Annotated in this window: 69 protein-coding genes and 3 pseudogenes (1 of these 72 cut by a window edge); 39 read left to right on the top strand and 33 right to left on the bottom strand. The window is 73.1% G+C overall.

From position 1 onward, the window contains the following. Window positions 1-206, top strand: a 206-nt coding sequence (locus tag ACIHEI_RS19170; protein WP_396607442.1) for a hypothetical protein, incomplete at its 5' end; no start/stop codon positions are given. A 46-nt stretch (window positions 207-252) separates the two neighbouring features. Here ACIHEI_RS19170 and ACIHEI_RS19165 read toward each other — a convergent pair. Beyond that, window positions 253-4,971 carry a multicopper oxidase domain-containing protein gene (locus ACIHEI_RS19165; protein WP_396607441.1) on the bottom strand — a complete coding sequence of 1,573 codons (4,719 nt, stop codon included), beginning with the start codon at window positions 4,969-4,971 and terminating at the stop codon, window positions 253-255. Window positions 4,972-5,266: 295 nt separating this feature from the next. Here ACIHEI_RS19165 and ACIHEI_RS19160 point away from each other — a divergent pair, with 295 nt between their 5' ends. Together ACIHEI_RS19160 and ACIHEI_RS19155 are read left to right on the top strand one after the other, a co-directional pair. After that, entirely contained in the window at window positions 5,267-5,932 is a 666-nt protein-coding gene (locus ACIHEI_RS19160) for a response regulator transcription factor (protein WP_387642767.1), read from the top strand. Beyond that, window positions 5,922-6,908 (top strand): sensor histidine kinase, encoded by a 987-nt coding sequence (locus tag ACIHEI_RS19155; protein ID WP_396607440.1) that lies wholly within the window; start codon window positions 5,922-5,924, stop codon window positions 6,906-6,908. The genes ACIHEI_RS19160 and ACIHEI_RS19155 overlap by 11 nt, the downstream gene beginning before the upstream one ends. 20 nt (window positions 6,909-6,928) lie before the next feature. Here ACIHEI_RS19155 and ACIHEI_RS19150 read toward each other — a convergent pair whose 3' ends face one another. The 6 genes from ACIHEI_RS19150 to ACIHEI_RS19125 form a co-directional block, all read right to left on the bottom strand. Further along, window positions 6,929-9,982, bottom strand: coding sequence for an alpha-mannosidase (locus ACIHEI_RS19150; protein WP_396607439.1), 3,054 nt, complete (start codon window positions 9,980-9,982; stop codon window positions 6,929-6,931). Window positions 9,983-10,050: 68 nt separating this feature from the next. Then, on the bottom strand, window positions 10,051-12,006 hold the full coding sequence (locus ACIHEI_RS19145) for a glycoside hydrolase family 5 protein (protein WP_396607438.1): 1,956 nt from the start codon (window positions 12,004-12,006) through the stop codon (window positions 10,051-10,053). Between the two features lie 95 nt (window positions 12,007-12,101). Then, a complete protein-coding gene (locus tag ACIHEI_RS19140; protein WP_387642771.1) occupies window positions 12,102-12,947 on the bottom strand; it encodes a carbohydrate ABC transporter permease in 846 nt (281 codons plus the stop codon). Window positions 12,948-12,954: 7 nt separating this feature from the next. After that, on the bottom strand, window positions 12,955-13,920 hold the full coding sequence (locus tag ACIHEI_RS19135) for a carbohydrate ABC transporter permease (RefSeq protein WP_392953539.1): 966 nt from the start codon (window positions 13,918-13,920) through the stop codon (window positions 12,955-12,957). Then, window positions 13,917-15,197, bottom strand: a complete 1,281-nt coding sequence (locus tag ACIHEI_RS19130; RefSeq protein ID WP_396607437.1) for an ABC transporter substrate-binding protein — start codon at window positions 15,195-15,197, stop codon at window positions 13,917-13,919. Before ACIHEI_RS19130 ends, ACIHEI_RS19135 begins: the two co-directional genes overlap by 4 nt. 543 nt (window positions 15,198-15,740) lie before the next feature. Beyond that, the gene (locus ACIHEI_RS19125; protein ID WP_392953544.1) at window positions 15,741-16,916 is read right to left on the bottom strand and encodes an ROK family protein; all 1,176 of its coding nucleotides are present in this window, start codon (window positions 16,914-16,916) and stop codon (window positions 15,741-15,743) included. A gap of 127 nt (window positions 16,917-17,043) precedes the next feature. Here ACIHEI_RS19125 and ACIHEI_RS19120 point away from each other — a divergent pair, with 127 nt between their 5' ends. The 4 genes from ACIHEI_RS19120 to ACIHEI_RS19105 all read left to right on the top strand — a co-directional run bounded on the left by ACIHEI_RS19120 (window position 17,044) and on the right by ACIHEI_RS19105 (window position 22,629). Further along, window positions 17,044-19,170, top strand: coding sequence for an alpha-galactosidase (locus ACIHEI_RS19120; RefSeq protein WP_396607436.1), 2,127 nt, complete (start codon window positions 17,044-17,046; stop codon window positions 19,168-19,170). 200 nt (window positions 19,171-19,370) lie between these two features. Beyond that, window positions 19,371-20,519, top strand: coding sequence for a PP2C family protein-serine/threonine phosphatase (locus tag ACIHEI_RS19115; protein ID WP_396607435.1), 1,149 nt, complete (start codon window positions 19,371-19,373; stop codon window positions 20,517-20,519). 59 nt (window positions 20,520-20,578) lie between these two features. Then, window positions 20,579-22,378 (top strand): BTAD domain-containing putative transcriptional regulator, encoded by a 1,800-nt coding sequence (locus ACIHEI_RS19110; protein ID WP_396607434.1) that lies wholly within the window; start codon window positions 20,579-20,581, stop codon window positions 22,376-22,378. Between the two features lie 17 nt (window positions 22,379-22,395). After that, window positions 22,396-22,629 (top strand): CopG family transcriptional regulator, encoded by a 234-nt coding sequence (locus ACIHEI_RS19105; RefSeq protein ID WP_396607433.1) that lies wholly within the window; start codon window positions 22,396-22,398, stop codon window positions 22,627-22,629. 121 nt (window positions 22,630-22,750) lie between these two features. On the opposite strand, the gene ACIHEI_RS19100 is transcribed toward ACIHEI_RS19105, so the two are convergent. Further along, window positions 22,751-23,077 carry a hypothetical protein gene (locus tag ACIHEI_RS19100; protein WP_396607432.1) on the bottom strand — a complete coding sequence of 109 codons (327 nt, stop codon included), beginning with the start codon at window positions 23,075-23,077 and terminating at the stop codon, window positions 22,751-22,753. Window positions 23,078-23,237: 160 nt separating this feature from the next. On the opposite strand from ACIHEI_RS19100, the gene ACIHEI_RS19095 reads away from it, so the two are divergent. Then, window positions 23,238-24,248: a hypothetical protein gene (locus tag ACIHEI_RS19095; RefSeq protein WP_396607431.1), complete on the top strand. Its 1,011-nt coding sequence runs from the start codon at window positions 23,238-23,240 to the stop codon at window positions 24,246-24,248. Between the two features lie 124 nt (window positions 24,249-24,372). Here ACIHEI_RS19095 and ACIHEI_RS19090 read toward each other — a convergent pair. The 3 genes and pseudogenes from ACIHEI_RS19090 to ACIHEI_RS19080 all read right to left on the bottom strand — a co-directional run. Continuing rightward, window positions 24,373-24,600 (bottom strand): annotated as a pseudogene (locus ACIHEI_RS19090) (type II toxin-antitoxin system VapC family toxin); the annotation flags it as partial. Between the two features lie 24 nt (window positions 24,601-24,624). Continuing rightward, window positions 24,625-24,777 carry a hypothetical protein gene (locus ACIHEI_RS19085; protein WP_396607430.1) on the bottom strand — a complete coding sequence of 51 codons (153 nt, stop codon included), beginning with the start codon at window positions 24,775-24,777 and terminating at the stop codon, window positions 24,625-24,627. A 9-nt stretch (window positions 24,778-24,786) separates the two neighbouring features. Beyond that, complete coding sequence (locus tag ACIHEI_RS19080) at window positions 24,787-24,984, bottom strand: hypothetical protein (protein WP_396607429.1); 198 nt, start codon at window positions 24,982-24,984, stop codon at window positions 24,787-24,789. 571 nt (window positions 24,985-25,555) lie between these two features. On the opposite strand from ACIHEI_RS19080, the gene ACIHEI_RS19075 reads away from it, so the two are divergent. The 12 genes from ACIHEI_RS19075 to ACIHEI_RS19020 all read left to right on the top strand — a co-directional run bounded on the left by ACIHEI_RS19075 (window position 25,556) and on the right by ACIHEI_RS19020 (window position 36,709). Further along, the gene (locus tag ACIHEI_RS19075; RefSeq protein ID WP_396607428.1) at window positions 25,556-26,611 is read left to right on the top strand and encodes a radical SAM/SPASM domain-containing protein; all 1,056 of its coding nucleotides are present in this window, start codon (window positions 25,556-25,558) and stop codon (window positions 26,609-26,611) included. 148 nt (window positions 26,612-26,759) lie between these two features. Beyond that, the gene (locus tag ACIHEI_RS19070) at window positions 26,760-27,428 is read left to right on the top strand and encodes an iron-containing redox enzyme family protein (RefSeq protein WP_396607427.1); all 669 of its coding nucleotides are present in this window, start codon (window positions 26,760-26,762) and stop codon (window positions 27,426-27,428) included. Further along, window positions 27,425-27,628 (top strand): aroma-sacti cluster domain-containing protein, encoded by a 204-nt coding sequence (locus ACIHEI_RS19065; RefSeq protein WP_387642785.1) that lies wholly within the window; start codon window positions 27,425-27,427, stop codon window positions 27,626-27,628. The genes ACIHEI_RS19070 and ACIHEI_RS19065 overlap by 4 nt, the downstream gene beginning before the upstream one ends. Beyond that, window positions 27,615-30,680: an adenylate/guanylate cyclase domain-containing protein gene (locus tag ACIHEI_RS19060; protein ID WP_396607426.1), complete on the top strand. Its 3,066-nt coding sequence runs from the start codon at window positions 27,615-27,617 to the stop codon at window positions 30,678-30,680. Before ACIHEI_RS19065 ends, ACIHEI_RS19060 begins: the two co-directional genes overlap by 14 nt. Further along, window positions 30,680-31,534: a S8 family peptidase gene (locus tag ACIHEI_RS19055; protein WP_396607425.1), complete on the top strand. Its 855-nt coding sequence runs from the start codon at window positions 30,680-30,682 to the stop codon at window positions 31,532-31,534. Before ACIHEI_RS19060 ends, ACIHEI_RS19055 begins: the two co-directional genes overlap by 1 nt. Window positions 31,535-31,574: 40 nt before the next feature. Continuing rightward, on the top strand, window positions 31,575-32,150 hold the full coding sequence (locus ACIHEI_RS19050) for a GAF domain-containing protein (RefSeq protein WP_396607424.1): 576 nt from the start codon (window positions 31,575-31,577) through the stop codon (window positions 32,148-32,150). Window positions 32,151-32,237: 87 nt separating this feature from the next. Next, window positions 32,238-32,393, top strand: a complete 156-nt coding sequence (locus ACIHEI_RS19045; protein ID WP_396607423.1) for a hypothetical protein — start codon at window positions 32,238-32,240, stop codon at window positions 32,391-32,393. 14 nt (window positions 32,394-32,407) lie between these two features. Continuing rightward, window positions 32,408-32,566, top strand: a complete 159-nt coding sequence (locus tag ACIHEI_RS19040; RefSeq protein ID WP_396607422.1) for a hypothetical protein — start codon at window positions 32,408-32,410, stop codon at window positions 32,564-32,566. Window positions 32,567-32,571: 5 nt separating this feature from the next. Continuing rightward, window positions 32,572-32,727 (top strand): hypothetical protein, encoded by a 156-nt coding sequence (locus tag ACIHEI_RS19035; RefSeq protein WP_396607421.1) that lies wholly within the window; start codon window positions 32,572-32,574, stop codon window positions 32,725-32,727. Between the two features lie 34 nt (window positions 32,728-32,761). After that, window positions 32,762-32,917, top strand: coding sequence for a hypothetical protein (locus tag ACIHEI_RS19030; RefSeq protein WP_396607420.1), 156 nt, complete (start codon window positions 32,762-32,764; stop codon window positions 32,915-32,917). Between the two features lie 29 nt (window positions 32,918-32,946). Then, the gene (lanKC, locus tag ACIHEI_RS19025) at window positions 32,947-35,517 is read left to right on the top strand and encodes a class III lanthionine synthetase LanKC (protein ID WP_396607419.1); all 2,571 of its coding nucleotides are present in this window, start codon (window positions 32,947-32,949) and stop codon (window positions 35,515-35,517) included. An 88-nt stretch (window positions 35,518-35,605) separates the two neighbouring features. After that, window positions 35,606-36,709 carry a helix-turn-helix transcriptional regulator gene (locus tag ACIHEI_RS19020; RefSeq protein WP_396607418.1) on the top strand — a complete coding sequence of 368 codons (1,104 nt, stop codon included), beginning with the start codon at window positions 35,606-35,608 and terminating at the stop codon, window positions 36,707-36,709. 4 nt (window positions 36,710-36,713) lie between these two features. Here ACIHEI_RS19020 and ACIHEI_RS19015 read toward each other — a convergent pair whose 3' ends face one another. Continuing rightward, window positions 36,714-37,424 carry a TetR/AcrR family transcriptional regulator gene (locus ACIHEI_RS19015; protein ID WP_396607417.1) on the bottom strand — a complete coding sequence of 237 codons (711 nt, stop codon included), beginning with the start codon at window positions 37,422-37,424 and terminating at the stop codon, window positions 36,714-36,716. A gap of 93 nt (window positions 37,425-37,517) precedes the next feature. On the opposite strand from ACIHEI_RS19015, the gene ACIHEI_RS19010 reads away from it, so the two are divergent. Together ACIHEI_RS19010 and ACIHEI_RS19005 are read left to right on the top strand one after the other, a co-directional pair. Beyond that, window positions 37,518-38,513, top strand: a complete 996-nt coding sequence (locus ACIHEI_RS19010; RefSeq protein ID WP_396607416.1) for an aldo/keto reductase — start codon at window positions 37,518-37,520, stop codon at window positions 38,511-38,513. Window positions 38,514-38,598: 85 nt separating this feature from the next. Beyond that, window positions 38,599-39,150, top strand: a complete 552-nt coding sequence (locus tag ACIHEI_RS19005; RefSeq protein ID WP_396607415.1) for a GNAT family N-acetyltransferase — start codon at window positions 38,599-38,601, stop codon at window positions 39,148-39,150. A 139-nt stretch (window positions 39,151-39,289) separates the two neighbouring features. On the opposite strand, the gene ACIHEI_RS19000 is transcribed toward ACIHEI_RS19005, so the two are convergent. Beyond that, window positions 39,290-40,108, bottom strand: coding sequence for a methyltransferase domain-containing protein (locus ACIHEI_RS19000; RefSeq protein ID WP_396607414.1), 819 nt, complete (start codon window positions 40,106-40,108; stop codon window positions 39,290-39,292). Between the two features lie 301 nt (window positions 40,109-40,409). Next, on the bottom strand, window positions 40,410-41,021 hold the full coding sequence (locus ACIHEI_RS18995; RefSeq protein ID WP_396607413.1) for a flavodoxin family protein: 612 nt from the start codon (window positions 41,019-41,021) through the stop codon (window positions 40,410-40,412). Window positions 41,022-41,228: 207 nt separating this feature from the next. Between ACIHEI_RS18995 and ACIHEI_RS18990 the strand changes: the two genes are divergently transcribed. Then, window positions 41,229-41,735, top strand: a complete 507-nt coding sequence (locus ACIHEI_RS18990; RefSeq protein WP_392953610.1) for a MarR family winged helix-turn-helix transcriptional regulator — start codon at window positions 41,229-41,231, stop codon at window positions 41,733-41,735. 179 nt (window positions 41,736-41,914) lie between these two features. Here the strand turns inward: ACIHEI_RS18990 and ACIHEI_RS18985 are convergent, their stop codons facing one another. Together ACIHEI_RS18985 and ACIHEI_RS18980 are read right to left on the bottom strand one after the other, a co-directional pair. Next, complete coding sequence (locus ACIHEI_RS18985; RefSeq protein WP_387861771.1) at window positions 41,915-42,601, bottom strand: response regulator; 687 nt, start codon at window positions 42,599-42,601, stop codon at window positions 41,915-41,917. Then, window positions 42,598-44,178 carry an ATP-binding protein gene (locus tag ACIHEI_RS18980; protein WP_392953616.1) on the bottom strand — a complete coding sequence of 527 codons (1,581 nt, stop codon included), beginning with the start codon at window positions 44,176-44,178 and terminating at the stop codon, window positions 42,598-42,600. Before ACIHEI_RS18980 ends, ACIHEI_RS18985 begins: the two co-directional genes overlap by 4 nt. A 235-nt stretch (window positions 44,179-44,413) precedes the next feature. On the opposite strand from ACIHEI_RS18980, the gene ACIHEI_RS18975 reads away from it, so the two are divergent. Genes ACIHEI_RS18975 through ACIHEI_RS18965 form a run of 3 tightly spaced genes read left to right on the top strand, consistent with a single transcriptional unit; the run spans window position 44,414 to window position 47,190 of the window. Continuing rightward, window positions 44,414-45,238: an ABC transporter ATP-binding protein gene (locus tag ACIHEI_RS18975; RefSeq protein WP_387642801.1), complete on the top strand. Its 825-nt coding sequence runs from the start codon at window positions 44,414-44,416 to the stop codon at window positions 45,236-45,238. Beyond that, window positions 45,228-46,088, top strand: coding sequence for an ABC transporter permease (locus tag ACIHEI_RS18970; protein WP_396607412.1), 861 nt, complete (start codon window positions 45,228-45,230; stop codon window positions 46,086-46,088). The genes ACIHEI_RS18975 and ACIHEI_RS18970 overlap by 11 nt, the downstream gene beginning before the upstream one ends. 46 nt (window positions 46,089-46,134) lie before the next feature. Then, entirely contained in the window at window positions 46,135-47,190 is a 1,056-nt protein-coding gene (locus ACIHEI_RS18965; RefSeq protein WP_387861766.1) for an ABC transporter substrate-binding protein, read from the top strand. 197 nt (window positions 47,191-47,387) lie between these two features. Here ACIHEI_RS18965 and ACIHEI_RS18960 read toward each other — a convergent pair whose 3' ends face one another. Next, window positions 47,388-47,768 carry a DUF6531 domain-containing protein gene (locus ACIHEI_RS18960; RefSeq protein ID WP_396607411.1) on the bottom strand — a complete coding sequence of 127 codons (381 nt, stop codon included), beginning with the start codon at window positions 47,766-47,768 and terminating at the stop codon, window positions 47,388-47,390. Between the two features lie 104 nt (window positions 47,769-47,872). Here ACIHEI_RS18960 and ACIHEI_RS18955 point away from each other — a divergent pair, with 104 nt between their 5' ends. Further along, window positions 47,873-47,998, top strand: coding sequence for a hypothetical protein (locus ACIHEI_RS18955; protein ID WP_396607410.1), 126 nt, complete (start codon window positions 47,873-47,875; stop codon window positions 47,996-47,998). On the opposite strand, the pseudogene ACIHEI_RS18950 reads toward ACIHEI_RS18955, so the two are convergent. Then, a pseudogene (locus tag ACIHEI_RS18950) lies at window positions 47,998-48,132 on the bottom strand (LacI family DNA-binding transcriptional regulator); the annotation flags it as partial. The gene ACIHEI_RS18955 and the pseudogene ACIHEI_RS18950 sit on opposite strands and share 1 nt — an antisense overlap. 459 nt (window positions 48,133-48,591) lie before the next feature. On the opposite strand from ACIHEI_RS18950, the gene ACIHEI_RS18945 reads away from it, so the two are divergent. Next, on the top strand, window positions 48,592-49,857 hold the full coding sequence (locus tag ACIHEI_RS18945; protein WP_396607409.1) for a ThuA domain-containing protein: 1,266 nt from the start codon (window positions 48,592-48,594) through the stop codon (window positions 49,855-49,857). Window positions 49,858-49,882: 25 nt separating this feature from the next. Here the strand turns inward: ACIHEI_RS18945 and ACIHEI_RS18940 are convergent, their stop codons facing one another. After that, entirely contained in the window at window positions 49,883-50,017 is a 135-nt protein-coding gene (locus tag ACIHEI_RS18940) for a hypothetical protein (protein WP_396607408.1), read from the bottom strand. Between the two features lie 154 nt (window positions 50,018-50,171). Here ACIHEI_RS18940 and ACIHEI_RS18935 point away from each other — a divergent pair, with 154 nt between their 5' ends. From ACIHEI_RS18935 to ACIHEI_RS18925, 3 genes and pseudogenes are all read left to right on the top strand, one after another. Further along, a complete protein-coding gene (locus ACIHEI_RS18935; RefSeq protein ID WP_396607407.1) occupies window positions 50,172-51,596 on the top strand; it encodes an RICIN domain-containing protein in 1,425 nt (474 codons plus the stop codon). Window positions 51,597-51,708: 112 nt separating this feature from the next. After that, window positions 51,709-53,898, top strand: coding sequence for an RICIN domain-containing protein (locus ACIHEI_RS18930; protein ID WP_396607406.1), 2,190 nt, complete (start codon window positions 51,709-51,711; stop codon window positions 53,896-53,898). 129 nt (window positions 53,899-54,027) lie between these two features. Beyond that, window positions 54,028-54,183 (top strand): annotated as a pseudogene (locus ACIHEI_RS18925) (nitrate reductase); the annotation flags it as partial. 58 nt (window positions 54,184-54,241) lie between these two features. On the opposite strand, the gene ACIHEI_RS18920 reads toward ACIHEI_RS18925, so the two are convergent. Beyond that, window positions 54,242-54,547 (bottom strand): hypothetical protein, encoded by a 306-nt coding sequence (locus ACIHEI_RS18920; protein ID WP_396607405.1) that lies wholly within the window; start codon window positions 54,545-54,547, stop codon window positions 54,242-54,244. A gap of 519 nt (window positions 54,548-55,066) precedes the next feature. On the opposite strand from ACIHEI_RS18920, the gene ACIHEI_RS18915 reads away from it, so the two are divergent. Beyond that, a complete protein-coding gene (locus ACIHEI_RS18915) occupies window positions 55,067-55,519 on the top strand; it encodes a hypothetical protein (protein ID WP_396607404.1) in 453 nt (150 codons plus the stop codon). A gap of 161 nt (window positions 55,520-55,680) precedes the next feature. Here the strand turns inward: ACIHEI_RS18915 and ACIHEI_RS18910 are convergent, their stop codons facing one another. Further along, window positions 55,681-58,248 carry a collagenase gene (locus ACIHEI_RS18910; RefSeq protein WP_396607403.1) on the bottom strand — a complete coding sequence of 856 codons (2,568 nt, stop codon included), beginning with the start codon at window positions 58,246-58,248 and terminating at the stop codon, window positions 55,681-55,683. Between the two features lie 578 nt (window positions 58,249-58,826). Here ACIHEI_RS18910 and ACIHEI_RS18905 point away from each other — a divergent pair. Next, window positions 58,827-60,227 carry a uracil-xanthine permease family protein gene (locus ACIHEI_RS18905; RefSeq protein WP_396607402.1) on the top strand — a complete coding sequence of 467 codons (1,401 nt, stop codon included), beginning with the start codon at window positions 58,827-58,829 and terminating at the stop codon, window positions 60,225-60,227. Between the two features lie 68 nt (window positions 60,228-60,295). On the opposite strand, the gene ACIHEI_RS18900 is transcribed toward ACIHEI_RS18905, so the two are convergent. Then, the gene (locus ACIHEI_RS18900; RefSeq protein WP_392953648.1) at window positions 60,296-60,940 is read right to left on the bottom strand and encodes a response regulator; all 645 of its coding nucleotides are present in this window, start codon (window positions 60,938-60,940) and stop codon (window positions 60,296-60,298) included. 106 nt (window positions 60,941-61,046) lie between these two features. Beyond that, window positions 61,047-62,186 carry a sensor histidine kinase gene (locus ACIHEI_RS18895; RefSeq protein ID WP_396607401.1) on the bottom strand — a complete coding sequence of 380 codons (1,140 nt, stop codon included), beginning with the start codon at window positions 62,184-62,186 and terminating at the stop codon, window positions 61,047-61,049. A 123-nt stretch (window positions 62,187-62,309) separates the two neighbouring features. Here ACIHEI_RS18895 and ACIHEI_RS18890 point away from each other — a divergent pair, with 123 nt between their 5' ends. Next, entirely contained in the window at window positions 62,310-62,993 is a 684-nt protein-coding gene (locus ACIHEI_RS18890; protein WP_396607400.1) for a class I SAM-dependent methyltransferase, read from the top strand. A 127-nt stretch (window positions 62,994-63,120) separates the two neighbouring features. Continuing rightward, window positions 63,121-63,831 (top strand): lytic polysaccharide monooxygenase, encoded by a 711-nt coding sequence (locus tag ACIHEI_RS18885; protein ID WP_396607399.1) that lies wholly within the window; start codon window positions 63,121-63,123, stop codon window positions 63,829-63,831. A gap of 77 nt (window positions 63,832-63,908) precedes the next feature. Here ACIHEI_RS18885 and ACIHEI_RS18880 read toward each other — a convergent pair whose 3' ends face one another. From ACIHEI_RS18880 to ACIHEI_RS18850, 7 genes are all read right to left on the bottom strand, one after another. Then, entirely contained in the window at window positions 63,909-66,722 is a 2,814-nt protein-coding gene (locus tag ACIHEI_RS18880; RefSeq protein ID WP_396607398.1) for an ATP-binding protein, read from the bottom strand. 217 nt (window positions 66,723-66,939) lie between these two features. Further along, window positions 66,940-67,818 carry a helix-turn-helix domain-containing protein gene (locus tag ACIHEI_RS18875; RefSeq protein ID WP_396607397.1) on the bottom strand — a complete coding sequence of 293 codons (879 nt, stop codon included), beginning with the start codon at window positions 67,816-67,818 and terminating at the stop codon, window positions 66,940-66,942. A gap of 554 nt (window positions 67,819-68,372) precedes the next feature. Continuing rightward, window positions 68,373-69,818 carry a cytochrome P450 gene (locus ACIHEI_RS18870; RefSeq protein ID WP_396607396.1) on the bottom strand — a complete coding sequence of 482 codons (1,446 nt, stop codon included), beginning with the start codon at window positions 69,816-69,818 and terminating at the stop codon, window positions 68,373-68,375. Window positions 69,819-69,906: 88 nt separating this feature from the next. Then, window positions 69,907-70,524 (bottom strand): ATP/GTP-binding protein, encoded by a 618-nt coding sequence (locus tag ACIHEI_RS18865; protein ID WP_387642820.1) that lies wholly within the window; start codon window positions 70,522-70,524, stop codon window positions 69,907-69,909. Further along, the gene (locus ACIHEI_RS18860; protein WP_387642821.1) at window positions 70,505-70,858 is read right to left on the bottom strand and encodes a DUF742 domain-containing protein; all 354 of its coding nucleotides are present in this window, start codon (window positions 70,856-70,858) and stop codon (window positions 70,505-70,507) included. Before ACIHEI_RS18860 ends, ACIHEI_RS18865 begins: the two co-directional genes overlap by 20 nt. A gap of 13 nt (window positions 70,859-70,871) precedes the next feature. Beyond that, on the bottom strand, window positions 70,872-71,279 hold the full coding sequence (locus ACIHEI_RS18855) for a roadblock/LC7 domain-containing protein (protein ID WP_387642822.1): 408 nt from the start codon (window positions 71,277-71,279) through the stop codon (window positions 70,872-70,874). Then, on the bottom strand, window positions 71,276-73,039 hold the full coding sequence (locus ACIHEI_RS18850) for an ATP-binding protein (protein WP_396607395.1): 1,764 nt from the start codon (window positions 73,037-73,039) through the stop codon (window positions 71,276-71,278). Before ACIHEI_RS18850 ends, ACIHEI_RS18855 begins: the two co-directional genes overlap by 4 nt. A gap of 433 nt (window positions 73,040-73,472) precedes the next feature. On the opposite strand from ACIHEI_RS18850, the gene ACIHEI_RS18845 reads away from it, so the two are divergent. After that, entirely contained in the window at window positions 73,473-75,032 is a 1,560-nt protein-coding gene (locus ACIHEI_RS18845; protein ID WP_396607394.1) for a CehA/McbA family metallohydrolase, read from the top strand. Window positions 75,033-75,148: 116 nt separating this feature from the next. Further along, a complete protein-coding gene (locus ACIHEI_RS18840) occupies window positions 75,149-77,359 on the top strand; it encodes a HEAT repeat domain-containing protein (RefSeq protein ID WP_396607393.1) in 2,211 nt (736 codons plus the stop codon). Between the two features lie 70 nt (window positions 77,360-77,429). Here ACIHEI_RS18840 and ACIHEI_RS18835 read toward each other — a convergent pair whose 3' ends face one another. Next, window positions 77,430-78,341: a zinc-binding alcohol dehydrogenase family protein gene (locus ACIHEI_RS18835; protein WP_396607392.1), complete on the bottom strand. Its 912-nt coding sequence runs from the start codon at window positions 78,339-78,341 to the stop codon at window positions 77,430-77,432. Window positions 78,342-78,428: 87 nt separating this feature from the next. Between ACIHEI_RS18835 and ACIHEI_RS18830 the strand changes: the two genes are divergently transcribed. Continuing rightward, entirely contained in the window at window positions 78,429-78,866 is a 438-nt protein-coding gene (locus ACIHEI_RS18830) for a MarR family winged helix-turn-helix transcriptional regulator (RefSeq protein ID WP_396607391.1), read from the top strand. Between the two features lie 4 nt (window positions 78,867-78,870). Here the strand turns inward: ACIHEI_RS18830 and ACIHEI_RS18825 are convergent, their stop codons facing one another. After that, window positions 78,871-81,060 carry a hypothetical protein gene (locus tag ACIHEI_RS18825; protein WP_396607390.1) on the bottom strand — a complete coding sequence of 730 codons (2,190 nt, stop codon included), beginning with the start codon at window positions 81,058-81,060 and terminating at the stop codon, window positions 78,871-78,873. 114 nt (window positions 81,061-81,174) lie between these two features. Further along, window positions 81,175-82,548, bottom strand: coding sequence for a tyrosine--tRNA ligase (tyrS, locus tag ACIHEI_RS18820; RefSeq protein ID WP_396607389.1), 1,374 nt, complete (start codon window positions 82,546-82,548; stop codon window positions 81,175-81,177). A gap of 876 nt (window positions 82,549-83,424) precedes the next feature. On the opposite strand from tyrS, the gene ACIHEI_RS18815 reads away from it, so the two are divergent. Continuing rightward, window positions 83,425-83,542: the 5' end (the start) of a DUF5995 family protein gene (locus ACIHEI_RS18815; RefSeq protein WP_392953687.1), read on the top strand. It continues 557 nt past the right edge of the window; 118 of the gene's 675 nt are visible here — the first part of the coding sequence; its start codon is at window positions 83,425-83,427; the stop codon falls past the right edge of the window.

The raw sequence follows: 83,542 nt of genomic DNA, 5'->3' as shown, positions 1-83,542 counted from the left end.
AGCGGGGCCAGGCCCGCGTCCGCGACAAGGTTCGGCTCGTCGAACACGGCGGAGACGGCCGTCATGGCGTGAGAGGATTGCACTTCAGAGATGCCTTGCCGATTGTGCTGATGGAGCGTAGAGAACTCACATCATCGCAGGTCGCAGGGCATCTCTTCGTTCCGCTCCGCTCCAGCACCGACGGTCAACCGGTGGATTCGGGCTGAACGCTCCGGGAGGGCGGCGCAAGGGCCGCCCTCCCGGAGCGGGGCGTCAGCCGGGGATCCGCCGGATCCCGTTGCCCGCCGCCGAAACCTGCAGCGGGTCGGAGACGGACTTGACGGTCATGCTCGGGAACTGTCCGCCGTAGCCGACGGTGTTGAGCGCGACCACCCGGTAGCTGTACGAGTTCGTCGCCGCGGACGTCATGTCGACGAAGGTGCGGCTCTGGTGGACGTTGGGCTGGTCGAGCGGCGAGGCGATCGTCCCGACGTCGGTCCAGTTCGTGCCGTCGGTGGAGCGCTGGACGGTGAACGAGGTCTCGGTGATCGAGTTGTCCTGCCACTGGAGTTGGACCTTGGCGTTGCTGCCCTGGCCGACCACGGCGGCGCTCAGTCCGTCGGGTTTGGCCGGGGGCAGGGCGAGCGATTCGGGCCGCATCATGTCCATCTCCTCGTGGCTGAGGATGTGGCAGTGGATGACGTACTCCCAGCCGAAGTTGACCAGTTGGTTGGTGATGGCGTTGGTCGGGTTGCCCTGCGGGTCGGTGTTGTTGAACATCGAGGTGTCACCGGCGGGCATCGCCGGGTCCAACAGCCGTACCGAGTTGGGTACTTCGAAGGGCACGGTGGGCACCACGGGTCGCAGCGCGACGATGGTGTCCTCCAGTGGGCTCATCCGGACGGTGTCCTTCCAGCCGAGTTCGTTGGCGTCCGGCCGGATGATGATGTTGTCCCAGGTCACCCGGTTGAGCACTTGGACGTCGTAGAGGTGGAAGTGGATCGGATGGGTGTCGACGCCGTTGTGGGTGAACCGCCAGATCTGGGTGCCGTCGGCGGCGTTTCCGATCGGGGTGACCTTGACGTCTCCTCTTGGTAGCGAGGTGCCGTCGATCAGTTCGGTCTGTGGGTTGATGTAGGGGTACAGGGTGACGTTCTGGGCTCCTGGGGTGGGTGGTTGGGCTTCGACGCCGAGGGTGGCCTGCATGCGGCCGTAGGCGTCGAAGGTGGTGGAGTTCATCTCGTCGTGGATGGCCTTGGGTTGGAGTGGCAGGGTGGTTTTCGACGTCGGCGCTTTGAGCGTGTTGAAGTTGAACGCCGTGGTGTCGTTGACCCGGACCAGTCCGTCGCAGTTGTTCTGCGTCGAGTTCGCGGTGTTGCAGTTGCTGCCGGCGGAGAAGCTGGTGCCGTAGGCCGAGTTGTAGGCCGCCTGGCCGACGATCACCGGGTGCTGGCCGGATTCGAAGACGCCGGAGCCGTCCGCGTGGTGGCGGAAGGCGGCCTGGAGCTTCGACAGGTTGAACGCGGGGGCGGGGGCGGTGTTGGCGACGGTCACCTGCATGACGGTGCGGGTGTTGGGGCCGTAGCCGGGCATGATCTTCGGGGCGCCGGCCGGGGCGAGGTCGGGGGCGCCGGTGTAGTAGTCGTAGGAGGCGATCCGGGCCGGGTAGGCGGCGGGCGCGTCGTTGTAGAGGATCAGGGTCTTGCCCGCGAACTTCGCGAAGTCGACCAGCACGTCGGCCCGTTCGGCGGGGGCGAGGACGAGCGAGTGCTTGTCCACGTTGCCGACGTCGAAGCGGGTCGGGTCGGTGATCCAGGTGGTCGGCTGCTGTCCGTCGATGACGGCGGGGGCGGGCAGGAAGCCGCCCTCGCTGGCGATCTGGATCCAGCTCGGCCCGGCGGCCGCGTTGTGCGCGTCCTTCGGGGTGGGCGACACGTTGGGGTCGGTCTGGGCGGCCTTCAACTCGTCGGGGTTGAGGGCGACTTCGGTGGTGCCGTCACCCTGGTTCGGGTCGGCGGTGTACCACTGGAAGTTGAAGAACCGGTCGTTGGCGGCGTTGAGCATCCGCATCCGGTAGGTCTTCGGCTGGACGGTCAGCTTCGGGTAGGCGACGCCGTTGACGATGGGGGTGTCGTTGAACTGCTCCATGCCCATGGAGATGTTCGGGGTGCCGGGGATCTGTTCCGGCTCGCAGTAGGGCGCGGCCTGGTACTGCCAGGTGGTCGGGTCGTCCAGCTTGCAGTGCGGGTCGTGGTACGGGTTGGGGATCGGCCCGTACGTGGTGTTCCCGGCCGGCGGCCAGAACCACGGCCCGTACATCCAGCGGCCGTAGGCGCTCATGCCGCTGGGGTCGCCGGGGTTCTGCGCGGGCATGTAGACGTGGTGGTACCAGAAGCTGCCCTTTCCGCCCCAGCGTTTGGCGTCCCAGGTCGGGTCCTGGCCGTAGGTGACCCGGTCGCCGCCCGCGTCGAACTGGTCCTTGAGCTGGGCGTCGTCGGGCACGAAGGTGCGGTCCTGGACCAGCAGCGGAATGGTTGACGCGGCGTCGGGGATGGTGCCGCTGCTGATCAGCGCCTTCTCGGTGTCGTCGGTGATGGTGTAGCCGGCCGCTTCGCCCGCGTACACGTTCAGGCGGGTGATGCCGTAGGAGTGGTCGTGGTAGAACATCAGCCGCGCGCTCTGCTGGTTCGTGTAGTAGAACGTCGAGCAGCCGTCGTCGGCGGCGGCGCACAGGGTCGCGCCGGAGCCGTCCACCATGTCGGGCACGTTCTGCACGCCGACGCCCTGCGGCCAGTCGGTCTGCTCACCCGCGGGGGTGATCCACTGGTGCGGGGTGCCGTCGCTGATCCACGGGGTGATGCCGCCGTGCAGGTGCAGGTTGGCCCGGTTGTCCTTGTAGCAGCCGGACTTGGCGTTGGTGCAGGGCGGGTTGCGCACCTCGTCGGTGACGGTGGAGCTGTTGCCGGGGGCGGGCATCGTCATCGGGCCCATGCCGGCGCCCATGCCGGTACTGTCGACCGGCATGAACAGGTCGCCGGCGGCGCCGGTGGGCAGCAGGTTGCGGAACACCACCCGCACCGGCCGGTCCTTGGTGGCGGCGATCAGCGGGCCCATCCACTGCGGTGCGGCGACGCCGGTGTACGGCAGTTGTTGCCGGGTGCCGTCCATCAGCTCGTTGTACAGCGGGACCTTGCGGCCGGGCACCGCGTCGGTGGAGAGCTGGACGTAGCCGCGCACCAGGGTGGGCGGCAGGTCGGAGGAGAACCGGGTGCGGTACTGCACCAGGGCGATGACGTACTGGTCGGCCTGCTTGCCGCCGGTGGTGACGGTCTCCGGCACCGCCTCGGGAATGAACTTGGCCGCCGGGTCGGTGCTCGGGTCGGTCAGCTGCTGCACGTCCGGGCAGCCGGTGCCGTTCGCACCTGGGTTGCAGGTGACGGGCAGCTTGTCCTGGAACTTCTTGATGCCGGGCGTCAGGTAGCCGGCGCCGGGGCTGGTGACGCTGATCGAGCTGATCGCGCCGAGGTTGGTCACGGCGCTCGCCGAAGCCCCCGAACCGCCGTGGCCGGTCGGGTCGGTGACGGTGACGTCGGGCGTCGAGGCGTAGCCGGAGCCGGGCGTGTCGACGGTGAGGGCCAGCAGCTTCAGTCCGCTGCTCGCGGCGGCCGGGGTGGCGCCGGCGATCGGATCGGCGAGGGTGCCGTTGCGGATGGTGACGCCGGGCGCGGCGGTGTAGCCGCTGCCGGGGTCGTCGACGATCACCTTGGCGACGCCGCCGCCCGGGGTCAGGTCGGCCGGGTCGACGTGGCCCTTGGCCACCGTGCCGTCCGGCTGGGCGGGCAGGTCGAAGTCGACGGTCGGCATGGTGTAGCCCGCGCCGCTGTCGGTGACGTTCACGGCCGCCACGCCGCCGGACGCGGTGGCCGCGGCGCCGCTCCCGCCGCCGCCGGTGACGGCGACCTCGAAGCCGCCGTAGCCGCTGCCGCCCGCGCCGACCTTGTAGTCGACCACGCTGCGGGTCTGCTGGATGGCGGCGGTGGCGGTGGCGGCCGTGGTGCCGCCCTCGACGGTGACGGTGGTCGCGCCCTCGGCGTAGCCGTGGCCGGGCGTGGTCACCTCGATGCTCGCGATGCCACCGGTGCGCGGGTCGACGGTGGCGGTGGCCTCCGCGCCGCCGCCGCCTCCGGCCAGCGCGACCTGCGCGCCGAAGGAGTACGTCCGGTCCTGCGTGGCGTAGCGCTCCCAGCCGGGCGCGCCGACGGTGAGGGTGGCGTCCTTGGCGGGGGCGACTCCGGTCGCCGGGCTGGTGCTGTTGTCCGCGCCGGCCGGGTACACCAGGGTGTCGGCCGGGTGCTCGACGCCGGTGTCGACGGGGACGCCCTCGCCGTAGAAGGCGATCAGGTCGCCGGCCTGGACGGGCGTGTCCGGCATGTCGTACGTGGTGATCTCGCCGCCTGCGGTGCCCGCCGCGGGCACCGTGCGCAGTCCGCTGTCGGCGACCACCGTGTACGTGTCGGCGGTGCCGGTCGGGCGCAGCACGTAGCCGTGGAACAGGCCGCCCTCGGAGCTGCTGGGGCTGTTGCCCGGGGTGGTCTGGTTCCAGCTGCGGAAGTTCTTGAGGGTGCCGGCGGGCAGCGGGGTGCTCGTCAGGATGACGAACACCGGCCCGAGTTGGCCCTTCGGGGTGGCGTAGTCGGTGGCGTAGGCCCGGGCGGTCAGCGGGTTGCCCACGGCCACGGTGGTGACGTCGCTGCTGATGTGGACCTTGGCGCGGGAGACCGTGAGCGGGCTGTTCGCCCAGTTCGGCCAGGGGCCGAAGTAGTGCGGGACCTTGCTCTGGTCGGTCGGCCCGGACGGGCCGGCGGCGGCCGCCTGCTGGGTCTGGGCCGGGGGCAGTCCGAGCAGGGCCGCGACCACGGCCCAGACGCCGGCCATCGCGACGAGGTGCCGCCGCTTGCGGCCTGGCGGCCTCGTTGTCTGGCGCGTGAACACGCCGTTTCTCCTTCCGTCGGCACCCGGCCGCCGTCGCGCGGGTCCGTCCCTTCCGGCTCGGCGGGAGCGGCGGGTGCCACGGGGGTGTGCGGGCCGCGTCGCCGGCCGACCACGAGTTGCGGCGGATGCGGCCCCTAGTGTGGGGAGGGCCGCCGGGTGGGCCGGGGAAGATGACATTCCTGTCATGAAGCCGTCATGACGGCACATCAGCTCCGCAGCGCACACACAAAGTGCGATAATCATCCGCAACTTGGGCGCGATTGCCGCCCGGCGGGCGGGGGAGGCAGTACCGAGCATGGCACGACTGCTGGTCGTCGAGGACGAAGCCCGCCTGCGGGCCTACCTGACCCGCACCCTGAGCGCGGACGGCCACCTCGTCCACGGCGCCGCCACCGGCCCCGAAGCCGTCCAGCGCCTGCGCGACCAGGCGTACGACCTGGCCGTGCTCGACCTGATGCTGCCCGGCTTCGACGGCTTCGAAGTGATGCGCCAGACCTTCGAACTACGCCCCGAACAGCGCGTGTTGGTGCTGTCCGCCGTGGTCGACGTGGCCACCCGGGTGCGCTGCCTGCGGATCGGCGCCGTCGACTTCCTCGGCAAACCCTTCGCCACCGCCGAACTGGTCGAACGCGTCCGCTCCCGGCTGCGCACCGCCCCCGCCGGCGCACCCCAGCGCTGGCTGCGGGTCGGCGACGTCGCGCTCGACCTCGAACGGCAGGCGCTCGGCATCGACGGGCGCCAGATCCCGCTCTCGCACCGGGAGTTCATGCTGCTCGGCCACCTGATGCGGCAGGCCGGACAGGTGTGCAGCCGGCACGAACTGCTGGCCGGTGTCTGGGGTTACAGCGACGACCTGGCCAGCAACGTGGTCGACGTGACGGTCCGCCGGATCCGCGGCAAGGCGCCGCGGCCGATCATCGAGACGGTGCGCAACGTCGGGTACGCCTTCAGTGCCTGCTGACCGCACCGCGCGGAATCGCGCTCTCTTCGCGGGCTGGGTGCTGTTCGTCGCCTGCACCCAACTCGTGCTGCTGGTCGCGCCCGAGCTGGAGACGGTGGCGTTCCACCTGGTGTGGATCAGCATGTCCGTCGTCTACGGCTTCCAGGCCTGGTCCACCCGCCGGACGGCCGCGGTGCTCACCACCGTCACCCTGGTCACCGGCGGCACCATGGCCGGGTACGCCGCACACGGCCACCTCGGCTGGGACGAACTCGCCGAAGTCCCGCTGATGGCACTGGTGTTCCTCGCCATGGCCTGGCACGTCCGCCGCCGCGCCGCCGCCCTCGCCGAGGTCCGCGCCGCCGCCGAACGGGAGCGCCGCGCCCAGCAGGACAAGGAGCTGTTCGTCCGCACCTGCTCGCACGAGATGCGCACCCCGATCACCGTCGCCCGCTGCTACGCCGAACTCGTCCAGGGCGAACTGCCCGCCGGGGCCGGGCGGGAGGACCTCGACGTGGTCCTCGACGAACTCGACAAGCTCGCCCGCCTCTCCGGCCGGCTGCTGGTCCTCGCCGACGCCTACCACCCCGCCGAACCCGAGCACGGCCCCGTCGACCTCGACGCCCTGGTGCACCGCACCGTCCAGCGCTGGCGGCCCGCGACCGACCGCCACTGGCACCTGGAGGCGCCCGCCGTCCGCATCGAGGGCGACGAATCCCGCCTGGAGGCCGCCCTCGACGCCCTGGTCGAGAACGCCGTCAAGTACACCGCCCCCGGCGACGCCATCACCCTGCGCTGCCGCACCGGCCGGGACGGCGCCGAACTCGACGTCGAGGACACCGGCGTCGGCTTCGCCCACTCCCCCGCCACCGGCCTGTCCGGCACCGGCCTGGGCCTGGCCATCGTCCGCGCCGTCCTCGACGCGCACGCCGGCGACCTCACCATCTCCCCCGCCCCGCACGGCGGTTCCCTGCTCCGCCTGCGCTTCCCCGGCTGACCGGCCGCCGGGCACCGCCCTCAGGACCCGGTGGCGAGGACGATCCGCAGGGTGCGGATCTCGAACGGGCGGAGGGTGAGGACCGGCCCGGGCCGGTCGGCGGCGTGGACGGGCTCGGCGTCCGGCAGCGGCCGCTCCAGCAGGTCGGTCTCGGTGACGGTGCGCCAGGGGACGGAGACGGCCAGGGTGGTGCGGGCCCGGCCGCCATGGGCCTCGTAGAGGCGGACCACCAGGTCGCCGGACGCGTCGTCGGCGAGTTTGACGGCCTCGATCACCACGGCGTCGTCCGCGACGGAGACCAGCGGGGCCACCGCCGTACCACCGGGCACGGCCCGCTCCGCGAGGTTGAGGGCGTAGCCCTCGCGGACGGCGTCGGCGACCGAGGCGCCGAGCAGCAGGCCGTACCGCAGGCGGTGGGCGCCCTGGTCCGCGTCCGGGTCGGGAAAGCGCGGGGCGCGCAGCAGCGACAGCCGCACGGTCGTGGTGGTGCCACCGTCGGGGCGCACGTCGCGGGTGACGTCGTGGCCGTAGGTGGAGTCGTTGACCAGGGCCGCGCCCCAGCCCCGTTCGCCGACGTGCAGGAAGCGGTGGGCGCAGATCTCGAACCTGGCCGCGTCCCAGCTCGTGTTGGTGTGGGTGGGGCGCCGGACGTGGCCGAAAGGGATCTCCGCGGTGGAGTGGTCGGCCCGCACGTCCAGCGGGAAGGCCGCCTTGAGGATGCGTTCGCGCTCGTGCCAGTCGATCTCGGTGTCGATGTCGAGGCGCCGGGCACCCTCCCGCAGGGACAGCCGCTGCCGGATCCGCGAGCTGCCGAAGCTGCGGCGGACCTCGACGCCGCCGGGCACGGCCGTCACCTCGTCGGCCACGTCCAGGTCGCGGACGGTGTTGCGGTAGAACGCGTCGAGGTCCCAGGCGTCGTACTCGTTGGGGAAGTCCTGGTGGAGCTGGAGCAGGTTGGCCGCGGCGCCGGGCGGCAGGGCCTCGCGGCCGGCGGCCAGGTCGACGGCGGAGACCACCAGGCCGCGGGCGTCGACGGTGAACCGGACCAGCCCGTTGTCCAGCACCAGGCGGCCGTCGCCGTCCGGCACCGGGTCGACCTCGGGCGCCGGCTCCCCCGCGCGCGGCGCCGAGCCGAACGCGGGGACGCCGCCGCGGGCGTGCGGCGCGCCGTTGAAGACCACCGTGCCGTCCCCGGGACCGGCCAGCGCCCGCTGCGCCGCGTCGACGATCCCGGTCAGTTCGGCGTGGACGGCGGCGTACGTCTCCTCGGCCTGCCGGTGCACCCAGGCGATGGACGAGCCGGGCAGGATGTCGTGGAACTGGTGCAGCAGGACGGTCTTCCACAGCCGGTCGAGCGCCTCGTACGGGTACGGCAGGCCGCGGTGCACGGCGGCCGTGGCGGACCACAGTTCGGCCTCGCGCAGCAGGTGCTCGCTGCGCCGATTGCCCTGCTTGGTGCGCAACTGACTGGTCAGCGTGCCCCGGTGGAACTCCAGGTAGAGCTCGCCGAGCCACACCGGCGCGTCGGGGTACTCGGCGTGGGCGCGCGCGAAGAACGCGGCGGGCGGTTCGATCTCGACCCGCGGCGAGCCCTCCAGGTCGGCGAGCCGCTCGGCGCGGGCCAGCATCTCCCGGGTGGGCCCGCCGCCGCCGTCGCCGTACCCGAACGGCAGCAGCGACCGGTTGGCGGGCCCCTTGTCCTGGAAGTTGCGGACGGTGTGGGCGAGTTCGACGCCGGTCAGCTCGCCGTTGTAGGTGTCCGCGGGCGGGAAGTGGGTGAAGATCCGGGTGCCGTCGATGCCCTCCCACCAGAAGGTGTGGTGCGGGAACTTGTTGGTGGTGTTCCAGGAGATCTTCTGGGTGAGGAACCAGCGCACCCCGGCGAGTTTCAGCAGCTGCGGCATCGCCGCCTGGTAGCCGAAGGTGTCGGGCAGCCACAGCTCCTCGGTCTCGACGCCGAACTCCTGCGCGTAGAACCGTTTGCCGTGGACGAGTTGGCGGGCGAACGCCTCCCCGCCGGTGATGTTGGTGTCGGGTTCCACCCACAGGCTGCCCACCGGGAGGAACTGCCCGCTCGCGGCCTTCTCCCGGACCCGGGCGTAGAGCGCCGGGTGCTGCTCCTTCAGCCAGGCCAGCTGCTGCGCCTGGGACATCGCGAAGCGGAAGCCGGGGTGATGGTCCATCAGGTGGGTGACGTTCGAGACCGTCCGGGCGACCTTGCGGGCGGCCTCGCGCAGCGGCCACAGCCAGGCGGTGTCGATGTGGGCGTGCCCGACCGCGGAGATCCGGTGGGCGCCGGCGGTCGCGGGCGCGGCCAGGGCCGGGCGCAGGACGGCCCGGGCGGCGGCCGCGGTGGCCGGGACGTCCTGCACGTCCACGGCGTCCAGGGCCCGTTCGAGGGTGTGCAGGAGCTGCCAGCGTCGCTCCGCGCCCTCGGGCAGGGCGTGCATCAACTCGCCGAGCACGTCGAGGTCCTGGGCGAGCTCCCAGACCTCCCGGTCGAAGACGGTCAGCTCGGCCCGGCGCAGCCGGTAGAGCGGGTCGCCGTCGGCGGCCGCCGCGCCGGTCAGCCAGGCCGGCCGGTCCCCGGCCCGGGTCGGCGCGTGGTGCGCCTCGCCGGGCAGCGGCACGGTCGGGTTGGCGGCGGCCTCCACGTAGTACGTGAAGCGCTCGCCGCCGCTCGCCGGGTCGGCGACGGGGATCCAGGCGTTGCGCGGATTGAGCGCCTTCACCACGCTGCCGTCGGGGCGGTGCACCAGGCCCTCGGTGGAGAAACCGGGGCCGGTGACGTCGAAGCCCAGGTCGAGCACCGCCTCGATCCGCTGCCCCGCCCAGTGGGCGGGGACTTCGCCGCTGATCCGGAACCAGCTGGTCGACCAGGCCGGCCCCCACCGGTGCCCGACCGCGACGGGCCGGTACGGCGCGGCGATCGCCTGCGCGGCGGGCACCGGCTCTCCGGGGGCGTTCCAGATCTCCACCGTCAGCGGCAGCGCGCGGGCGTGGACGGCCGGGCGGACGCGCTGCGACAGGACGCGGGCGAGCCGCTGCTCGGTCAACCGCTGCTTGCTGTGCACGGGAGTGCTCCCTTCGTGGCGGGGCGGGGCGCGGGCATGGGCGTGGGCCGGTCAGTTCGGCGGACGGGTCAGTTCAGCGGGCGGCACAGCAGCGCGTCGGGCACGCCGCCGTGGTTCCACTTCCAGGTGTAGGCGACGCCCGCCAGGTACTCGTTGTCGGCGCACTGGCCCTTGTAGTAGCCGGGCGCCCAGTCGCTGGCCGCCGAACCGCCGGTGGCGGGCCGGTTGTCGCCGCTGTCGAACCACACGTTGCGCCCGGTCAGGGGCAGCGCGTTGGCGGCGGGCGCGCACAGCAGGGCGGACATCGCGTTGCGGTTGACGCTGTAGCCGACGGCGAAGGTGTTGTCCGGGCACTGGAGCTTGTTGTAGCCGCTCGCCCAGTCCCCGTGGGTGACGTAGCGCTCGTCGGTGACGGTCGTCCAGGCGCCGGCGCCCTTGGCGGGCCGGCCGGCGTCGGTGCACAGGCCGCGGCTGTCGCTGCGGCCGAGGCCGGCCAGGCGCTGGGTGTCGGGGCAGTTGCCCTTGCGGTTGCCGTAGGACCAGTCGGGCCCGGCCAGCATGGCGGCGGACAGGTTGGCGTCGTAGTGGTCGAGGTTGAGCATGTTCCAGCGCGGGCCGTCGGCGACCGGTCCGCTGCGGGCGGGGGCGCCGATCAGCTTGTTCCAGTCGGCGGCGCGCCAGTCGCCGGTGTCCATGACGCCGAGCCGGGTGCCGTCCGCCGCGTAGTTGACCATCGCCCAGTTGTCCTGCGGCGTGCCGGTGTTGTCGCTCCAGCCGACCAGCGGCCAGATCGCGAAGTCGGTGTCGTTGCGCACCAGGATGTCGGTGAAGTTGTCGAACCAGGCGCGTTCGCGGGCGTCGGCGGGGCCGCGGCCGGCGGCGCCGAACTCGCTGATCCACACCGGTGCGGTGAAGTGCTGGCCGGTGCGGGTGACGAACAGCGCCTCGTCGTCGACCGCCTGGGCGAGCTGGTCGGGGGTGAGTTCCTCGTAGCGCGCGTCGTGGGTCTCGCCGGTGCCGGTGGCGCCGGTGTGCCTGGGGCCGGTGTAGCCGTAGAAGTGCGCGGAGTAGACGAGTTTGTCGGAGCGGATCAGGGTGTTGGACAGGGTGGCGACGGGGGTGAGCATCGGGCGCCAGTGCGGGGTCAGGTCGGTCGGGATGCCCTGCCAGTTGATGCCTTCCATGACGATCAGCAGGTCGGGGTCGGCCTGCAGGATCCGGTTGCCGGCGTCCTCCAGCGCCTGGTTGAGGTCGTGGTCGTCGCCCCAGCCCCAGTTGGCGTCGTTCCAGGTGTCGCGGCGGACCTCGTTGCGCAGGTCGGCGCCGACCACCCGCTTGTTGTCCCGGTACCGCTTGGCCAGGAACACCCAGTCGTCGATCCACTGCTGGGTGGACTGCCCGCTGTTCCAGCGTTCGTTGCCGTCCAGGCCGCAGCAGAACCGGTAGCTGGTGGTGTGGTTGTTGAGGATCACCGCGAAGCCGTCCGCGGTCAGCGCCGCGACCACGGCGTCCATCACCTGCAGCGGCGTCTTGCCCCTGAGCTGCGGGTTGGCCGCGACGGCCGAGTCCGGGACGGCGGTGGTGTCGTGGACGAGCGCGTTGGCGAACGGCAGCCGGATGCTGTTCAGGCCCATGGTGTGGAAGTCGGCCAGGATTCGGGCGATCGGAGTCCGGTCCAGGCCCAGCGGAATGTTGTTCGACATCTGCCGGGCCTGGTGGTTCGCCGGGTCGCGGACGTCGCCGCTGCCCTGCCAAGTGCCTTGGGCTCCAGCCCAGTTGCCGGACTTGAGCTTGAACCGGTCGCCGTTCGCGTCGACCACGTACCGGCCCCGGGTGGACAGCGGGCCGGCCCAGGAGGCGGCGAGCTGCGGGCCGGTGAGGACGGGCGCCGCGACGGTCGGAGTGTCGGCGGCGGACGCGGCGGGCGCGGCGGACGCGGTGGGGGTGAGGGTGCCGAGCACGAGGGCGCACGCCGCGGCGAGGGCGGCGGACGTACACCGGAGCACGGTGGGGCGAGGTTTCACGGAACGCTCCTGACGAGGGGAGAGGTGCGTCTGACCTTGCGCGATGCGGTGGTGCGGTGGTGCGGTGGTGCGGTAATGAGGGTGGTGACGCCGGGTCAGCCCTTGAGGCCGCTGGAGGCGATGCCTTCGACGATGTACCGCTGGGCGACCAGGAACATGACGACCAGCGGCGTGATGGTGACCACAGCGCCGGCGAACAGCCCGGGAAGGTTGATGGTCTGCGAGGTGAGGAAGGTGGACAGCGCGATCTGCGCGGTCCAGGCGGACGGGTCCTGGCCGATCACCAGCGGCCACAGGAAGGCGTTCCAGCTGTCGATGAAGGCCAGTGCCCCGAGCGAGGCCAGCATCGCCCCGGAGCTGGGCAGCGCGATCCGCCGGTACAGGCCGAGCCAGCCGAGGCCGTCGAGCCGGCCGGCGTCCTCGATCTCGCTCGGGAACTGCAGGTAGAAGTTGCGGAACAGCAGCACCGCGAACGGGTTGAACAGGCCGGGCGCGACGATGCCCCACAGCGTGTTGACGCCCCCCATCGAGCCGACCACGACGAACGTCGGCACGAAGGTCGCCGAGCCGGGGATCATCAGCGTCGCCACCACCAGCGCCAGCACCACGCCGCGCCCGCGGACGGGAATCCGGGCCAGCGCGTACCCGGCGGCCGAGGCGAGCAGCGTGGACAGCGGCGCGGTGACGGCGGCGACCAGCAGCGAGTTGCCGAGCGCCGGGCCCATCGCGACGGACGGGTCCTGGAACAGCGCGGTGAAGTTGTCGAAGTGCATGGTGGACGGCCACCACGTCCACTCCGGCGCCGTCAGACCCCGGCTGTCCATCAGCGCGTTGCGGAGCATCAGGTAGAAGGGCGCCAGGAAGACCGCGGTCAGCAGGCCGATCAGCAGGCCGCGGACGGTGACGCGGGCGGCCCGCAGCGGGGCGGACAAGGTGCTCATGCGGCGCTCACTCCCCGGCCCGGCCGAAGCCGGTGACCCGGCCCTGGATCAGCGTCACCCCGACGATCAGGGCGGTCAGCAGGAACGCCCCGGCGGAGCCGACGCCGTAGTTCTGGCTTCCCAGCGCGGTGTTGTAGAGGTGGACCAGCGGGGTCTGCACGGGCGCCGTCCCGGTGCCGGACATTCCGCTGCTGAACAGGTTGTAGAACTCGTCGAAGGCCTGGAACGCGGCGATGAACAGCAGCATCAGCACGGCGACGGAGGTGTTGCGCAGCATCGGCAGGGTGATGCCGGTCAGCAGCCGCCGGCCGGAGGCCCCGTCGAGCGCCGCGGCCTCGTACACCTCCCGCGGAATGGCCTGCAGGCCGGCCAGGAACAGCACCATGTAGAAGCCGACCTGGAGCCACAGCCGCAGCGTCACCAGCACCACCCAGTACAGCGGTGGCGAGACGGTCTGCAGCCAGGGCACGGGCTCGGCGCCGAACCAGCCGCCGATCAGGTTGGCGACACCGGTCGGCAGCCCGTTGAACAGGCACATCTTCCACAGCAGCGAGGCCGCCACGTACGAGACGGCGGTCGGGATCAGGAAGGCGGTGCGCAGCAGTGCCCGGCCGCGCCGGACGCGGTGCACGAGCAGGGCGAGGCCGAGCGAGGCCGCGAAGGTGACCGGCACGATGAAGGCGGTGAACAGCAGGATCGTCAACAGCGAGTCGCGGAAGGCATGGTCGGCCAGCAGCGTGCGGTAGTTGTCGAGTCCGACCCAGTGGCCGAGGGCGATGCTGCCGCGCGCCTCGCTGAGGCTGAGCAGGAAGCTCCAGCCGATCGCCAGGTACTTGAAGAGACCGAGCCCGATCAGCATGGGCGCGGTGAGCAGGGCGAACGCGAGCCGGCCGGAACGGCTCGCCCGGGCGGCCCGGGCGGTGCGGGCCCGTCGGCCGGCCGCGGGACGGGTCCTGTCGAGGGCGGGGATCATCGGCCGAGCTGCTTGTCGATCTCGCTCTGGGCCTTGCCCGCCGCGTCGGCGAGCAGGGCGGCGGGGTCGCCCTGGCCGGTGGCGATCTTCGCCGCGGCCGCGTTGAAGGCGGTGCTGACCGCGGTGTTCCAGGTGCCGGGGTTGTGCCGGCCGTACTTCAGGGCGAGGTCGACGGTCTCCTTCGCGGGGCCGGTGGTGAGCTTGGTCGCGGTGGCGGCCACCGACGCGCGCGGCGGCACGTGCAGGCCGTAGCTCTCGGCGAAGTCCCGCTGCAGGTCGGAGTTCTGCACCCACAGCCACTGGACGAACTTCTTCGCCGCGTCCACGTGCCGGCCCTTGGCGTTGACGCAGCTGGTCCAGCCGCCGACCCGCAGCACGGGGGTGCCGCCCTCGCGGAACGCGGGCCACGGCATGACGCCGAAGTCGTCGCCGAGCGCGGTCTGGACGGCGGGCATCGCCCACAAGCCGCACCACTGCATCGCCGCCATGCCCTGGGTGAACGCGGACGGGTCCCACCAGTCGGTGGTGAAGCCGAGCAGCAGCGACTTGTCGTCGTGCAGGCGCTTGAAGGCGGTGAGCGCCTCCAGGGCCTGCGGCGAGCCGAACGCCACCTTGCCCTCGCGGGTGACCAGTTCGCCGCCGGTGGACATCACGGCGATGGCGGGGCCGTCGCCGGTGCCGTCGGTGCCCAGGTACAGGCCCTTGGACTTTCCGGTGCTCAGCGCCTTCGCGGCGGCGGCCAGGCCGTCGAAGGTGGTGGGCGGGGTGATTCCGGCCGCGGCCAGGACGCTCTTGCGGTAGTAGACCATCAGCACGTCGTCGATCATCTTGACGCCGTACAGCTTGCCCTCGACGGTGACGGTGTCGAGGGCGGCGGCGTTGAAGTCGGCCTTGGCGTCGCCGTAGAGGTCGTCGAGCGGGGCTATCTGCCCGCGGTGGGCGAGGCCCTCGTCGAAGTCGCCGATCTCGAACACGTCGGGGGCCGCGTCTGTCAGCAGGCTCGCGTAGAGCTTGCCCGCGTAGTCGCCCGGGACCCAGGTCACCTTGACCGCGATGTCCGGGTTGGCCTTGGTGAAGGCGGTGGCGTAGCGGAGCACTGCCTGCTGGGTGCCGGCCTCGCCGTAGGCGTGGTACCAGACGTTGAGGGTGGTCCTACCGCCGGAGGACCCGCCGGTGGGATCGGTACTGCAGGCGGTGCTGACGACCGCTCCGGCGGCGATCAGCAGCGATCCGGTGAGGAACCTGCGTCGGTCGATCTGGGGCGCGGGGGTGTTCATGGGGCGCGTGTCCTTGCTGTGAGGGGGTTGCAGGGCACTTGCTCACCCCGACCGGCTCGTCGCCGCTGCCTGCCGGCCCGGGCGGGCGGCGGGCGGGGGTCGGGGGTCGGGACTCGGGGGCCGAAAGGTCGGCGGTCGGACGGTCGGGAAATCGGTGGACGGGGGCCGGCGGTCAAGGGGCCGAGAGGTCGGCAGTCCGGCGGTCGGCAGTCGGCAGTCGGCGGTCGGCAGTCGGGAATCGGTGCCGAGGAGTCAGCGGTCGGGCAGTCAGAGACCGGGAAGTCGGGGGCGGGGTCGGGAAGTCGGAGGGTCGGGCGCGGCTGCGGGTCGGCCGCCGCCGGCGGTTGCGGGAAGAGCGCCTGGATGGCCACCGCCGCGCCGCCGCAGGCCGGGAATCGGTGCCGAGAGATCGGCGATCGGGGACTCGGTGGTCGGGAATCGGGGGCCGAGGGATCGGCAGTCGGGCGGTCGGCGGTCTGGGTGTCGGCAGTCGGACGGTCGGGGGCGGGGTCGGGAAGTCGGAGGGTCGGGCGCGGCTGCGGGTCAGCCGCCGGCGGGCGGTTGCGGGAAGAGCGCCTGGATGGCCACCGCGGCGCCGCCGCGGGCCCATTCCTGCCAGGGCAGCGGGCGCAGCGACAGTGGGCAGCGGGAGGCCGCGCCGAAGGCGTGCGCCGCGTACGCGTCCTGGATGTGACGGCTGAACAGGTCGTAGGCGTCGACGCCCTCGCCGCTGACCACCACCCGCTCCGGGCCGATCAGGTTGACCAGCGCGGCGATGCCGGTGCCGATCGCCTTCCCGGCCCTGGCGAACGCCTCGCGGGCCTCGGGCCGGCCCTCGCGGGCCATCCGGACCACCTCGGGGAAGGTGAGCCGCGGATCTCCGGCCGCCTGCCGGACGGTGTCGAGGATGACGTCGATCGATCCGATCGCCTCGACGCAGCCCCGGGCGCCGCACCGGCAGCGCGGCCCGGCCGGGTCGACGCACAGGTGGCCGACCTCGCCGGCGACGCCGTACGCGCCGCGCATCAGCTGGCCGTTGACGACCAGGGCGGAGCCGATGCCCGAACCGATGGTGACCAGGGCGAAGTAGCCGGTGCCGATGCCTTCGCCGAACCAGTGCTCGGCGACCGTCAGCGCCCGCACGTCGTTCTCCACGGTGACGCTCAACCCGGTTGCGGCCTCCAGTAGTTCGGCCAGCGGGACGTTGCGCCAGCCGAGCAGGCCGGAGTGCCGCAGCCGTCCCCTGTCGCGGTCCACGTCGCCGTTCACCGCGATCCCGAGGTGGCGGGTGCGGGCCCGGAACCCGGGCTCGGAGTCGAGCAGTTCCTCGACCAGTTCGGCGAGCACCGCAGTGACGGCCTCCGGGGTGCAGACCTCCACCGGCCGGACTGCGGTGTCCCGGATGCCCGCCCTCAAGTCGCATACCGCGCCGAAGAGTTGGTCGGCGCTGATTTTCACGCCGAGGAAGTACTCGCGGTCCCGGTCGACCGCGAGCGGGTACACCGGCCGGCCCGCACCGGGGGCGGTGCGCTCGGGTGGCAGTTCGTACAGGTAGCCACCGTCGATCAGTGGCCGGGCCGCCTTGGTGACGGCCGTCGAGGAGAGCCCGGTGCGGCGCGCCAACTCGACTCTGCTGAGCGGCCCTTCGGCCAGCAGACGGGAAAGGATCGCGGTCTCGGCCGGGGCGCTGACAAGGGGTTGCGAGCGTTGTCGGGACACGTGGGCAATCTAGAGCAAATAAATAACTTCCGACAGTATTGATTCGGGGACCGGGACCGCCCTACGCTCGGGAGCCGCCTCCGGCCGGACGCCACCCAACTCCCTTCGCGCGTCAGGGGTTTCACTCGTGCCCGCCACGCCTCCGCCCGTCAGCTTCGACCCCGACCGCGGCCTCGCGGTCCTGCGCACCCCGAACAGCGTGTACGCCCTGCGCCTGCACTCCGACGGCAGCCCCCGGCACCTGTACTGGGGCGCCCCGCTCGACACCGCCGCCCTGGCGGCGCTGCCCGCCGCCGGCTCCCCCGCCGACAGCAGCTTCGAGGACGACGCCGCCGCCGACGAACTCGCGCCGCAGACCGGCGCGCGCTTCGGCCCGGCCGGCCTCCAGGTCCGCTTCGCCGACGGCACCCGCGGCGCCCAGTGGCGCTTCACCGGCCACCACGTCGACGGCGGCGAACTGCGGCTGCGCCTCCAGGACCGCCGCCGCCCGCTGCGCGCCGAACTCTGCTACCGCGTCCGGCCCGACAGCGACGTGATCGAGCGCTGGACCGAACTGACCCACCTCGGCCCCGCGGACGGCCCCGACGAACCGATCACCGTCGACCGGCTCGACTCGGCCGCCTGGCGGACCCCCGCGCTGGCCGACTACCGACTCAGCCACCTGGTGGGCGGCTGGAACAGCGAGTTCCAGCTGCGGCGCGACCGGCTGCCGGTCGCCGAGACCGTCCTGACCAGCCGCCGGGGCCTGACCGGGCACCACGCGAACCCATGGCTGGCCGTGGACGACGGCACCGCGGCCGAGGAACACGGCGAGGTGTGGAGCACCGCACTGGCCTGGAGCGGCAGTTGGCGCATCACCGTGCACCGCGACCCGGTCGGCCGCACCGGCTGGACCGGCGGCTTCGGCCACGACGGCACCACCTGGACGCTGCGGGCCGGCGAACGGCTGCACACCCCCGTGTTCGCCGGCCTGTACACCGCCAACGGCTTCGGCGCGTCCAGTACCGCCTGGCACGACCACGTGCGCCGGCACGTCCTGCCGCGGCCCGAACAGGACCGGCCGGTGCTGTACAACTCCTGGGAGGCCACCGGCTTCGACGTCTCCGAGGCCGGCCAGCTCCGCCTGGCGCGGCTCGCCGCCGGGCTCGGCGCCGAACTGTTCGTACTGGACGACGGCTGGTTCGGCACCCGGCGCGACGACCGCTCCGGGCTCGGCGACTGGACGCCCCGGCCCGCCGCCTTCCCCCGCGGGCTGCGCCCGCTGGCCGACGAAGTACACCGGCTCGGAATGGAGTTCGGACTCTGGGTGGAACCGGAGATGGTCAACCGCGACAGCGAGCTGTACCGCACCCACCCCGACTGGGTGGCGCACTCCCCGCACCTGGACGCCACCGAGCTGCGCCACCAACTGGTACTGAACTTCGCCCGGCCGGAGGTCGAGTCCTGGGCCCACGGCACGCTCGACGCCCTGGTCCGCGAACACGCCGTCGACTGGCTGAAGTGGGACGCCAACCGGCCCTTCACCGAAGCAGGTTGGGACGGCCACCCGGACCCGGACCGGCTGTGGATCGAACACACCCGGGCCGTCCACCGGATCATGGACCGGCTGCGCGCCGACCACCCGGGCCTGCGCATCGAGGCCTGCGCGGGCGGCGGCGGCCGGGTCGACCTCGGCATGCTCGCCCGCACCGACCAGGCCTGGACGTCCGACAACACCGACCCGGTCGACCGGATCGGGATCCAGCACGGCTTCTCACAGCTCTTCCCCGCCCAGGCGATGGCCGCGTGGGTCACCGACAGCCCCAACCCGGCGACCGGGCGGAGCACCCCGCTGCGGTTCCGCTTCCACGTCGCGATGGCCGGGGCGCTCGGGATCGGCGGCGACCTGACGTCCTGGTCGGCGGAGGACCTCGCCGAGGCCGCCGAACTCGTCACCCGCTACAAGCAGATCCGCCCGCTCGTCCAGCGCGGCGTCCAGCACCGGCTCGCGCCGCCCGGACCGGTGGGCGCCGTCCACTACGCCTCCCACGACGGCCGGGACCACGCGCTCCTCGTCTGGCGCCCCACCACCCGCTTCGGGCACCCGCCCGCCCCGATCCGCCTGCCCACGCTCGACCCCGCCGCCAACTACCTCGACCTGGACCGGAACCAGGAGTACAGCGGCGCCGTCCTGGTCCACCGCGGCATCGAGCCACCGCTGCCGGCCGGCGACTACGCCAGCTGCCTGGTCCGCCTGTGCCGCGCCGACGACTGACCACCGGCGACTGACCGGCTGCCGCGCAGCGGTGTGCCACGCAGCGGTGTGCCGCGCAGCGGTGTGCCGCGCAGCGGTGTGCCGCGCAGCGGTGTGCCGCGCAGCGGTGTGCCGCGCAGCGGTGTGGCGGCGCGCCCAAGGCCCCTGCCTCGCGGGAGGATTGCGCGGCAGTTGTGCGGGCGGGTGGGAGGTGAGTGCCGGTGTGGACCGACGGCGGTGAGGACGGCGCGGGGTACGGGGTCGGCAGGGTGGGGCGGGTGGTGTCGCTGGGGACCGCCGTCCTGATGTACTGCGTGATGGTCGGCCTGCAGTTCGCGCCGGACGGCTGGCAGACGCCGTCGGTGGTGGTCGCGGTGCCGGCCCTGGTGTCGATGGCGTTCCGGCCGCCGATGATCCTGGCGTCGGCGGTGCTCGCGATCGGCACCCGCTGGGCCTTCGTCCCGGACGAGCCGGGCCGGATCGGCGCCGCGATCGGCACCACCTCGGTGATCGCCATCATCGCGGCGCTGGGCGTCTTCCTGGTGCACCGTCGCGAGCAGGCGGCCGCGCACCTGGTGGAGGTCAGCTCGGTCGCCGAGGCCGCCCAGCGCGCGATCCTGCGGCCGCCGCCGCCCGTCGTCGGACCGTTCCGCACCGCCGCCGCGTACCGGGCCGCCGCACAGTACGCCCGCGTCGGCGGGGACTTGTACGCGGTGGCGGACACCGCGTTCGGCGTCCGCGCCCTGATCGGCGACGTCCGCGGCAAGGGCCTGGACGCCGTCGCCACCGCCGCCGTCATCCTCGGTTCGTTCCACGAGGCCGCCCAGGACCACGCCCGCCTCGACGACCTCGCGGACCGGATGGACACCAGCCTGCGGCGCCACCTGAACGACTCGGAGGCGTTCGGCACCGCCTTCCTGGTCGAGATCGCCGCCGACGGAACCGCCCACGGGCTGTCCTGCGGGCACCCGCCGCCGCTGATCCTGCGCGGCACCGGCGTCGCCGAACTCCCGGTCTCCCCGCGCCCGCCGCTCGGCCTGAGCGGCCTGCTCCCCGACCCGGTGGCCGCGGAGCCCGCACCCGCCGTCCCGCTGGGCCCCGGCGACACCCTGCTGCTGTACACCGACGGCCTCACCGAGGCCCGCGCCGCCGACGGCGCCTTCTACCCGCTGCTCCCCCGCCTGACCGCCCACCTGGAGTCGCAGCCCGACGGCCCCGACCCCGTCGCCCTGCTGGACTGGCTGCACCGCGACTCCCGCGCCTTCGCCACCGGCGGCGCCGACGACGACGCCGCGCTGCTCGCGCTGGCCTGGCCGCGGGTCGTGGAACATCCCAGAAACCTGGGATACCCGGAGCGCCCACCCCTCTGACAGGCTGACCTGTCATGGACGCGCGCAGCAACGGTGCTCCGTGCGGGTGAGGAGGCTTCGTGATCGCCGGACTGAATCACCGCCCCGCCACCCCGAACCCCGAGCGCCCACCGCTGCGCTTCCGCCTGCTCGGCCAGCTCGCCGCCGAGACCGGCCACGGCCCGCTCGCCCTCGGCTCGCTCAAACAGCGCGCCGTCCTGGCCGCCCTGCTCGGCCACCCCAACACGCTGCTCTCCACCGACCTGCTGACCGAGGCCGTCTGGGAGGACGAACCGCCCCGGTCCGCCCGCAAGAACCTCCAGGTGTACGTCTCCGGCCTGCGCGGGGCACTCGGTGCGGCCCGCCTGGTGCACCGCCCCGGCGGCTACGAACTGCACGTCGCCGACGAGGAGTTGGACACCCTGCGGTTCGCCGCCCTGGTCCGGTCCGGCCGTGAGGCGGCGGCCCGGCAGGACGACGAACAGGCCGGCCGGCTGCTCGGCGAGGCACTGCGGCTGTGGGCCGGCCCGCCACTGCCGGAACTGCGGCACTCCTCCGCGCTGCGGGCCGTCGCCGAACGACTGACCGCCCGCTACCTCGCGGCCGTCGAGGACTGGGCCGAGGTCGAACTGCGGCTCGGTCACGCCGGCCGGGTCGCGGGCGCCCTCACCGACCTGACCGACCGTCACCCCCTGCGCGAACGCCTCCAGGCCGTCCACCTGCTCGCCCTGCACCGCGCCGGGCGGCGCGCCGAAGCACTCGCCGCGTTCGCGCAACTGCGCCAGCAACTCTCCCGCGAACTGGGCCTGTCCCCCGGCCCCGAGCTGGAGGCCTGCCACCGCGAACTGCTCGCCGACCGCCCGACGCCCCCGCCTCCGCGTGCCGCCGCGCGCTCGGGCCGGACCGTGCTGCCGCCGGACACCACCGCGTTCACCGGACGGGAACAGCAGGTCGCGGAACTGGTCCGCGCCGCACGCCGCGCCGAACGGCCGGTGGTGCTGACCGGACCGATCGGCGTCGGCAAGACCGCACTCGCGATCCGCGCCGCCCACGCACTGCGCGACGACTTCCCCGACGGCCGCCTCTTCATCCACCTGCGGGACGCCACCGGCCGCGCCCGCGAACCCCGGGCCGTCGCCGCCGACCTGGCCCGGCTGCTCGCCACCGACACCGCCGACCCCTTGCAGACCTGGCGCGAATGGCTGGCCGAACACCGGGCACTGGTCATCCTGGACGGCGCCTCCGACGACCACACCACCCACGCCCTGCTCCCACCGCCCGGCCCCGCCGTCGCCCTGGTCACCGGCCGCACCCCTCTCCCCGGCCTCGGCGCCACCCACCGCACCGACCTCGCCCCCTTCACCCTCCCCGAAGCCCTCGCCCTGCTGTCACTCCTCGTCGGCACCCACCGCGTCGACGCCGCCCCCACCGCCGCCGAACGCATCGTCACCGCATGCGGCCTCCTGCCCGCCGCCGTCCGCCTGGCCGGCTACAAACTCGCCGCCCTCCGCCACCTCCCCCTCGACGAATTCGCCGACCGCCTCGCCGACCCCCACCGCGCCCTCGACGAACTCGCCGTCGGAGAAACCCGCCTCCGCGACCGCCTCGACACCCAATGGCACACCCTCACCCCCGACCAACGCACCACCCTCACCCACCTGACCCGCCACCCCTGGACCCCCACCTTCGACCTCACCCACGCCCGCCACGCCCTCGACCTCCCCCCCGCCCCCGCCCTCGCCGCCCTCGAACACCTCATCCTGGCCGGCGTCCTCCTCTGCCCCACCGAAGAAGCCCCCGCCCACACCGCCCACTACTCCCTCCCACTCCTCACCCACCTCCACGCCCACCTCCAGCAGCCCGCGTCTGACCGACCGTGAGCACCAGAATGAGGGGCATGAGCGAGCCCACCCAGAAGCACTCGATCACCAGGCCTCGCGACATTGCCGAAGCGGCCCGACCCGCAGCGACCCCTCCGGCTGTCCGCCGGCTCGAACGGGACAACCTCGACGAGCTCATCACCCTCGCCGAGGCCGAACACGGCCCGATCACCCCCGAAGAGATCCACGAGCGTCGCGACCTGCTGCGCCGCACGCGCGACGAGCAGCGCGCCTCCGACACGAGCAGCTGAACGTCGCGCCTGGCGAGCCCCCACCTCACCCACCTGCGCGCCCACCCCGGCCCGCCCGACGGAACGCAAAGCGCCGGCCACCGTCGTGGTGGCCGGCGCTTCTCGGCTGGTGGGCGGGCCGCTACTGGACGAAGAGGACGCTCTGGCCGAGCGTGAGGTCCTTGGTCTCGCCCGGCAGCATGGCGCCGAGTACGTGGCCGGTGCAGTCGGGTGCGTCGAAGATCAGGGCGACCCCTTCGGTCTGGTTGGTGACGGCGGAGGGTGATGTGTCGGCCTTGACGCAGCTCTTCGCGTCGGCGTCCTCCGTCGGCGTCCCGGCCGGGTCCTGAGCCGGGTCCTGGGCCGGGGCCTGGTCGGGCTGCTGGGGGATGTCCGCCGACGCTGTCGGGCCGGCGGCCAGGACGGCCGCGCCGAGGGTGGTCGCGATGAGCATGCCGATACGACGCATGAAGAACCGCCATTCGAGTACGAGGGGAATGGTTCGAGACCGTTCCCCACCGCGGACAGCGCGGTGCGGGATCCGCCCTGGGGGTCACCCGTGCGCCGCGCAATCGCCCACCGAACGGATCCCGGGCCGGTGTCGGCGGCGGGCGCTACGGTGCGTCGCCATGAGCACTGATGATCTCGACCCGTACGACGGAGAGTGGGCGGACGTCATCGCGAGCTGGCAGGTCGAGAAGGACACCGCCGCGACCTGGGAGGAACACCGGCCGGGGTCCCACGTGGACACCTCGCACGACGTACGGACGGTCATGGCCGCGATGACCGCCGAGGTCAAGGACGGCCCGCAGTACGACGCGGTGCCGTGGGACTGGTTCGACGGCGCCGGGATCCCCCACCTGCTGGAGCAGATCCGCCACGGCGACACGGAGAGCGCCGACCGGGCGCTGTCCCGCCTGTGGAACAGCGCCTGCCACCAGGGCACCCCTTCCACAGCCGGCACCCTCGCCGTCCCCTTCCTGATCCGCACCGCCCTCGCTCGTCCCGACCCCGACGTCCTCCTCCTGGTCGGGAGTCTCGCCCGCCGCCCACACTTCGGAAGCGGCACCCGCACCGGACTGCTACGTGCCCGCGAACCTGCCGACCGCGTTGTCTTCGATTGCAGCGGCCACAACGCCAACTGGTCCGTCCAGGCCGCCCAGCAGGCCATCGCCGACGACACGGACCTGCTGCTGCCCCTGCTCGACCACCCCACCGCGACGCTCCGCGCCGTCACCGCCTACGCCCTCGCGGCCGCCGCCGTCCCCGCCCGCGACCGGATCACGGCCGCCCTGCACACCCGCTTCGCCACCGAGACCGACCCGATGACCCGCGCGAGCCTGGTCCTCGCCATCGCCCAACTGGCCTGGGAGACACGCGATCCCACCACAATCGCCCACACCCGCGCCTGGTGGCAGGACCCCACCCGGCCGACGGAGGTACGAGTGAGCGCGGCCATCGCCTGGCTCTGCCTCGTCGACGACCCCATCCCCGCCGAGCTCGACCCGCTCCTCGACGCCGCGGCCGCCGACGAACTCATCGACACCGTCCGCTGGATCCACGACGCCGACGGACTGCGCAACATCCTCGATCAAATGCGCAACCCCGACGACCACCCCTGGATCGCCCACCCGCACTGAAACCCCGACCCGGCGGTCGCGTGCACTCGATGGACCGCCCCCGCACACCCTGGCGGCATGCGACGCGCCCAACTGCTGCGGTTCGTAAGGTCGTTCGCGCCCAACAGTGCGCCCGGAGGAGTAGCTACTCCGCGCCGAGGATGCGCAGGCCGTGATGGGCTCGGAAGTCCTCGTAGTCCTTGAGGTTGAGCGTGGCGAGCGGCAGGTCGTAGGTGAGGGCGCAGGCCGCGATCCACATGTCGTTGATCGGGCGTGGGCGTCCGCGCTGGATGCCCGCGGCTGACAGGCGGCCCCAGGTCGCGGCGACGGCTTCGTCGCCGGGCAGGACCGGCATTCCGGAGAGCCAGTCGGCGAGTTCCTGGCGGCTGCGGGTGCCTCAGTGGCGGATCTCGGTCCACTTGGTCAGTTCGCCGAAGGTCACGAAGGTGATCAGCGGCTTGCGGCCGATCAGCCTGGCGGCGAGCGGGCCGGTGAGCTTGCGCTTGTGGGAGAGCGAGGCGACGTCGGTGTCGAGGCTGACAGGTTGCACGGCGGCGGCTCAGGCGACGTCGCGGTGACGCTCGGCGTACGTGAAGGCCAGGAACTCCTCCAGTTCCTCGTCCGACTCGAAGGTGTCGGCGGCGAGGTCGTCCAGGGACCGGATCGGCTGGGCGTTCTTCGCGGCCAGCAACTCCTCGACCGAAACGCGGGGCCGGAGCGGCGGGTAGCCGGGGTACTCCGCGTCGAGTGTGCTCATCGGGACCTCCAGCAGGGACGGGACACGGCTACTGAGGCCAGCATACGGGGGACCACCCCGCACTGACATCGGGCTTCACCCCATGGAGCCACCATCCGAACACACGTACGCCGATTCTCGCGGGCGCTGGCTGGAGCTTGGGCCGGTGACCTCCCGCCCGGGGCGAGCAAACCCGAACAGGCTGCCATACACCGGAAGTTGCCTACAACGGGCGCGGGCCCGCCCTCCGCCAGCACCCAGCACAGGCGGCAGCCGGAGGAGGCAGGCTCGAGGCTCCGAGCTCCCGCATCAACGCCGCCTGCGTCGGCAGCGCGTCCGCCGGGCTCCAGCCCGCCCGAGCGGATCAGCTCCCGCAGGGCTTCGGCGATGACCTCGAACGTCAGCCTCCGCTGCGCGCGTCGCCATCGCGAGCCGGTCACCCCGCCGCCGGCGTCGTACAGGTGGCTCGTGCGCTGCGCCTGGGCGGCTCCGCGACCCGCTGTACCGCCCCTTATGCGGCCCTGTACCGGCCCGCAAGCGGCGCGCCCCACAGTCCTGTTGGCACTCGCTCGGACGGGAGGAGGGACGGACGGTGGAGCTGTCGGAGATCCTCGGTCTGCGTCCGGAGCCGGCCGCCGGGTTGTTGGTTGCTCTGACCCGGCGGTGCCCGTTGAGCTGTGCGCACTGTTCGACGGCCTCCTCGATGGACTCGCCCGAGCATCCGGACGGTGCGCGGCGCGTTCAACTCCTGCGGTTCGTAGAGTCGTTCACGCCGGAGCAGCGCCCGGAGGTGGTGCTGCTGACCGGCGGTGAGCCGCTGCTGCTGCCGGGGCTGGCGTACGAGCTGACGCGTGCGGCGCAGCACACCGGGGCGCGGGTCTCGTTGCTGAGTGGGTTGTTCTTCGCGCGCGACAGCGGTCGGATCCCGGCGCCGATCCTGCGGACGATCACGGCGCTCGACCACTTCTCGGCGAGCCTGGACGCCCCGCACGAGCGCGAGGTTTCGCGTGCCGACGTGTTCCGGGTGCTCGCGCAGGTGCTGGACGCGGGGGTGCCCGTCAGCCTGCACCTGACGGGTACCGGCCCGGACGACCCGTACCTGGCGGAGGCGACGGCTGCGGTGGTCAAGGAGTTCGGCGAGCGGGTGCCGATGCTGGTCAACGAGGTGCGCGCGGTCGGCCGCGCCACCAGCGGCCGGACGGTGGCGGGGCGGGGCGGGCCGTGCGCGATGGCGGCGTGGCCGACCGTCGCGCCCGACGGGACGGTGCTCGCCTGCTGCAACCAGCGGACGGTGGACCTGCGGCCCGTCCCGCCGCACCTGCGGCTCGGGCACATCGCGGAGGACGACTGGCCGACCGTCCGCCGCCGCACCCTGGACTCGCCGCGGCTGCGGCTGATCCGCACCCTCGGGCCGGACCAGTTGCGTGCCCGCGGCGGCGCCGACCCCGCCGAGGGCGGCTACTGCGCCGGCTGCCGCGCCCTCCCGGCGGCGCTGGGCCCGGACGACGCCGCCGCGGCCGGCGCGGCCGGCCGGCTGCTGGACCAGCTCTCCGCCGCCCGCCTGCGCGCCCAGGGCCCGGCGGCCCTGCTGCGCCGCTACGGCTGCGCGCCGTACGCGCCTCTGGTGCAACTCGGAGGACGGACATGAACGCCCCGCCCTCCCCCGCGTCGAACTCCCGGCCGCCGCACCGCCACAACGCTCCGGCCGAGCGCCCCGGACCACACCCCCAACACCCCCCGTTGACCCACCTGACCACCCCGGCCACGCCGCTGCGAAACCGCGCCGGGGGCACCACGTGAGCATCCCGACCTCCCGCGCACTGGACGCCCGGCTGGCGCTGGTCGCGCCCGCGCTGCATCGGGCGAGCGCCCAACTGTGGCGACCGGAAGGCGATCTGACAGGCCGCTACATCGACTACCTGTGGGCGATGCACGCGCTGACCGTCGCCTCCGTCCCGCTGCTTGAGCGCGCCGCGGCGGCCTGTGCGCGGCTGGACGAGGAGTGGGCGCCGCGGTTGGCGGCGTACTTCGCGGTCCACGCGGAGGAGGAACGGGGGCACGACGCCTGGCTGTTGGCGGATCTGGTGGCGGCCGGGGAGCAGCAGGAACCGCCGTTGCCGCCGCCGCTGGTGGTGGAGCTGGCGGGCGCGCAGTACTACCGGATCGAGCACCGTCATCCGGCCGCGCTGCTCGGCTATCTCGCGGTGCTGGAGGGCCATGCCCCGTCGCCCGCCCTGGCGGGGGTGCTGGCCGCCCGGACGGGGCTGCCGGAAGCCGCGTTCCGGACGGTGCGCGAGCACGCGGCGCTCGACGCGGGGCATCTCGCCGAGGTCCAACGTCAGCTCGACCGGCTCGAGTTGACAGCTGCGGAGCAGACCGAGGTCGCCGTCAGCGCCCTGCACACCGCGGGCATCCTCGCCCGGCTCTTCCACCAGCTCGCCGCGGATCCAGGAGGACAGCAATGACTGACCGCACCGACCCGGCCCTGGCGGCCCTGGCTGCCGCCGGTTTCGACCTGAGCGGCCTCACCGAGGAGCAGCACGCGGTGCTGCGTTCGCTCACCGAGCAGGAGCTTGGCCTGCTGACCGATCTGCGGGGCCGGCTGGAGGAGGCCGGGCCGGAGGTCCAGGGGCATGCGGAGGTGGCGGGCGGTGCTCTCTTCTGACGTGTTCGGCCCGGATCCGGCGGGCGGGCGCTGCCCGGGCTGCCACCGTCCGCTGCCGGTGGAGGCCCGGTTCTGCGCGGCGTGCGGGACTCCGCGCGCCGACGCCCGGGGTCCGGAGACGGCCGGCCGCAAGATCGTCACGGTGCTGTTCTGCGACCTGGTCGGTTCGACGGCGCTGTCGGGGACGCTCGATCCGGAGGCGCTGCGCGGGGTGACGCTGCGCTACTTCGACGCGATGCGGGCGGCGATCGAGGAGCACGGCGGCACGGTGGAGAAGTTCATCGGGGATGCCGTGATGGCGGTGTTCGGCGTGCCGTCGGTGCGCGAGGACGACGCCCGGCGGGGGCTGGCCGCGGCGCTCGGGATGCTGGCGGCGCTGCGGGCGCTCAACGAGGAGCTGCACGCCGAGTTGGGTCTACGGCTGACGGTCCGGATCGGCGTCAACACGGGCCGGGTGGTGACGGGTTCGGACGCGTCGGCGCGGCAGGCGCTGGTGTCCGGCGAGGTGGTGAACGTCGCGGCGCGGCTGGAGCAGAACGCCGGGCCGGGCGAGGTGCTGATCGGTCCGGACACCCTGCGGGCCGCGGGCGAGGGGGTGCGGGCGGTCGAGGTCGGGCCGCTGCGGCTCAAGGGCAAGGAGCAGGAGGTGACGGCGCACCGGCTGCTCGGGCTGGAGCTCAGGGCGCCGGAGCGCCTCGACCTGCCGTTCGTCGGCCGCGAAGCCGAACTGGCGCTGCTGGACGCGGAGTTCGAACTCACAGCCACCGAGCGAACGGCCCGCCTGCTGGTGCTGGGCGGCGAGCCTGGTCAGGGCAAGACCCGGCTGCTCCGGCACTGGCTCGAACTCTCGGGCAACTCCGGCCGGTTCGGCGCGGGCCGGTGCCGCCCGCCGGGCGAGCAGGCGGGCCTTCAGCCGCTGGCGGACGCCGTCACCGCGCTGCTGGCCAAGGCCCCCGACCACCGGCAGCTGCCCGGCCTGGAGGTGCTGGCGCAGGGCCTGCTCGCGGACGGCACGCCGACGCCGTCGCCGGAGGACACCGGCGCGGCGCTGGTCGAGCTGCTGGGCGCGCTGGCGGGGCGCGCGCCGCTGGTGCTGGTGATCGACGACGCGCACTGGGCGGCCGCGTTGCTGCTCGACCTGCTGGACCGGGTGGTGGCGGCCCTCGCGGACGCCCCGGTGCTGGTGGCGGTGCTGGGCCGGCCCGAGCTGCTGGACGCCGGCCCGGCCGGTCCGCACCGGGTGCTGACGCTCGGTGCGCTGTCCGACGGGGAGGCGCGGCAGTTGGCCGGGGCGCTGGGCGGGGCGGCGCCCGCGCACCTGCTGGAGCGGGCGGGCGGCAATCCGCTGCATCTGGAACAGCTGCTCGCGGCCCCGGCGAACAAGAGCGGGAGCGGCGACGGGGTGCCGCTGACCCTGCAGACGCTGATCGGAGCCCGGCTGGACGCGTTGGACCCGGCCGAGCGGCGGGCGGTCGATCTGGCGTGCGTGCTGGGCCGCGAGTTCGCCGCCGATGAGTTGGCGGCGCTGGACACCGCCGGTCCCGATCTGTCGGCGGCGCTGCGGCGGCTGGGGCGGCACCGGCTGGTGGTGGCGGACGGCGCGTCGTTCCGGTTCGCCAGCGGTGTGGTGCAGGAGGTCGCGTACGAGTGCCTGTCCAAGCAGGGCCGGGCCGAGCGGCACGAGCGGGCGGCCGCGCTGCGTTCGGTGCGGGCGGGTGGCCCGGCGGTGGTCGGCGGCCATCTGGAGCGCGCGCACCGGTACCGGGCCGAGCTGGGTCTGCACGGCGAGCGCACGGACGCGCTGCGGCGGGGCGCGGCGACCGCGCTGGCGGAAGCGGGTGCCCGGGCGGCGGCCCGGACCGACCCGGGCTGGGCGGTGGAGCTGCTGACCAGGGCGACCGCGCTGCTGCACCCGGGCGAGGACGGGCGGCTTCCGGCGGCCCGCCGGCTGGGCGAGGCGCTGCTCGCGCTGGGCCGGATCGAGCCGGGCCGGGTGCTGCTCGCCGAGGTCGGTGCGAGTACGGACGATCCGGTGGAGGCGGCGCACGCGCGGCTCAGCCTGGCGGCCGTCGGCCAGCAGCGGGCGCCCGCGCCGGTGGCCCGGGAGACCCTGCCGGTGTTCCAGCGGGCGGGCGACCAGTTGGGTCAGGCGCGGGCCTGTCTGCGGCTGGCGCAGCAGGAGCAGATCGACGGGCGGCACGCGGCGGCGACCCGGTTGCTGGCGCGGGCGCTGCGGCATGCCGAGCGTTCGGACGGCGAGCAGGAGCGGGCGTCGGCGTTGGGTGCGATCGGGGTGTCGCTGTGGCGCGGTCCGGTGCCGGCGGCCACCGCGATAAAGCGCTGCCAGGACCTGCTGGCCGCGCAGGGCCGGGGGCGGCGGGCGGTGCGGGTGACGTTGAACTGTCCGCTGGCGGTGCTGCTGGCGCTCGGCGACGACCGGGCGGGGGCGGCGGCCTGCCTGGCGGAGGCCTCGCACCACGCCGAGCGGCTGGGGTACGCGGAGGCGGCGGCGTTCCTGCCGCTGTTCGGCGCGACGGTGGCGGCGCTCGGTGGTCGGCCGAGGGAGGCGCTGGAGCTGCTGGCGGCGACGGCCGCGGCCGCCCGGGAGCTGGGCGGGGGCGCGCTGCTGAGCGGTGCGCTGCTCGACACGGCGCGGCTGCACCTGGACCTGGACGAGCGCCGGGCCGCCAGGGCCGCGCTCGCCGCGCTGGAGGAGGAGCGGGCCCGCGCCGGCGGCCGGTTGTCGTTCGCGACGCTGGCGGAGCGCGACGGTCTGCGGGCCCGGCTGGCGGCCGCCGGCGGCGACCGGGTGCCCGCGCTGCGGCTGGCCCGCGGCGCGGTCGAGGTGGCCGGCCGGACGGATTCGCCGATCCTGCAGGGCCTGGCCGCCGCCGATCTGGCCCGTACCGCCGCGCTGCTCGGCCTGGACCAGCAGCGTCTGCTGTCCGCCGCCGCGGCCGGCGGCCGATTCGCGGCCAAGGGGCACGGCCCGGGCGTGCGGCTCGCCGAGGCCCTGGCCGGCCACCATCCCCGCAGAGAGGCGGTTTCGTGATGACGACCGTGCCCCACGCCGTGCCCCCGCGCGGCCTGACCTGGCGCCTCGCCGGCCGGACCCCCGAGGACGTCCGGACGGAGGCGGACGCTCTGCCCGAGCGGCCCGCGGCGGGCACGCTGGTCGGGGGTTCCGGGCGGGGCGTGCGGGTCTGCGTGGTCGACTCCGGCGTGGACGGGTCCCATCCGCTGGTCGGTGGGGTGGCGGGCGCGCACGTGGTGCGCAAGGACGAGGCCGGGACGATCCGGGTCGAGGCGCTCGGCGCGGACGACCCGGGCGACGTCTCCGGCCACGGCACGGCCTGCGCGAGCATCGTCCGGCGGGCCGCGCCGGACTGCGAGATCCACAGCGTCCGGGTGCTCGGCGAGCGCTTCACCGGCAGCGGCGACGTGCTGCTGGCGGGGCTGCGGTGGGCGATCCGGCAGGGCTTCGACGTGATCAACCTGAGCCTGTCGACCACCCGCACCCGGTACCTCGAGGACCTGCACGTGCTGGCCGACGAGGCGTACTTCGGGCGCAGCACGATCGTCGCGTCTGCCCACAACGCCCAGGTGGAGAGCTTCCCGTGGCGGTTCTCGTCGGTGATCTCGGTGGGCAGCCACCGGGAGGACGACCCCGATCTGCACCTGTACAACCCCGAGCCGCCGGTGGAGTTCTTCGGCCCCGGCGTCAACGTCGAGGTGGCCTGGCTCGGCGGCGCCACCTTGCGCAGCAGTGGCAACAGCTTCGCGACGCCGTTCGTCGCGGGCCTGTGCGCCCGGATCCTGTCCGAGCGGCCCAGGCTGACGCCGTTCCAGCTGAAGCACGCCCTGTACCTGTCCGCAGCGAATGTCCATGTCGGCGGCACCCGGTGAGCGCCGGGCCGCACGTCGTGAGAAAGGGACCGTGGTCGAGATGACCCAGTCAACCGCCCCCGCCGCGCCGTCGACCGATCCCGTGGTGGCGGAACTCCTGCAGTCGGTGGTCGATGTGGCCCGCGCCATCTTCGGCGCCCAGGCCGGTTCGATCCTGCTGCTCGACCACCAGTCCTTCGAGCTGGTCTTCCAGGCGGTGTCCGGCCAGGGGCAGGAGTTCCTGATCGGCCGCCGCTTCCCCGCCGGCCAGGGCATCGCCGGCTGGGTGGCCGGTTCGGGCGAGCCGATGATCGTCGACGACCTGCGCCGCAGCACGTCCTTCGACCAGGAGGTCGCCGAGTCCACCGGCTACGTCCCCGACGCCCTGATGGCCGCCCCGCTCATTCACGGCGACCGCGTCCTGGGCGTCCTGGAGGTGCTGGACCCGGCCGCCGGCCCCACCCGGGCCTGCCTCCCGGAACTCGACCTGCTCGCCCTGTTCGCCCGCCAGGCCGCAGTGGCCCTGCGGGTCGCCGTCGACGGCCCGGCCCCGGCACTCGTCGCGGGCGACCGCGACCGGGCGGTACGACTGCTCGCCGAGGTGCAGCGGCTGATCGGCGACCGCGCCGACTGGTGATGTACCGGCCCTGAACCGACCCTGAACCGGCGCCAACTACCGTTGCTGCAACGGTAGTTGAGCCAACGAGAGACCAGGAGACCGCCGATGGGCACCGACGACCGCACCCCCGAGGACAGCGCCACCGAGTCCGAGGCCGTCCTCTCCCTCCAGGAGACCGCCACCGCCGAGGACATCGAGGCCCACGGCCTGGTCCAGAGCGTCTTCTGCTCCCCCGAGACCATGACCATCACGGTCGCCTAGCCCCGGAGGCCAATATGAGCACCGACCGCGTTCCCGAGGACGCCGCCGCCGAGGCGGAAGCCGTCCGCTCCCTCCAGCAGGCACCCACCGCCGAGGCCGAGGACGTCGAGGGCCACGTCTTCAGCGTCCTCAGCGCGGCCTGCAACACCATCATCGTGACCGAGACGCTGTAGGGCCCGTGAGCACCGACGACAGCGCCGCCGAGGCCGAGGCCGTCCGCGTCCTCCAGGAAGCGCCCGGCGTCGCGGACGACGACGTCCGGGCCCACGCCGCGCTCAGCGTCCAGACCGGCGACCTCACCAGCTTCACCGCCACCCACCTCCCCCAGGCCTGACCGATCCACCCCCATCCGAACACGGGAGACCGCGATGAGCACCGACCGCACCCCCGACCACGACGCCGCCGAGACCGAGACCGTCCTCTCCCTCCAGGAGACCGCCACCGCCGACACCGACGACGACGTCGAGGCCCACGACACCGCCTGCCACAACTGCTGGCCGCCGACCACCGAAATGGTGTTCTAGCTCCCGCCATCACCCGACAGGAGACGTTCATGGCCGAGGCGCCGGCGGAGTTCACCGTCGCGGACCGGGAGTACTACGCGCCGCTGGACACCGCCGCGCCGAAGGGCGACCCGTTCGCGCCGGGCCGGCCCGCCGAGGGCTGGCTGGGGGTGGCGAGCGGGGTGTGGACGATGTGGCACCGGGAGGGGATGCCCGCGCTGCCCGCGGACGGCTGGAAGGTGCACGTCTCCGCGCGCCGCTCACGCGCGGCCGCCGTGCTGGACACCGTCGCGGAGATCTGTTTCGCGCAGGACGTCGCGTTCAAGCACCTCGCCACCGACCACTGGTACTGGTGGATCCACCGCAAGCACGCGTCCCGGCCGCAGAGCGGCAAGTTCATCGCCGCGTACCCGGCGGACACCGCCGCTTCCCGCCGTCTGATGGAGGCGCTGCGGGAGGCGCTGGACGGCGAGCAGGGGCCGCTGATCCTGACGGACCGCCGCTTCCCGGGCAGCGAGACCGTCCAGTACCGGTACGGGGCGTACCGGACGCGCGAGCGGCTGGACGCGGACGGCACCCGCACCCTGCTGACCCGCGGTGCCGGTGGCGAGGAGGTGCCGGACCGGCGCGGTGCCTCGTTCCAGCTGCCGGACGGCATGACCGACCCGTTCGCGGTGTGCCCGGTCCCGGCCCGCCCCGAGGGGCCGGTGGTGCTGCGCGGCTTCTCGGTCGGGGACGCGATCGTCCACTCGAGCGGCGGCGGCGCCTACCAGGGGGCGGAGGTCGCCACCGGCCGGAAGGTGTTCGTCAAGGAGGCCCGCCCGTTCCACGGTCTGGGCGAGGGCGAGGACGACGCGGTCTCCCGGCTGCACCGGGAGTGGCGGACGCTGACCGCGCTGCACGCTCTCGCGCCCGGCCTGGCCCCGGAGCCGATCGCCCAATTCCGGGCAGGCGGCCACGAGTTCATGGTCACCGAGTTCGTCGGGGGCAAGGCGCTGAACCGGATCCCGCCGACCAGCCACCCCGCGCTGAAGACCGGCAGCACCGCCGAGGAGTTCGCGGCCTACTACGCGCGGTGCGAGCGGATCCTCGCCGCGATCGAGGCCGCCATGGCACGCCTGCACGCCCTCGGCTGGACGTTCGTGGACGTCAGCCCGGCCAACGTGCTGGTGACGCCCGACGACGGCATCAGGCTGATCGACTTCGAGACCGCCTGTGGCCCCGACGACACCCCCGGCCGGATGGGCACGCCCGGGTACGTCGCGCCGCGGCACGTCGTGGAGCGGGACGGCCGCACCGCCCACGACGACTTCGGCGTCAGCGGCCTGGCGATGCTGCTGCTGGGCTGCCTGCCGAACACCCCCGGCCGCACGCCCGACTCGCTCACCCACTTCCACCACGACCTGACCGGGAGCGCCCCGATCAGCGAGGTGCTGTGGAAGCGCGCCACCCGCTACCACCCGCCGAGCGGGAACCCGGCACTGCCCTCGCCGGAGGAGGTCGCTGCCGACCCGCTGCGCCACCTCGCCGAGCTGCGCGACGCCACCGCTGCCGGGCTGCTCGCCGCCGCCGACCCGGCGCACCCGGCGCGGACCTTCCCGACCGTCCCGCAGGGGTACACCGCCAACACCCTGTGCGTGCTCTACGGTGCGGCCGGCGTGCTGCACGCGCTGCACCGCTGCGGCATCGCCGCCCCCGAGGGCGCGCTGGAGCGGCTGCGCCGCGACGCCCTCGCCGCCGGCCCGGAGCTCGCGCCCGGGCTCTACGTCGGCCTGGCCGGGATCGCCTGGGTGCTGGCCGAACACGGCCTGCTGGACGAGGCCCGGAGCCTGCTGGACACCGCCGACGCGCACCCGCTGACCGGGCGGAGCGCCACCCTGTCCGGCGGCGCGGCCGGCCTGGCGATGGGCCACCTCGCGCTGTACCGCCGCACCGGCGACGCACACCACGCCGAGCGCGCGCACGCCCTGCTGACCGCCCAGCCGGACGGGGCGGACCTGTCGCCCAGACTCGGCCCCGACGACGCCACCGGCCTGCTGCACGGGCGCGCCGGACTGGCCCTGGCCCACCAGCAGTTCGCCCGGGTCACCGGCGACACCTCGCTGCTGCCGAGGGGCCTGGCCCTGCTGCACGCCGAACTCGACCGGGCCACCGACCCGGACGCGCCGGGCCTGCTGTTCCCGGTCTCCGCCGAGGACCGGCGCGCCATGCCGTACCTGGACTGCGGCTCGGCGGGCCTGGTCCACGTCGCCGCCCGGTACCTGCGCACCGTCGCCGACGAACGGCTGGCCGCCGCCGTGCCGCGCCTGCTCGCCCCGCTGCACGGCACCCACACCGCGCTGCCCGCCCTGTACAACGGCGCCGCCGGGTTCGCGTTCGTCCTCGCCGAGCACGCCCTGCTGACCGGTGACGAGCACTCCCGCGCCGGGGCAGTCCGGGCCGCCCGCGGGCTGTACAAGCACGCGGTGCCGCACGACGGGACGGTGCGCTTCCTCGGCATGGGCCTGCTGCGGTACAGCACCGAACTGTGGACCGGCTCGGCCGGCGTCCTGCTCGCCCTCGACCAGGTCCTCGCGCCGCGCGCCGACCTGCTGTTCACCCTCGACGCCCCGGCCGGGTGAGCCGGTGGCCCGCACCGCCACCGCCGCACAGTGATCAGCTGCGCACACACCGTCGCCACAACCCGAACACAGATGCTAGCGTCCGCCCATGGGATTACGCGGACCGCAGCGCGCCGCCGCGCGCGCGGCGATCGAAGGCCTGCGGGAGCTCACCGCGCAGCGCCTGACCACCAGTCAGCTGTTCCGCCACGCCGATGAACTCCTGCGCCCCGTACTGGAGTTCGACGCGGTCTGCTGGCACACGACCGACCCGGCCACCGGGCTGGTCAACTCGGTGCAGAGCGACGACCTCAACCTCGGCCAGTTCGAGGACGCGGTGCACCTGGAGGTGTGGGCGGACGACCTCGCCACCTTCCCGAAGATCCGCAGCAGCGGGGTGCAGGCCGAGACGCTCAGCCGGGCCAGCCGCGGCGCGCCGCAGAACAGCATCCGCTTCCGCGAGCAGATCTCCCGGTACGGCTTCGGCGACGAGCTGCGCGCGGTGTTCGACGCGGCGGGCGGCATGTGGGGCTGCGCCGCGTTCATGCGCGCCGCCGACCGCGGCCCGTACCCGGCGCGGCAGCGCGAACTCGCCGACACCGCGGCCCGGTTGCTCGGCCAGGCGCTGCGCACCAGCCACCTCCCGCCGGCCGGTCCGGGGCCCGCCGACCCCACCCCCGCCGTGCTGCTGCTCGACCGGCACAACCGGCCGCGCACACTGTCCGGCCCGGCGGAGGAACTGCTCTCCCGGGTCGCCGACCCCTCCCCCACCTCGCTCGACGTGCCGACCGCGATCGCGATGGCCGCCGAGCACGCCCGCCGCGCCGCGCACGGCCTGCCGACCCCGCAGATCCCGGTCCGGATCCGCACCCACGACGGCCACTGGTACCTGCTGCACGCCTCACCGGCCCGCGACGCCCGCGACGCCCGGGCCTGCGGTTCGGCCGCCGACGAGGTCACCGTGGTCGCCACCCCCGCCTCCCCCGCGCACGTCATCCCGCTGCACCTGGCCGCCTACGGCCTCACGGCGCGCGAGCAGGAGGTGGCGCTGCTGCTGATCCGCGGCGCCGACACCCGCGAGGTCGCGCAGCGCCTGGCGATGGCCCCGTACACCGTCCAGGACCACCTGAAGTCGGTCTTCACCAAGACCGGAGTGAGCCGCCGCCAGGAGCTGACCGCCCTGATCATGCTGGCCCTCAACCCCGGGCCCTGAACGGTCAGTCGGCCTCGTCCATCAAGCGGTTCAGCCACTCGCGCAGCAACGCCGTCTCGGCCGCCGTGAACCGGTTCGGCCGCTCGGGCAGGGTCGCGTCCAGGGCGATGGCGAGGGCGGCGGGGGTGAGCTGCTCGGGGGCGGGGGCCGGGGCGCAGGTGATGGCGGCGAGGACGGTCTCACGGGTGCGGACGGACAGCGCGAGGTCGCGGGTGGCGGGCGGTTCGGCGATCAGCGTCAGGGTGACGCCGAGGGCGGCGGCGCGGAGCATCTGCGCGGCCATCGGCACGGGCAGGCGCAGCCGGCCGTCGCGGGCGACGCGTTCCAGCATCGCGGTGAGTATCCGGCCGGCCCGTTCGGCGGCCTCGACGGCCTCGCCGGGGCGGGCGGCGTTGTACATCAGCGCGTAGAAGGCGGGCTGGGCGAGGCCGAATCCGACGTGCAGGTCCCAACCGCGGCGCAGGTCGTCGACCGGGTCGGGGCCGGGCGTGCGGGAGGACTTCTCGGCGAGGTAGCGGGCGAAGCCGTAGTTCACCACGGCGTCCAGCAGGCCCTGCTTGTCGCCGAACAGCCGGTAGAGGGTCGGCGCCTGCACGCCGGCGGCGGCGCCGACGGCGCGGGTGGACATGGCCTCGCTGCCGCCCTGGGCAAGGAGTTCGGCGGCGGCGGCGAGGATGCGTTCGCGGGGGTCGGTGGGGGTGTCGGCACTGCTCATGCGGAGCAACGTTACCGGAATCCTGTTAGCGCTGGATTACCAGTGCTACGGTTCTCTCGTTAGCGTTGATACCGAGCGAACGGGGAACCTCTCATGGACACGCGCACCCTCGGCACCGACGGCCCGGTCGTCTCCGCCCTCGGACTCGGCCTGATGGGCATGTCGGACGCCTACGGCGCGGCCGACGACACCGAGTCCGTCGCCACCGTCCACGCCGCGCTCGACGCCGGCATCACGCTGCTGGACACCGGCGACTTCTACGGCATGGGCCACAACGAGATGCTGCTGCGCGACGCCCTGCGCGGGCGCGACCGCGACAGCGCCGTGATCAGCGTCAAGTTCGGCGCCCTGCGCGACGCGTTCGGCGCCCCGCTCGGCGTGGACGCCCGCCCGGCCGCCGTGAAGACCTCGCTGGCCTACTCACTGCGCCGCCTCGGCACCGACCACATCGACATCTACCGCCCGGCCCGGCTCGACCCCGCCGTCCCGATCGAGGAGACCGTCGGCGCGATCGCCGAGATGGTGCAGGCCGGGCTGGTCCGCCACATCGGCCTGTCCGAGGTCGGCGCCGAGACGCTGCGCCGCGCCCACGCCGTGCACCCGATCGCCGACCTGCAGATCGAGTACTCGCTGCTCTCCCGCGGCATCGAGGCCGAGATCCTGCCGACCGCCCGCGAGCTCGGCATCGGCGTCACCGCCTACGGCGTGCTCTCCCGCGGCCTGCTCTCCGGCCACTGGAGCCGGCAGCGCGAGCTCGGCGAGCGCGACTTCCGCGGCTTCAGCCCGCGCTTCCAGGGCGAGAACCTCGACCACAACCTGGCCCTGGTCGAGGCCCTGCGCGCCGTCGCCGACACCAAGGGCGCCACCGTCGCCCAGGTCGCCATCGCCTGGGTCGCCGCCCAGGGCAAGGACGTCGTCCCGCTGGTCGGCGCCCGCCGCCGCGACCGCCTCGCCGAGGCCCTCGCCGCCGGCACCCTCGACCTGACCGCCGCCGACCTCACCGCCATCGAACGGGCCGTCCCCGCCGACTCCGCCGCCGGCAGCCGCTACGCCGCCCCGTTCATGGCCCAGCTCGACAGCGAACGCTGACCGCCCCCGAGGCCGTCGCATGGCCGCCATAACAGCAGGCGTAACTCGGTTGATCACCTGCCGCCCGTGCCGATACCAATTGCCCGTGATTCAAGGCGAATTGATCGGGCTGCGCGCCCGACACGACAGCGACATCCCGGTCCTGCACTCCGAGCTGTACGAGGACGTGGCCACCCGGTCACGCGGCGACTCCCGCCCCTGGCAGCCCATCTCCGCCGCGTCGGGCCACTCCCCGTTCGTGGTGCCCGGGCCGTCCGACGAGGCGGCCTGCTTCTCCGTCGTCGAGCTGGAGTCGCAGGAACTGGCCGGCGAGGCCCTGCTCTGGGGCATCGACACCCACAGCCGGACGGCTCATCTCGGCCTCGCCCTGCGCCCCGCGTTCCGCGGCCGCGGCCTGGCCGTCGACATCGTGCACACCCTGTGCGAGTACGGATTCCTCGTCCGCGGCTTCCAGCGCCTCCAGCTCGAGACCCTCACCGACAACACCCCGATGCTCGCCGCCGCGGCCCGCGCCGGATTCGTCCTGGAGGGAACGCTGCGGCGCGCCGCCTGGGCGTACGGCGGGTACGCGGACCAGGCCGTCCTCGGCCTCCTCTCGGACGAGTGGAAGCCCCGCGAGATCAAGCCCACCCGATAACGAAACAGCCTCGGAAACAGCCCCGGGCACTCCCCTGCGGAGTGCCCGGGCACGCTCTGCGATCCGGCCGGTCGGGTGATCCCCCGAGGTCAGGGCCCTGGACCCGACAGGAGATCAGGTCGCAACCGTGTCCGCGTGCTCAGCCGGGGCGGTGGCCCACGGCGGCGAACATCGTCACCGACAGGTGAAAGGCGCCCCGGTCGGCGGCGGCGGTGAGGTCGGCGTACAGCCGGTCGCGCTGTTCCTCGGAGATAAGACCCCGGCCCAGGGCGGCGGTGGCGAGGCCCTGCACGATCGGCAGACTGACAGTGCGCGGGTCGTGCAGGAGGACGTCGGCGCCGGTGCGGTCGACGGTCAGGCCCGCGTCGGTGAGCCACTGGGTGAGACGGCGTCCGGCGTCGAAGGTGGCGGCGGTGCCCTGGGCGATGGTGCCCAGCGCGGGCAGGACCGCCGGGTCGACGGGGTGGAGCACGAAAGTGGACCAGTCGGTGTCGAGCAGCGCGACCCTGCCGCCCGGGCGCAGAACCCGGGCGATCTCGGTGACGGCCCGCGCCGGTTCGGACAGGTGCTGGAGGACGCGCTCGCACCGGACGGCGTCCAAACCCGCGTCGGGCAGCGACAGGGCGAGCGCGTCACCGTCCACGAAGCGGGCCCGGCTGCCGGCCTCCGCCGCGCGCCGTTCCGCCTCGGCACGCAGGCCCGGGTGGGGTTCCACGCCGATCGCGGAGCCGTCCGGGCCGACGTCCTCGGCGAGTACCCGGGTCTCCGAGCCGGTGCCGGAGCCGATGTCCACCGCCCGCTCGCCCGGGGTTGCGGCGAGGCCCGCGCGGGCCCAGGCACGCAGCCGACACACGCCCGGGTTGGCGGCCTGGGCGTCCAGCGCGGCGATCAGCCGGTCCGTGACCGCCGGGTCGGTGTTGGCCCTGTGGAACGCCGATGTGGGGTGCCGATCGGTCATGGCTCCAATGTAGGCACGCCCGCACCGACCGGCCCCGCGCCTCCAGTGCACAGGCGCGGTGACGCGCCTCCGCCGCCTCGTTCAACCGCTTCGCTTCCCGTCCCGACGCGGCCGTGCGCGCCCAGGCCGCAACCGGGGCACCCGCTCCCGCAACCACATCGAACGCCTGCCGGTAAGCACCTTCGAGCGCTCCCGCTCCCAGGCCCGGTTGCCACTGCGGCGGCCGTGGATCGCAACCCGCCCGCAACGCCGAATGCGCCGCAGGAACGTTGGTGCGGGAGCTGTCCCGGAGCCGGCCGCGTCAGACCGCCGTCGCCTGGAGCGCGGTCGTGGCGCGGCCGCGCAGCTGGACGTGGGTGACCTCGGCGACCCGGCGGCCGAGCACCTCGGCGGTGCGCAGGTCGCTGGCGGACGGGGTGACCTCGGGGCTCTCGTCGTTGTTGGACTGCGACATGGCGCCGAGCCAGCTGCCGAGGCGGTTGATGTCCTCGGTGCTGCCGTTGGAGGTGTTCCAACCGCCGTACTCGGCCAGGCCGACCCAGATCATGCCGTGCTGCGCCGCGAAGAGCGCGATGTTGATCAGGGTGTGCAGCTTGTCGCCGGCCATGTTGCCGCTGTTGGTGAAGCCCGCGGCGATCTTGTTCTTCCACTGCATGTTGTCGCCCCAGACGCCCGACGTCGCCTCGACGAAGGTGCGGAAGACCGCGCTGGAGCCGCCCATGTAGGTGGGCGAGCCGAAGATGATCGCGTCGGCCTCGGCCAGCGTCTGCCAGAGCTCGTCGTTCAGCTCGGCGAGCGAGACCAGTTGCACCGCGGTGTCCTCGACCTTGCCGGCGCCGGCGGCGACCGCTTCGGCCTGCTTGGCGGTGTGGCCGTACCCGCTGTGGTAGGCGACGACGATTCGAGCCTGCATGACCACTCCCCTGATGCGCCACAAGAAAGCTATGTGGAAAGCTTTTTCCTGAGGCAGAACATAGTGGCTTCCCGCCGCGACGGGCAACAGCGGAGGTGAGGGACGGGGGAGAGGCATCCGGGCCTCCTGGGAAAGCTTTGCGCCGAGCTAGCTATCCTGAAGAGCCCGTCCGCGGAGGCGCCGAGGGAGGGGGCAAGGAGGGCTGCCATGTCCGAACCGGACCACGTCGACGACATCATCTCGGCCTGGCACGTCCAGCTGCCCGAGATCGCCGGCCTTCCGCTGGAGCTGGCCAAGCGCAGCGCCCTGCTGACCGCCGCCTTCGACGAGGTCGCGGCGCGCGAGCTGGAACGCCTCGGGATGACCCAGGCCGAGTACGGGCTGCTCGCGGTGCTGCGCCGGGCGGGCGAGCCGTACCGGCTCAAGCCCACCGAACTGACCAACGCCCTGCTGCTGTCCTCCGGCGGCACGAGCAACGTGCTCAAGCGCCTGGCCGGGGCCGGACTGGTCTCCCGCGAGGCCGACGACGGGGACGGCCGCAGCTCCTGGGTGCGCCTCACGCCCCGGGGGGTCGAGGTCGCCGAGGAGTCCGTGCGCGCGGTGACCGCGGCGCACGCCCGGATCGTCGCCCGTATCCCCGAGGCGGAACTGCTGAACCGCGTGCTGCGGGACGCGCTGGCCGCCGTCGAGGAGGGCGTGCTCGTCCGCAGGTGAGCTGCGGGCTCAACCGGTGAGCCGTAGCCGCAGCTCCTCGGCCCGGCAGCTCGGGTGGAGCGGCTGCCCGTGCCGCTTGACCGCGTTCCCGGCGGCCAGCACGGTGTTCACGTCGGCGCGGTCCATCGCTCAGAGGGCCACGGACGCGGGCCTCGTTACGGGACAGCCTTCGGTCGGCCTCAGCGGCCCGCGAGCAGGTACTCGTGCTCGGGGCGGCCGGTGTCCCCGTAGCGGAGGGACAGGCGCAGTCGGCGGTCGCGGGCCAGGTGCTTGAGGTAGCGCTGGGCGGTGGAGCGCGACAGGCCGGTGGCGTCGGCGACCTGCTGGGCGGACAGTGGCTGCCCGGCGTCGCGCAGGGCCCCGAGGACGAGGTCGGTGGTGGGCGCGCTGTGGCCCTTGGGCAGGGCGGTGGCCGGAGAGGCCGCGGTACGCAGGGCGGCGAACATCCGGTCGACCTCGTCCTGGGAGGTCTCCCGGGCGGCGGGTCCGGCCAGGGCGTGGCGCAGGTCGGCGTACGCGGTGAGTTTGTCGCGCAGGCCGGCGAAGCTGAATGGCTTGACCAGGTACTGCAGGGCGCCGTGTTGCATCGCCTCGTGGACGGTGGAGACGTCGCGGGCGGCGGTGACCATCATGACGTCGCAGCGGATGCCGGCTTCGCGCAGGCGTCGGACCAGGGCCAGGCCGCTTTCGTCCGGCAGGTGGTGGTCGAGCAGCACCAGGTCGACGGGGGCGCGTTCGAGGACGGCCAGTGCCTGGCCGGCGCTGTGCGCGGTCCCGGTGACCCGGAACCCCGGGATCTTCGCGACGTACGCGGCGTGCACGTCCGCGACCCGGAAGTCGTCGTCGACCACGAGGACGTCGATCATGCGTTCTCCACGGTGTGCAGGGCCTCGGGCAGTTCGACGGTGAAGCGGGCCCCGCCGAGCGCTCCGGTGCCGACGGCGAGTCGCCCGCCGGAGCGTTCGACCAGGCGGCGTACCAGGGCGAGGCCGAGGCCGCGGGGGCGGTGCGCGGGGGCGCCCTTGCTGGTCCAGCCCTCCTCGAAGATCCGCTCGCGCAGGTGCGCCGGGACGCCGGGGCCGCTGTCGGCGACCTCGGCCAGCACGGTGGGGCCGACGGCGCGCAGCCGCACCTCGACGGCGCCGCCCGGCACCGCGTCCAGGGCGTTGTCGACCAGGTTGCCGACCACGGTGACCAGGGTCCGGGCGTCGACGGCGGCGTCGGGCAGGTGGCTGTCGGAGGTGACCGTCAGCCGGATGCCGCGTTCGGCGGCGACGGCGGCCTTGCCCGCCAGCAGGGCGGCCAGGTGCGGGTCTTGGACCTGTGCGCCGATCCGGGCGGCGAGCGCGGCGTGCGAGCCGGACTGCTCGGAGATGAACGCGGCGGCCTGGTCGTGTCGGCCGAGTTCGAGCAGCCCGAGCAGGGTGTGCATCCGGTTGGCGTGCTCGTGGTCCTGCGCCCGCAGCGCCTCGGTCAGCCCCCGGGTGTGGTCCAACTCCCTTACCAGGTACTCGAGTTCGGTGCGGTCGCGGAGGGTGATGACGGCGCCGCCTTCGGCGGGGGCGGTCCGGTTGACGACCAGCACCCGCTCGTCGCGGACGGCCGGCAGGTCGGCGCCCTCGATCCGCCCGGTCAGCGCGTCGGCGAGCCGGCCCGGCGGCAGGACCTCGTCGACGGTGCGCCCGGCGCAGTCGGCCGGCAGCGCGAGCAGGCGCAGCGCCTCGTCGTTGGCCAGGCGGATCCGGCCGGAGGCGTCGAGCGCCAGCATGCCCTCGCGGATGCCGTGCAGCATCGCCTCGCGCTCGATCAGCAGGGCGGCGATGTCGGCGACCGCGATGTTGTGGGTGCGGCGCTTCAAACGCCGGGCGAGCACCAGCGTGGCCGCGAGGCCGACGACCAGGCCCGCGCCCGCGCACAGCAGGATGCCGCCGGCCATCGACAGCAGCTGGCCGCGGATCGAGTCGTCGCTGAGGCCGACCGACACCTCGCCGACGATCCGGCCGTCGGCCAGGCGCAGCGGCACCTTGCCGCGGGCGGTGCGCCCCAGGGTGCCGTCCTGGATCGCGGTGACGCTCTCGCCGCGCAGCGCGGGTTCGGGGTCGGTGGAGACCCGCAGGCCGATCCGGGTCGGGTCGGTGTGCGAGAGCCGGATGCCCGCGGTGTCGGTGATGACGACGAACTCGGCTCCGGTGGAGCGCCGCACCCGTTCGGCGACGTCCTGGGCGGTGTCCGAGTCGCGGGCGGCCGCGGCTGCGGCGACGTTCGGGTCGGTGGCGGTGACCTGGGCGATGGCCAGCGCCCGCTGCATGGCCGCGCGGTCGAGCTCGCGGCTGACGGGGGCGAGGAACAGCCCGGCGGTCAGGGCGCTGACGCCGACGGTCACGACCGTCTGGGCGAGCAGGAGCTGGGCGAAGACCCGGCGGGGCCAGTGGGGGCGCCTCATCGCGGTCTCCTTCCGGCGCGGCGGGGCGAGGGTGCAGGTCACCTTATGTTTCCGGGGTGTTTCTGTCAGCCCCCGCCCCCGTTGTTGTAGCGGAAGCAAAACGAGCACAACACCCCTCAACGCCGCAAAGCCGCGATACGCCCGCAAGGCTCCCGCGCCGCTCCCGCCGCTCGTAGCGTCCCGGTCCACAGCAGCGGGCCGGCGTCGGAGCCGGCCGAGGAGGTAGGTGGTTCACGTGGACCCGCACAAGGCCGGGGCCGTCCCGGCGATCGAGTTGACCGGGGCGACCAAACGCTTTCGGACGCCGTCCGGCACCCTGCACACCGCCGTCCGGGAGCTCGACCTGACCGTCGCCCCGGGCGAGTTCGTCGCCGTCGTCGGGCCGACCGGCTGTGGCAAGTCCACCACGCTGACCCTGGTCAGCGGCCTGGAGGAACCCACCGAGGGCGAGGTGCGGGTGTACGGCGAGCCGGTGTCCGGCATCAACGGGCACGTCGGCTTCGTCTTCCAGCAGGACGCCGTCTTCCCGTGGCGCACGGTGCTCTCCAACGTCATGGCCGGTCCCCGCTTCCGCGGCGTCCCGGCCGAGCAGGCCCGGGAGAAGGCCCGCGACTGGCTGGCCCGGGTGGGCCTGTCGGCGTTCGAGGACCGCTACCCGCACCAGCTATCCGGCGGCATGCGCAAGCGCGTCGCGCTGGCCCAGACCTTCGTCAACGACCCGCGGATCCTGCTGATGGACGAGCCGTTCTCCGCACTCGACGTGCAGACCCGGGCGCTGATGTCCGACCAGTTGCTGGAGCTGTGGGCGGGCACCGGCTCCTCGGTGGTCTTCGTCACCCACGACCTGGACGAGGCGATCGCGCTGGCCGACCGGGTGGTCGTGATGACCGCCGGCCCCGCCACCGTCAAGGAGATCTTCACCGTCGACCTGCCGCGCCCGCGCACCGTCGAGGCCGTCCGCCTGGAGCCGCGCTTCGTCGAGCTGTACCGCGAGATCTGGGCCTCGCTGGGCGAAGAGGTCCGCATCACCCGTGAGAGAGGAGCGGGTCGTGCCGCTTGAGACCGCCCCCGCCCCTGCCGCGCCTGCGGCCACCCGCACCGAGATCCGTGAACGGGCCGCCCGCAACCGCAAGTTGGGCGTGTACGGCGCCCGGGCCGCCGTGCTGGCCGCCTTCCTCGGCCTGTGGGAGGTCTGCTCCCGCACCGGGGTGATCGACCCGTTCAACTTCTCCCAGCCGTCGAGGATCTGGGACCAGATCTGGCAGTGGATCACCCACGGCACCGCGCAGGGCTCGCTCGGCGAGCAGATCGGCTACACCCTGTACGAGGCGCTGACCGGCTGGGTACTGGGCGTGGCCGGCGGTGTGCTGCTGGGCATCGCGCTGGGCCGCGTCCGCTTCCTGGCCGACGTGTTCGGCCCGTACGTCAAGGTGCTGAACGCGATCCCGCGGATCGTGCTGGCGCCGATCTTCCTGATCTGGTTCGGCCTCGGCCCCGCCTCCAAGGTCGCCTCCGCCGTGGTCCTGGTGTTCTTCCCGGTGTTCTTCAACGCCTTCCAGGGCGCCCGCGAGGTGGATCGCAACCTGGTCGCCAACGCCCGCATCCTGGGCGCCGACAACCGCAAGGTCACCCTGCAGGTGGTCATCCCCGCCGCCACCACCTGGATCTTCACCAGCCTGCACGTCAGCTTCGGCTTCGCCCTGATCGGCGCGATCGTCGGCGAGTACATCGGCGCCACCAAGGGTCTGGGCCTGATGGTCGCCGCCGCCCAGGGCACCTTCAACGCGGCCGGCGTGTACGCCGCGATGACCATCCTGGCCGTGGTCGCGCTGCTGACCGAGGGCCTGCTGACCTTCGCCGAGAAGCGGCTGTTCCGCTGGAAGCCGGCCGACACCGGCGACGGCCGCTGACCCCACCCCACCCGTTCCCCCTTCACCCCGAGAGGCTCCCCCCACCATGCGCAGAACCGCTGCCGCCGCCCTCGCCGCCGTCCTCCTGCTGCCGCTGGCCGCCTGTGCCAACGACGCCGCCACCTCGCACAACGGCGCCGCCCCCGCGGGGAAGAAGGTCGACGGCCCCACCGTCAAGATCATGGTCGGCGGCCTGGACAAGGTCATCTACCTGCCCGCCATGCTGACCCAGCGGCTCGGCTACTTCGCCGACGCCGGCGTCAACGTCGAACTGCTCAGCGAGCCGGCCGGCGTGAACGCCACCACCGCGCTGCTGGCCGGCGACGTACAGGGCGCCGTGGGCTTCTACGACCACACCATCGACCTGCAGGCCAAGGGCAAGAGCGTCGAATCGGTCGTCCAGTTCGCCCAGGCCCCCGGCGAGGTCGAGGTGGTCTCCGCCAAGCAGGCCGACGCGATCAAGACCGGCGCGGACTTCAAGGGCCGCAAGCTCGGCGTCACCAGCATCGGCTCCTCCACCGACTTCCTCACCAAGTACCTGGCCGTCAAGAACGGCGTCAGCGCGAACGAGTTCAGCCCGATCGCGGTCGGCGCCGGCCAGACCTTCATCGCCGCGCTCCAGCAGGGCTCGATCGACGCCGGCATGACCACCGACCCGACGGTGGCGAACATCCTGTCCAAGCAACTCGGCACCGTCCTGTACGACATGCGCACCCCCGAAGGCTCCCGGGCCGCGCTCGGCGGCCTCTACCCCTCCTCCTCGCTCTACATGAACACCGCCTGGGTGAACGGCAACAAGGACACCGTCCAGAAGCTCGCCAACGCTTTCGTGAAGACCCTGAAGTGGATGAACACCCACACCCCGGAGGAGATCGCCGCCCAGATGCCCGCCGACTACGCCCAAGGCGGCGCCGCCGAGTACGCGGCCGCGATCAAGGCCACCCTGCCGATGTTCACCACCGACGGCCTGATGCCCCCCGGCGGCCCGGAGACCGTGCTCTCCGTGCTGGCCGCCTTCCACCCGGACGTCCAGGGCAAGGAGTCCACCGTCGACCTGTCCAAGACCTACACCACCGAGTTCGCCACCAAGGCCACCGGCTGACCCTCCCGTCACCGGTGACGGTCCCGAGCCCTCCGGACAACGGGCGCGGGACCGCCGGGCGGACAGTGGCGGCGGGCGGATCAGCCGAGCAATCGGCGCACAGCAGGCGGTTGAACGCCGACCCGCTGGCGATCCTGCAACGGTCGATGGGCGAGGAGAACGGGCACGGGCCCCGCCGGCATCGCCGAGCGGGCCTGTCAGCCCGGGAGGGGCATGGCCGAAGCCGTCGCATAAACACGTTCGACCGGGAAGAGGCCGGCGGCGGCCGCAGTGCTGGTGAGGACCTGGGCCCCGTCGGTCCCGGCGACGGCTTCGGTGACGAACCGGGCCTCGGCGCCGGTGGCGGCGGTGAGCTTCAGGTGGTCCAGAGCGGGACGCCGTGCTTGTCGCCACCTCTGGCCCATCCAACGGCCCGTCAGCAGCCCCGACTCGAAGTTCCGGGTGAACTCCAGCGGCAGCGAGCCCGGCAGCGAGACGTCGACCTGGTCGATGTGCATCCGGCCGGCGGCCATGTCGACCGGCTCGCCGCCCCCGCACCGGGTGTCCTGCGGGCGGCCCTCGGTCCGGGGGCTCTTCACCTGGTCACGGCCCCGCCCCTTCGAGTACGAGCCGCCGCCCTTTCCCCGCCCGCCACTGCCCGAACGCGGGTGATGGAGACCGTCGCCACGCTACGCCCTCCTTCGTGACGCGAGCGCAACTGACGGGTGCGGAGCGGGAGTTCATCGAGCCATACCTGCCGGTCGGCGAGTACGGCCCGTACCTGAAGCGGCTGCGCCTGCAACCGCGGCGTTCATGCTGCCGCACCTAGCCCAGCTCTGCGATCACTTCCCGAACGCGGGTAGCCGTCGCGGCGTCCACCTCCGCCCCCGAGTTGAGCACCCGGGAGACGGTGCTCTTGCCGACCTGGGCCCGACGTGCGACGTCGGTGATCGTGGCAGCCATCTCGCGGGCCCTCCAAGCAGTCGGCAGTGACGCGCGGAGCCGGTTCCGGACCGGCCTCCCCGAGTGAACCGCGCCCGCATCTCGGCGTCAAGACTTAACGGCAGAGCTGATGAAACGTCAAAGATCACGCACTGAAAGCACATTGAGCATTCAAGAACCGAATCCACAGGGCTTGACGTGGCTGGTTCAGACCTTTTAGGTTCACGCCACAGCCAGCCCGAAGGCCACCGCAGAATCCGGGCACCGCACCAGGAACTCCCTTGCGCCGCCGATCCGCCCACTGCACGACCAGGCCCCACCGATGTACCCGTCCAACCCGCCGACAGGCCCCGGCGGCCCCGCCCGCCCCATGGCTTCGCACGTCCCCACGACAGGCGGCCCCACCGCCGGCGCATCCCCCAGGCACCACGCCATGAACGTCCCCTTCCCGCGGCTCACCCCCACCGAAGGAGCGACACCATGCCCCGCCGACCCACCCCCCGGCGGCTCCCCCGAGCCGTCCTCGCCCTGATCGCCCTGCTGCTCGGCGTGCTCTCCCCCACCGCTCACGCGAGCGCCGCCGCACCGGACTTCAAGGTGATCGCGTTCTACAGCGGCACCTGGGACGCCGCCCACATCGACTTCGACAAGGAAGCCAACGCCTGGTTCCCCCAGACCGCGGCTGCCAACAACTTCACCTACACCGCGACCACGAACTGGGACCTGCTGGCCAACGGCGGCGTCGACGCCTACGACGTCGTCCTGTTCCTCGACGACGCCCCGCAGAGCGCCGCCCAGCGGGCCGGCTTCGAGCGGTACGTGCGCGGCGGTGGCGCCTGGCTCGGCTTCCACGTCTCAGCGTTCACCACCGAGGCCTCGAGCTGGGACTGGTACTACAACCAGTTCCTGGGCAGCGGGAACTTCCGCTCCAACACCTGGGGCCCCACCACCGCCGTCCTGCGCACCGAGAACGGCACCCACCCCGCCGCGGCGTCGCTGCCGGCGACCTGGACCTCGGCCGTCAGCGAGTGGTACGCCTGGTCGAACAACCTGCGGGCCAACCCGAACATCAAGGTCCTGGCCTCGGTCGACCCGTCCAGCTTCCCGCTCGGCAGCGACCCCAACCAGGCCTGGTACAGCGGCGACTACCCGATCATCTGGACCAACACGCAGTACCGCATGCTGTACGCCAACTTCGGCCACAACGCCATGAACTACAGCACCAACACCCGTACCTCCTCCACCTTCGCCTCCGCCACCCAGAACCGGATGCTGATCGACTCGCTGAAGTGGCTGGGCAAGGCTCCGGCCACGACCGACCCCTGGTACACCCTCACCTCGCAGGCCAACGGCCTGTGCGTGGACGCCCGCGCCGCCGCCACCGCCAACGGCACCGCGATCCAGCAGTACACCTGCAACGGCACCACCGCCCAGCACTTCCGCACCACCGCCACCGACAGCGGCTACGTCCGCCTCGCGGCCCGCAACAACCCCGACCAGGTCATCGACGTCACCGGCGTCTCCACCGCCGACAACGCGCCCCTGCAGCTGTGGACCTACGGCGGCGGCGCCAACCAGCAGTGGCGGCCCGTCACCGAGGCCAACGGCGCCCAGCACTTCGTCGCCCGCCACAGCGGCAAGTGCCTCACCGCCGCCACCACCGCGGCCACCAACTCCGTCCAACTCGTCCAGCGCACCTGCGACAACTCCGCCGCCCAGAGCTTCCGCCTCACCGCACAGCCCTGACCCGCCGGGCACACCGCCGCGCGGGTCACCGGTACGCCCGGCGGCGCTGCCGCACAGCCCGCACCAGCGCGTAGCACACCACCGCGCAGGCCGGGTGCGCCTGGTGTTCACCGCCAACACCGGCTGGCCGGCGGGCCAGGTGTCCCAACTCCAGGTCCACGCCTCCTGATCCGTGGCCCTGCGCCTGTCGCAGTGGCTGCCGGTCGGACGAGCCCCCCGTCCGGCCCGTGCACGGCACCAGACCTCCTCAGCCCGGACCTCCTCAGCCCAGACCCCGCTCATGTCACAGACATGCCTCTCTGTAAGGAGTTGCCTTGATCCGCTCCGTTCTCCGCCGCACTCTGGCGGCAGCCGTCGCGCTGCCCGCCACCGTCGCGGCCATGCTGGTGGCCGGCGCCGGCCCGGCCTCCGCCGCGGCCAACCCCGGGCCCGGCTTCCCGGCCCACTTCGCCGCCCCGTACCTGGAGACGTGGAATCCGACGTCGGTGCTGACCGACGTCCGCAACGCCGGACTGAAGTACGTCACCCTCGCCTTCGTGATCAGCGACGGCAGCTGCAACGCCACCTTCAACGGCAACGTCTCGATCACGGACGCGTCCTGGACCAGCGCGGTCAACGCGCACCGGGCGGCCGGCGGTGACGTGATCGCCTCCTTCGGCGGCGCCGGCGGCACGGAGCTGGGCCAGGCCTGTACCAGCGTCTCCGCGCTGCAGGCGCAGTACAAGCGGGTGGTGGATGCGCTCAACCTGACCCGGATCGACCTGGACATCGAGGGTGCCGCCCTCAACGACACCGCCGCGAACGACCGCCGCAACCAGGCGCTCGCCCAGCTTCAGCAGGCGCAGGCCGCGGCCGGCAAGCGCCTCGACGTCAACTACACCCTCCCGGTCAACCCCACCGGTCTGGAGTCCAACTCCCTCAGCCTGCTCAACAACGCCAAGAGCCGCGGTCTGACGGTCAACGCCGTCAACATCATGACGATGGACTACGGCCCGGCGATGGACATGGGCCAGGCCGCGATCAATGCCGCCAATGCCCTGCACACCCAGCTCGGGCAGATCTGGAACACCAAGACCTCCGCGCAACTGTGGGCGATGGAGGGCAACACCCCGATGATCGGGGTCAACGACTCCACCGTCGAGGTGTTCTCCACCGCCAACGCGCAGGCCCTGGAGTCCTTCGCCGCAGCCAACGGCATCCAGATGCTGGCGTTCTGGGCCCTGGGCCGCGACAAGGCCTGCGCCAGCAACGGCACCCTGTCCGACAGTTGCAGCGGCACCTCGCAGTACCCCTGGCAGTTCGCCCAGACCTTCAACCAGATCACCGGCGGCACCACCACCCCGCCGCCGAACGGCCGGACCGGCCAGATCACCGGCTACGGCGGCAAGTGCGTGGACGTCGCAGCCGCCAACTCGGCCAACGGCACCGCGATCCAGCTCTACGACTGCAACGGCACCGCCGCGCAGTCCTGGACGGTCGGCACCGACGGCACGATCCGCGCGCTCGGCAAGTGCCTGGACCTGACCTCGGGCGGCACCGCCAACGGCACCCAGGCCCAGCTGTACGACTGCAACGGCACCGGCGCCCAGCAGTGGCAGGCGCAGTCGAACAAGACCCTGGTGAACCCGGCCTCCGGCCGCTGCCTGGACGCCACCGGCCCGTCCTCCGCGAACGGCACCCGGCTGCAGATCTGGGACTGCTTCGCCGGTGCCAACCAGCAGTGGAACCTGCCCGCCTGACCGCCCGCCGACCGGACGCCCGGGCGCCCGGCAGCACCTGCCGGGCGCCCCACCCCCTATTTCGGCACCGCACGTCCTGACGCTCCATCACCCCAGAACAGGAGCACACCACTTGAACCCCACTCCGCTGCGCCGACGGGTTCTTCCCCTGAGTGCGACCGCCGGCCTGCTGGCCTCCACCGCGGTCCTGCTGGCCCCCGCCCCCGCCGCCCTCGCCGCCGTCCCCACCACCGCGAGCACCCTCGTCGCGCAGAACTCCGGCAAGTGCGTCGATGCCGCCAACGCCGCCACCACCAATGGCACCGCCGTCCAGCAGTACGCGTGCAACGGCACCGGCGCCCAGCAGTGGCTGGCCCAGGACCTCGGCAACGGCTACGTCCGCATCAACGCCTCCGCCAACACCGCCCAGGCCCTCGACGTCACCGACGTCTCCACCGCCGACGGAGCCAAGATCCAGCTCTGGGCCTACGGAGGCGGCCTCAACCAGCAGTGGCAGGCCGTCCCCGAGGCATCCGGTGCCTACCACTTCGTCAACCGCAACAGCGGCAAGTGCCTTGACATCCCCTCCGCCTCCACCGCCGACGCCGTCCAGCTGCAGCAGTACACCTGCAACGGCACCGCCGCCCAGTCCTTCACCTTCGGCACCACCTCCACCAACCCGCCCGGCACCCCCGACTTCGGCCCCAACGTCGCCGTCTTCGACCCCAGCACCCCCCAGGCCACCATCCAAGCCAAGCTCAACCAGGTCTTCTCCCAGCAGGAGAGCAACCAGTTCGGCACCCAGCGTCAGGCCCTGCTCTTCAAGCCCGGCAGCTACAACGTCAACGCCAACGTCGGCTTCTACACCCAGGTCGCGGGCCTCGGCCTGTCCCCCGACGACGTCACCGTCAACGGCGCGGTGCACGCCGAGGCCGACTGGTTCCAGGGCAACGCCACCCAGAACTTCTGGCGCTCCGCCGAGAACCTCTCGGTCAACCCGACCGGCGGCGCCGACCGCTGGGCGGTCTCGCAGGCCGCCCCGTACCGGCGCATGCATGTGCGCGGCAACCTGCAGCTCGACGACGGCGGCTGGTCCTCCGGCGGTTTCATCTCCGACTCGAAGATCGACGGCCAGATCAACTCCGGCTCCCAGCAGCAGTGGCTCTCCCGCAACTCCCAGTGGGGCAGCTGGGCCGGAGCCAACTGGAACATGGTGTTCGTCGGCGACGTCAACGCCCCCGCCAACACCTTCCCCAACCCGCCCTACACCACCGTCGGCCAGACCCCCGTCGTGCGCGAGAAGCCCTTCCTGTACCTCGACGCCGCCGGCGCCTACAAGGTCTTCGTCCCCGCGCTGCGCAACAACACCACCGGCATCACCTGGGCCGGCGCCCAGCAGGGCACGTCCCTGCCGATCGACCAGTTCTACATCGTCAAACCCGGCGCCGGCGCCGCCGACATGAACACCGCCCTCGCCCAGGGCAAGAACCTGCTGGTCACCCCCGGGGTCTACCACCTCAACCAGGCCCTGAACATCACCCGGCCCGACACCGTCGTCCTCGGCCTGGGCCTGGCCACCCTCATCCCCGACAACGGCATCACCGCCGTCAACGTCGCCGACGTCGACGGCGTCAAGGTCGCGGGCCTGCTCATCGACGCCGGCACCGTCAACTCGCAGACGCTCATGCAGATCGGCGCCGGCACCGCGAGCGCCGTCGACCACAGCGCCAACCCCACCTCCCTGCACGACGTGTTCTTCCGCATCGGCGGCGCGGGCGTCGGCAAGGCCGCCCAGTCGCTGGTCGTCAACTCCAACAACGTCATCGGCGACCACATGTGGCTGTGGCGCGCCGACCACGGCAGCGGCGTCGGCTGGACCAGCAACACCGCCGCCAACGGGCTGATCGTCAACGGCAACAACGTCACCCTGTACGGCCTGTTCGTCGAGCACTACCAGCAGACCCAGGTGATCTGGAACGGCAACAACGGCCGCACCTACTTCTTCCAGAACGAGCTGCCCTACGACCCGCCGAACCAGGCCGCCTGGATGAACGGCGCCACCCGCGGCTTCCCCGCCTACAAGGTCGCCGACTCCGTGACCAACCACGAAGCCTGGGGCCTGGGCTCCTACGCCTACTTCAACGTCAACCCCGCCGTGGTCGAGGAGCACTCCTTCGAGGTGCCCTACCGCTCCACGGTCCGCTTCCACGACATGGTGACCGTCTCACTCGGCGGCACCGGCACCATCGCCCACGTCATCAACTCCACCGGCGGCCCCTCCAACTCGGCCACCAACGTGGCCAACCTGATCGCCTACCCGTAAACCACAGTGCACCGGTCGCCCCTCCCCTCGCCGGGGGGGCCGACCGGTGCACTGCCGCAGACCCGCCGTCGATGCCGACCCCCACTTTTCCAGGGTTTCGCACGGTAGAGCACAGAGACGAGGCAGGACATGAAGGTCGCGCTCGGGTGGAAGCTGCACGGGGACGGCCGCGCCCCGCAGCCCGGGGCGGTGGTGAAGCCGGACGAACGGCTGTCGTGGGGGCACACGATCGGGCTCGGCGCGCAGCACGTCGTGGCCATGTTTGGGGCCACTTTCGTCGCCCCGGCGAAAGCCTGATCAGACCGAAGTCCGATACCCGGGCCAGCTCTCCGGCTGTGCGCGCTCACCGGGCTTGTCGTCCTCCCCTCCCGGGGTCGGCCTGCGACGAGGCGATCCGCTGCTCCGAGGCCTCGGCGATGTCCCGGTTCACGGACCGAACCAGGGTCTCTTCGTCCGGCGCGGGACGGCCGGTGGCGTACAGCTCGTGCCCGTACCCGCACGGGTACGCGGTCCGGTCGAAGTTCAGGGTCGGGTCGGCAGCGAGCTTCCGGCCGACGGTCAGCGGATTGGCGCCGGCAAGGCGTAGCTCGACGGCGTCCGCCCGCCGCTGGGCGATGGCGGCGCGCTGAGCCCGGGTGGGGCGGGGCATGGGCGTTGGTCCTTGGTGGTGCGCCCCCGCGCCACCACCCGTGATCCCCTATCGCGGCCCCGGCCGGAGGCCGACCCGCGCCGGAGCACCCGACCGGCCTGAACGGCGATCCGCCCCGGGCGGGTCCGGCAGGCGGCTCCGGCACCCCGGTGGACTTCCGCAGGAACAGGCTGCCCGCAGGTTCGCCGACACCTCCGGCTGCTGGCCTTCGGAGGCTTCCGCCCGAAGCGGCCCTGTCGGGCTGCGGTCTGGGCCACCCTCACGTTCGTCAGGAGTTCTTCAACGCCGTGGTTCACCCGGCGTTCGACGCGGGTTCGCCCGAGGTGGTGGCCGCATTGGCCCAGCCGGGCGGATTTGCGTCACCCAGGGTGAGCTTTCGGACGGGCTGGCACTTCGAAGGCAGGAATGGCCCGGAGCCTTGGAATCGCATGGCAGAGTTTGGGTCATGGCACACGTGAAATGTCACATGGCTAACAGTGCCTGCCGAACGGTTTCTCGCATCGCCTGAAGGAGAAGACCATGAACCGCATCACCCGCATCGCGGTGGGCGCCGCCGGTGCCGCCGCCCTGCTCACGGCGCCCGTGCCGGCCTTCGCCGCCGCGAGCGGTGCCGACACCGCCACCGCCACGGTCACGACTTGCAAGTACGCTCTCCAGGCCGGGTTGGCGACCTACGCCTGCGCAGACGTCACCGGCAGCAGCGTCGTGATCTACGGGAAGATCAGCCTTGCCGGCCCGCCCGACGGGCCGGTGTCGTGGCAGACCCTGTACACCAACCTGTCGGCCGAGGTGGTCGGCGGCAACTCGCTCGGCTCCGTGAGCGGGAGCACGCCGTTCCACTCCACCACGGTGCAGGTGAACGGCTTCACCGCCACGGCCCCGTGCGGTTCGACAGTGCGCGCGACCTTCTCGGTGCAGGGAAGCGGCCCATACGGCACTCGGCCGGTGGTGGAAGTTCCGGTGACTTGCTGACGCTTCATCAATGTGCTTGCCGAGCCCGGGAATTGTCGGCATCCCGGGCTCGTCCGCCGTGGCGCCCCGCATGGACCTCGTCCGCCGCAGAGGCCCACATGGATGCCCTGGCTCACATCCCCGGGGATGCGTGAGCCGGGGCATCCGGGCTCACGCGCCGGTCAGTACTGGGTGGTGACGGTGACGCCGCTGAAGGCGGTCTTGCCGTAGAGGGTGATGTAGCGGTAGCCGGCCGCGGTGTTGGTGACGGTCACGGTCTGGGTGGTGCCGCTGTTCGTGGAAGAGGCGGCGTAGTCCGTGTTCGAGGCCCAGCGGTCCGGGCTGTAGTAGAGGTAGGCGGTCCCGGTGCCGCCCGTGGTGGAGACGGTCAGCGTGGTGGTGCCGGCCGGCATGTAGATGTACATCTGGTCCGAGCTTCCGGCGTCGGCGGAGCGGCCGGTGCGGAAGCAGTTGTAGTCCAGCTTCCGGGCGTCGGGGTCGGTGCAGGCCGCCGGTGCGGCCGGCGCGGTGACGGTGACGGTCCAGGTCGTGGTGGCCGTCTTGCCGTTGCTGTCGGTGACGGTGAGGGTGACGGTGTAGGTACCGGCTGCGCGGTAGGACTTCGACGGGGAGGCCCCGGTACCGGTGGTGCCGTCGCCGAAGTTCCAGGCCCAGCCGGTGATGCTGCCCTTGCCGGCGGTCTCGGTGGAGCGGTCGGTCAGCTGGACGTTCAGGTCCCGCACCGCGACGTCGAAAGCCGCCTTCGGGGTGCCCGCGGTGAGGCAGGTGTCGGCGGCGCAGGTGTCGACCCACCTGGTGAAGTCGGCGTCGTAGGCGGTGCCGATGCCGTTGTAGTACGCGTAGGCGCGGGCGTAGTCGCCGGTGCGGAAGTAGCCGAGCATGGTCTGGACGACGCCCGGGTAGCGCTCGATCATGTAGCGGGCGGCCAGGTAGCCCCAGTGGTAGGTGCGGACGACGTCGCTGTTCAGGTACGTGCTCTGGAGCAGGGTGCTGAGCGGGTAGGTGTGCTTGGGGGCCTGGGTCACGGCGTTGATGTCGGTGACGCCGCGGTAGGTGTAGGAGACGTACTCGGCGACGCCCTCGATCCACCACAGGTCGGGCACGCTGGTCTGCTGGTAGAAGTCGCCCTTCATGTCGTAGCGGGCGTCCAGGACGTGGGCGTACTCGTGGTTGAGGTTCCAGATCCGGGCGGTGAAGCCGTTCTCGTTCGGATGCCGGTACATGAGGGAGACCGGCTGGTTGGCCGGGTCGCTCGGGGTCCCGGTCAGGGTGACCCCGCCGTTGTTGGTGTTCGCCTCGTACATCGCGCCGGCGTAGGTCTGGTAATCGGCCTGGCTCGCGAAGACCACGAGCTGCACGGACGACTCGTACTGGCCGGGGATGGGGCCGTTGTCGCGGACGAGGTTGTGGAAGTACGCGTCCTCGCCCTTGAGATCGGCGCAGACGGCGGCGAGTTCGGCCGCGGTGAGGTCCTGGGCGAGGACGGTGAGGGTGGCGTTGCAGGTCTGCCTGATCGGGAGCACGGCCTTGGTCAGCCGCTGCTTCAGGTCGCAGACACCGTAGTAGGAGCACTGGTCCTTGTCGAAGAAGGCGGCCGCGTTGGCGGTGCCAACCCACAGCGGGGCGGTGGGGCCGGTCATCGACGAGCTGTCGAGCAGGGCCTTGGCCAGCGGGCGGATCCTGGCCTGGAACACCGGGTACTTGACGAACCGGGTCAGCTCGATGCCGGCGTTGGAGACCAGGAAGCCGGGGTAGGTTCCGAGCAGGTCGCGGTGGGTGCGGGTGAACGCGTCGAGGGTGTCGATGATGCCCGGGTCCGCGGTCACCGCGTCGACGAAGGACTTGTTCTCGTGCCCCCGGTCCAGCGCGGCAAGGGCGCTGTTGACGTACGTGAGCAGGTTCTTCGAGCTGTCGTACGCGCTGGTGTAGCCGTTCAGCACCTGCCGGTAGGTGTTCAGGTAGCGGCCCTGCTGCCCGGCGCTGTCGGTGAGGATGATGACGTCGTTGGCGACCTGGCCGTTCGCGTCGGTGACGTCCGCGGCGTGCGGGCCGGCCAGGAAGGCGTCGATGCCGCGCGTCACGGCGGCGGTCAGCGTCGCGTCGTACGGGCCGACGTGCGCGAGGTCCCTGTCCTGCACGTAGTAGCCCGCGCGCAGGTACAGGACGACCTGCCAGGTGGCGGCGGAGTTGTCACCGGGGTAGGAGGCGGCGGCGCTCTGGAAGGCGTCGGCCATCGTCGCCATCTGGCTCTGGCGGAACAGCGCCGAGGCGTACGGGCTGCCGCCGAGCAGGAACAGCGAGCCGATGCACTGGGGGGTCGAGGCCTTGACGTAGGACACCAGAGCGGCCCCGGTCCTGCCGGCGAAGTCGGCCGGGGTGCACGACTGGGCGGTGACCGGCCCCGCCGCGAGCGCGCGCGGTGCGGCCTTGGCCAGGCCCTTGTCCGGGCCGGTCTCCACCGGCGCCGTGACGGACAGCGGGTTGACCAGCGGCAGCTGCGCGGCCGTGAGCCGGCCGGACTGCGGCGCGCCCGGGCTCTCAGGATCGGCGAACGGACTGCCGGGAACCTCCGACGAGCTGCCGGAAGGCTGCTGCGGGCCGGCAGCGACCGGTGCGGGGGTGACCGGCATGGGGACGGCCTGGCTCGGTCCGACGGATATGCCGAGCAGGACGGTGCCTGCCGCGGTAGCCGCGGCCAGCAGCCTGGACATGCGTGAGAGCTGACGCATCGTCTATTCCTTTGTGGGGGAAGCGCGAACGGAGCGCCCCGGACGTCGGGACGTGGGAGGCATCCGAAGCGCGTGACGCACCGTCTCACAAGACCGGCGGAGCGATCAATAGGGTGTGACATGTCACCTGTCTCGGTTCACCTCTACCGAGAACGGCGGCCCCGGCACACCAGGGGATCCGAACCGCCCGGCCCGAAGCCGAGAGTTGGTCGACCTGACCGTCCCGGAAATCCGCCGCTTGATTGGCGCGCTCCCGCCGACGAGTAGGACGTCGGCCCTGCCGGGCTTCGATTCGGAGCGCCGACCGATGTGGCCTCATCACGTAGATAGCTGTGCCGGCCGGCAGCGTGTACCGCGCGGTTCGGTCGACACGGTCGTATTCGCCGTCGATGCCGACCCCGACTCTTCACTGCCGCCTTCGGTGACGGTGGGTAACCGGGGACGGTGGGTTCTGCGATACCGCCGGTCGGGTGATCCCCCGAGGTCAGGGCGGTGGACGCGATACGAGATCATGTCGCGACCGGTTGCATGGTCGCCCACCAGGGTTTCGCACGGTACAGCAGAGACGAGGCAAGGACATGAAGGTCGCGTTCGGGTGGAAGCTGCACGGGGACGGCCGCGCCCCGCAGCCCGGGGCGGTGGTGAAGCCGGACGAGCGGCTGTCGTGGGGGCGCACGATCGGGCTCGGCGCGCAGCACGTGGTGGCGATGTTCGGTGCCACCTTCGTCGCCCCGGTGCTGATGGGGCTGGACCCGAACCTCGCGGTGATGGTCTCCGGTGTCGCGACGATCTTCTTCCTGCTGGTGACGAGCGGCCGGATCCCGTCGTACCTGGGTTCGAGCCTGTCGTTCGTGGGTGTGGCGGCCGTGATCAAGGCGCAGGGCGGGGACGCGGCGACGCTGACCGGTTCGCTGCTGGTGGTCGGTGCGGTGCTGGCGGCGTGCGGTGCGGTGGTGCAGGGCTTCGGTGCGAAGGTGATCCACGCGGTGCTGCCGCCGATCGTCACCGGCGCGGTGGTCATGCTGATCGGTTTCAACCTGGCGCCGGTCGCGGCGGGCGTGTACTGGCCGCAGGACCAGTGGGTGGCGCTGCTGACGATGTTCTTCACGGGGCTGGCGCTGGTGGTGCTGCGCGGGTTCTGGTCGCGGATCGCGATCTTCCTGGGCCTGGTGTTCGGCTACGTGGTGTCCTGGCTGTTCGACCGGATCTTCGGCCAGATCCACTCCTCGGTGGGTGGCGGCCCGGCCGTCGACCACTGGCGCCTCGACTTCTCGGGCGTCGGCAAGGCGGACTGGATCGGCCTGCCCTCGCTGCACGCCCCGAGCTTCTCGCTGTCCGCGATCCTGGTGGCGCTGCCCGTGGTGGTCGCGCTGATCGCCGAGAACGCCGGCCACGTGAAGGCGGTCTCCGAGATGACCGGTGAGCCGCTGGACGACAAGATGGGCACCGCGATCATGGCCGACGGCGCGGCCACCATGATGTCCACCGCGGTCGGCGGCCCGGCGACCACCACGTACGCGGAGAACATCGGCGTGATGGCGGCGACCCGGGTGTACTCGACGGCGGCGTACTGGTGCGCGGCCGGTTTCGCGATCCTGTTCGGCCTGTGCCCGAAGTTCGGCGCGGTGATCGCGGCCATCCCGGGCGGTGTGCTCGGCGGCATCACGGTGGTGCTGTACGGCATGATCGGCCTGCTCGGCGCGCAGATCTGGATCCACAACAAGGTGGACCTGACCAACCCGCTGAACCTGGTCCCGATCGCGGCGGGCGTGATCGTCGGCATCGGCAACGTCAACCTGAAGATCACCGACAACTTCGAGCTCGGCGGCATCGCCCTGGGCACCCTGATCGTCCTGACCGGCTACCACGCCCTTCGGGCGATGGCCCCGGCGCACCTCAAGCACCCGAGCCCGGCCAACGGCCCACTGCTGGACGAGGGCACCAGCACCTACGACGACAGCAACCGCTCGGACAGCTGAGCTTCCGACTGCCTGTGCCGCCAACCCCGTCGAACGCACCCCTGCGGTCGGCGGGGTTCGCCGTTCCGTCAGCCGGCCGCGTCCCGGGCCAGCAGCGCCGCCTGGACGCGGTTGGTGACGGTGAGCGCGGTGAGGATCCGGCTGACGTGCGCCTTGACGGTGCTCTCCCGCATCGCGAGGCGCTCGGCGATGTCGGCGTTGGCGAGGCCCTCGGCGAGCAGCGCCAGCACGTCGCGTTCGCGCGGGGTGAGCCGCTCCAGGCGGGCCCGGGCGGCGGTCGCGGCGGTGCGGCCGCTCGCGTGGTAGCGGTCGATGACGCGGCGCGCGGCGGCGGGGTGCAGCATCGCGGAGCCGGCCGCGACCAGGTGGACGGCGCGCAGGATCTCGGCGGGGTCGGTGTCCTTCAGCAGGAACCCGTCGGCGCCGGCGGCCAGCGCGTCGTAGACGTACCGGTCGAGGTCGAAGGTGGTCAGCACGATCACCTTCGGCGGCGACGGCAGGGCGCGCAGCCGGGCGGTGGCGGTGATGCCGTCCATCCGGGGCATCCGGATGTCGACCAGGGCGACGTCGATGCGGAAAGCGCTTGCCCGTTCGATCGCCTGGAGGCCGTCGGCGGCCTGCGCGGCCACCTCGATGCCGGGGTCGCCGTCGAGCAGGTCGGTGAGGCCGAGGCGGACCAGTGCGTCGTCGTCGACGACCAGGGTGCGAATCATCGAAGCCGCCCTTCGCGAATCATCGAAGCCGCCCTTCGAGCGGTGGAACGGAAAGCATGTGCCGACGCGAGCACCCCCACACCCGGGCGGGCGGCCGGAGTGCGGCTCATGCGGAGCCGTCCTTCGCCGCGGGGTGCGGGAGGCGGGCGGACAGCCGCCAGGAGCCGGTGCCGGCCGGGCCGGCGTCGAGCCGGCCGCCGAGCGCGGTGACGCGTTCGCGCAGGCCGATCAGGCCGTAGCCGGAGTCGACGGCGGTGGACGCGGCGATGCCCGCGCCGTTGGTGACCTCGACCAGGGTGGCGGGCGGCCGGTAGTCGACCCGGACCTCGACCTGCGCCCCGTCGGCGTGCTTGCGGGCGTTGGTGAGCGCCTCCTGGACGATCCGGTAGGCGGCCAGCCGGTGCGTGGTCGGCGCGTCCGGGCCCCGGCCGGTGACGGTCAGCGCGACCTGCTGCCCGGCGGCGCGGGCGTCCTCGACCAGCGCGGCGACCTCGCGGACGGCGGGCGCGTCGGCCGCCACCGCTTGCGGGTCGTGGAGCGCGCCGAGCACCTCGCGCAGGTCGGTGAGCGCCTCGACGGAGGTGGTGCGGAGGATGGCCAGCCGGTCGGCGACCGGACCGGGCAGCTGGGCCCCGCGGGTGGCGAGGACGCCGGTGTGCAGAGCGATCAGGCTGAGCCGGTGGGCGAGGACGTCGTGCATCTCGGCGGCGATCCGGGACCGTTCGGCGGCACGTGCCGCGTCCTCCCGCAGCCGGGTCTCCACCCGCAACTGTTCGACCTGCCCGCCCAGGGTCTGCACCAGGCGGCGCCGGTTGCCCTGCCACAGGCCGAGCACCAGGCCGAACAGCAGCACCGTCAGCGTGGACATCCACCGCTGCCCGACCCACACCGAGGCGGCCCGCGGGCCCGCCAGGTTGCCGGCCAGCGCGAGCGCGGCGCAGAGCAGCGCGAGCCTGGTCCGCCGGGCCACCGCCAGGTCGAACATCACCGCGGCGAGCAGCAGATCGACCAGCCAGCCCCACCATGCGGTGAGCACCACGGTCGCCACCGGCGCTACTTTCAACCGTAGTTGAGGAATCGTCAGACACGCGGCGCAGCACGCCGCGGCCAGGGTGAGCTTCAACCGCTCGCTCTCGTAGCCGAGTTTGGCGCTGTTCTGGTTGATCGCCACCACCAGGAAGGTCAGCACCGCCGCCCGTCCGGCGATCGCCCACAGTGGGCTCTTCCACCACGTCACGGCGTCCATGCTAGGCAGTCTTCCCGGCCGGTGGGATCGCCGAACGGCCGTACCCACCACCGACTTTCGTCGGTACCGACGGCCGCCCGACGGCGGATCGCCGAAGCGTTTCGCGTTCCTAGCGTCGAAGGCATGACCGATCAGAGCACTCCGCCGCCGCGGCCCCGGGCCGACGGTCTGGCGTTCCTCCGCGAAGCCGTCCGCGACCTGCGCACCACCGGCGCGGTCGCCCCCAGCAGCCGGGCCCTCGCCCGGGCGCTGACCGCCCCGGTGCGGGTCCGCGCCCCGCACCCGATCGACGTCCTGGAGGCCGGCGCGGGCACCGGCGCCGTCACCCGCGTCCTGCTGCCCCAACTCCCGCGCGGCAGCCGCCTGGACGTGGTCGAGGCCAATCCGCGCTTCGCCGCCCGGCTGCACGAGCTGGTGGCCGGGCACAGCGCGAACCAAGTGACGGTGCACCAGGCGTACGTGGAGGAGCTGGCCACCGACCGGCGCTACGACGTGATCGTCTCCGGCCTGCCGCTGACCAACTTCACGCCCGCGCAGGTCGATCGCATCATGGCCCGCTATCTCGAACTTCTGCACCCCGGTGGGACGTTGACCTGGTTCGCCTACCTCGGCACCCGTCGCGCCCGGGCACTGTTCGCCACCCGCGCCGAGCTCCACCGGCACGCCGTGGTGGAGCGCACCGTGGCCGCCCACCTGCGGGCCGGCGCGACCGGCAGCCGCACCGTGCTGGCGAACCTGCCCCCGGCCCGGGTCTGGCAGCTGCACCTGCCCGGGTTGCCCGAACACCCGTCCGGCGCGACCTCTTGACCGCGCCCGCCACGCCGCTATCGTCTCCCTCGGCGCATCCGGTCTAGACCTATGACCGCTCCCCCGCCCCGCCTCGATCGGTCGCCGGGAGGCGCGCCCTGACCCCACATCAGGAAGGCACGGAGAGATGAAGGCAAACAGAAAGGTGACCGCCGCGATCGGCGCGCTGGTCGCCCCGCTGCTCGGGCTGACCATGTCGGCCGGCACCGCCAGCGCCCACGGCTGGGTCACCGACCCGGCCAGCCGCCAGGCGCAGTGCGCCAACGAGGTCGTGGTCTGCGGGCAGATCAAGTACGAACCGCAGAGCGTCGAGGGCCCGAAGGGCCTGTTCAGCTGTTCCGGCGGCCACTCCGAGTACGCGGAGCTGGACGACGACTCCAAGGGCTGGCAGGTCGCCAACGTGTCCTCCACCCAGACCTTCAGCTGGCACCTGACGGCCCGTCACGCCACTGCGAACTGGCAGTACTTCATCGGAAGCCAGTTGATCGCCCAGTTCTCCGGCAACAACGCCCAGCCCCCGGCGGACGTCAGCCACCAGGTGAACTTCGGCAGCTACACCGGCCGGCAGAAGGTCCTCGCGGTGTGGAACGTCTCCGACACCGCGAACGCGTTCTACTCCTGCATCGACGTCAACATCGGCGGCACCGGCGGCGGCAACCCCGGTGGCGGCAACGGCAGTTGCACGGCCGCGGCGTGGGACCCGGCCCGGGTCTACAACGGCGGCGACAGCGCCTCCTACGGCAACCACAACTGGCGCGCCAAGTGGTGGACCCAGGGCGAACAGCCCGGCAGCACCGGCCAGTGGGGCGTCTGGGAGGACCTCGGGGCCTGCAAGTAGCAGCCGCCCCTGAATCGGAACGGCCGCCCGGCGACCCCCTGTGGGGGAGGGTCTCCGGGCGGCCGAACGAATGACGGTCAGTCGATCTCGCCCAGCGCGTCCCGCAGTTGGGCCCGCGCCCGGATGCCGAGCTTGGCGAACACCTTCCGCAGGTGGTAGCCGACGGTGCGCGGCGACAGGTACAGCCGGGCGGCGATGTCCCGGTTGGTCAGCCCCCGGGCGGCGAGTTCGGCGATCCGCTGTTCCTGCGGGGTGAGCGGATCCTGCGACGCGCCGGCGTCGGCGGTCGACACGTCCGCGCCGGCCGCCCGCAGTTCGGCGGCGGCCCGGTCGCGCCACGGCCCGGCGTCCAGGCGCCGGAAGGTCTCGAGCGCCGCGCCGAGCAGCGGTCGGGCCTCCGCGGACCGGCGTCGGCGCCGCAGCCACTCCGCGTGGTCCAGCTGGGCCAGCGCCCGCTCGAACGGCCAGTTGTCCCCGGCCGGATCCGCCAGCGCCGCCCGGAAGTGCCGTTCCGCGTCCTCGCCCTCGGCCAGCAGCGCCGCCGCCCGCTCGGCGATCGCGTGCAGTCGCGGCGAGCGGTCCTCGCCGAGGTCGGGCTGGACGGACTCCAGCACCGCCCGGGCGTCCGCGACCTCGTCGGCGTGCACGGCGGCCGCCGCCAGATCGCCCAGGTAGTACAGCGAGGCGTGGTAGTGCACCGGCCGGGGCCGGATGTCCCTGGTGAACACGGCCCGGATCTGCCGGTACGCCTCGGTGTGGTCACCGGCGGCGGTGGCGGCGATCGACAGCGCCACCCGATGGCGCACCTGGAGGGCCAGCGAGCGGCGCAGGTCGAGGCCGCGCACCGCCGCCTCGGCCCGTTCCCGGGCCGCCGGGTCGCCCTGCCGGGCGTCCAGCGTGGCCTGCAGGATCCGGGTGCCGGTGGCGGACAGGTCGGCGCCCGCCTCGGCGGCCATCCACAGGGTGTCCTCGGTGCTGTTGCGCGCGGCCGTCCAGGCCCCCGACTCGTACTGGGCGAGCGCGAGTGCCTGCGAGACGGTGGCGTTCGTGCCGGCCGTACCCGCCCGGCGGAGCTGGTCCAGGGCGCGGCCGAGCAGCTCCATGGCGGGCTCCGTCTCGTCCAGGCACCAGGCGGTGCCGCCGAGGACGACGAGGTGACCCAGGTCGTCCTCCCGCATCGTTGCGCGGGCCGCCACGAACAGCTCCAGCGCGCGGGCCCGGTCGGCGGTCGCGGCGGCGAGCCAGGCGCGGCCGACCGCGTCCGGCACGTCCGTCAACGGCTCGGCCAGCCGCCGCAGTTCGGACCGGTAGAAGGGGTCTCCGGAGGCGTACGCGGAGGTCGCGGCCACGCTGAGCGCGTTGAACGCGAGCCCGGGCGAAGCCGCCGAGTGCTGCTCGGCGACCGCCAACAGGGCCTCCAGGGCCGCATCATGACGGAGCGTCACACCGAGCGCCCAGCCGGAGTGCACGCCCGCCTGGGCGCGGAGCTCCGGCCGGTCGGTGGTCGCGGGCACCCGGGCGGTCAACTCGCCCACCCACTGCGGATGCCCGCCGAACATCGCGGACTGGGCGGCCGCCAGCAGCCGCCGGCAGCGCAGCTCCGGGTCCGGTGTCAGGTCGGCGGCGCGTTCCAGGGCCGCCGCCGCGGCGGCGTGCCCGCCCCGGCTGCGGGCGCGTTCGGCGCTGGCGGCGAGCGCGTCGGCGACCTCGGCGTCCGGGCCGGTCGCGGCGGCGGCCAGGTGCCAGGCCTGCCGGTCGGGTTCGTGGCCGAGCGCGCCCGCCAGCGCCAGGTGGGCGGATCGGCGTTCGGTGAAGGACGCCGCCCCGTAAATCGCGGACCGGACCAGCGGGTGCCGCAGCCGCAGCAGACCGTCCTGGACGCGGACCAGCCCGGCGCGTTCGGCGGGCTCCAGCGCCGCCAGGCAGTCCAGGCCGCCGGCCGCGCCGACCACGTCGGACAGCTCGCCGGTGTCGGTGGCCGCGGTGAGCAGCAGGGCCCGGCGGGTGTCCGGCGGCAGGTCCGGGAGGTCCGCGGCGAACAGGTTCTCCAGCCGCTTGGTCAGCGGCAGCGTCCGGCTGCCGCCGGACTCGGCGCGGCCGTGGGCGAGGGCACGGCTGAGCTCCACCAGGGCCAGCGGGTTCCCGGCCGCCTCCTGAAGGATCCGGGACCGGGCCCGGCCGGATGGCGGAACGGGCTGGGCGTCCAGCAGCAGCCCGGCCGAGGCCCGGTCCAGCGGCCCGGCGGCCAGCTGCGGGAAGTCCCGGTCGAACCGCAGCGGAACGGTGTCCTCGCGGGCGGCGGCCAGCAGCGCGGCGGCCTCGCCGTCCAGCCGGCGGGCGACGAAGGCCAGCAGGTCCAGCGAACCGAGGTCCAGCCACTGGAGGTCGTCGACCACCAGCAGCAGCGGCTGCCGGACGGCGGCGTCACCGACCAGCGTCGCGACACCGACCCGCAGGTGCAGCGGATCGACGGGCTCCCCGGCCCGGGCCCCGATGCCGAACGCGCCGCGCACGGCCCGGCGCTGGATCTCCGGAAGCCGCCCGGCACCGGCCAGCAGCGGCCGCAGCAGCTGGTGCAGCGCGGCCAGGCCGATCCCGTGCTCGCTCTCGCTGCCGCGGGCCCGCAGCACCAGCGCACCCCGCGCGGCCGCCTGCTCGGCGGCCTGGTCGAGCAGCGACGTCTTCCCGGCGCCGGGTTCACCGGTCAGCACCAGCACGGACGGCCCCCGGCCCGCGCCGACCGCCGTCTCGACCAACTCGCCGATCCTGGCCCGCTCACCTTCGCGGCCGAGCAGTGGCTGCTCCGCCGGCAGCTGGGGTCGAACGGCCGCCGAGACCCCGGACGGCCTGCGCGGGCCCCTCAGGTCGGCGCCGGCAGGGGCGGTCGTCACGTCGCTGGCCTCGTCGTTCTTCGGATCCGTCTGGTCCCGGCCATCCTGCCACGCGGCGCCCCGGCCACCCGCCGGCAGCTGTGCGCGGACGGCGCCGGACGCCCCGCAGTGCGCTGTGAGGCCAGTTCCGTGCACGGAGAGTGCGTGGAGAGGTCAGTTCCGCGCGCGGAGAGGTCGGTTCCGCGCGCGGAGAGGTCGGTTCCGCGCGCGGAGAGGATCAGGCGGGGCGGGTGTCGGCGCGGCCCTGCCACTGGCTGGGGGTCAGGCCGTAGACCTCGCGGAACACCCTGCTGAAGTGCGAGGCGCTGATGAATCCCCAGCGACCCGCGACGACCGCCACCGGCACCCGGCGGTTCGCCGGCCGGTCCAGGTCGCGGCGGCAGGCTTCCAGGCGGCGGTGGCGGATCCACTGGCCGACCGTCGTGCCGTCCTGCTGGAACAGCCGGTGGAGGTAGCGGACCGAGATGCAGAGGGCGCCCGCGACGGACTCCGGCGACAGCTCGGGGTCGCCCAGGTTCTGCTCGATGTGGGCCCGGATCCGGGCGAGCAGTTCGGCGGAGCCGCCCGCCCGGCCCGGGTCGTCCTGGTCCAGCAGGTCCGTGATCAGGAGTGCGAGCAGGTCGGCGGAGCTGCGGGCCAGCCGGATCCGGGCCAGCGGGGCGAGGCGGTCGGAGTGTTCGCCCAGCGCGGCGAGGAACTGCGAGGCCATCGCCCCGATCCCGGTGGAGCCCGGGGCGAGCAGGGTGCCGGCGGCCCGCACCTCGGCCGCGGAGATCCCCAGCACCCTGCACGGCACCCGGTACATCCGGCTCGCGCAGTCGGCCCCCCGCAGCAGGTTCGCCGGGTACCGACCGCCACTGATCACCAGATCGCCCGGTACGACGGGCAGTTCGGCGTGCGGGCGGCGCAGGACCGCCCGCCCGGCCAGGTGCAGCGTGACGTAGACGCACTGCTCGGCGGCGGCGCCCGCCGATGCGGGCAGCAGGTCGAGGATGCCGCCGCCGGAGCCCGCCTCCGGGGCAGGCCGCGGCGCCGGGACGAATGCCGAGAGAGCGCTGGGGGCGGACAGGAGTGCGTTGGTGCCCGAGTGGTGCATGGAAGGGTCCCATCGTGTCGTTCCAGAGGTCGGTACAGGCCCCGACCGGCTCTCCCGCCACGCGAAGGTTCGAATACGTCCGATCGGTGCGGGACCGGTGCTCCGAAGGTTCACACCTGGCAACGGTCCGAGCCTGGAAGGGGCGGCCGAGGAGCGCACCGGTCGGATTCCGTCCGGGCTGCGTCGCGCTCCCTCGCCCTGACAGCATTCCTATCCGCCCGGAACGGCGGCGGCCAACCGTCCGCCCACGCGGACCGGCGACTCACCGGCCACCCGCCAGGCCGCCTAAACCCGCCCTGACCTGCGGAGCTGCCCTCCCACCCGAGGCCGGCCGGCGGGCGGAGCAGGTCACGACGACTGGTCATTCGACCGATGCCCACCGAATGCCGCACGACTAGGTTCTTTCCGGCCGATCTTGTCGGATCAGCGCGTCTCCCCCAGTCGTTGCGGACTGGGGGTGGGATGTTCCGGCGGCACGCACCCGGCAAGATCGGCCGGACAAGCCCCGGGCCCCGCGCCGACGTCAACGCCCCGGCACCGGGGTCGGCCGCGTGTCAGCCCACCAGCTTCGCCCACAGGCCGGCCCACCAGCCGCGACGCTGCTCCGGCACCGCGCGCACGGGCTCGACCGGCGGAGCGTACCCGGCGGGCGGGATGGGCGGCGCGGGCACGGGGGTGGAGATCACCGGGGCGCTGGCCGTGGTGGTCGGGTCCTGCGGCTGCAGCGCGTTGCGCGGGGTGAAGCTGACCGGCAGCCCGGTCAGGTGCCGCGACATCCAGTTCCCGCGCCAGACCAACTCGTCCTCCTCGACCGCCAGTTGGAGGTCCGGCAGCCGGGTGAGCAGAATGTCGATACCGGTCTCGGCGATCGCCCGGCCGATCTCCTGGCCGGGGCACTCGTGCGGGCCGCTGCCGAACGCCAGGTGCGAACGGTTGCCGAACAGCGGCTTGTTCAGGTCGGGCCGCACCGCCGGGTCGGCGTTTCCGGCGGCGAGGCCGATCAGCAGCATGTCGCCGGCCTTGATGCGACGGCCCCCGAGCTCGGTGTCGCCGGTCGCCCAGCGACCCGGGACCAGCATGAACGGCGGTGCGTCCCACAGGACTTGGTCGAGCGCGTCCGGCAGGGTCATCTGCCCGCCGGACAGGTGGGCACGGAAACGGCCGTCGGTGAGCACCATCTTCAGCGTCTCGGAGATCAGGTTGATGGTGGTCTCGTTGGCCGCCAGCAGCACCGACCGCAGGTGCTGGAGCACCTCGTCCTCGCTCAGGCCGGACTCGTGCTCCATCAGCCGGGTGACCAGGCCCGATCCGGGGTCGGAACGCTTGCGGTCCACGGTGCGGCGCAGCGACTCCACCACGTACTCGTTGGAGGCGACGGCGGTCTCGGTGCCCCGGACCAGGTCGCGGGCGGCCTCGACCAGCCGCGGGCCGTACTCCTCGGGCATGCCGACCAGTTGGGTCATCACCAGCATCGGCAGGTGCTCGGAGAACTGGGAGACCAGGTCGGCCCGGCCGGTGCCGCCGAACTCGGCGATCAGCTGGTCGGCGAAGCGGGTGACGTAACGCCGCATGCCGCGCCGGTCGAAGCCGTTCAGGCCGTCGGTGACGGCGGTGCGCAGCCGCCGGTGCTCCTCGCCGTCGACGAACGAGCAGGTCGGCTGCCAGGCGATCACCGGCAGCACCGGCGAGTCGGGGGCGACCCGGCCCTCCTGGAACTCGGTCCAGCGGCGGGAGTCGCGGGAGAACCGGGAGGGGGTGCGCATCGCGGTGAGGTTGGCGGAGTAGCCGAGCACCAGCCAGGCCGGCAGGTCGCCGTGCAGCAGGACGGGCGCGACGTCGCCGTGCTCGGCGCGCAGCTTCTCGTACAGGCCGGCCGGGTCGGCCTCGGCCTCCGGCCCGAACAGCCGCCGCAGGTCGCTCCGTTGGAGCGGGGTGGCACCGTGGGCCGGGCAGCCGGGCGGGGGGACGGCGCCGTTGTACGTGCGCTCTTCGGGGATCACGGGAGGTCTCCGATCGGTACGGTGCAGGGCGTCAACGGACGTGTGGGGATTCAGCCGACGTATGGGGCTTCAACCGACGGGCCGGGCTTCAACCGACGGGCTGGGCCGCGAGGTCGTACAGGTAGCGCATCAGCGCCATCAGCACGTCGCGTCCCGACTCCCGGGCGCGGGCGTCGCACTCGACGATCGGCACGTGCGACGGCAGGTCGAGCGCGGCGCGCAGTTCGTCGAGCGGGTAGGCCGGGGACTCGGGGAAGGAGTTGACGGCGACGACGAACGGCACGCCGCGGTCCTCCAGTCGGCCCAGCACGTCGAAGCCGGCCTCCAGGCGGCGGGTGTCGACCAGCACGACCGCACCGAGCGCGCCTTCGAACAGACCGTTCCAGAGGAACCAGAAGCGTTCCTGGCCGGGGGTGCCGAAGACGTACAGCACCAGCTCCTCGCTGATGGTGATCCGGCCGAAGTCCATCGCCACGGTGGTGGCGCGCTTGCGTTCCACCCCGGCCAGGTCGTCGATGCCGACGCCGGCCTCGGTCATGGTCTCCTCGGTGGTCAGCGGTCGGATCTCGCTGACCGAGCCGACCAGGGTGGTCTTGCCGACCCCGAAGCCGCCGACCACGACGACCTTGACGGCGGCGGCCACCGTGGCCGGGAGCAGGTCGGCCTCGCGCGGCCCGCGCACCGGCTCAGAGCCGCTGAAGTCCATGGATCACTGCCTCCAACAGGGAAAGGTCGGGAAGGTCGGCCGGCGGGATCGGGGCGCGCGCCTCGATCCGGCGTGCGCCGAACAGCTCGGTCAGCAGGTCGATGACCAGGCTGTTCGGCAGTCGCAGGTACGCGGAGATCTCGGCCACCGAAAGCGGCGAGCCGCAGATCCGCAGGATCGCCGCGTGCTCGGGCGGCATGGCGGGCTCGGGCCGGGAACGGGCGAGGATCAGCGTGACCAGGTCGAAGTCCGTCGCGGCGGGCTGCCCGTCGCGCCCCCGGCCGATCACGAAGTACCGCTCGGGGCCGACCTGTTCCCAGTCCTGGTTGCTCATCGGGGACGCCGACTCACGCGAGCTGTTCGCCGGTGCGGGCCGGTGTGGTGAGGTGCTCGCCGATCCGCGCGACCAGGTCGCGCATCCGCTGGCCGACCAGTCCCGCGTCCACGCCCTCGTCGGCGAGCACCGCGAGGAACGCCCGGGAGCCGGCCGCCATCAGGTAGAAGAAACCGCCGCCGACCTCGATCACCACCAGCCGCATCCGGCCGTCGCCGTGCGGGAATTCGCTGCCCACCGCGTGCGCCAGGCTCTGCAGTCCGGCGCAGGCCGCGGCCAGCCGGTCGGCGGTGTCCGGGTCGGTGCCGTGCTGAGCCAGCCGCAGGCCGTCGGCCGACAGGACGATGGCGTGCCGGGCGTGCGGGACGCTCTCCGCGAGGTCCCTGAGCATCCAGTCCATGTTGGTCCGTTGCTGAATCACTTCTCGCCTTTCCCTGCTGACTCTTCACTGGCGTGGTGGCCGTCCGCCGGGGCGCCGGGCGCGGTGCCGTTGACGCCCTCGGTGAACGCGGCCAGCCACAGGCCGGGCTGAACCGGCTCGGCGACGGGTGCGGGTACGGGTGCTGATGCCTGCGCGGAGGCGGATGCCTGGGCGGGAGCGGGTGCGGTGGCCCGCCGCGGCCTGGGGGCGCCGAGCCCGACCGTGCCGCGCAGCGGCGGGGCGTGGCGGCGGCGCTGCGGCAGGCCGTTGGCGGTCCGCTCGGTCACCACCGGGTAGTCGTCCTCGCCCGGGAACGGGGCCGGGGACGGGAACGGGGACAGGGACAGGGACGGGGACGGGGACGGCGCGGGCACCCGCGGCCGGGCTGCGGCGGAGCCTCCGGCGGCCGGGAAGGCCGAGGCGGCGACGAATCCGCCGGACGGCGTGTGGGTCGGGACGGCCGGGGCGGGGACGGGGGCCGGGGCCGGCTCGGTGGCGGGCTCGCCGGCGGGCGGCGTCCACACCGGGTTGCCCGGGTGCATGTCCGTCCTGCGGTTCGCCGCCGGGTGGCCGCTGGCCATCCGGCCGATGCCGTGGGCCCGGGCGGGAGCGGGCGCGGTGGTGATGTACCGCTGCGGAACGATCAGCACGGCCCGCACGCCGCCGTACGCGGACGGGCGCAGCGAGACCTGGAAGCCGTACATGCGGGACAGCCGGCCGACCACGGCGAGGCCGAGCCGCGGGGTCTCGCCGAGGTCGTTGAGGTCGATGCCGGACTGCGCCTCCTCCAGCATCCGTTCGGCCCTGGCCCGGCCCTCCTCGCCAAGGCTGAGGCCGCCGTCCTCGATCTCGATCGCGATGCCGGTCTGCACCTCGACGGCGGTGAGGTGGACGTCGGTCTGCGGCGGCGAGTAGCGGGTGGCGTTGTCGAGCAGTTCGGCCAGCGCGTGGATCAGCGGTTCGACGGCGGGGCCGACGATCGCGACCTCGGAGACCGGGTGCAGTGAGATCCGGCGGAAGTCGAGGATCCGGGACATGGCGCCGCGCAGCACGCTGTACAGCGGGACGGGCCGGCTCCACTGGCGGCCGGGTCGGGCACCCCCGAGCACGGCGATCGAGTCGGCGAGGCGGCCGATCAGCGCGTTGCCGTGGTCGAGCAGCAGCAGGTCGTTGAAGACGGCGGGCATGTCGCCGTGCCGCATCTCCATCTCGCGCAGGTCGACGGCCTGCCGGTGGACGATCGCCTGCACGCGGCGGGCGATGTTCACGAACGCGCGCTGGGTGGACTCGCGCATCGCCTCCTCGTTGTCGACGGCGTCGAGGACGGAGCGCACCACGGTGTGCCGGGCCTCGTGGAAGTCCTCGCCGACGTCGGCCAGGTGGCGCTGCTCGTAGGAGCGGAGCACGTCGGTGATGAACTCGCCGCGCTGGAGCCGGTTGATCGCCTCGGGCAGTTCCCGCTTGGCCAGGTCGATCATGCCGGCCTGCTGGCGGGCGAGCCGCCGGAGCACGTCCTCCTCCTGCCGCGCGCCGGCCGCGCGCGCCTCCTCCAACGCCCGGCCCCGGCGCACCGCTTCGAGCCCTGCCGCCGCCACGGCCGCGGCGCCCACCAGACCGCACAGCAGAATCCCCGAGATCGCCTGCCCCGGCCCGGCGGTCGCCGCGAGGGCCACCGTCACGCCGGTCACGACCGCGGGCAGCAGGCCGACGAGTACGGCTGCGGGCAGCCGGTTTCCTGGCGACGATCCGGGTCGAAGCATCGGTGTCCTCATACGGTCAAAGGGATGGAGACGCGGGTCCGGGCGGTGCGGCGGGGCCCGGGCGCGAAGCAGCATAGCCGGTGGCTCGAATCTGTCTGACGGCCAGTCAGAATGCCTTTGCACCAGGGGAGTTACCCCCTCCAGAAGGGGATTCCCGAACGCGCGGACGAACGGTTCGTGCGCCCCTCGCCGGGACTCTCAGACTTGTCGCACCACGCACCCCGCGACGGCCCCCCGCCCCGGATTCACCCGGACGAGCGGCGCGCGCGGCGATCCTTCAGCGCCGCTTCCCGGATGGTGCTACGTCCGCGTCCAGCCATGACCGGTTCGCCATCACCACGCCGAGTACTCACCTGCCGGTGGGCCACGCCTCACCGGCGGTTCACCCCGGTGGGTAGACAGCCGGGCGACGCCGACCGTTCCGGAGGACGCCATGCCCGTCGATCCCCATCTCCCGTCCGCCCAGCGCCAGTTGGCCGATCGCCGCACCGTGCTGCGCACCGGCCTGGCCACCGGCGCCGCCGTCGCCCTGACGGGCACCACCGGCCAGGCGCACGCCGCCGCCTCGGACCAGGTGCTCACCCTGACCGGCCAACTACCCACCGGCGTACCGGACTTCGTCTACCTCCCGTTCGAAGTACCGCGCGGTGTACGGGAGATCGCAGTCTCCTACAGCTACGACCGGCCGGCCGTCCCGCCCGGCACACCCGGCAACTCGTGCGACATCGGTATCTTCGACGAACGCGGCACCGCCCTCGGCGGCGAAGGCTTCCGCGGGTGGTCGGGCGGCTTCCGCACCGAGTTCAGCCTGTCCCGCGAGACCGCCACCCCCGGCTACCTGCCCGGACCGATCAACCCCGGCACCTGGCACGTCGTCCTCGGCCCCTACCAGGTCGCCCCCGCCGGACTCGCCTACACCGTTCAGGTCACCCTCCGGTTCGGCCCGCCCGGCCCGGCCTTCGTCCCCGCCTACCCGCCGGAGCGGGCTCGCGGCCGCGGCCGCGCCTGGTACCGGGGCGACTGCCACCTGCACACGGTGCACTCCGACGGCCGCCGGCTGCCCGCCGAGGTCGCCGCCGGGGCACGCGCCGCCGGCCTCGACTTCATCGTCTCCACCGACCACAACACCTCGTCCTCGCACGGAAGTTGGGGCCCACTGGCCGGCCCCGACCTACTGATCGTCCCCGGCGAGGAGATCACCACCCGCAACGGCCACTGGCTGGCCCTCGGCCTGGCCCCCGGCCAGTTCGTCGACTGGCGCTACCGGGCCCGCGACGACCAATTCCCCCGCTTCGCCCGCCAGGTCCACCGCTCCGGCGGCCTCGTCGTCGCCGCCCACCCTTACTGCCCTTACGTCGCCTGCCAGTGGAAGTTCGGCTACCAGGACACCGACGCCGTCGAGGTGTGGAACGGCCCCTGGACGTACGACGACGAATCCGCCGTCGACACCTGGGACGCCAACCTCGCCACCGCCCTCCGCGAGGGCCGCAATTGGCTCCCCGCCCTCGGCAACAGCGACGCCCACAGCGCCCCCCAGCCCATCGGCACCCCCCACAACGTGGTCCTCGCCGACGACCTCAACCGCACCGCCATCCTCACCGCCCTCCGCGCCGGCCACACCTGGCTGGCCGAATCCGCCGCCGTCCAGCTCGAGTTCACCGCCACCGGCCACGGCCGCCGAGCCACCATCGGCGAACGGCTCACCGTCCCCGCCGACGCCCCCGTCGACGTCCGCCTCACCGTCACCGGCGTCCCGAACGGCACCGTCCGCCTCATCACCGACGAGGGCCAACTCCACCAGGAGCCCCTCCCCACCACCGGCACCGCCACCGTGACGTGGCGCACCACCGCCTCCCTCGCCACCTACGTCCGCGCCGAAGTCCGCCACCCCAAGCCGGACGGCACCCCGGGCAAGGGCAACTCCATGGGCCCCGAACTGCCGTGGGGTCCGATGGCGGCACTCACCAACCCGATTGTGCTGCACGCGTCTTGACGATCCATCAGCTCGACGATCAGGGCGTGTCCCGGGCGCTTCGAAGAGGGCGCCAGCAGCCACCTGCGATTGCCTCTCCCGGGAGCTTGTCAGTGGCGGTGGGCAGAGTGCCAGCCATGTTCGAGGGACTTGACGAGATCGACTGGTCGAAGATGGGCCACGCCTACGGCACTGCGGAGGAGGTACCGGCGCTGCTGCGCGGGCTCGCGTCCGCCGAGGAGGAGACGCGCGGGGACGCGCGCAGCAGGTTCTACAGCGCCGTGCACCACCAGGGCGACGTGTACCGATGCACGGCGGCGAGCCTGCCGTTCCTGTTCGAGCTGGCGCAGGATGCTGCCGCGCCGGACCGGGCGGCGGTGATCGAGCTGCTGGTCAGCATCGGCGGATCCGCGCTCGAGCGCCTCGAGTTCGAGCGCCGGTTCGCCCAGGACAGTGCGGACGCGGGCACCGAAGGCCAGGATGCCGAGGCCGACGACGCCTACTGGGACTACGTCGGGCACCCCGAGGCAGCGGCGCTGGTGCGGGAGCGGGCCGAGGCGTTCATCGGGTTCACCGCGGAGCCGGACCGGCTGGTGCGGCAGGCGGCGATCCCGGCACTCGGGCTGTTCGTCGACGACGCGGAGCGCGCCTTCGCGGTACTGCGCGAGCGGCTCGCGGCCGAGCCGGGCGCGGTGGAGCGGCTGCTGGTCCTCAGGACGACGGCCGTGCTGGCCCTGCGGCGGCCGGAGGTCTCGGAGTTCGCGACGGCCTGGTTCGGCGAGCTCCTGGACGACACGGCGCTCGACCCGACCGTCCGGCTGGGCGCGCTGGTCGAACGTGCCCGTTGCGTGCCCGGGTTCGACGCCGACGAAGCGGTCCGGGCGGCGATCGGCCTGCTGCGCGAGCAGCCCGCCCCGGCCGACGACTGGTGGCACGCCCCGACGCCTGCCGCCCCGCAGCCCGCGATCGAGCCCGGCAGCGCGCCGGCCCACGTCATCGCCGCGTTCGAGGAACTCGACCGGGACGGCAAGGTCCACTCGCCGGTCACCGGACTGCTGAGCAGCTTCCACGAGGTGCTGAACGGGCGGGTGGCCGAACGCACCGAGCTGCTGGCCCAGCAACTGCGCAGCGAGGACGCGGGCGCCCGGATGGACGCCCTGCGGATGGCGAAGGAGCTGATCCGGTCCTGGCGCGGCGACCACGGCCCGCTCATCGCGCTGATCGGTGACCACCTCGCCGACCCGCGACCGCAGGTCGTCGCGGAGGCCGCCGCCGCCCTCGCCGCGTGCGGCCCGCTCGCCGAATCCGCCCGCCCTGCCCTGGCCGCCTTCGTTGCCGAGCGGTGCGGCGGGCCGTGCGAGCAGTGCGGGCCCCGCAGGTGGGCCCATTCCCGGCGCGAGCTGCGCCGGGCCCACCAGGAAGCCGCCCTCGCACTGGCCCGTCTCGGCGACGAGCGGGCCCTGCCGAGCCTGCTGGTGGCCCTGGACGACGGGGTGGATGCCTGGCGGGCGATCCCTGCCGCGGGGCACCTGCCGGGCGCGGCAGGGGAGTTGGCGCCCCGACTGGTCGACCGGCTGCGCGGGTTCGACCTGCAGCAGGAGCAGACCGAACAGGAGGTGGCGGGGGTCCTGGCCGCGCTGGGAAGCCTGGCGGACCCGGCGGGGCTGAGCGCGGTCGAGGAGGTGCTCGACCAGGCGGCACGGGACGAACAGTGGCCGACCGTCCGCTACGCGCTCCGGGCGCTGCGGCAGTTCGGGCCGGCGGCGGCACCCACTCTGCCCGCGATCCGCGCCCTGGCCGGGCCCGCCGCTCCGGGGAACGCCGAGACGGCGCTCGCCGCGATCACCACGCTCTGGGCGGTCGGCGCCGACCCGGACGAGGTGCTGCCCCTGCTGCTGCCCGGGCTGGACGACGACGGCGGGCCGTTCCGGGCCATCGACATCGACGACGTCGCGGACCTCCTCGGCGCGATCGGCCCCGCGGCCGCCGCCGCACTGCCGCGCCTGCGGGAGCGAGCCACAGGCACGGACTGGAATGGCGTGCACTGCGCGGCCGCGCTCTGGGACATCGGCGGCGAGAGCGAGGCCCAGGCGGTGCTGAACGTCCTGCTCCCGGCCTGGAAGAACAACGCCTACACCGGCCGCGTTGTCGTGCCCTGCCTGGAACGAATGGGCCCCGCCGCCCGCCCGGCCGCCTCCGCACTTCAGGCCCAACTGGCGCTGCCCGGACGGGGCGAAGGCCTGTTCACCACGATCGAGGAGGACGAGAACCTACAGCGCGCCTGCCGCGCCGCCCTCGCCCGCCTCGACCAGCCGGACGCCCAGCAGGGCCCGACCGACCGGGCCTGACCGACCGGATCGCCCTGCCCGGACCGGCGGCAACCTCCGTGCCACATCACGTCGGCCCGGCGGGCAGCTCCTACGGGACGAGCACCACCTTGCCGAGGTTGCGCCGCTGTTCGATCAGGGCGTGGGCCCGGGCGGCCTCGGTGAGGGGGATCTGTTCGTGGACGGCGGCGCGCAGGGTGCCCGCTTCGCGGAGGTGCCAGAGGTCGCGGCGCCAGCGGTCGTAGAGGTCGGGCTTGCCGGTGGCGATGGCGCGGATCTGGAAGCCGATCATCGTTGCGCCGCGGGCCAGGAGTTCGTACGCCTCGACCGTGCCGCCGCCGGAGCTGAACGCGACCAGTCGGCCGCCCGTCGCGAGGGCCCGGACGGCGCGGCCGAGGAGTTCGCCGCCGACGCCGTCGAGGATCACGTCGCACGGCGCGCCCCAGTCGGCGTCCTCGTACAGAATGACCTCGTCGGCGCCCAACTCCCGTACGAAGTCGGCCTTTTCGGCGCTGCTGACGGCGGCGACGACGCGCGCCGCCCCGCCGGCCTTCGCGTACTGGAGGGCCAGCGTGCCCACGCCGCTCGCCGCCGCCGTGACCAGCACCGACTCGCCGGGCTGCGGACGCGCGGCCTCGTAGGCGCCGCGCGCGACCAGCCCGCTGCGCACCAGGGCGACGGCCTCAACTCCTGTCGCACCGACCGGGATCGGGGACGCCATGGCGGCGTTCAGCACGGCGAACTCGGCATAGGCGTCGGCGAAGCACAGCCCGGTGACGCGATCTCCCGCGCGGAACGCCGTGACTCCCGCCCCCACCGCGACGATCTCCCCGGCGACCTCACCCGCGAGCGCGGCCGACCCGCCGCCCTCCCGCAGCTTGCGTACGACAGGCAGTGTCACCCCGACCGCCTCGACCCGGATCAGCACCTCCCCGGCGCCCGCCTCGGGCCGGTCGACCGTCTCGGCGAGCAGCACTCCGGCCTCATGGCGAATGCGCAGCACAGGACCTCCCCCATCGGAATTCATTGGACATCCCAACGATAATCGGGACATCGTAGGGAAGTCCAACGATTTGGCTAGGCTGAGCCCATGACCTCCGACCTCCAGCGCATCCAGTCCCTGCCCTCGTGGCTCGTCGGCCGTGTCGCGGCCCGAGGCCGGGGCCTGGTCGCCGACGCGATCGCGGCGGAGGGGCTGAAGCTCATCCAGCACGCGGTCCTGGCCGCCACGGCCGAGTACGGGCCCATCACCCAGGCCGACCTCGGACGCCGGCTGGCCGTCGACCCCAAGGACATGGTCGGCATCCTCAACCACCTCGAGCAGCAGGGCCTCGTCCTGCGCAGCCCCCACCCCTCCGACCGCCGCAAGAACGCCGTCACCGTCACCCCGAGGGGCACGGCCACCCTCGCCCGCTGCGGAGCCCTCGCCGAGGCCGCCAACGCCGAACTGCTGGCCCCGCTCGCACCGGACGAGCAGCAGCAGCTGATCGCCCTGCTGACCCGCCTCCACGAAGCAGGCGCGGCCTGAGCCGCTAGAACCGCCGGAGCGGGGGCCGGACGAGGGCGACGTCGCGGCCGAACCCGATGGCCAGGGCGCCGTCGGGGGTGGTCGCGAGGGTGGTGGCGGGGATCGGCAGGCGCAGGGGGCGGGCCAGTGGGCGGCCGGTGCTGAGGTCGGTGAGGCTGACGGTGCCGTCCGTACGGGCGATGTACGCCTCGGGCCAGGTGCGGGCGGCGAATGCGGTGACGGGCGCGGCGTCCTCGATGGCAGGTCCGGCGGGGCGGCCGTCCCGGTGCCAGGTGCGGATCACGGTGGCGTCGGGGGCGGGCGCGCTGTGCGGGTTCCGCCGCCAGTTGCGCACGCGGGCGCCGAGCACGTGGCCCTGGTCCGACCGGACGGCGACGAAACGGCCGTCGAGGACGGCCAGCAGGGGGTGACCGTCCGTGCCCGGGATGCTGTCCGGCGGGGTGGTGGGGGCGGCTGGGTTGTACAGCCGGATCGGTTCCTCGGTGCGGGAGGACAACACTGCGGTCGGGCGTCCGTCGAGCGTCGCGACAGCAAAACCGGTGATGCCCGACTCGACGTCGGTGGCGACGATCCGGGCGAGCAGGGTGCCGTCGGCGGGGTGCCAGAACCTGATCTCGTTCTCCCAGACCTCGTCCTCATCGGTGTCCTCCTCCGGGCGGGAGTCGAAGTCCGCGGGCGGGTACAGGCCGGCGGTGGCCACCGCGTCGCTGCCGCGCAGGCGCAGGTGGGCGATCCAGTGGACGACGGCGGTGCCCGTGTCGACCGGTTCGCCCAGCGGGCTGCCGGCGACGAGATCCCAGCGGTACAGGCACTGGTTGGGGAAGATATGGATGCCGTACCCGGTGGCGGCGTACGCACGGCCGTCCGCCGACCAGGCAGTCAGGCTCCTCGTCACCTGGACGCCCGTGCGCAGGGGCGGGGCCAGCGGGGTGCCGTCGGCGGCGCGGCGGGCCAGCAGGGTTCCGCCCTCGTCGGCGCTCACCACGGTGCCGTCCGGTGCGGTGACGGCGAGTGCCGCCAGCCGCTGGGTGTGACCGGGTTCGCGGTGCACCGGGACGGTCGGGTCCCAGAGCGCGACCACACCGTCCCGCCTCGAGGAGGTGAGCAGCAGGTCGCGGCCGTCCCGGCGAACGGCGGTGGTCTCGGCCAGCGCGACGGGGCCGGTGATCGGCGGGCCGAGCGGCCGCAGCGTCTCGACGCCCCAGAGGTGGACGTTCCACATCGTGGGCACGGCGACGGCGGATCCCACGACGGTCGGGTTGAGGTGCGGCCCGATGCGGCTGTGCGTGTTCGTCAGGCTCTCCCCCTGGTAGCCCACGTGTGCGTCGAGGAGGCCGGCCGTGGGCTGCCCGGTCGCCACATCGACGGTGCCCAGGACGTGGGACTCGTCGGCGACGGTCAGCAGTTCCCGTCCGCCCGCCAGTGACAGGGTCGCGCCCCGGACATCGCGCATCCCGGCGGGCACCGGAAGCCGGGACGTCCGGCCGTCCTGCGGGTCCCAGCACAGGACACCGTCGTCGGTGACCAGGGCGACCTGGCGCCCGTCGGCGCGGGTGGCGGTGCTGAGGTTGGAACCGACCGGCAGGCCCGCGCGGTCAAGCGGCGCACCGGTCGCCAACTCCCATTGCTGGAGGCCGTCCCTGGTCCAGTAGGTCTTCATCAGCAGTCGGGCATCGACACCACGGCCGAGGACGGTCATGCGCCAAGGGCTCCCGCCGATGTCGGCCGACCACCGCAGGGCGAGATCGTCGAGGCCCCAGACCCGTACGGTGTCGTCCCAGTGGGCGGAGATCAGCAGCGGTTCCACCGCGTCGGCCGCCACCGCCAGCAACGTGACCGGCACCTCGCAACCGACGGTCCGGACCCGGCCCGTCGGGACGTCCCGCACCTCCAGCCGGTGCCGGCGCAGCTTCGCGTCGACCGGCGGGTACTCGTCCAGCGCGATGGCCAGCGCCAGCACGGGCCCGTCCCCGGTCTCGCCCCAGGCCGCGGTCTCGACCGGTCCGACGTGCGCCTGCCACACCAGCCGGGGGTCCAGGTCAGTACCGCTGGCCCAGTCGGCCCGCCACAGCACACCCTCCAGGTCGGCAGCGGCCTCGGCGTCGCCCCGACGCACGGCGTCGAGGTAGGCCGCCTGCCGCCGGTCGATCTCGTCCGGGCCCGGGTACGGACTCGCGGCGGTTGCCTGCTCCAACTGACGCTCCCCTGTCGTCCCGCCCCCGCGCGGAGGCGGGCTGCCGGGAGCCGATCGTACGGATCTCCCGGCCAGCCCGCCTCGGCGGGCGGCAGTTGACCTGGTGACGCCGTCTCAGCTCAGCTCCAGCACCTTCCGCCCGCAGCGCAGGAACACCCGGCGCTGTGCGCTGGCCCGCGTCAGGTCGTGGGTGCCGAGCACCACCAGCAGGCGTTCGTCGGCGTCCGCGCGGGACAGCGGCACGATGCGCTGGCCGCCGTCGGAAGTCTCCACCACCAGGCGGAGGCCGCCCGCCTCGGCGACCCGGCGGACCTGGTTGAGGCTCGGGAGTTCCCCGCTGACCTTCACCAGGAGCTCGCCGAGGGTCGCCGCGCCGTGCCGGGCCGCGTCCACGGAGGGCAGCGGTCCGGCGTCGGAGAAGCGGCGCTGCGAGAAACGGGCGCGGAAGGCGTCGCGGGCGGCGAGTGCGGCCGGGGCGCCGTGCACGGTCGCGGTGACGGCGGCGGCCAGCAGGGTCTTCACCGCCATCGGGTGGCGGCGGCCGTCGGCGGCCTGGGCGAGCAGCAACTCGACTTCCTCGTCGACGAGTTCGGTGAGCAGCCGGAGGTAGTCCGGCAGCAGCCGGTCCGCGCAGGCCATCAGGCGGCCGAACATCTCCTCGGCGGGGAAAGCCAGCCCGACGTAGTTGTTCTTCGACTTGCTCATCTTGGCGCCGGTGCCGTCGGTGCCCTCGATCAGCCCGGTCGCCAGCACCACCTCCGGCTGCTGTCCGGCGGACGTCTGCACCCGGCGGCACATCTGGAGGTTCAACAGCTGGTCCAGGCCGCCGAGTTCGATGTCGGCGGCGAGCTCCACCGAGTCCAGCGCCATCACCACGGAGTACACCAGCTCGGCCAGCGTCAGCCCGCTGCCCTCGGCGAGCCTGGTCCGGAAGTCCTCCCGCTGCAACGCCGCCGAGGCGGGCAGCCGGGACAGCACCGTGAGGAAGTCCGGCAGCGTCAGCGGCGCCAACCACTCACTGTTGAACCGGAATTCGGCCCGCTCGAAGTCGAAGAACGGACCGACCTGCGCCTGGTACGTCGCGACATTGCGGCTCACGTCCTCGGCCGTCAGCGGCGGCCGCTCCGCACTCCGGCCCGACGGGTCGCCGATCCGCGCCGTGATGTCCCCCACCAGGAACACCACGCGGTGCCCCATCCGCTGCAACCTGCTGGCCAGGATCATCGGCACCGCATGCCCGAGATGCACCTCCGCCCCGGTCGGGTCGATGCCGTACTTCACCGTCAACACCCGCCCCTGACCGAGCAGTTCGGCCAACTGTCGCTCCCCCGGCAGCACCGCCGCCGCCCGCGCCCCCAGCAGCGCGGCCTGCCGCTGCGGCTCCAGCCCCGAGAGATCGGCCCGCTGCCGCCCAGCCAGCACCTCCAGCAACCGGCCGAGCGCCGGGCCCTCCCTCAACTCCTCTTCCTTCTCGATCAGTTCACTCATCAACACAATGCTGCGGTCGAACGCGGTGGCGGCCATGGCCATCCTCTCGGGGTACAGGAACAACAGACGTCGGACGCACCCGCCCCGCGATACACGGCACCACCAAAAACGACGACCGCACCCGCGCCGACACCTGCGGTTGAGCACACGCAGACAGCCGGACAGGCATTCGCAACAGGTCGTTCAAGAAATCCGGAGGCCCGGCCGCCGTCACTTCAGGCAGGCCGGAGGGCGGTGGGGACCGCCACTAATATCGCTTCACCACGTGAAACCTCCGGGAACAGGAAGCGGCAGCAGCCCCTCGGCTCCACCGCAGCCCCCATCATGCACCATCCCCACACCGCCCCGCACCCGGCTATTTCGCCGCCCGGACCACGTGCGATCAGATCTCCCAGACCTCACTGGGCAGTTGGTGCCGGACGTCGTCCATGAGATCGGCGGCCAGGAAGACAGGCCTGGTGAGTAGCTGGTCACCGGCCCGCTGCACGCACAGCACGACTCCGAGCGTCAGCGATCCAGCCGCCGCGGCCGACCGGAGGTCGCAGGCCCCCTGCACTCGGCATGATCGGACAGCCAGCGTTCCAACCGGGAGGGAACCTGTCCGACCGGCGCCACCCCTCCTGCGCGACCCTCCCCGGGTCGTGCACCCTATCGCCCAACGGCCGTGTCCCACACGGGAGTTCCCCGGCCGCGAAAGCCGCCCGGGTCGGCCACTGCGGCAGCGGGACGCCCACCACCCGGCCGAGGCCGGTTCGCCGCACCCGCCGAAGTGGTCGTGGTCTCCGCCCGGCCGCGCGTCGTGTCTTGGCAGCCTCCCGGCCCCCTGCCATCGTGGGCGCATCATCTGCTTGTCGGTTCGTCACCGAAGGAGGATGGATGCCCATGACCACACCGGTGCTGACGGTCGATCAGGTGGTCGACCGGATGACGGAGCTCTCGACCGAACTGCCCGCCGCGGACGGTGTCGCCGTCTTCAACGCGATGTACCTGACCG

The sequence above is a fragment of the Kitasatospora sp. NPDC051984 genome (assembly GCF_044593455.1).
GTDB lineage: Bacteria > Actinomycetota > Actinomycetes > Streptomycetales > Streptomycetaceae > Kitasatospora.
Note: the sequence above shows the minus strand (reverse complement) of the source record. Positions and strands in the feature narration are given on the sequence as shown.

Bases quoted from the DNA above. Each gene is read 5' to 3' on its own strand.
- ACIHEI_RS19160 (WP_387642767.1), top strand. From the start codon at position 5,267: ATGGCACGACTGCTGGTCGTCGAGGACGAAGCCCGCCTGCGGGCCTAC.
- ACIHEI_RS19140 (WP_387642771.1), bottom strand. From the start codon at position 12,947: ATGAGCACCTTGTCCGCCCCGCTGCGGGCCGCCCGCGTCACCGTCCGC.
- ACIHEI_RS19135 (WP_392953539.1), bottom strand. From the start codon at position 13,920: ATGATCCCCGCCCTCGACAGGACCCGTCCCGCGGCCGGCCGACGGGCC.
- ACIHEI_RS19130 (WP_396607437.1), bottom strand. From the start codon at position 15,197: ATGAACACCCCCGCGCCCCAGATCGACCGACGCAGGTTCCTCACCGGA.
- ACIHEI_RS19105 (WP_396607433.1), top strand. From the start codon at position 22,396: ATGAGCGAGCCCACCCAGAAGCACTCGATCACCAGGCCTCGCGACATT.
- ACIHEI_RS19100 (WP_396607432.1), bottom strand. From the start codon at position 23,077: ATGCGTCGTATCGGCATGCTCATCGCGACCACCCTCGGCGCGGCCGTC.
- ACIHEI_RS19095 (WP_396607431.1), top strand. From the start codon at position 23,238: ATGAGCACTGATGATCTCGACCCGTACGACGGAGAGTGGGCGGACGTC.
- ACIHEI_RS19080 (WP_396607429.1), bottom strand. From the start codon at position 24,984: ATGAGCACACTCGACGCGGAGTACCCCGGCTACCCGCCGCTCCGGCCC.
- ACIHEI_RS19065 (WP_387642785.1), top strand. From the start codon at position 27,425: ATGACTGACCGCACCGACCCGGCCCTGGCGGCCCTGGCTGCCGCCGGT.
- ACIHEI_RS19055 (WP_396607425.1), top strand. From the start codon at position 30,680: ATGACGACCGTGCCCCACGCCGTGCCCCCGCGCGGCCTGACCTGGCGC.
- ACIHEI_RS19050 (WP_396607424.1), top strand. From the start codon at position 31,575: ATGACCCAGTCAACCGCCCCCGCCGCGCCGTCGACCGATCCCGTGGTG.
- ACIHEI_RS19045 (WP_396607423.1), top strand. From the start codon at position 32,238: ATGGGCACCGACGACCGCACCCCCGAGGACAGCGCCACCGAGTCCGAG.
- ACIHEI_RS19040 (WP_396607422.1), top strand. From the start codon at position 32,408: ATGAGCACCGACCGCGTTCCCGAGGACGCCGCCGCCGAGGCGGAAGCC.
- ACIHEI_RS19030 (WP_396607420.1), top strand. From the start codon at position 32,762: ATGAGCACCGACCGCACCCCCGACCACGACGCCGCCGAGACCGAGACC.
- lanKC (WP_396607419.1), top strand. From the start codon at position 32,947: ATGGCCGAGGCGCCGGCGGAGTTCACCGTCGCGGACCGGGAGTACTAC.
- ACIHEI_RS19020 (WP_396607418.1), top strand. From the start codon at position 35,606: ATGGGATTACGCGGACCGCAGCGCGCCGCCGCGCGCGCGGCGATCGAA.
- ACIHEI_RS19015 (WP_396607417.1), bottom strand. From the start codon at position 37,424: ATGAGCAGTGCCGACACCCCCACCGACCCCCGCGAACGCATCCTCGCC.
- ACIHEI_RS19010 (WP_396607416.1), top strand. From the start codon at position 37,518: ATGGACACGCGCACCCTCGGCACCGACGGCCCGGTCGTCTCCGCCCTC.
- ACIHEI_RS19000 (WP_396607414.1), bottom strand. From the start codon at position 40,108: ATGACCGATCGGCACCCCACATCGGCGTTCCACAGGGCCAACACCGAC.
- ACIHEI_RS18995 (WP_396607413.1), bottom strand. From the start codon at position 41,021: ATGCAGGCTCGAATCGTCGTCGCCTACCACAGCGGGTACGGCCACACC.
- ACIHEI_RS18990 (WP_392953610.1), top strand. From the start codon at position 41,229: ATGTCCGAACCGGACCACGTCGACGACATCATCTCGGCCTGGCACGTC.
- ACIHEI_RS18985 (WP_387861771.1), bottom strand. From the start codon at position 42,601: ATGATCGACGTCCTCGTGGTCGACGACGACTTCCGGGTCGCGGACGTG.
- ACIHEI_RS18980 (WP_392953616.1), bottom strand. From the start codon at position 44,178: ATGAGGCGCCCCCACTGGCCCCGCCGGGTCTTCGCCCAGCTCCTGCTC.
- ACIHEI_RS18965 (WP_387861766.1), top strand. From the start codon at position 46,135: ATGCGCAGAACCGCTGCCGCCGCCCTCGCCGCCGTCCTCCTGCTGCCG.
- ACIHEI_RS18945 (WP_396607409.1), top strand. From the start codon at position 48,592: ATGCCCCGCCGACCCACCCCCCGGCGGCTCCCCCGAGCCGTCCTCGCC.
- ACIHEI_RS18920 (WP_396607405.1), bottom strand. From the start codon at position 54,547: ATGCCCCGCCCCACCCGGGCTCAGCGCGCCGCCATCGCCCAGCGGCGG.
- ACIHEI_RS18915 (WP_396607404.1), top strand. From the start codon at position 55,067: ATGAACCGCATCACCCGCATCGCGGTGGGCGCCGCCGGTGCCGCCGCC.
- ACIHEI_RS18910 (WP_396607403.1), bottom strand. From the start codon at position 58,248: ATGCGTCAGCTCTCACGCATGTCCAGGCTGCTGGCCGCGGCTACCGCG.
- ACIHEI_RS18905 (WP_396607402.1), top strand. From the start codon at position 58,827: ATGAAGGTCGCGTTCGGGTGGAAGCTGCACGGGGACGGCCGCGCCCCG.
- ACIHEI_RS18900 (WP_392953648.1), bottom strand. From the start codon at position 60,940: ATGATTCGCACCCTGGTCGTCGACGACGACGCACTGGTCCGCCTCGGC.
- ACIHEI_RS18895 (WP_396607401.1), bottom strand. From the start codon at position 62,186: ATGGACGCCGTGACGTGGTGGAAGAGCCCACTGTGGGCGATCGCCGGA.
- ACIHEI_RS18890 (WP_396607400.1), top strand. From the start codon at position 62,310: ATGACCGATCAGAGCACTCCGCCGCCGCGGCCCCGGGCCGACGGTCTG.
- ACIHEI_RS18885 (WP_396607399.1), top strand. From the start codon at position 63,121: ATGAAGGCAAACAGAAAGGTGACCGCCGCGATCGGCGCGCTGGTCGCC.
- ACIHEI_RS18875 (WP_396607397.1), bottom strand. From the start codon at position 67,818: ATGCACCACTCGGGCACCAACGCACTCCTGTCCGCCCCCAGCGCTCTC.
- ACIHEI_RS18865 (WP_387642820.1), bottom strand. From the start codon at position 70,524: ATGGACTTCAGCGGCTCTGAGCCGGTGCGCGGGCCGCGCGAGGCCGAC.
- ACIHEI_RS18860 (WP_387642821.1), bottom strand. From the start codon at position 70,858: ATGAGCAACCAGGACTGGGAACAGGTCGGCCCCGAGCGGTACTTCGTG.
- ACIHEI_RS18850 (WP_396607395.1), bottom strand. From the start codon at position 73,039: ATGCTTCGACCCGGATCGTCGCCAGGAAACCGGCTGCCCGCAGCCGTA.
- ACIHEI_RS18845 (WP_396607394.1), top strand. From the start codon at position 73,473: ATGCCCGTCGATCCCCATCTCCCGTCCGCCCAGCGCCAGTTGGCCGAT.
- ACIHEI_RS18840 (WP_396607393.1), top strand. From the start codon at position 75,149: ATGTTCGAGGGACTTGACGAGATCGACTGGTCGAAGATGGGCCACGCC.
- ACIHEI_RS18830 (WP_396607391.1), top strand. From the start codon at position 78,429: ATGACCTCCGACCTCCAGCGCATCCAGTCCCTGCCCTCGTGGCTCGTC.
- tyrS (WP_396607389.1), bottom strand. From the start codon at position 82,548: ATGAGTGAACTGATCGAGAAGGAAGAGGAGTTGAGGGAGGGCCCGGCG.